The 115,343-nt window shown below is 67.9% G+C and carries 80 protein-coding genes and 4 pseudogenes (2 of these 84 only partly in view); 42 read left to right on the forward strand and 42 right to left on the reverse strand.

What is annotated here, in order from left to right; all coding sequences use genetic code 11:
• The 3 genes in view from AC1RAD_RS19445 to AC1RAD_RS19455 are tightly spaced (at most 54 nt apart) and all read left to right on the forward strand, a layout consistent with a single transcriptional unit that may run on beyond the window.
• A protein-coding gene (locus AC1RAD_RS19445) for a TetR/AcrR family transcriptional regulator (RefSeq protein ID WP_159270826.1) crosses the window boundary here: on the forward strand, positions 1-201 show its 3' portion. Its footprint begins 471 nt before the window's first position; only the last 201 of its 672 coding nucleotides appear in the window; its start codon lies beyond the left edge, outside the window; its stop codon occupies positions 199-201.
• A 7-nt stretch (positions 202-208) separates the two neighbouring features.
• The gene (locus tag AC1RAD_RS19450) at positions 209-1,171 is read left to right on the forward strand and encodes a TIGR03571 family LLM class oxidoreductase (RefSeq protein ID WP_492736685.1); all 963 of its coding nucleotides are present in this window, start codon (positions 209-211) and stop codon (positions 1,169-1,171) included.
• A 54-nt stretch (positions 1,172-1,225) separates the two neighbouring features.
• Positions 1,226-1,930, forward strand: coding sequence for a glutathione S-transferase N-terminal domain-containing protein (locus tag AC1RAD_RS19455; protein ID WP_492736687.1), 705 nt, complete (start codon positions 1,226-1,228; stop codon positions 1,928-1,930).
• Positions 1,931-1,947: 17 nt separating this feature from the next.
• Here the strand turns inward: AC1RAD_RS19455 and AC1RAD_RS19460 are convergent, their stop codons facing one another.
• The 3 genes from AC1RAD_RS19460 to AC1RAD_RS19470 form a co-directional block, all read right to left on the reverse strand.
• Positions 1,948-3,198 carry a glutamate carboxypeptidase gene (locus tag AC1RAD_RS19460; protein WP_492736689.1) on the reverse strand — a complete coding sequence of 417 codons (1,251 nt, stop codon included), beginning with the start codon at positions 3,196-3,198 and terminating at the stop codon, positions 1,948-1,950.
• A 74-nt stretch (positions 3,199-3,272) separates the two neighbouring features.
• Positions 3,273-4,952: a cyclic peptide export ABC transporter gene (locus AC1RAD_RS19465; protein ID WP_492736691.1), complete on the reverse strand. Its 1,680-nt coding sequence runs from the start codon at positions 4,950-4,952 to the stop codon at positions 3,273-3,275.
• An 85-nt stretch (positions 4,953-5,037) separates the two neighbouring features.
• Positions 5,038-5,271 carry a hypothetical protein gene (locus AC1RAD_RS19470; RefSeq protein WP_070062443.1) on the reverse strand — a complete coding sequence of 78 codons (234 nt, stop codon included), beginning with the start codon at positions 5,269-5,271 and terminating at the stop codon, positions 5,038-5,040.
• Between the two features lie 162 nt (positions 5,272-5,433).
• Between AC1RAD_RS19470 and fhuF the strand changes: the two genes are divergently transcribed.
• From fhuF to AC1RAD_RS19500, 6 genes are all read left to right on the forward strand, one after another.
• A complete protein-coding gene (gene fhuF / locus AC1RAD_RS19475) occupies positions 5,434-6,219 on the forward strand; it encodes a siderophore-iron reductase FhuF (RefSeq protein ID WP_492736693.1) in 786 nt (261 codons plus the stop codon).
• Positions 6,220-6,287: 68 nt separating this feature from the next.
• The gene (locus tag AC1RAD_RS19480; RefSeq protein ID WP_492736695.1) at positions 6,288-7,394 is read left to right on the forward strand and encodes a GNAT family N-acetyltransferase; all 1,107 of its coding nucleotides are present in this window, start codon (positions 6,288-6,290) and stop codon (positions 7,392-7,394) included.
• Positions 7,381-8,700, forward strand: a complete 1,320-nt coding sequence (locus AC1RAD_RS19485) for a lysine N(6)-hydroxylase/L-ornithine N(5)-oxygenase family protein (RefSeq protein ID WP_070062440.1) — start codon at positions 7,381-7,383, stop codon at positions 8,698-8,700. Before AC1RAD_RS19480 ends, AC1RAD_RS19485 begins: the two co-directional genes overlap by 14 nt.
• 160 nt (positions 8,701-8,860) lie before the next feature.
• Positions 8,861-9,439, forward strand: a complete 579-nt coding sequence (locus AC1RAD_RS19490) for an RNA polymerase sigma factor (protein WP_070062439.1) — start codon at positions 8,861-8,863, stop codon at positions 9,437-9,439.
• Complete coding sequence (locus AC1RAD_RS19495) at positions 9,436-10,464, forward strand: FecR family protein (RefSeq protein WP_492736696.1); 1,029 nt, start codon at positions 9,436-9,438, stop codon at positions 10,462-10,464. Before AC1RAD_RS19490 ends, AC1RAD_RS19495 begins: the two co-directional genes overlap by 4 nt.
• 205 nt (positions 10,465-10,669) lie before the next feature.
• On the forward strand, positions 10,670-13,117 hold the full coding sequence (locus tag AC1RAD_RS19500; protein ID WP_492736698.1) for a TonB-dependent siderophore receptor: 2,448 nt from the start codon (positions 10,670-10,672) through the stop codon (positions 13,115-13,117).
• Positions 13,118-13,209: 92 nt separating this feature from the next.
• Here the strand turns inward: AC1RAD_RS19500 and AC1RAD_RS19505 are convergent, their stop codons facing one another.
• The 10 genes from AC1RAD_RS19505 to AC1RAD_RS19550 form a co-directional block, all read right to left on the reverse strand.
• Positions 13,210-20,586, reverse strand: a complete 7,377-nt coding sequence (locus AC1RAD_RS19505) for an amino acid adenylation domain-containing protein (protein WP_492736700.1) — start codon at positions 20,584-20,586, stop codon at positions 13,210-13,212.
• Positions 20,587-28,344: an amino acid adenylation domain-containing protein gene (locus tag AC1RAD_RS19510; RefSeq protein ID WP_492736702.1), complete on the reverse strand. Its 7,758-nt coding sequence runs from the start codon at positions 28,342-28,344 to the stop codon at positions 20,587-20,589.
• Entirely contained in the window at positions 28,341-31,436 is a 3,096-nt protein-coding gene (locus tag AC1RAD_RS19515; protein WP_492736704.1) for a non-ribosomal peptide synthetase, read from the reverse strand. Before AC1RAD_RS19515 ends, AC1RAD_RS19510 begins: the two co-directional genes overlap by 4 nt.
• Positions 31,437-31,450: 14 nt before the next feature.
• Positions 31,451-38,494, reverse strand: coding sequence for an SDR family NAD(P)-dependent oxidoreductase (locus AC1RAD_RS19520; protein ID WP_492736706.1), 7,044 nt, complete (start codon positions 38,492-38,494; stop codon positions 31,451-31,453).
• Positions 38,494-43,758 carry an amino acid adenylation domain-containing protein gene (locus tag AC1RAD_RS19525; RefSeq protein WP_492736970.1) on the reverse strand — a complete coding sequence of 1,755 codons (5,265 nt, stop codon included), beginning with the start codon at positions 43,756-43,758 and terminating at the stop codon, positions 38,494-38,496. The genes AC1RAD_RS19520 and AC1RAD_RS19525 overlap by 1 nt, the downstream gene beginning before the upstream one ends.
• A 5-nt stretch (positions 43,759-43,763) precedes the next feature.
• Positions 43,764-44,465, reverse strand: coding sequence for a 4'-phosphopantetheinyl transferase family protein (locus tag AC1RAD_RS19530; protein WP_492736708.1), 702 nt, complete (start codon positions 44,463-44,465; stop codon positions 43,764-43,766).
• Positions 44,443-45,186 carry a thioesterase II family protein gene (locus tag AC1RAD_RS19535; protein ID WP_492736710.1) on the reverse strand — a complete coding sequence of 248 codons (744 nt, stop codon included), beginning with the start codon at positions 45,184-45,186 and terminating at the stop codon, positions 44,443-44,445. The genes AC1RAD_RS19530 and AC1RAD_RS19535 overlap by 23 nt, the downstream gene beginning before the upstream one ends.
• Positions 45,187-45,191: 5 nt before the next feature.
• A complete protein-coding gene (locus AC1RAD_RS19540) occupies positions 45,192-45,434 on the reverse strand; it encodes an MbtH family protein (protein WP_062469889.1) in 243 nt (80 codons plus the stop codon).
• 159 nt (positions 45,435-45,593) lie between these two features.
• Positions 45,594-45,842 carry a FecR/PupR family sigma factor regulator gene (locus AC1RAD_RS19545; RefSeq protein ID WP_492736712.1) on the reverse strand — a complete coding sequence of 83 codons (249 nt, stop codon included), beginning with the start codon at positions 45,840-45,842 and terminating at the stop codon, positions 45,594-45,596.
• A gap of 39 nt (positions 45,843-45,881) precedes the next feature.
• Complete coding sequence (locus AC1RAD_RS19550; RefSeq protein WP_492736714.1) at positions 45,882-46,415, reverse strand: sigma-70 family RNA polymerase sigma factor; 534 nt, start codon at positions 46,413-46,415, stop codon at positions 45,882-45,884.
• Between the two features lie 175 nt (positions 46,416-46,590).
• On the opposite strand from AC1RAD_RS19550, the gene AC1RAD_RS19555 reads away from it, so the two are divergent.
• The 5 genes from AC1RAD_RS19555 (at position 46,591) to AC1RAD_RS19575 (ending at position 49,915) form a co-directional block, all read left to right on the forward strand.
• Positions 46,591-47,430 carry a plasmid replication/partition related protein gene (locus tag AC1RAD_RS19555; protein ID WP_492736716.1) on the forward strand — a complete coding sequence of 280 codons (840 nt, stop codon included), beginning with the start codon at positions 46,591-46,593 and terminating at the stop codon, positions 47,428-47,430.
• Positions 47,431-47,782: 352 nt separating this feature from the next.
• Positions 47,783-48,499, forward strand: a complete 717-nt coding sequence (locus AC1RAD_RS19560) for a hypothetical protein (protein WP_369646213.1) — start codon at positions 47,783-47,785, stop codon at positions 48,497-48,499.
• Positions 48,496-49,020: a GTP-binding protein gene (locus AC1RAD_RS19565; protein ID WP_062469903.1), complete on the forward strand. Its 525-nt coding sequence runs from the start codon at positions 48,496-48,498 to the stop codon at positions 49,018-49,020. The genes AC1RAD_RS19560 and AC1RAD_RS19565 overlap by 4 nt, the downstream gene beginning before the upstream one ends.
• Positions 49,021-49,068: 48 nt before the next feature.
• Positions 49,069-49,452 carry a roadblock/LC7 domain-containing protein gene (locus AC1RAD_RS19570; protein WP_062469906.1) on the forward strand — a complete coding sequence of 128 codons (384 nt, stop codon included), beginning with the start codon at positions 49,069-49,071 and terminating at the stop codon, positions 49,450-49,452.
• A 103-nt stretch (positions 49,453-49,555) separates the two neighbouring features.
• On the forward strand, positions 49,556-49,915 hold the full coding sequence (locus AC1RAD_RS19575) for a hypothetical protein (RefSeq protein ID WP_062469909.1): 360 nt from the start codon (positions 49,556-49,558) through the stop codon (positions 49,913-49,915).
• A 55-nt stretch (positions 49,916-49,970) separates the two neighbouring features.
• On the opposite strand, the gene AC1RAD_RS19580 is transcribed toward AC1RAD_RS19575, so the two are convergent.
• The 5 genes and pseudogenes from AC1RAD_RS19580 to AC1RAD_RS19600 all read right to left on the reverse strand — a co-directional run bounded on the left by AC1RAD_RS19580 (position 49,971) and on the right by AC1RAD_RS19600 (position 55,104).
• A complete protein-coding gene (locus AC1RAD_RS19580; protein ID WP_492736718.1) occupies positions 49,971-51,212 on the reverse strand; it encodes a dienelactone hydrolase family protein in 1,242 nt (413 codons plus the stop codon).
• 51 nt (positions 51,213-51,263) lie between these two features.
• A pseudogene (locus AC1RAD_RS19585) lies at positions 51,264-51,752 on the reverse strand (flavin reductase family protein); the annotation flags it as partial.
• Between the two features lie 9 nt (positions 51,753-51,761).
• Positions 51,762-52,997 (reverse strand): annotated as a pseudogene (locus tag AC1RAD_RS19590) (styrene monooxygenase/indole monooxygenase family protein); the annotation flags it as partial.
• Between the two features lie 13 nt (positions 52,998-53,010).
• Positions 53,011-54,258, reverse strand: coding sequence for a styrene monooxygenase/indole monooxygenase family protein (locus AC1RAD_RS19595; protein WP_070062425.1), 1,248 nt, complete (start codon positions 54,256-54,258; stop codon positions 53,011-53,013).
• 51 nt (positions 54,259-54,309) lie between these two features.
• Entirely contained in the window at positions 54,310-55,104 is a 795-nt protein-coding gene (locus tag AC1RAD_RS19600; protein WP_062469920.1) for an SDR family oxidoreductase, read from the reverse strand.
• A 185-nt stretch (positions 55,105-55,289) separates the two neighbouring features.
• Between AC1RAD_RS19600 and AC1RAD_RS19605 the strand changes: the two genes are divergently transcribed.
• Positions 55,290-56,300, forward strand: coding sequence for an AraC family transcriptional regulator (locus tag AC1RAD_RS19605; protein WP_159275867.1), 1,011 nt, complete (start codon positions 55,290-55,292; stop codon positions 56,298-56,300).
• 15 nt (positions 56,301-56,315) lie between these two features.
• Here AC1RAD_RS19605 and AC1RAD_RS19610 read toward each other — a convergent pair whose 3' ends face one another.
• Positions 56,316-57,125, reverse strand: coding sequence for a siderophore-interacting protein (locus AC1RAD_RS19610; protein ID WP_492736721.1), 810 nt, complete (start codon positions 57,123-57,125; stop codon positions 56,316-56,318).
• 110 nt (positions 57,126-57,235) lie between these two features.
• Here AC1RAD_RS19610 and AC1RAD_RS19615 point away from each other — a divergent pair, with 110 nt between their 5' ends.
• The 5 genes from AC1RAD_RS19615 to AC1RAD_RS19635 all read left to right on the forward strand — a co-directional run bounded on the left by AC1RAD_RS19615 (position 57,236) and on the right by AC1RAD_RS19635 (position 61,884).
• The gene (locus tag AC1RAD_RS19615; protein WP_492736723.1) at positions 57,236-57,859 is read left to right on the forward strand and encodes a TetR/AcrR family transcriptional regulator; all 624 of its coding nucleotides are present in this window, start codon (positions 57,236-57,238) and stop codon (positions 57,857-57,859) included.
• 419 nt (positions 57,860-58,278) lie between these two features.
• Entirely contained in the window at positions 58,279-59,229 is a 951-nt protein-coding gene (locus AC1RAD_RS19620) for a universal stress protein (protein ID WP_095746320.1), read from the forward strand.
• On the forward strand, positions 59,219-59,734 hold the full coding sequence (locus AC1RAD_RS19625) for a hypothetical protein (protein ID WP_492736725.1): 516 nt from the start codon (positions 59,219-59,221) through the stop codon (positions 59,732-59,734). The genes AC1RAD_RS19620 and AC1RAD_RS19625 overlap by 11 nt, the downstream gene beginning before the upstream one ends.
• 73 nt (positions 59,735-59,807) lie before the next feature.
• The gene (locus AC1RAD_RS19630; RefSeq protein ID WP_492736727.1) at positions 59,808-60,071 is read left to right on the forward strand and encodes a hypothetical protein; all 264 of its coding nucleotides are present in this window, start codon (positions 59,808-59,810) and stop codon (positions 60,069-60,071) included.
• A gap of 169 nt (positions 60,072-60,240) precedes the next feature.
• Positions 60,241-61,884: an ATP-binding protein gene (locus AC1RAD_RS19635; protein WP_492736729.1), complete on the forward strand. Its 1,644-nt coding sequence runs from the start codon at positions 60,241-60,243 to the stop codon at positions 61,882-61,884.
• 159 nt (positions 61,885-62,043) lie between these two features.
• On the opposite strand, the gene AC1RAD_RS19640 is transcribed toward AC1RAD_RS19635, so the two are convergent.
• Together AC1RAD_RS19640 and AC1RAD_RS19645 are read right to left on the reverse strand one after the other, a co-directional pair.
• Complete coding sequence (locus AC1RAD_RS19640; protein ID WP_139702098.1) at positions 62,044-62,661, reverse strand: DUF4337 domain-containing protein; 618 nt, start codon at positions 62,659-62,661, stop codon at positions 62,044-62,046.
• 253 nt (positions 62,662-62,914) lie between these two features.
• Positions 62,915-63,286, reverse strand: a complete 372-nt coding sequence (locus AC1RAD_RS19645; RefSeq protein ID WP_070062418.1) for a hypothetical protein — start codon at positions 63,284-63,286, stop codon at positions 62,915-62,917.
• 472 nt (positions 63,287-63,758) lie between these two features.
• Between AC1RAD_RS19645 and AC1RAD_RS19650 the strand changes: the two genes are divergently transcribed.
• Together AC1RAD_RS19650 and AC1RAD_RS19655 are read left to right on the forward strand one after the other, a co-directional pair.
• On the forward strand, positions 63,759-64,559 hold the full coding sequence (locus AC1RAD_RS19650; RefSeq protein ID WP_492736732.1) for a tyrosine-type recombinase/integrase: 801 nt from the start codon (positions 63,759-63,761) through the stop codon (positions 64,557-64,559).
• Positions 64,507-66,153, forward strand: coding sequence for a 3'-5' exonuclease (locus AC1RAD_RS19655; protein ID WP_492736733.1), 1,647 nt, complete (start codon positions 64,507-64,509; stop codon positions 66,151-66,153). Before AC1RAD_RS19650 ends, AC1RAD_RS19655 begins: the two co-directional genes overlap by 53 nt.
• A 491-nt stretch (positions 66,154-66,644) precedes the next feature.
• Here the strand turns inward: AC1RAD_RS19655 and AC1RAD_RS19660 are convergent, their stop codons facing one another.
• A complete protein-coding gene (locus tag AC1RAD_RS19660) occupies positions 66,645-68,924 on the reverse strand; it encodes an acyl-CoA dehydrogenase family protein (RefSeq protein ID WP_492736735.1) in 2,280 nt (759 codons plus the stop codon).
• 109 nt (positions 68,925-69,033) lie between these two features.
• A complete protein-coding gene (locus tag AC1RAD_RS19665; RefSeq protein WP_369632468.1) occupies positions 69,034-71,718 on the reverse strand; it encodes a winged helix-turn-helix domain-containing protein in 2,685 nt (894 codons plus the stop codon).
• A 144-nt stretch (positions 71,719-71,862) separates the two neighbouring features.
• Here AC1RAD_RS19665 and AC1RAD_RS19670 point away from each other — a divergent pair, with 144 nt between their 5' ends.
• The 11 genes from AC1RAD_RS19670 to AC1RAD_RS19720 all read left to right on the forward strand — a co-directional run bounded on the left by AC1RAD_RS19670 (position 71,863) and on the right by AC1RAD_RS19720 (position 83,655).
• On the forward strand, positions 71,863-72,648 hold the full coding sequence (locus AC1RAD_RS19670; RefSeq protein ID WP_062469617.1) for an enoyl-CoA hydratase/isomerase family protein: 786 nt from the start codon (positions 71,863-71,865) through the stop codon (positions 72,646-72,648).
• A gap of 55 nt (positions 72,649-72,703) precedes the next feature.
• On the forward strand, positions 72,704-73,945 hold the full coding sequence (locus AC1RAD_RS19675) for a lipase family protein (protein WP_492736738.1): 1,242 nt from the start codon (positions 72,704-72,706) through the stop codon (positions 73,943-73,945).
• Positions 73,946-73,991: 46 nt separating this feature from the next.
• On the forward strand, positions 73,992-75,161 hold the full coding sequence (locus tag AC1RAD_RS19680; RefSeq protein WP_223301496.1) for a thiolase family protein: 1,170 nt from the start codon (positions 73,992-73,994) through the stop codon (positions 75,159-75,161).
• Entirely contained in the window at positions 75,158-76,360 is a 1,203-nt protein-coding gene (locus tag AC1RAD_RS19685; RefSeq protein ID WP_062469625.1) for a thiolase C-terminal domain-containing protein, read from the forward strand. Before AC1RAD_RS19680 ends, AC1RAD_RS19685 begins: the two co-directional genes overlap by 4 nt.
• Complete coding sequence (locus AC1RAD_RS19690) at positions 76,357-76,854, forward strand: Zn-ribbon domain-containing OB-fold protein (RefSeq protein ID WP_062469628.1); 498 nt, start codon at positions 76,357-76,359, stop codon at positions 76,852-76,854. The genes AC1RAD_RS19685 and AC1RAD_RS19690 overlap by 4 nt, the downstream gene beginning before the upstream one ends.
• 2 nt (positions 76,855-76,856) lie before the next feature.
• The gene (locus AC1RAD_RS19695) at positions 76,857-77,324 is read left to right on the forward strand and encodes a Zn-ribbon domain-containing OB-fold protein (protein WP_125948597.1); all 468 of its coding nucleotides are present in this window, start codon (positions 76,857-76,859) and stop codon (positions 77,322-77,324) included.
• A 51-nt stretch (positions 77,325-77,375) separates the two neighbouring features.
• Complete coding sequence (locus tag AC1RAD_RS19700; RefSeq protein ID WP_492736741.1) at positions 77,376-79,049, forward strand: AMP-binding protein; 1,674 nt, start codon at positions 77,376-77,378, stop codon at positions 79,047-79,049.
• Between the two features lie 160 nt (positions 79,050-79,209).
• On the forward strand, positions 79,210-80,766 hold the full coding sequence (locus tag AC1RAD_RS19705) for a class I adenylate-forming enzyme family protein (RefSeq protein WP_369632464.1): 1,557 nt from the start codon (positions 79,210-79,212) through the stop codon (positions 80,764-80,766).
• Between the two features lie 27 nt (positions 80,767-80,793).
• On the forward strand, positions 80,794-81,990 hold the full coding sequence (locus AC1RAD_RS19710) for a thiolase C-terminal domain-containing protein (RefSeq protein ID WP_070064105.1): 1,197 nt from the start codon (positions 80,794-80,796) through the stop codon (positions 81,988-81,990).
• A 39-nt stretch (positions 81,991-82,029) separates the two neighbouring features.
• Positions 82,030-82,809 carry an enoyl-CoA hydratase/isomerase family protein gene (locus tag AC1RAD_RS19715; protein WP_125948593.1) on the forward strand — a complete coding sequence of 260 codons (780 nt, stop codon included), beginning with the start codon at positions 82,030-82,032 and terminating at the stop codon, positions 82,807-82,809.
• A 39-nt stretch (positions 82,810-82,848) separates the two neighbouring features.
• Positions 82,849-83,655: an SDR family oxidoreductase gene (locus AC1RAD_RS19720; RefSeq protein ID WP_492736744.1), complete on the forward strand. Its 807-nt coding sequence runs from the start codon at positions 82,849-82,851 to the stop codon at positions 83,653-83,655.
• A 331-nt stretch (positions 83,656-83,986) separates the two neighbouring features.
• Here AC1RAD_RS19720 and AC1RAD_RS19725 read toward each other — a convergent pair whose 3' ends face one another.
• The 15 genes and pseudogenes from AC1RAD_RS19725 to AC1RAD_RS19795 form a co-directional block, all read right to left on the reverse strand.
• Positions 83,987-85,606 (reverse strand): AMP-binding protein, encoded by a 1,620-nt coding sequence (locus AC1RAD_RS19725; protein ID WP_125948591.1) that lies wholly within the window; start codon positions 85,604-85,606, stop codon positions 83,987-83,989.
• A gap of 13 nt (positions 85,607-85,619) precedes the next feature.
• Positions 85,620-87,932, reverse strand: a complete 2,313-nt coding sequence (locus tag AC1RAD_RS19730) for a molybdopterin-dependent oxidoreductase (protein WP_492736746.1) — start codon at positions 87,930-87,932, stop codon at positions 85,620-85,622.
• A 17-nt stretch (positions 87,933-87,949) separates the two neighbouring features.
• A complete protein-coding gene (locus AC1RAD_RS19735) occupies positions 87,950-89,398 on the reverse strand; it encodes an MFS transporter (protein WP_164546794.1) in 1,449 nt (482 codons plus the stop codon).
• 152 nt (positions 89,399-89,550) lie between these two features.
• Positions 89,551-89,961: a RidA family protein gene (locus tag AC1RAD_RS19740; protein ID WP_062469655.1), complete on the reverse strand. Its 411-nt coding sequence runs from the start codon at positions 89,959-89,961 to the stop codon at positions 89,551-89,553.
• 22 nt (positions 89,962-89,983) lie between these two features.
• Positions 89,984-90,826 (reverse strand): phytanoyl-CoA dioxygenase family protein, encoded by an 843-nt coding sequence (locus AC1RAD_RS19745; RefSeq protein ID WP_062469658.1) that lies wholly within the window; start codon positions 90,824-90,826, stop codon positions 89,984-89,986.
• 333 nt (positions 90,827-91,159) lie between these two features.
• The gene (locus tag AC1RAD_RS19750) at positions 91,160-91,849 is read right to left on the reverse strand and encodes a TetR/AcrR family transcriptional regulator (RefSeq protein ID WP_125948588.1); all 690 of its coding nucleotides are present in this window, start codon (positions 91,847-91,849) and stop codon (positions 91,160-91,162) included.
• Positions 91,850-91,979: 130 nt separating this feature from the next.
• On the reverse strand, positions 91,980-92,912 hold the full coding sequence (locus AC1RAD_RS19755; RefSeq protein WP_070064098.1) for an MBL fold metallo-hydrolase: 933 nt from the start codon (positions 92,910-92,912) through the stop codon (positions 91,980-91,982).
• 383 nt (positions 92,913-93,295) lie between these two features.
• Positions 93,296-93,733, reverse strand: a pseudogene (locus AC1RAD_RS19760) (NAD(P)/FAD-dependent oxidoreductase); the annotation flags it as partial.
• A gap of 432 nt (positions 93,734-94,165) precedes the next feature.
• Entirely contained in the window at positions 94,166-95,758 is a 1,593-nt protein-coding gene (locus tag AC1RAD_RS19765; protein ID WP_492736750.1) for a tannase/feruloyl esterase family alpha/beta hydrolase, read from the reverse strand.
• A 59-nt stretch (positions 95,759-95,817) separates the two neighbouring features.
• Positions 95,818-96,264 carry a MaoC family dehydratase gene (locus tag AC1RAD_RS19770; RefSeq protein ID WP_070059255.1) on the reverse strand — a complete coding sequence of 149 codons (447 nt, stop codon included), beginning with the start codon at positions 96,262-96,264 and terminating at the stop codon, positions 95,818-95,820.
• Complete coding sequence (locus tag AC1RAD_RS19775) at positions 96,257-97,909, reverse strand: AMP-binding protein (RefSeq protein WP_492736752.1); 1,653 nt, start codon at positions 97,907-97,909, stop codon at positions 96,257-96,259. The genes AC1RAD_RS19770 and AC1RAD_RS19775 overlap by 8 nt, the downstream gene beginning before the upstream one ends.
• A complete protein-coding gene (locus AC1RAD_RS19780; RefSeq protein WP_159270788.1) occupies positions 97,906-98,646 on the reverse strand; it encodes a nitroreductase in 741 nt (246 codons plus the stop codon). Before AC1RAD_RS19780 ends, AC1RAD_RS19775 begins: the two co-directional genes overlap by 4 nt.
• 13 nt (positions 98,647-98,659) lie before the next feature.
• Positions 98,660-100,054 carry an MFS transporter gene (locus AC1RAD_RS19785; protein ID WP_492736754.1) on the reverse strand — a complete coding sequence of 465 codons (1,395 nt, stop codon included), beginning with the start codon at positions 100,052-100,054 and terminating at the stop codon, positions 98,660-98,662.
• Between the two features lie 149 nt (positions 100,055-100,203).
• Entirely contained in the window at positions 100,204-101,223 is a 1,020-nt protein-coding gene (locus tag AC1RAD_RS19790) for an AraC family transcriptional regulator (protein ID WP_492736756.1), read from the reverse strand.
• A 146-nt stretch (positions 101,224-101,369) separates the two neighbouring features.
• Positions 101,370-101,975: a TetR/AcrR family transcriptional regulator gene (locus AC1RAD_RS19795; RefSeq protein WP_095747520.1), complete on the reverse strand. Its 606-nt coding sequence runs from the start codon at positions 101,973-101,975 to the stop codon at positions 101,370-101,372.
• Positions 101,976-102,107: 132 nt separating this feature from the next.
• Here AC1RAD_RS19795 and AC1RAD_RS19800 point away from each other — a divergent pair, with 132 nt between their 5' ends.
• The 6 genes from AC1RAD_RS19800 to AC1RAD_RS19825 all read left to right on the forward strand — a co-directional run bounded on the left by AC1RAD_RS19800 (position 102,108) and on the right by AC1RAD_RS19825 (position 107,922).
• The gene (locus AC1RAD_RS19800; RefSeq protein WP_139701795.1) at positions 102,108-102,953 is read left to right on the forward strand and encodes an alpha/beta fold hydrolase; all 846 of its coding nucleotides are present in this window, start codon (positions 102,108-102,110) and stop codon (positions 102,951-102,953) included.
• A 52-nt stretch (positions 102,954-103,005) separates the two neighbouring features.
• Positions 103,006-104,100 carry an alkene reductase gene (locus tag AC1RAD_RS19805; RefSeq protein ID WP_139701796.1) on the forward strand — a complete coding sequence of 365 codons (1,095 nt, stop codon included), beginning with the start codon at positions 103,006-103,008 and terminating at the stop codon, positions 104,098-104,100.
• 60 nt (positions 104,101-104,160) lie between these two features.
• Positions 104,161-104,949: an SDR family NAD(P)-dependent oxidoreductase gene (locus AC1RAD_RS19810; protein ID WP_070059257.1), complete on the forward strand. Its 789-nt coding sequence runs from the start codon at positions 104,161-104,163 to the stop codon at positions 104,947-104,949.
• 34 nt (positions 104,950-104,983) lie between these two features.
• Positions 104,984-105,970, forward strand: coding sequence for an acrylyl-CoA reductase (NADPH) (gene acuI, locus AC1RAD_RS19815; RefSeq protein WP_390344587.1), 987 nt, complete (start codon positions 104,984-104,986; stop codon positions 105,968-105,970).
• 11 nt (positions 105,971-105,981) lie between these two features.
• Positions 105,982-106,812 carry an alpha/beta fold hydrolase gene (locus AC1RAD_RS19820; RefSeq protein ID WP_139701798.1) on the forward strand — a complete coding sequence of 277 codons (831 nt, stop codon included), beginning with the start codon at positions 105,982-105,984 and terminating at the stop codon, positions 106,810-106,812.
• A gap of 108 nt (positions 106,813-106,920) precedes the next feature.
• Positions 106,921-107,922 (forward strand): NADP-dependent oxidoreductase, encoded by a 1,002-nt coding sequence (locus tag AC1RAD_RS19825; protein WP_492736759.1) that lies wholly within the window; start codon positions 106,921-106,923, stop codon positions 107,920-107,922.
• Positions 107,923-108,454: 532 nt separating this feature from the next.
• On the opposite strand, the gene AC1RAD_RS19830 is transcribed toward AC1RAD_RS19825, so the two are convergent.
• From AC1RAD_RS19830 to AC1RAD_RS19840, 3 genes and pseudogenes are all read right to left on the reverse strand, one after another.
• Complete coding sequence (locus AC1RAD_RS19830) at positions 108,455-109,369, reverse strand: LysR family transcriptional regulator (RefSeq protein ID WP_070059261.1); 915 nt, start codon at positions 109,367-109,369, stop codon at positions 108,455-108,457.
• Positions 109,370-109,428: 59 nt separating this feature from the next.
• Positions 109,429-110,235 carry an oxidoreductase gene (locus AC1RAD_RS19835; RefSeq protein WP_070059262.1) on the reverse strand — a complete coding sequence of 269 codons (807 nt, stop codon included), beginning with the start codon at positions 110,233-110,235 and terminating at the stop codon, positions 109,429-109,431.
• A 40-nt stretch (positions 110,236-110,275) separates the two neighbouring features.
• Positions 110,276-111,187, reverse strand: a pseudogene (locus AC1RAD_RS19840) (efflux RND transporter permease subunit); the annotation flags it as partial.
• Between the two features lie 1,177 nt (positions 111,188-112,364).
• On the opposite strand from AC1RAD_RS19840, the gene AC1RAD_RS19845 reads away from it, so the two are divergent.
• On the forward strand, positions 112,365-112,829 hold the full coding sequence (locus tag AC1RAD_RS19845; RefSeq protein ID WP_492736761.1) for a LysR substrate-binding domain-containing protein: 465 nt from the start codon (positions 112,365-112,367) through the stop codon (positions 112,827-112,829).
• A 325-nt stretch (positions 112,830-113,154) separates the two neighbouring features.
• Here the strand turns inward: AC1RAD_RS19845 and AC1RAD_RS19850 are convergent, their stop codons facing one another.
• Positions 113,155-114,090 (reverse strand): LysR family transcriptional regulator, encoded by a 936-nt coding sequence (locus AC1RAD_RS19850; RefSeq protein ID WP_492736763.1) that lies wholly within the window; start codon positions 114,088-114,090, stop codon positions 113,155-113,157.
• A 65-nt stretch (positions 114,091-114,155) separates the two neighbouring features.
• On the opposite strand from AC1RAD_RS19850, the gene AC1RAD_RS19855 reads away from it, so the two are divergent.
• Positions 114,156-115,178 carry a Bug family tripartite tricarboxylate transporter substrate binding protein gene (locus AC1RAD_RS19855; protein WP_492736765.1) on the forward strand — a complete coding sequence of 341 codons (1,023 nt, stop codon included), beginning with the start codon at positions 114,156-114,158 and terminating at the stop codon, positions 115,176-115,178.
• 18 nt (positions 115,179-115,196) lie between these two features.
• Positions 115,197-115,343, forward strand: partial view of an alpha/beta fold hydrolase gene (locus AC1RAD_RS19860; protein ID WP_070059271.1) — the beginning only. The gene runs 657 nt beyond the window's last position; 147 of the gene's 804 nt are visible here — the first part of the coding sequence; the start codon lies at positions 115,197-115,199; the stop codon falls past the right edge of the window.

Genomic DNA, 115,343 nt, shown 5'->3' on the forward strand with positions numbered 1-115,343 from the left:
GCCGAACTCTCCGGCCAGGCGCCGGGCCTGCCGCCCTCGGCCTGCTACGCCCTCTTCGACGGGCTGTTCCTGCAGGCGCTGCTCAAGCACCTCTCGGGCGACACCAAGGCCATCGCCGACATGCAGGCCGACGTGCGGCAATCGATCGAGCGGCTGTTCGCCGCCCCCGCCGCGCCGGCCTCCCGCAAGCGGCGCGCCTGACGCCGCCATGGCGCCGTTCAACACCGCCTACCGGCAGACGCTGCTCGCCGGGCGCCTCACCCTGGGCCTGATGACGCCGCTGGCGCGCCCGCACGGCGCGATGGCCGACCCCGCGATCGAACTGCATCTGACCCGGCTGGCCGACACGCTCGGCTTTGCCGCGCTGTGGACGCGCGACGTGCCCGTGATGGTGCCGCAGGGCGAAGAGACCGCGGTGCTCGACGAGCCCTTCCTCTGGCTCACCGCGCTGGCCGCCGCCACGCAGCGCATCGCGCTCGGCACCGCCGCCGCCGTGCTGCCGCTGCGCCATCCGCTGCACGTGGCCAAGGCCGCGCTCTCGCTCAACCGCCTGTCGAACGACCGCTTCATCCTCGGCCTGGGCTCGGGCGACCGCGAGGCCGAGTTCGCCATCTTCCAGCAGGACATCGCGCTGCGCGGCGACGTCTTCCGCGAGCGCTGGAACCTCGTGCGCTCGGCGCTCTCGCCCGATGCGCACGAGCGTGCCGCGCTGCACGAAGCCACCGGCGGCCACGACCTCATGGCGGCGCCCGCCGCGCGCATCGGCATGCTGGTGGTGGGCTCGGCGCGCCAGTCGCTGCAATGGACCGCCGCCCACGCCGACGGCTGGGCCACCTACCACCGCGACGAGGCACGCCAGCAGGGCCGCATCGGCCTGTGGCAGACCGCGCTGCGCGAGCGCGCGGGCGGCGAGGCCAAGCCCTTCATCCAGTCGTTGCAGCTCGACCTCCTGGACGATGCCGACGCACCCGCCGAGCCCATCGAACTCGGCCTGCGCGCCGGACGCCACGCGCTCGTCGACTACCTCGACCGCATGGAAGACGCCGGCGTCGCCCACGTGCTGCTGAACCTCGCGCGCAGCAGCCGGCGACCCGCGCAGGACGTGGTCGACGAGCTCGGCCGCGAGGTGCTGCCGCGCCTGCAAGGCCATGCGCGCACACCGCCCCCCTGACCCGTGCAGAATCCGGCGCTCGCCGTTGTCGCCCCTATTCCAAGGACTTTCCCCATGACCGATCTCTCGCACTTCCCCATCACGAAGAAATGGCCCGCGCAGCACCCCGAGCGCCTGCAGCTGTACTCACTGCCCACGCCCAACGGCGTGAAGGTGTCGATCCTGCTGGAGGAGACCGGCCTGCCCTACGAGCCGCACCTCGTGAGCTTCGAGACCCAGGACCAGATGTCGCCGGAGTTTTTGTCGCTCAACCCGAACAACAAGATCCCCGCCATCCTCGACCCCAACGGCCCGGGCGGCCAGCCGCTGGCGCTGTTCGAATCGGGCGCCATCCTGCTGTACATCGCAGAAAAGACCGGCCAGTTCATCCCGAAGGATGCGGCGGCCCGCTACGAGACCATCCAGTGGGTGATGTTCCAGATGGGCGGCATCGGCCCGATGTTCGGCCAGCTCGGTTTCTTCAACAAGTTCGCCGGCAAAGACTACGAAGACAAGCGCCCGCGCGACCGCTACGTGGCCGAATCGAAGCGCCTGCTCGGCGTACTCGACAAGCACCTTGCCGACCGCACCTGGATCATGGGTGACACGTACACCATCGCCGACATCGCCACCTTCCCTTGGGTGCGCAACCTGATCGGCTTCTATGAGGCCGGCGACCTCGTGGGCTTCAGCGAGTTCAAGAACGTGGCGCGCGTGCTCGAGGCCTTCGTGGCGCGGCCGGCCGTGGTGAAGGGCCTGGGCATTCCGAAGCGGGGCTGAGGCCCCGACAACAGCCCCTAGTTCGCGCTCAGGTCCATGAGCATCCGCGACAGCAGATAAAGCCGCGGCACCACGCTCTCGACCTCGGCGTATTCCTCCGGCGTGTGGATACCGCCACCCACGATGCCGAAGCCATCGAGCACCGGCACGCCGACACCGGCCACGAGGCTCGCGTCGGCGGCACCGCCGCTGCTCTCGATGGTGAGCTTCTTGCCGATCTCGCCGTAGATGCCCTCGGCCATGCGCACCAGCTTGTCCGATGCGGGCGAGCGCGGCATCGGCGGCAGGCCGCGCACGAGGCGCACGCGCACCTCGGTCTCGGGGATGAGCTTGTTCTGCGCGATGCGCGTCAAATCTTTCTCGACGCGGTCGAGCTCCTCGGGCGTGGCGGCGCGCACGTCGCCCTTGGCGCTGGCCGACGCGGGAATCACGTTGGTCGGTCCGTGGGCCGTGAGCACCGTGAAGTTGACCGTGGTCTTCTTGGCCGCATCGGCCACCTTCGACAACTGCAGCACCTGGTGCGCGACTTCCATGGCCGCGTTGCGGCCCGCCTCGGGCGCGACGCCCGCATGCGACGCGAGCCCCTTCACCTCGATGAGCGCCGTGGCCGAGCCCTTGCGCTCGACCACGAGGCCGTCCGCCGGGCGGCCCGGCTCGAGGTTCAGCGCCACGTCGTGCTGCTTGGCCACGCGCTCGATGAGCGCGCTGGTGCCGACCGAGCCCGTCTCTTCGTTGGTGTCGATCAGGAAGGTGATCTGGCCGTAGTCCTTGAAACCGATCTTCTGCAGGATCTTCAGCGCCTGCAGGCCGGCCACGACACCGCCCTTGTTGTCCATCACGCCGGGGCCGTAGGCGCGGCCGTCCTTGATGTAGAAGGGCTTGCCCGCGGCCGTGCCGTCCTTGAACACGGTGTCGATGTGGGCCAGGATGAGGATCTTCTTCTTGCCCTGGCCGGTCAGCGTCGCGACCAGGTTGGTGCCCGGGTGCGGCTCGGCGGGAAAGCTCTCGATGCGCGCGTCGAGCTTGCGCAGTTCGTCCGCGACCATCTCGCGCACCTTGGCCAGCCCTTCGGTGTTGGTCGAGCCGGAGTCGATGTTGACCATGCGCTCCAGCAGCTGCAGCGTTTCGTCCTTTTGCTGCGTGGCGGCGTCGAGCACGCCCTGGTGCGGCTTCTGGGCCAAGGCGTTGGCGGCGAGCAAGGCGCTGGCCAGCACGGCGCTTTGGCAGGCGGCGCGCGTCCATGAACGCGGGGTGGAGCGAAGGTGCATGAGGAAGCCTGTTCTTTCTGTTGTGGAGGTTCGGTCGAAGCGAACCCCACACTAGCACCCGCTTCGCGAACGGGTCAAGCCGCGAGGCTCGGCGCCGGCGCCTCGGTGGCCTGCGCGATGCGCCCGGCCTTCATGTGGACGATGCGGTCGGCCACATGAAAGTAGCGGTCGTCGTGCGAGATGACCACCAGCGAGTGCCCCTTGGCGCGCAGCTCGGGCAGCAGCTCGGTGTAGAACAGATGGCGAAAGGCCGGGTCCTGGTCGGCGGCCCATTCGTCGAACACCAGCACCGGCCGGCCTTCGAGGTAGGCATGCACCAGCGCCAGCCGCTTGCGCTGGCCGGTCGAGAGGTCGGTGGTGCTGAAGGCGCCGTCTTTCACCAACACCTTGTGCGCGATCTCCAGCCGTTGCAGGTAGGGCAAGGCGGTTTCGGGCAGCGCCTGGTGGCCGCCCTCTTCGCCGGCCACGAGGTCTTCGAACAGATAGAAGTCCGAGAACACGGTGGTGAAGAGCTGGCGGTAGTCGTCGCGCGTCTCGGGCGTCACGGCCTTGCCGTCGAGCAGCAGCTCGCCCGCCACCGGCGCGTAGAGGCCCAGCAGCAGCTTGATGAGCGTGGTCTTGCCCGAGCCGTTGTCGCCGACGACGAAGACGATCTCGCGGCGGCCGATGCGCAGATCCACCGGGCCGAGCACGAAGGGCTCCGCGCCCTCCACCGCCGGGAACGCATAGCGCGCGCCGCGCAGCTCGATGGCGTCGTGCAGCACCGGCGTGGCGGGCGGCGCGTGCAGGTCCAGGTGCGGCTCGGGCGTGGCGAAGCGGGCCGACAGGTCACCGATGCGCTCGAAGGCCACCTTCGCGCGCCCCAGGTGCGGCAGCGCCGCCACCACCTGGTCGAGCGGCCCCTTCAAAAACAGCAGCACCAGCACGAAGCCGCTGAGCACGACCGGCGCGGTGTCGCGGAATGCGGCCCAGCCGAGGATGAGTGCAATCAGCAGAAAGAACAGCGCCGAGCCGAAGGACGAGGCCAGCACGAAGATGTTGATGGCGCGGCGGTTGATGTCGTGGATGCGCTCGACCGTGTGCGCCACCTGCTGCTCGTACACCTTGGCGCGGCGCGCGCGGTGCATGCGCAGCTCCTTCGCGCCTTCGCTGATACCGCGGTAGGCCTTGTGCAGCGCCTCTTCCTGCTCGCGCGCCTTGAAGAAGCCCGAGATGCCGCGCGCATGCGCCAGGCTCTGCACGGTGATGCCCACGAGCAGCGCCCCCAGCAACAGGCCGAACAGCGGCGGCGAAAGCCACGCCAGGTAACCCAGGCAACCAAGGGAAACGGCCAGCGCGATCATGGTCGAGGCCATCATGAAGGCCACGTCGCTGATCATGTCGACGTCCTGCGTGAGCACGGGCATCAGGCGGTGCATGCGGTAACGCTCGAGCGCATCGATCGGCGCCGCGAGGATCTTCAGCGCCAGGCTCTTGCGCACTTGCGCCACGAGCCGCTGGCCGACCACGTTGTTCGACATGTCGGAGGTGGCGCGCCCGACCAGCGCCACCACGCACAGGCCGATGAAGGTCAGCAGCAGCCCGCCGGCCAGGCCGCCGGGGCGATGCAGCACCTGGTTGATGGTCGCCAGCAGCGCGACGGTCGCGATGCCCGCGCCGATGCCGGTCACGGTCGACAGCGCGATCCACGGGAAGTAGGGCCGCAACAGCCGGACGAGTTCGGACGCGGGGGCGCTGGCGGGTGTGAGGTTCATGCGGCGGACGGTTCGTTGCAAAGGGAGACGGGCTCCCTGCAATGACGTTCGGCGGGCCTGCTTGTTTAGCAGGAAGGCGCAGCGCCTATTGCAGCAGCGGCTGCGCCCCCGCCTCGCGCGCAGCCTCCACCACCGAGGCGCCGGCCAGCGCCCACAGCGTCAGGGCCTCGTCGAGCGCGCGCACGTGGCTCGGGTCCTGGCCGAGCCAGGCCACGAGCTGCTCGGCGCGCTCGGGCGACGGTGCGTCGTGCAGCTCGCGAAAGAGCCGCCAGGCCATGCTGAAGGCCGGATCGGAGGGACGGTGTCTCGGGAAGCTCATGGGGATTCGCACGCCTGCACTGCTGTCGATGAGTGAGTAGACGCTCCGTGGGGCAGGCTGTTTAGGCGCGGGGCCTGCGCGGACTAAATTTCCGGCCCGCCGGCGCGTCTTCTGCTGCATGCCTGTGCGCCTTCTTCTTCACGCCACCTTCGGCCCCGCCCCGTGATCCCGCTGCTCGCGCCGATCTTCCAGGGCGAGTGGGCGCCCTACGGCGAAACGCTGGCCTGCGCCCCGCGCCCGCCGCCCGACGCCGTGCGCGTGGCCGATCTGCTGGCCGACCCGCCGCGCCTGCTGGCGCTGCTGCGCCTGAAGGCGCGCATGCTGAACATGCCGGAGCGCGACCTGCGCGCGGTCGCGTCCGCCTGGAGCATGAACTACCTTCACGCGCTGCTGCCGCCCGTGGCCGCCGCGGCGAGCCTGCTGCAGCACGGCTTTCCGGTCACGCCCGAGCAGGTCTGGGTCAGCCTCGATGATGCAGACGGCGACCCGGAGTGCTTCCACATCACCGACCTGGGCACGCCGCGCCCCGACACCGACACGGCGGCGCGCTACGACGTGCTGCTGTGGACGCACCTCGCGCCCCTGTTCGCGCTGCTGACGCAGCTCACGCGGCTGGCGCCCAAGATCCTGTGGGGCAACGCCGCGCGCTACCTCGAGCCGGTGCTGGAAGAAGGCCTGCGCATGAGCGGCCAGGCGCCCGCCGTGGCCGCCGACCTCGACCACCTGCTGCACCGCCCGACCTGGCCGCAACCGTGCGGCCAGGCGCGCGACAACCCGATGTGCATGCCCGCGCGCCGCGGCGTGCGCGTGGCCGATCGCAGCGCGCCGCCGGTCGCGCTGCACCGCCAGTGCTGCCTCTACTACCTCGTGCCGCGGCTGGGCTACTGCGGCGCGTGCCCACTCTCGCCCGAGTTCGAGCGGGAGCGCTGCGCAAGCACCGCCGACTAAACATCCGGCCGCAGCCCGCGTCTTCCTTCTGCATCCCACACATCGACCACACCCCGGAGGTTTTGCTTTTGACCGCCCACGACACTGCATGGCGCTTTCACGCGCATCCCGAAGGCCGGGTGCTGGACGTCCGGCTGGAAGGCACCGTGCTCAAGGTGACGCCGCACGACGGCGACCGCCACGGCAGCACCTGGGCCCTGCGCGCGCAGCCCGGCACGCCGCGCCTCGAATGGCTGGGCGCGTGCGCGGGCGAGCCTGACGAAGCGCACCTGCTGGCGGCGATCGAGGCGGCCTTCCAGCGCCACCCGGCCGCGCGCCACTTGGCGCTGCAATCGCCATTGCCGAGCGGCACGCGACTCGTGGACGCGGGCATCGTCACGCCGGCCGAGGGCGCGCTGCCCACGGTCGCGCGCGAAGCCTTCTGGCAATGGCCGCGCGCCTGGCTGCCGCAGCCGCGCGAGCCCTTCGCGCAGCGCTTCGTCGTCACGCAGGGCAAGCGCCATCCGCTGCGCCCCGCCAAGCCGCAGGGCACGGTGTACCGCCGCCACATCCCGTGGCTGGGTAAGACGCTCACGCTCGACACGGTCGACATCGAACGCGACCTGCCTGCTTTCCATCGCTGGATGAACGATCCCGTGGTCGCCCATTTCTGGGAAGAGGAAGGCGACCTCGCGCGCCACCGCCAGTACCTGGAAGGCATCGCGGCCGACCCGCGCGTGACCGGCCTCGTCGGCCGCTTCGATGGCGAGGCCTTCGGCTACTTCGAGGCCTACTGGGCCAGGGAAGACCGCATCGCACCGTTCTACGACGCGGCCGACCACGACCGCGGCTGGCATGCGCTGGTGGGCGAGGCGCGCTTTCGCGGCAAGCCCTTTCTCACCGCCTGGATGCCGTCGGTGTCGCACTACCTGTTCCTGGACGACCCGCGCACGCAGCGCCTGGTGATCGAGCCGCGCGCCGACAACGAAAAAATGATCCGGAGCCTGGGCCGCTGCGGCTACGCCCATGTGAAGGAGTTCGACTTTCCGCACAAGCGCGCCCTGCTGGGCGTGCTGTGGCGCGAGCGTTTCTTCGGCGAGGCGCTGTGGATTCCGCGCGCCGACCCCACCGCCGCTTCGCCGGCCCCGGCTCGTCGACACGAGCCATCCCTGGAGGACATCCATGCAAATCCATGACCTGATCGGCGTCGGCTTCGGCCCGTCCAACATCGCACTGGCCATCGCGCTCGACGAGAAGCGCCAGAAGGGCCACTTCGTCGATGCGCTGTTCATCGAGAAGCAGCCGGGCTTCGTCTGGCACCGCAACATGCTGCTGGACAACGCGCACATGCAGATCTCGTTCCTGAAGGACCTGGCCACGCTGCGCAATCCGTCGAGCCGCTTCACCTTCCTGAACTACCTGCACGAAAAGCAGCGCCTGCAGGACTTCATCAACCTCAAGACCTTCTTCCCGAGCCGCCACGAGTTCAACGACTACCTGGGCTGGGCCGCGGCGCAGTTCGAGGACCGCTGCGCCTACGGCGAGGCCGTGTTCGAGGTGGTGCCCGAGATGAAGGGCAACGAGGTCTCGCTGCTGCGCGTGCGCTCGCGCGACGCCAACGGCGCGGTGCGGGAGCGCCTGGCGCGCAACCTGGTGGTGAGCGTAGGCGGCGTGGCGAACATCCCGGCGCGCTTCCAGCCCCTGCGCGACGACGGCCGCGTGTTCCATTCGAGCACCTACCTGGAGGCCATTGCCCGCCATCCCGGCGCCGACCGCATCGCCATCGTGGGCGCGGGCCAGAGCGCGGCCGAGATCTTCATGGACCTGCAGTCGCACCCGGCCAAGCCGCAGGTCGACCTGATCATGCGGGCGCGCTCCATCAAGCCCTCGGACGACAGCCCGTTCGTGAACGAGATCTTCAACACCGACTTCACCGACTTCGTGTTCAACCGCTCGGTGAACGAGCGCGCCGAGCTGCTCGAGGAGTTCTGGCACACCAACTACGCCGCGCCCGACCTGGAGCTGATCCAGCAGATCTTCAACGTGTTCTACCGCCAGCGCGTGGCCGGCTCGACGCGCCACAGCTTCCTGCGGCGGCACGAGGTGTCGGCCGTGCGGGCCGCGCAGGACGGCATCCACCTGTCGCTGCACGACCTGAACACCGGCGCGCGCCACGACAAGGCCTACGACGCCGTGGTGCTCGCCACCGGCTACGCGCGCGACGCGCACCGCACGCTGCTGGCGCCGCTGGCGCCCTACCTGGGCGATTTTTCGGTCGACCGCGACTACCGCGTGCAGGGCACGCCGGCGCTGCGCCCGGGCATCTTCCTGCAGGGCGCCTGCGAGACCAGCCATGGCCTGAGCGACACGCTGCTGTCGGTCACCGCCATCCGCTCCGACGAGATCGGCCAGGCGCTGCTGAACGCCACGCCGCGGCACACCGCGCAGGCGCCGCAGGCCCCCGCCGCGGAGCGCCCCGCCCACGCTGCGCCCGTGGTCTAGCCACGGAAACGCAAGGCTTCGGTGCTACACTCAATAAGAATAGTTCTTATTCACCCCATCCCCGGGGTCACCGAAGCCAGCGCCCTCGCCTCCTCTTCACCGGCGCGCACCAGCCATCGGCCCAGGGGTCCTTTGTCGATGCTTGCGAGAAGGCGACCGGATGCGCGACCTCGTCCAGGAACTTGTGTCTCACTACGCGGACTTGCGCCGGCAGCTCACGCGCGACCTGCGCGATCCGCACCATGCGGCCGACATCGCGCAGTCCAGCTTCGAGCGCGTGTACACGCACACCCTCGGCCTGCGTGACGGCGCCGCCATCGAGTCGCCGCGCGCCCTGCTGTTCCGCGTGGCGCGCAACCTGTGCATCGACGAAGCGCGCCACCGCAAGGTCGCGCAGGAGTGGGCCGTCTCGCATGCCGTCGTGGGCACGCACCTTACGGCTCCCTCGTCCGAATACGTCGTGGCCCAGCACCGCGTGCTGCGCCGCGTGGTGGAAACCATGGAACAGCTGCCGCCGCGCCGGCGCGAGGTGTTCCTGCTGTTCCGCGCCTACGGCCATTCGCGCGCCGAGATCGCGCAGCGCCTGGGCATCACCGAGATGGCGGTCGCCAAGCACCTGCTGCGCGCCACCATCGACTGCTCGCGCGTGTTCGCCGAGCTGCGCCATGAACTGATCGAGCCGCAGGCGGTGAACAGCCACGCCGGTTTCGACACCGCACTGGCCGAAGACTTTTCATGAGCCGTGCGGCCACAGCGGTCGTTCCGCGTGAACGGCTGATCGAACGCGCGCTCGCGCTCATCGTCGAGGACGAGATCGCGCCGCCGAGCCCGGCCGCCAACAGCGCCCGGCTCGCGCTCGACCAGTGGCGCACCCGCTCGCCCGAACACGCCGCCGCCGTGCGCGAGGCGCGCGAGCGCTGGAACGCGCTGGGCGGCATGGCCGACGATCTGCGCGCGCACTTCGACGAACCCGTGCCCGCACCGGCCCCACGCAACCCCTCGCGCCGCAAGATGCTGCTGTCGGTCGCCGGGCTGCTCGGCGCCGGCGTGGTCGCGGGGCGCGGCGTGCAGTGGTACTGGCAGCAGCCCGTGTTCCAGGCGACGTACCGCACACCGAACGCGCGGATGCTCAAGGTCACGCTGGCCGATGCCGCCGATGCCTCGGCCGGCAGCCGCCTCGACCTGGCGCCCCAGAGCGCCGTCGACGTCACGCTCTACCGCCGCCGCCGCATGATCGACATGGCACGCGGCGAGGTCCGCTTCGACGTGGCGCCCGACGCCGAGCGGCCCTTCGTGGTGCGCACGCGCGAGGCGATCATCGAAGTCGTCGGCACCGCCTTCACCGTGCGCGACCGCGGCGGCCCGATCACCGTGGGCGTCGAGCACGGCCATGTGCGCGTGCAGGTGCTGCGCCAGGCCGGCACCGAACGCAGCGGCGAAGTGGTCGACCTGCGCGCCGGCGACATGCTCGAGGTGCGCGACGGCCACGCCGACCCGGTGCGCCAGGCCGACACCGCCGCCCTCTCGGCCTGGCGCGACGGCTGGCTGGTGTTCGACAACACGCCGCTGGGCGACGCGCTGGCCGCGGTCAACAGCTACCGCAGCGCGCCCATCGTCGGCGCCGACGCCCGCATCGACGCGATGCGGCTCTCGGGGCGCTTTCGCACCAACGACTCGGCCGGCCTGCTCGACGCGCTGCCGGCCATCCTGCCGCTGGTGGCGGTGGCCCGGCCCGACGGCAGCGTGCGCCTGCAGGCGCGCTGACCCGGGTGCGCCCGCCGGCGCGCCGCTCCCTTTTCCCGCTCGTTTTCGGCCCGCATCGACGCGGCGGCCGATGCCTTGTCACAGGCCTGTCTCTCTTTTTCGAGTTCAAACGTCTTACATCCAGAAGCACCCCGCATCCGATCGACGGCTGCGGCGCGCCCCCGTTTTCATGCCGCACCGATTTATTTGTCTGGAGCCTTCACCCATGCGTTTCTCGCCTCGCCACCGACTCCTGAGCGCCGCGCTTGCCGCCGCCTTCGGAACCGCCCTTGCCAGCTGGAGCGGCCTTGCCGCCGCCCAGGGCGCCGACCAGGCCGCCGCGCCAGCGCGCGACATCAACGTGCCCGCCCAGCCGCTGGGCGCCGCGCTCAACGAGCTGTCGCGCCAGACCGGCGTCCAGGTGCTCGCCGCCGGTGACGTGGTCTCGGGCCTGGCCGCACCGGCGGTGTCGGGCCGCCTGAGCTTCCAGCAGGCGCTCGACCGCCTGCTGGCCAGCAGCGGCCTCGTGGCGGTGCGCAACGGCCCCACGCGCGTCACCATCCAGCGCCAGAGCACGGCCGGCGCATCCACGCTGCCGGCCGTGACCGTGGCCGCGCAGGCCACCACCGACGGCACCACCGAAGGCACGGGCTCGTACACCACGCGCGCCGCCGCCGGTGCCACGCGCATGGACCTGTCGCTGCGCGAGACGCCGCAGTCGGTCAGCGTCATCGGCCGCCAGCAAATCGACGACCAGAACCTCGTCACCCTCGAAGACGTGCTGCGCCAGACGCCCGGCATCGTGGCCGACCGCAACGACGAGCGCGTGACCTTCTCCTCGCGCGGCTTCGCCCTGAGCACCATGATCGACGGCGTGCCCACGCTGGGCTTCAACAGCGTGGCCGGCGAGTCGAGCATGATCAGCACCGCCTTCTACGACCGCGTCGAAGTGATCCGCGGCGCGGCTGGCCTGCTCAACGGCGTGGGCTCGCCTGGCGGCGCCATCAACCTCGTGCGCAAGCGCCCGACCTCCGAATTCGCCGGCCACATCTCGGGCGGCATCGGCAGCTGGAGCCGCTACAACGCGGAGATCGACGTGGGCGGCCCCCTCAACGCCGACGGCACCGTGCGCGGCCGCTTCATGGCCTCGCGCACCGACGGCAAGAGCTTCATCGAGAACAAGAAGCGCAGCGAGGACGCGCTGTACGGCATTCTCGAAGTCGACCTCGCGGCGGGCTCGCGCCTGTCGGTGGGCTTCGAGCACCAGAAGACCGCCATCGACGGCGCCAACTACGGCCAGAGCCCGCTGTTCTTCAGCAACGGCCAGCGCACCAACCTGCCGCGCTCGTTCAACTCCAGCGCGCCGTGGAGCTACTGGGACATGTACTCCGACAAGCTGTTCGCCAACCTCGACCAGCGCCTGGGCGCGGGCTGGCAGCTCAAGGTGGACGCCAGCTACCTCAAGAGCAAGCGCGAGCGCGCCTCGGGCGACCTGAGCATCTACCGCGCGATCAACGCGCGCACCGGCGCCTCCACCATCGACATCCGCGAGAACCCCGCCGAAGGTGCCAACAAGGCCCTCGACGTGCACCTGAAGGGCCCGTTCGAGGCTTTCGGCCAGACGCACGAGGCCGTGGTGGGCATGAGCTACAACACCTACGACGCCACGGTCTACACGCGCGGCGCCGTGCCGCGCATGATCGACCGCCGGCCGCTGAACTTCTACCAGCTGCAGAGCTTCCCCGAGCCGACCTCCTTCTCGTACCCGCTGTACACGGCGCCGCTGAACACCACCGAGAAAGCCATCTACGCCTCGACCCGCCTGAAGCTGGCCGAGCCGCTGTCGCTCATCGTCGGCGCGCGCGGCACCTGGTACAAGTCCGACGCGTCCACGCTCGACTGGACCACCTGGCGGCGCACCGGCGTGAGTTCGATGCGCGAGAACGGCGTGGTCACGCCCTACCTGGGCGTGGTGTTCGACGTGAGCAAGGAACTCTCGCTGTACGGCAGCTACACCGACATCTTCCAGCCCAACACGGTGCGCGACCGCAACAACTCGCTCATCGCACCGCAGCGCGGCAAGAACATCGAGCTGGGCCTGAAGGGCGAGCACTTCGGCGGCAAGCTCAACACCAGCGCCGCGATCTTCAAGACGCGCGAGACCAACCTGGCCGTGATCGACACCGGCGCCGGCTCGCTGCTGCCCGACGGCGGCATTCCGTACCGCGCGGTGCAGGGCGCCAAGAGCAAGGGCTTCGAGCTCACCGCCGCCGGCGAAGTGCTGCCGGGCCTGCAGATGCTCGCGGGCTACACCTACCACGCCAAGCGCGACGCCGACGGCGTGCTGCTGAACCCGCAGTACCCGCGCCGCCTGTTCCGCGTGGCCACCAGCTACCGCCTGCCGGGTGAGTGGAGCAAGCTCACCGTCGGCGGCAGCGTGAGCTACCAGAGCGGCATCTACTACGACGAGTTCAACGAACTCGGCCGCGCCTCGCAAGGCGGCCTGACGCTGTTCGGCCTGATGGCGCGCTACGACATCAACAACCGCCTGAGCGCCTCGCTGCACATCGAGAACCTGGGCGACAAGCGCTACTACAACGGCCTGGGCGCCTACAACGGCTACACGCAGGGCAACCCGCGCAACGCCTGGCTGAAGCTCAGCTACAAGCTCTGACACCAGCGAAATGAAATAGGGCGGCACCGGCAGAAGGGTGCCCTTGACGCACGACCCGGCTGCCGGGTCGTGCGTTTTTTTATGCCCGGGCGTCAGGCCGCGAGGGCTTCGGCCTCGCCCAGTCGCTCGCCCAGTTGCGTCAACAACACCGGGCTGCGCAGGATCGCGTGGTGGTCCTCGTCGAGCGCCGCGGCGCTCGTGAGGTCCGGCCGCCCCAGCTGCAACGCGAGCGCGGCGCGGTCCGCCGCCGGGCGCCGTGCGATCCACCAGCACTCGGCGCGGCAACGCAGCGGCACGAGCGCCTCGGTCTCGATCGCCTTCAGCTGCTGGCTCACGAGGAAGATGCGCGCCAGCTCGTCGTCGGGCAGGTTCGCGTGCGCCGGCATCTCCAGCGCATCGCCACGGGCCTGCGCTTTCGCACGCGCCTGGGTGAGCAGCGCGGCCACCGTGGCTTCATCGCTGACGAAGTCGTCGATGTCCAGCAGTCCGTCCAGGCGCGCCGCCGGCCAGGCCGAGGCGATGAAATCGGCGAAGTCGCGGCGGCCGTCGTCGTCCACCGTCTGCAGGGGCGCGTCGGGCTCGGGCACGTAGGGATCGACCAGGCCGAGGAACGCCACCGCCTGCCCTTCGCCCTCGAGCCGCGCGGCCACCGCCGCCGCGAGCGCGCCGCCGAGCGACCAGCCCAGCAGGTGGTACGGCCCCTGCGGCTGCACGCCACGGAGCATGCGGGCGTAGTCGTCGGCCATGCGCGCCAGCGACACGTCGCGGTGCGCGGGATCGGCGAGCATGCGGCACGGCAGGCCGTACACGGTGCGCACGCCCTGCAGGCGGCGCGCCAGCGGCGCGTAGTCGTACACCGTGCCCAGGGCGGCGTGCATGCAGAACAGCGGCGGCGCACCGGGCACCACGGCGTTCAGGGCCACCAGCGACGGCGCCTCGGCACGCCCGCCCAGCAGCCCCGCGATGGTCGGCGCGCGCAGGAAGTCGTGCAGCTTCAGATCGAGCGCCGGCAGGCCCAGGCGCCGTGCCTGCGCCATCACCTTCAGGCTCAGCAGCGAATCGCCGCCGAGTTCGAAGAAGTTGTCGTCGCGGCCCACACGTGCCACGCCCAGCACCTCGGACCAGATGCGCGCGAGCGCCTGCTCGGCGCTGCCGCGCGGCGCGTCGTAGCCGTCGCCGCCGGCGAACACCGGCGCCGGCAGCGCATGGCGATCGACCTTGCCGCTCATGTTGAGCGGCAGCGTGTCGAGCACGACGATGGCGGCCGGCACCATGTGCTCGGGCAGCAGCGCCGCGAGGCTGGCACGCAGCTGCGCCGGCTCGATGCGCTCGCCCGCCAGCGGCGACACATACGCCACCAGCCGCGCGCCGCCCGCGCCCTGGCTGGCGACGACCACGGCCTCGCGCACCTGCGGCAGCGCCAGCAGCTGCGCCTCGATCTCTCCGAGTTCGATGCGAAAGCCGCGGATCTTCACCTGGTGGTCGATGCGCCCCAGGTAGGCCATCTGCCCGTCGGCCTCCCAGCGCACGAGGTCGCCCGTGCGGTAGAGCCGGCCGCCCGGCGCGCCGAAGGGGTCGGCCACGAAGCGTTCCGCGCTCAGGCCCGCACGCTGCAGGTAGCCGCGCGCCAGGCCGTCGCCGCCGAGGTACAACTCGCCGGCCACGCCGGGCGGCACCTGGTTCATGGCGCCGTCGAGCACATAGGCCGTGCGGTCGCCCACGAGGCGGCCGATAGGCATGTAGGCCGCGTCGAAACCCTCGCCCGGCGCGGCCTTGGCGATCATCGGCGTGATCACCGTCTCGGTCGGCCCGTAGCCGTTGACGATGCGCGGCGGCTTCAGCACCGACTGCACCAGCGCGAAGCTGGTGCGCGGCATCGCCTCGCCGCCCACGGTGTAGGAACGAATCGGCAGCCGGCTCGCGGCCTCGCCCATCAGCTCGGCCATCTGGTGCAGGTAGCCGGGCGTGAAGCAGGCAATCGTGATGCCGTGGCGGGCAATTTCGGCGCAGGTGCGCTCCACCGGCCAGACCTCTTCGTCGCGCGGCATCAGCGCCGCGCCGAAGGCCAGCGGCACCCAGGTGCGCTCGTGCGCGCCGTCGAAGTTGATCGACGCGAACTGCAGCTCGCGGTCGTCCGGCGTCATGCCGTAGGCCTCGCCGATGGACTGCACATGCATGGCCAGCGGCCCGTGTGCCACGGCCACGCCCTTGGGCTTTCCGGTCGAGCCCGAGGTGTAGATCACGTAGGCCAGGTGGTCGCGGTGCACCGCCACGCCGGGGTCGTGCGACGGGCCGTTCGACAGATCGAGCGTGTCGAGCGTCAGGGCCTTCACACCGGGCATGCCGATGCGGTCCAGCACCACGGCGTCGTCGGCCAGCAGCAGCGCAACGCCACTGTCTTCCACCATGTAGGCCAGCCGCTGCGGCGGGTACGCCGGGTCGAGCGGCACGTAGGCACCACCCGCTTTCAGGATCGCCAGCAGCGCCACGACCATGTCGGCCGAACGCCGCACCGCGAGGCCCACGCGCACTTCGGGCCGCACGCCCGCGCGCACGAGGTGGTGCGCCAGCCGGTTGGCGCGCGCCTCCAGCGCGGCGTAGCTCAGCGTGTGGTCGCCGAAGATCAGCGCGGTGGCCTCGGGCCGCAGTGCGGCCTGGCGTGCCACCAGCACATGCACCGGTGCGGTGTCCTGGTAGGCCGGCGTGTTCTCGCCCCAGGCCTGCAGGCGCTGTGCCTCGTCGGCGGTGTACAGGTCGAAGGCCGCGACCGGGTGCGTGGCCGCGTGCGCGAGGTCGTCGGCCACGCGGCGCACCGCATCGTGCATGTACTGGCACACGCGCGCGGCGCCCACCGCCGCATCAACCTGCGCGGTCAGCGCGAAGCCGTCGGCGCGTTCGTTCACCGACAACGCGAAGGCGTAGTTAGAACGCTCCTGCGCGCCGAGCGTCTCGATGCCTTCCCAGCCGCCGGCACCGGCATCCGCCTCGGGCGCCTGCGCCACATAGCGGTAGTTCAGCAGCGTCGAGAACAGCGGCGTGCCCTTGGGCACTGCGCTGCAGCGTTGCGCGAGCGACAGGCTCGCGTGCTCGTGGTGCAGCAGGCCGGCCAGCGCGGCGTGCGTCTGGCGCACGCAGGCCAGCGCATGGCTGCGGCCCAGCGTCACGCGCAGCGGCAGCGTGTTGATCATCATGCCGAGCGCACGCCCTGCGCCCTCGCCGCCTGCGAGCCGGCCGAACAGCACGGTGCCGAACACCACGTCGTCCTTGCCCGTGGTCTTGGCCAGCACCAGCGCCCATGCCAGGTGGAACAGCGTGGCCGCGCTCACGCCGCTGCGCTGCGCCTGCGTGCGCACGGCCTGCGCCAGCGCCGCGTCGAGTTCGAGGTGCGCTTCTTCCACGGCCGTGCCGTCGCCGCGCGCATCGAACAGGTCGAAGGGCGCGGTCGGTTCGCGCACGTCGCCGAGCATGCGGCGAAAGAAAGTCTCCTGCTCGGCCACGTCGGCGCCGAGCCGCGCCTGCGCGACGAAGCTGCGGAACGGTACGGGTGGGGGCAGCGCGTCGGCGCGGCCCTGCAGCAGCAGCGTGATCTCCTCGACCAGCAGGTCGCGCGACACATGGTCGAGCGCCAGGTGATGGCTCGGCAGCTGCAACAGCCAGCCGCCGCCCGCCGCATCGTGCGCGGCGATGGCGCGCAGCATGGGCGCGCGGCGCACGTCGAGGCGGTAGTGGCCGGGGCGCACATGGGCTTCGAGTTGCGCGGCGACATCGCCCGCGGCGGCGTCGATAGCCAGCCATTCGATCTCGGCGGGTGCATGGCGGTGCACCACCTGCACCGGCTCCGCCAGCCCTTCCCACAGCACCGCCGTGCGCAGCATGTCGTGGCGCGCGATGACGCGGTTCAGGCAGTCCATGAACGCATGGAGCCGGGCCTCGCTGTCGAAGCGCATCTGCAGCGACTGCACATAGACGTCGCCCTCGGCCTGCATCAGGTGATGGAACAGCAGGCCTTCCTGCAGCGGCGCGAGCGGGTAGATGTCCTGGATGTTGGCCGCGCCGCCGGGCACAGCGGCCTCGATGCGGCGCAGCTGCGCGTCGTCGAGCGTCACCAGCGGCAGCATCTGCGGCGTGAGCCGCGTGCAGCCGTCGGGGATCGCGTTGTCGGGCACCACCAGCGCCGGGCGCGGCGCGGCACCGGCTTCCAGCGTGGCGCGCGCGAAGTCGGCGAAGCGCGGGTTCTGGAACAGCGTGCGCACCTGCGCACCGAAGCCCTGCCGGCGCAGCCGCTCGAGCAGTTGCATGGCCAGCAGCGAATGGCCGCCGAGTTCGAAGAAGTTGTCGTTGCGGCCCACGCGCGGCGCACCGAGCACCTCGGCCCACACGGCCGCCATCACCTCCTCGGCCGCACCCTGCGGCGCTTCCCAGGTGTCGGCTGCAGCGGCGAACACCGGCTCGGGCAGCGCGGCGCGGTCGACCTTGCCGTTGGCGTTGAGCGGCAGCGCCGCGAGCACGGTGATCGCCGACGGCACCATGTACTCGGGCAGCACCTGCGCCAGGCCGTCGCGCAACGTGAAGGCATCGACCTGGCGTTGCGCGTCGAGGCTCGACACGTAGGCCAGCAGCAACGCACCGCCCGCACGCTCGCGCGCAACCACCACGGCCTCGCGCACGCCGGGCTGCGCGCGCAGCCGCGCCTCGACCTCGCCGAGCTCGATGCGGAAACCCCGCACCTTCACCTGGTGATCGAGCCGCCCCAGGTACTCGAGCTGCCCGTCGGCGCGCCAGCGCACGAGGTCGCCGGTGCGGTACAGGCGCCCGCCCTTCGCATCGAAGGGGTCGGCCACGAAGCGCTCGGCGCTCAGGCCCGCGCGGTTCAGGTAGCCGCGCGCCAGCCCCGAACCGCCCAGGTACAGCTCGCCGGCCATGCCGGGCGGCACCAGGTTCATGTCGGTGTCGAGCACCACGGCGCGGCGGTCGCCCACGGGCGCACCGATGGGCAGGTAGGCGGCGTCGAAAGTAGTGCCCGCATAGGCTTTGGCGATGGTCGGGGTGATCACCGTCTCGGTCGGTCCGTAGCCGTTGATGAGGCGCGGCGGCTGCAGCGTCTGCATCACGCGCTCGCAGGCCACGCGGCCCATGGCCTCGCCGCCCACGGTGTACGAGCGCAGCGTGGGCACGCGCCCTTCCTCGCCGAGTTCGTCGGCCATCTGCTGCAGGTAGCCCGGCGTGAAGCAGGCGACCGTGATGCCGTGGCGCCGCATTTCCTCGCGGCTGCGGTGCACGGTCCACAGCTCCTGGCTGCGCGGCATCAGCGTGGCGCCGAAGGCCAGCGGCGTCCAGATGCGCTCGTGCGCGCCGTCGAAGTTGATCGACGCGAACTGCAGCTCGCGGTCTTCGGGCGTCATGCCGTAGGCGCGGCCGATGGTCTGGATGTGCATGCTCAACGGGCCATGCGCCACGGCCACGCCCTTGGGCTGGCCGGTGGAGCCCGAGGTGTAGATCACGTAGGCCAGGTGCCCCGGATGCACCGCGACATCGGGTGCGTCTTCGGGCCCGCTGTCGAGCACGCCGCCGTCGAGCAGCAGCGCGGGCAGCGCCTGCATCGACGCACCCAGCCGTTCGCGCACGCGCGCCTGCGTGAGCAGCAGCCGCACGCCGCTGTCGGTCGCCATGAAGTCGAGCCGCTCGGGCGGGTAGTCGGGGTCGAGCGGCACATAGGCCGCGCCCGCCTTCAGCACGCCGAGCAGCGCCACCACCATTTCGGGCGAACGCTCCACCGCGAGGCCGATGCGGTCCTCGGGCTGCACGCCCTGCGCGATGAGTGCGTGCGCGAGCCGGTTGGCGCGCCGGTCGAAGTCTAGGAAGCGCATCGGCACGCCATCGACGATCAGCGCCGTGGCCTCGGGCCGCAGCGCGGCCTGGCGCTCGACAAGGCGGTGTACGGGCACCTCGTCCCAGTCGGTGTCCCGGCCCTCGCCCCATTCGCGCAGCTGGGCATGCTCCTGCGGACCGAGCAGCGCCACCTCGCGCAGCGTGCGCGACGGGTCGTCGGCCAGCTGGCGCAGCACCGCGACGTAGTGCGCGGCCATGCGCTCGATGGTCGCGGTCTCGAAGATCGCGCGGGCGTAGGTGAAGCTCAGGCCGAGCGTTCCGTCGGCCTGCTCCAGCGTGTCGAGCGCAAGTTCGAAGGGCGCCGCCTGCTCGTCGAGTTCACAAGGTTCGATGCGCAGGCCTTCGAGCCGGTCGAGCGCGCCCAGGTCCTGCTGCCGGTGGTTGAAGATCACCTGGAACAGCGGCGGGTGGCTCAGGCTGCGCTCGGGCTGCAGCGCCTCGACCAGCTGTTCGAACGGCAGGTCCTGGTGCGCCTGCGCGCCCAGCGCCGCCTCGCGCGCCTGCGCCAGCGCCTCGGCCAGCGTGGTGTGACCGGCCAGCTCGGCGCGCAGCACCTGCGTGTTGACGAACAGGCCGAGGATGCCGGCCGTCTCGGGCCGGTCGCGGTTGGCCACGGGCACGCCGAGCCGGATCTCGCCCTGGCCCGTGTAGCGATGCAGCAGCGCCTGGAAGCCGGCCAGCAGCACCATGAAGAGCGTTGCACCTTCGGCACTCGCGCGGCGGCGCAGCGCCTGTGCCAGCTCACCCGGCAGGTCGAGCCGGTGGCGCGCGGCCAGGTACGGCCCCTGCGGCGGACGTGCACGGTCGGCGGGCAGTTGCAGCAGCGGCTGCTCGCCGCCCAGGCGTTCGGTCCAGTAGGCGAGTTGGCGTTCGCCCTCGCCCGCTTCGAGCCAATTGCGCTGCCAGGCCGCGTAGTCGGCGTACTGCAGGGCGGGCGCGGGCGGCACGGCGGCGTCGTTCCCTTGACGGTGCGCCTGGTACAGCGCGCCGAAGTCGTCGACCAGCAACTGCATCGACCAGCCGTCGGACACGATGTGATGCATCACCAGCACCAGCAGGTGCGCGGTTTCGCCGGTGCGCAGCAGGCCCACGCGCAGCAGCGGGCCGTTCGCCAGGTCGAAGGGCGTGCGCACGAGGCGCGCGGCCTCGTCGCGCACCTGCGCGGGGTGGGCGCGCAGATCGGCTTCGCGCAGGTCGAGCACCGCCTCGGGCGACACGGTCTGCTGCGGCACGCCGTCGTCGCTCACGCCGAAGCGCGTGCGCAGCGACGGGTGCCGCGCCACCAGCGCCTGCAGGCTCGCGCGCAGCGCCGCATGGTCAAGCGCGCCGTGCAGGGTGAGCGCGGCCGTGATGTGCTGCGCGGTGCTTTCGGGGTCCATCTGCCAGAGGAACCACTGGCGCGCCTGCGCGTACGAGGCGGGCCGCGGCGCACCGGGCACGGCGGCCGGGTCGGGCACGATCGGCAGGCGACCGAAGTCGATGCCCTGCGCACGCAACGCGGCGATGAATTCCTTCTGCCGCGCCGGCGGCAAACCCGCCAGCCGTTGGGCGATGGCCCTACTGCGTTCGCTACTGCTCACTCAACCCCCCAGACTTTCCAACAATGCATCCATGCGATCGAGGTCGCTCTCGGCCTGCGCGGCCTGCTGCGCCTGCGCCGGCCCTTGCGCGTCGAGCGCCTGCGCGCACGCCGCCAGGTCGGGCAGTTCGAAGTAGCGCTGCAGCGGCAGGTCGATGCCCATCTGCGCCTTGACCTGCTGGCGCAGCTTGAGCACCGCGAGCGAATGCCCACCGAGCTCGAAGAAGTTGTCGCCGCGCCCCACGCGCGACAGCCCCAGCACCTGCGCCCACAGACCCGCCAGCGCGACTTCGGTGGCGCCCTGCGGCGGCACGTGGGCGCGCTCTTCCGCCGCTTCGGGCGGCGGCAGCGCCTGCCGGTCGACCTTGCCGTTGGCGTTCAGCGGCAGCCCCTGCGGCATCGCGACGATGACGCTCGGCACCATGTAGTCGGGCAGCGCCGCCGCCAGCCCCGCACGCAGCGCCGCGGGGCGCAGCGGCTGGCCTTCGGCGCCGGCCGCATAGGCCACCAACCGCGCGCCACCCGGTCCTTCCTGCGCCAGCACCAGCGCTTGTCGCACGCCGGGCTGCGCGAGCAGCTGCGCCTCGACCTCGCCGAGTTCGATGCGGAAGCCCCGCACCTTCACCTGGTGGTCGAGCCGGCCGAGGTACTCGAGCTGGCCGTCGCCACGCCAGCGCACGAGGTCGCCGGTGCGGTAGAGCCGCCCGCCATGCCCATCGAACGGATCGGCGACGAAGCGCTGCGCCGTCAGGCCGGCGCGGTGCAGGTAGCCGCGCGCCAGCACCTCGGCGCCGACGCACAGTTCACCGGCCACGCCGACGGGCACGGGCTGAAGATTGGCGTCGAGCACGAGCAAGCGCGCGCTCGATGCGGGCGTGCCGATGGGCGGCAGGTCGTCAGGGCCTGCACCGTCGAGCACGAACTCGCTCACCACGTGCGTTTCGGTCGGCCCGTACTGGTTGATAAGCCGGCACTGCGATTCGCGCGCCAGCCATTCGGCCAGCGCGGGCGTGCGCTTGAGCTGCTCGCCCGCGGTGATGACCTGGCGCAGCGCCGGCAGCCGACGACCCGAGGCCAGCGACTGCTCGGCGAAATGCTGCAGCACCGAGAAAGTCAGGAACATGCGTTCGACGCCCTCGCGATGCGCCAGGTCTTCCAGCGCGTCGAGGTCGAGCCGCTGCGCATCGGTCGTCTGCACGAGGCAGCCGCCGCCGGCCAGCCCGCTGACCATTTCCTGGAACGCCACGTCGAAGCACGGCGACGCAAACAGCAGCGTGCGGCTCGCACCCGGCAGGCGTTGCAGCTGCCACGCGATGAGGCGCGCCACCGCGTCGTGGCGCATCGCCACGCCCTTGGGTCGGCCGGTGGAGCCCGAGGTGTAGAGCACATAGGCCAGCTGCTCGCCATGCACCGGCACCGCCGGGTCGTGGTCGGGCCAGGCGGCCATGCCGTCGTCGGCCGCGTCGAGGTCGAAGGCCAGCCGCTGCACGCTCGCTGCGTCGGGCAAACGGGGCATCAGCGCGCGGCGCGTGAGCAGCAGCGAGGCGCCGCTGTCCTCGACCATGTAGGCCAGCCGCTCGGGCGGGAACGCCGGGTCGAGCGGCACATAGGCGCCGCCGGCCTTGAGCACGGCGAGCAGGCCGACGACCGTTTCGGTCGAGCGATCGACGGCGATTGCAACCGGCATGTCGGGCCGCACGCCCTGCGCGATCAGTCGGTGCGCCCAGCGGTTGGCGAGGCGGTTGAGTGCGGCGTAGGTGAGGCGATGCTCGGCCGTGACCAGCGCCAGTGCGTCGGGGTTCGCCTTCGCCTGTTGTTCGATGAGGTGGTGGACGGGCACGACCGCCTGCGGTGCGAATGCACCACGCGACCATGACGACAACCGCTCGCGCTCGGCCGCATCGGCCAGCGTCATCTGGCCCACAGCCTGCGCCGCATCGCCGGCGAGCGCCAGCAGCGCCGCGCGCAACTGACCCACGAACGCCGCGGCCTGCACCTCGTCGCACACGTCGAGCGCATGCACGAGGTCGATGTGCAGCGCCGCATCGTCGTGCACCATCAACGTGAGCGGGTACGAGGTTTCTTCCTTCGTATGCACCGCGCCGAAGCTCAGGCCGGCCGCAGCGTCGCCGCGCAAGGCCGCGTCGACCGGGTAGTTCTCGAACACCACCAGCGTGTCGAACAGCCCCTGCCCGCCCAGCCCGGCCCAGGCCTGGATCTCGTGCAGCGGCGTGTGCTCGTGTTCGCGCGATGCGACCTGCGCCGCCTGCAGTTCGCGCAGCCATTCGCCCACGGGCTGGCCGGGCCGCAGGCGCGCGACCACGGGCAACGTGTTGATGAACAGGCCCAGCATGCGCTCGGCACCCGGCATCTCGGCGCTGCGGCCGGCGACGGTGGCGCCGAACACGACGGCGCCGGTGCGCGTGCGCTGGCCCAGCAGCAGCGCCCAGGCGGCCTGCACGAAGGTGTTGAGCGTGACGTGCGCGGCGCGCGCGGCCTCGCGCAGGCTGCGCGTGGTTTCGGTGTCGAAGGCCAGACGTTGGCGGGCCTTGCCGGGGCGTGGTGCCACCGGCGGCACCAGCGCGGTCGCCAGGCGCGTCGGTTCATCCACGCCGGCCAGCACACTGCGCCAATGCGCCTCGCCAGCCTGCGCGTCGCGCGTCGCGAGCCACGCGATGTGGTCGCGAAATCGTCCGGGTGCGGGCTCGCCGGCCTGCCCCGCGTAGCTGCGCAGCACCTCGGCCAGCAGCTGCGCCACGCTCCAGCCGTCGAGCAGCAGATGGTGGTAGGTCCACACAAGGTGATGGCGCTGCGCCTGCGTGCGGGCCAGCGCGATGCGCATGAGCGGCGGGCGCGCGAGGTCGAAGCCGCTCGCACGCTGCGATGCGGCCAGCCGCGCCAGTGCACCTGGCACATCGGCGCTCTCACGCAGGTCTTGCACCACCCACGGCATCTCGGCGCTGCGCGCCACCCATTGCAGCGGCGTGGCACCGTCGGCCAGGAAGCCGCTGCGCAGGATCTCGTGGCGTGCCAGTACGCGCTGCCATGCGGCGCGGAAGCGCTCGGCATCGAGGCCGTCGATGTCCATGCACAGCTGGTTGATGTAGGCCTCGCCCTGCGCATCGACCAGGCTGTGGAACAGCATGCCGGACTGCATCGGCGACAGCGGATAGAGGTCTTCGAGGTGTGCCACGGGCAGCGGCAGTGCGTCGAGCTGCGCGGCGTCGATCCCGGCCAGCGGGAAGTCCGACGGCGTGACGCCGCAAGCGCCCGAGGTGCAGTGCGCAATCAGCGCTTCGAGCTCGTCGCCGAAGCGGTTCACCCAGCCCTGCACGTCCTCTTGCGCATGCCGCGCCGCGCTGAAGTCCACCGTCAGTTGCAGCGCACCATCGCGCACCTGCGCGTTGACGCTGAATTCGTGCAGCAGCGGCGCGCTCGCCGCGACCGGCTCGCCCGCGTCTTCGGGCGCGAGCGACCACGCGGCCTCGGCCGCACCATCGACCTGCCCCAGGTAGTTGAAGACCAGCTGCGGACGCGGCAACGCGCGCAGCGCCTGCTGCTGTGCGTCCGTGCCCAGGTGCCTCAGCACGCCATGGCCGAGCCCGCGTTGCGGCACGCGGCGCAGGTCTTCCTTCACGCGCTTGATCGCGTCGCCCCACGCGCCCAGTGGATCGAGCCGCACGGGGAACAGGCTGGTGAACCATCCCGTGGTGCGCGACAGGTCGAGCGCCTTCTGCGCGGGGAGGATGTCTTCGCGGCCGTGCCCTTCGAGCAGGATCGCGAGCTGCGCATGCCCGCTCCAGCCGCACAGCGCGCGCCCCAGCGCGGTGAGCAGCAGGTCGTTGACCTGCGTGCGGTAGGCGGCCGGCGCCGCCTTGAGCAGCGCCTGTGTGCGCTCGCGGTCGAGCTGCCATGCGATGCTGGCGCGGCGTGCCACCGTATTCACGCCGTCGGGCCGCGCGCAGGGCAGCGCGACCGGCACGTCGGCGAAGGCCTGCCAGTGCGCGAGTTCACCGTCCATCGCGGCGGCCTCGCCCTGCAGCGCACGCGCCCAGGCTTGCAGGCTGGCACTCTTCGGCGGCAGCGCGACCGGTTGGCCGTCGCGGCACTGCGCGTACGCGGTGGCCAGGTCGTCGAGCACGATGCGCCACGACACGCCATCGACCACGAGGTGGTGCGCCGCCAGCAGCAGGCGCCAGTCGCCGCCGGGCAGGCGGATGACCAGCGGACGCAGCAGCGGCCCGTGCGCGAGGTCGAGGCTGCGCTGCGCCTCGTCGCACAGCGCGGCGATCTGCGCCGGGTTCGCTGCATCGCGCACCCAGAGCCATTCCTCGCGCCAGCGCGCCGGCAGTTCCTCGTAGGTCTGTTGCCAACGCCCATCGGCCGCGCGATGGAAGCGCAAGCGGAAGGCGTCGTGGTGCTGCACCACGGCCGCCAGCGCAGCTTCGAGCGCGGGCACCGCCAGCGGCTCGCGGCCTTGCAGCAGCAGCGACTGGTTCCAGTGGTGGCGCTCGGGCATGTCGGCCTCGAAGAACGCGGCCTGGAACGGCAGCAGCGGCACCTGGCCTTCGGCTGCGGTCTGCTCGGCCTGCACCGCCGCGCCCACGGGCTCGGCCGCCTGCCCGGCGACGGTCTGGCGCTCGAACATCTGGCGCGGCGTGAGCTTCCAGCCCGCCGTGCGCAGCCGCGACACGATCTGCAGGCTCAGGATCGAATCGCCGCCGAGTTCGAAGAAGTTGTCCTGCCGACCCACGCGCGGAAGGCCGAGCACCTCGGCCCAGATCGTTGCCAGAGCCTGTTCGATCTCGCCCTCGGGCGCTTCGTAGGTCTGCGCCCCACCGCGCTCGGGCTTGGGCAGCGACTTGCGGTCGATCTTGCCGTTGGCATTGAGCGGCAGGGCCGGCAGCACGCACAGCAGCGCTGGCACCATGTACTCGGGCAGCACCTCGGCCAGGCGCGCCTTGAGCACGGCCGCGTCCACCGCCGCACCGGGCTGCGGCGACACGTAGCCGACCAACCGCGTGCCGCCGGGGCCTTCGTCGGCCACCACCACGGCCTCGCGCACCTGCGGCTGGGCCAGCAGCTGCGCCTCGATCTCGCCGAGCTCGATGCGAAAGCCCCGCACCTTCACCTGGTGGTCGATGCGGCCCAGGTAGGCCAGCTGGCCGTCGTCGCGCCAGCGCACGAGGTCGCCCGTGCGGTACAGGCGCTCGCCACTGTCGCTGAACGGGTCGGCGACGAAGCGCTCGGCCGTGAGGCCCAGCCGGTGCAGGTAGCCGCGCGCCAGGCCGATGCCACCCAGGTACAGCTCGCCGCCCACGCCCGGCGGCACGGGGTTCAGGCCCGCGTCGAGCACGTAGGTCTTGCAGCCCGCGATGGGGCGGCCGATGGCGACGTGGTTCAGCCCGTCGGCGCGGCAGGTCCAGTGCGTCACGTCGATGGCCGCCTCGGTCGGGCCGTAGAGGTTGTACAGCCCCGCGCCCGGCAGGCGCTCGAACACCTTCGCCTGCGCCTCGGCGGGCAGCGCCTCGCCGCTGCAGACGATGCGCCGCAGGCTGGTGCAGGCCTCGATGCCGTCGTGCGCCAGGAAGGCCTGCAGCATCGAGGGCACGAAATGCAGCGTGGTCACGCCGTGCGTGCGGATCAGCTCGACCAGGCGTGCCGGCTCGCGGTGATCGCCAGGCGCGGCCACGACAAGGCGCGCGCCCTGCATCAGCGGCCAGAAGAACTCCCACACCGACACGTCGAAGCCGAACGGCGTCTTCTGCAGCACGGTGTCGCCATCGTTCAACGCGTACGCGTCCTGCATCCAGGCCAGGCGGTTGTAGAGCGCGTTGTGGCGGTTGGCCGCGCCCTTGGGGCGGCCCGTGGAGCCCGAGGTGAAGATCACGTACGCGAGGTTCTCGCCATGCAGCGCGACCTGCGGGCGGGCGGTGGATTCGGCCGACAGGTCGAGCGCATCCAGCGCGAGCAACTGCACGTGCGCCGCCACCGGCAACGCCTCGCGCAGGTGCGACTGCGTGAGCAGCAGCGTCACCCCGCTGTCTTCCAGCATGTAGGCGATGCGCTCGCGCGGCAGCTCGGGGTCGATGGGCACATAGGCGCCACCGGCCTTCAGGATCGCCAGCAGCCCCACGACCATCTCGAGGCTGCGCTCGGCAGCAATGCCTACGGGCCTATCGGGCCGTACACCGAGGCCGATCAGGCGGTGGGCCAGCGCGTTGGCGCGCGCGTCGAGTTCGCCATAGCGCAGCACCGTGTCGCCGAACACCAGCGCGACCGCCTCGGGTCGCTCGCGCGCCTGCGCTTCGATCCTCTGGTGCACGGGCTGCGTGTACGGGCGGTGCGGCAGGTTCTCGCTCCACGCACGCAGCCGCGCCTCGTCGTCCGCATCGGTGAGCACGAGGTTCGCGAGCACGCGGTCGGGGTCGTCCGACATCGCCTGCAGCACGCGCTGGTAGGCGCGCACCAGGCGCTGCGCGGTCGTGGCGTCGAACAGGTCGGTGTTGTATTCGAGCCGCCCGCGCACGCTTTGCGGGTCGATGTAGAAGTCCAGCGACAGGTCGAACTTGGCACCCGCGTCGTCGAACTCTTCCAGCTCGGCGCGCACGCCCGCGAAGTCGAGCGCGACGGCCTCGCCGGCCATCTGCACGCCGAACATGGCCTGGAACAGCGGGCTGCGCGCGGGATCGCGGCGGTCCTTTCGGCTGGCCAGCAGCACTTCGAACGGCAGGTCGGCATGGTCGAGCGCGGCCAGCGCGTCGGCGCGCACCTGCCGGCACACCTCGCGCAGCGTGCGCCGGGGCGCGAGACGCGCGCGGAACACCTGCGTGGTGATGAAGAAGCCCAGCAGGTCCTGCACCTCCTCGCGGTGGCGCCCCGCGTTGGGCACGCCGATGGCGAAGTCGTCCTGCCCGCTGCAGCGCGACAGCAGCACCTGCCAGGCCGCGAGCAGCACGACGAACGGCGTGCAGCGTTCGGCGCGGCAGAACTTCTGCAGCGCCGCCGCCAGGGCCGGCGGCAGTTCGAAGCCGAGTGCGGTGCCGGCGAAGGTCTGTTGCGCGGGACGCGTGCGGTCGGTTGGCAAGTCGAGCGAGGGCACCTCGTCGCCGAGGTGGCGGTTCCAGTGCGCGAGCTGCGGCGCGAGCACCCCGCCCTGCACGCGGGCACGCTGCCACACCGCAAAGTCGGCGTACTGCACGGGCAGCGGCGGCAGCTGCACCGGGCCCTCGCTGCGCAGCGCCAGCGCGTAGGCCGCGCCGAGGTCGCGCGCCAGGATCGGGTTCGACCAGGCGTCGGAGACGATGTGGTGCAGGCAGACGGCCAACACATGCCGGTCGTCGGCCAGCTTCGCGAGCCGGGCCACCAGCGCGGGCGCGCGGCCCAGGTCGAACACATGCGTCGCGGTGCGGCGCACGAGCGAATCGACAGCGGCCTGCTGCGCGTCGGTGCTCTGGCCCGAAAGGTCGATGCGCTCCAGCGCGAACGGCACCTCGGCCTGCACCACCTGCATCGGCACGCCGTCGTGCTCGACGAAATGCGTGCGCAGGATCGCGTGGCGCGCAACGACCGCCTGGAACGCGCGTTCCAGCGCATCGGCGTCGAGCGCGCCGGTCAGCCGGAACACGCGCGGCAGGTTGTAGGCCGTGAGCCCGGGCTCGAGCTTCTGCAGGAAGCACAGCTGTTCCTGGGCATACGACAGCGGCACCGCCTGGCCGTCATGCACGGTGCGGGTGATCTCGTCCATGGCGATGCTCATGCGACCTCGCCCACGGATTCGTCGGCGAGGTCGCGCTGCCGGTGCGTCTGCGCCAGCTGTTCGAGCGCATCCGCATCGGCGCTGGCCTCGCGCAGCACGGCGGCGAGCGCCGCGGGCGTCGGGTGGTCGAACACCACGCCGGCCGCCACCTCGACCTGCAGCAGCTTGCGGATGCGCGCCACCAGCTTGATGACCTGCAGCGAGTGGCCGCCGAGTTCGAAGAAGTCGTCTTCCACGCCGACCGGGCCGCTGCCCAGCAGCGTGGCCATGCCGTCGGCAAGCAGCGCTTCGAGCGCGTCGCGCGGCGCCGCGATGACGCGCTGCGGTGCTTCGGCCAGCGCCGATGCCGCCAGCGCGAGCCGGTCGATCTTGCCGTTCGGCAAGCGCGCGAAGGCGCTCACGGCTGTGCAGCTCGCGGGCACCATGTGCGCCGGCAACACCGCGGCGAGTTGCTCGCGCAGCGCGCGGCCGTCGGCCGCCTCGCTGTCGCCGACGAAGAAGGCGGCGAGCGTGGTCGCACCGGCCGCATCGGGCACAGCCAGCACCACCGCCTGGCGCACGCCGGGCCGCGCCAGCAGCGCCGCCTCGACCTCGGCGGGCTCGACGCGGTAACCGTGGACCTTCACCTGGTGGTCGGCGCGCCCCGCAAGCCGCAGGCCGCCTTCGGGCAGCACCCACGCGAGGTCGCCCGTGCGATAGAGGCGCTCACCGGCGCGGAACGGGTCCGCGACGAACACATCAGCGTTCGCGCGGTTCAGGTAGCCGCGGCACAGCTGCGCACCACCGATGTGGACCTCGCCCAGTCCACCGGCCGGCACGAGGCCGCGCGACGCATCGAGCACGCGCACGCGGTTGTTCGCGAGCACGCGCGTCAGCGGCAGCTGCTCGGGCACCGGCGCGCCGGGTTCGGCAGCATGCACCATGACGCCGACCGTGGCCTCGGTCGGCCCGTAGTGGTTGTAGATGGCGCACTGCGGCGCCAGCCGCGCGATGCGCTCGACCAGCGCGCGCGGCGCGGCCTCGCCGCCCAGCACCAGCGTGCGCGGCAGGCAGGGCGCGGCGCTTTCGAGCAGCGCCTCGAGGTGCGAGGGCACGATCTTCAGTGCGTCGATGGCGTGTGTGCGCATGAAGCGCGCGAAGGCCTCGGCGTCTTTTGCCTCGTGCGGCGCCGCCACGACGAGGCAGGCGCCGTTGTGGAACGCGCCGAACAGTGCGGTGTTGCCCAAGTCGGCCGCGACCGAGCTGGTGAGCGCCCAGCGGCGGCAGGTGTCGAGCTGCATTGCGGTCGAAGCGGCTGCCACGTAGTTCTGCAGCTGGCCCTGCTCGACGGCCACGCCCTTGGGCGTGCCGGTGGAACCGGAGGTGTAGAGCACGTAGGCGAGGTCGCTCGGTGCGGCGATGTGCGATGCGGCTTGCGCTTCGGGCAGCGCGGTCGCATCGGGCAATGCGGCGTCGATGGTGAATACCGGCTTCGCATCGGCCAGCACCGCCGCGCGGCGCGCCTCGGGCCAGTCGGGGTCGAGCGGCAGGTAGGCGGCGCCCGCGCGCCAGACAGAGAGGATCGCCACCGGCAGGTCGAGCGCGCGCGGCAGGTTCAGCGCGACGATGGTGCCGGGCACCACGCCCTGCCCTTGCAGCCAGTGGGCGACGCGGGCGGTGCGCTGGTCGAGTTCGCGGTAGTTCAGGCGCTGGTCGCCCGCTTCGAGTGCGGGCGCTTCGGGCGTCTCGGTGGCCCAGTGGGCGATGCGCTGCGTGACGGTCTGCGTGCCGACATCGGCCACGGCCTCTTGCGACTGCAGCAGCAGCTCGCGCTCGCGCGCACCGACCAGCGGCAACGCGCGGAGCGCGGCGTCGGGGCGTTCGACGATGGCGTCCAGCAGGCAGAGGTATTGCATCAGCAGGCGCTGCGCCGCCACTTCGCTGTGGCGCATCGCATCGGCATGCACCGACAGCGCGGCGCCATCAATATCCCATGCGATCTGCAAGGCGAGTTCGAAAGTCGACAGCGGCCCCGGCAACGCAGCCAGTTGCCATTGCGGATCGACGCCATGGCGACGCGGCCGCTCGTGGCACGCGAAACCGACCGCGAGGTGCGCGCCGATGCTCTGTGCATCGACGGCCCAGTACTCCTGCGCCTCGACATGCGCGGCCAGCGTGCCGTCGACGTTGTCGAACCAGTCGGCAAAGCGTGTCTCGGGCGCGGTCTCGACGATGAGCGGCAGCACCTTGTCGAACACGCCGACCGCACCCTGCATCGGCGGGTAGTCGCGGCGGCAGTCGTGCTGCCAGCCGGCGACGAAACGGCCGGTGCCGTCCAGGCGCGCGAGCAGCAGCCACCAGACGGCTTGCAACAACGTGTCGGGCTGCGCGCCCAGCGTGTCGGCGCAGGCGGCGATGCGACTCGCGAAAGTGGCGTCGACGGATTCGTCAACACGCACGTGCGCAGCCTGCTGGGAGACAGCAGCTTGCCGACCGACGAGGCGCGGCGGCGTGAGCGAGGACGCCTGCGCGAGGTAACGCTGCCAGTAGGCGCGGCCCTCGGCGGCGTCTTCGCCATCGAGCAGGTCCTGGCGCCAGGTCACGAAGCGTGCATACGGGAACACCTCGGCGGCATCGAAGGCGTGTTCGTCCGCGAAGGCCGTGGCGATCTGGTCGAACAAGTGCTGCAGGCTGCCCCGGTCGCCGACCCAGGCATGCACGGAAAGCGCCAGCGTGTGGCGCGCCTCACCGGTGCGTGCGAGCCCGGCACGGACCATCTCGCCACGCGCGATGTCCAGCGGCGCGGCCTGCAGGTTCACCAGCCATTCGGCCAGTGCGGCTTCAGGCGCATCACGCAGGTCCGTGTCCGCCCAGGCCAGCGGCGTCATCCCCTCGGTGTACTGCTGGCGCAGGCCGCGATAGCCCGGCACCGCACGGATGGCGCTGCACAGCGCGCCGTGCGCGCCCAGCACGCGCGCCACCACGTCGCGCAGGCGCGCAGCGTCGAGCCCGCCCTCGATGTCGGCGCGCAGCAGAAGGCGCGGCGCGTCGGCCGGCACCGCGCGTTGCTCGGGGCTCAGCGGGAAGGTCGTGTCGTCGAAGTGGTCGGTCATGGTCGTCATTTCGTTCAGGCGCCCTGTTCGTCGGCCAGGCGGGACTCGGCGCCGCGCGCGCCGTCGTCGAGCGCGGCGCGGTCGAACATCGCGCCCATCGCCACCACGATCTTTCGCGGGCCCTCGAAGGGGTCGCGTGCATGAGCGGCGATCATGTTGTCGAGCATCACGACGTCGCCCTGGCGCCAGTCGAAGCGCACGGCGCAGGCCTCGTAGGCCTCGCCGACGATGGCCATGGTTTCGTCCGCGATGGGCGAGCCGTCGCCGTAGGTCACGTGGCGCGGCAGGCGCTCGACGCCGCCCATGGCCAGCAGGTCTTCGCGCACCTGCGCCTCGAGGCACGCGACGTGGTGCAGCTGCACCTGGTTGAAGAACACGCGCTCGCCGGTGAGCGGGTGGCGGATCACGGCGGGGCAGCGGGTGCGCGTCTGCAGCGTGTCGCCGTCGAACCAGCGCCATTCGATGCCGGCGGCGGCCAGGCGCGCCTCGACGTCCTCGCGGCGATCGGTCTTGTAGAAATCCTGCCAGCTCACGTCCAGGCCGGGCGTGAAGGTGCGCACGTACTGCAGCCCCTTGCGCTCGAAACCGGCCACCACGTCGGCCGGCAGGCGGCGCAGCATCTCGCGGCAGTCGACGATGGGCGTGGCGCCGCCCACGGGCGACGGCAGCTCGCAGAAGAACCACTGCTTGCGCGGCCAGCGGTCCAGGTGCGCGCTCTCGTTGTGGAACAGGATCATCTGGCGCTCGGGGTACGGCGTGGAGCGGTAGGTCTTCTTGCCGCCCTCCTTCTTCGGCAGGTCGCCGTAGCTGCCGTACAGCTCGGGCTCGATGGCTTCGGCAAAAGCTTCGAAGTCCTGCGGTGTCTTCAGGCCGAAGTCGCGGAACAGGATGCCGCCGTGCTTGGCGACCAGCATCTCGATGTAGTCGGCCTGGCCCTTGGCCCAGGCGACGGTGTCGAGCTCGGGGCTGGTGGCCTGCAGCACGATGGGGAACTCGGCGCCGGGCTTCAGGAACGAGGTCTGCACGGCGGGCCGCGCGGCGGCGCGCACAGGGACGCGGCCGGCGCCCAGGGCGTCGAGCTTTCCAAGTTTGCCGAGCTTGTCCAGCTTCGAGGCCGGGCGGACGTTGGGAGCGTTTGTCATGGCGATGGATTCCTGCGAGGGCATGGGAGCCAGCGCGTCGAGGGGCTGGCCGGGTGTGGCGACGATCCGCTCCAGCAGCGCATGCCACGAAGCGGTGAAGGTTTCGACGGTCTCCCGCCGGTAGAGGTCGGTGGCGAACACCCACTCGGCGGTGAGCGCGCCGTCGTGTTCGCTGGCGAACACCGCCAGGTCGAACTTGGATTCGTTCATCTGCTGGGGCAGCACCTCGACCTCGGCGCCTTCGATGGCGAACCGGATCTCGGGCGTGTTCTGGAGCACGAAGAGCGCCTGCACCAGCGGGTTGCGGTCGCGTGCGCGCGGCACGCCCGACAGCTCGACGATGCGGTCGAAAGGCACGTCCTGGTGGTCCATCGCGGCCAGGGTGTCGGCCTTGGTGGCGGCGAGCCATTGCGCGAAATCGGTCGTTCCCTTCCTGCGGCGCGAGCGCAGCGGCACCACGTTGACGAAGAAGCCGAGCAGCCCTTCGAGGTCGGGGTGGCCGCGGCCCGCGACGTCGGTGCCGATGACGATGTCGTCGGCGCCCGAAGCCTGGTGGAAGAACAGGAAGAACGACGACAGCAGCAGCGTGAACAGCGAGGTGTCCGACGCCCGCGCGAGCGCGGCCAGCGACTGCGACAGCGCGGGCGACAGCGTGAGCCGCACCGAATCGCCGGCGTGCGTGGGCACAGAGGGGCGTTGATGGTCGGGCTTGATGCCCGAGGCCTGCGGCGCACCCGCCAGCCGCTCGCGCCAGAACGCGGCCTTCGGCGCAAAGCCGTCGGAGGCCAGTGCGCGCGCATACCAGGCGGCGTAGTCGGCGTACTGCACGGGCAGCGGTGCCAGTGCCAGCGGCTGGCCGCGCCGCGCTCGCTCGTAGAACGCGGCCAGCTCGCGTGCGAACACGGCGATCGACCAGCCGTCGAACACGATGTGGTGCACCACGAGCACCAGCACATGCTCGCGCGCGGCCATGCGCACGACGGTGGCCTTGATGAGCGGGCCTTCGGCCAGCGCGAGCGGTGCACGCACCAGTTCGTCGAACAGGGGGCCGTAGCGCGCGCCGTCGTCGAGTGCGATGACGGGAATGTCGAGCGGCGCGCCGGAGCGCACGACGGCCATGGGCTCGCCGTCGTCGTCCTCGGTGAACACGGTGCGCAGCACCTCGTGGCGCGCCACGATCGCGTCGATGGCGGCGCGCAGCGCGCCGATGTCGAGCTCGCCATGCAGCGCGAGGCCGGCCGACATGTTGTAGGCCGCACGGCCACTGCGGTTGGCGGCGTCGGTGAGGCGGTCGACCAGCCAGAGGCGGCGCTGCATCGGCGACAACGGCAGCGCACCGCCGCGCGCGACGGGCGTGATCTCCATCGCGCTGCGCTGCGGCGCGCTGGTGGTCGAGGCGACGCCGAGCCGCGCGGCCAGGCCGGCGATGGTCGGCGCCTTGAAGAACTCGCTGGGGTGCAGCTCGGTCGCGTAGCGCTTGCGCACGCGAGACAGCAGCTGGATGGCCACGAGCGAATCGCCGCCGAGCTCGAACAGGTTGTCGTCCACGCCGATGGGCGCAATGCCCAGGCGCTCGGTCCACAGCGCCGCGAGCGCCGTCTCGACCTCGCCCTGCGGCGCGACGAACGGGGTCTGCAGCGCGGGCCGGGGATGGGCCGCGCCTGCGGCAGCCGCCGGCGCCTCGTCGCCGAGCAGGTCGAGCATGCCGTTGTCGAGCGGGCCCAGGCGCGTGGCCAGGTCGGTGGTCGAGATCACGGTCTGCGCCCGCGCCGGGCCGTTGACGATGCGCTCGAAGACGCGTGCGCCTTCGGGGCCGTCCATGCCGATGTCGTCGGGCACGTCCATGTGCGCGGCCATGCCCAGGCCGCGCCAGGCGTCCCAGTTGACCGAGAGCACCGGGAACGTGCCGAGCCGCTCATGCGCGACAGCCACGGCGTCTAGGTAGGCGTTGGCAGCAGCGTAGTCGCTCATGCCCAGGCCGCCGGCCACGCTGGAGATGGACGAGCACAGCAGCACGAAGTCCAGCGGCTGGCCGCGCAGCGTGTCGAACAGCACGCGGGTGCCACGCACCTTGGTCGCGAACACGGTGTCGATCTGTGCGCACGTGCGTCCGGCCATCATGCCGCCGCCCCCGTCACCGGCGGCGTGCACGACGCCGTGCAGCGGGCCGAAGCGATCGTTCGCCTGTGCGAGGGCGGCACGCATCGCGTCGGCGTCGGACACGTCGGCCGACACGGTGAGCACCTGTGCGCCGAGCGTTTCGAGTTCGAGCAGCTGCTGCAGCCGCATCTTCAGAGCGCCGGGCGTGCTGTCGGCCACCACCAGCGCTGGCCATTCCGCGCGCGCCGGCAGCGCCGTGCGGCCCAGCAGCACCAGCCGCGCCTGCCATTGCACGGCCAGGTGCTTCGCCAGCGCAAGGCCGACACCGCCCAAGCCGCCGGTGACGAGGTAGACGCCCTCGCGGCGCAAACGCGGCTGCGCGGCGGCGGTCAGCGTTGCGGGTTCGTAGGTCTTGATCCAGCGGTGCGCGCCGCGGCAAGCCACCAGCGGTTCGCCGGGCTCGGTCTGCAGCGCCGCGGCCTCGGCCACGATCTGCATGACCAGCCGGCCTTCGGCATCGCTTTCAGGCGCGGGCAGCACGACGTCGATCACGCGGCAATGCACGCGCGGATATTCCTGCCCGATCACCTTGCCGATGCCGCGCAGCGTGGCCTTCTCGGGACACAGCGGCTCGGTGCCGGTGACGTCTTCGAGCTGGTTGGCGACGACGGCCAGCGGCAGCGTGCGCTCGCCGGCGTCGAGCGACTGCACGAGCGCGAGCAGGCTGAAGAAGCTGCGTTCGAGCAGCTCGGCCTGCGGCTGCTGTGCGGGCAGCGCCTCGTCGAGGCTCCACAGGTGGTAGATGCCGACGATGGCGCCGAAGTCGGCCGCGATCTCCGTCTGCAAGCGGGCGTGGTCGTCGCGCGCGCCGGGGCGCAGCGTCCAGTGGCCGTGGGCCGTGCGTGCGAAGGTGCTGCCGCGCTCGGCCAGCACGACGGTGCGGCCCTGCGCACGCAGCTGCCGCACGAGGTGGCCCGTGAGGCTGCGGCTGTCGCCGAGCACGAGCAGACAGCCGTCGGTCGATGCCGACGATGCGACGGCCAGCGGCTCCGTGCGCTGCCACGAGGGCACATAGAACGCGTCGGCGTTGGTTCGTTGCGGCGCCTTCGCAGCGCCGGGCGCTTCCACCCAGTAGCGGCGGCGCTGAAACGGATACGCCGGCAGCGGCACGCGCCGACGCGCGGCGCCCGCACGGCAGGCGGCCCAGTCGATGTCCACGCCCGCCACCCACAGCTGGGCCAGCGTCTGCGCGATCTGCTGCGCATTGCGTGCCTGCTGCTGCGGATGCGCCTGGCTGGCGAACACGCCGGCGGCGGTGTCGGCCAGCGGATGCTGGCGCGCCAGGCCCGCCAGCGTTTCGCCGGGACCGACCTCAAGCAGCACGCGGCCCGGCACCTGCAGCAAGGAGCCCACGCCGTCGGCGTACTGCACGGTGCCGCGCAGGTGACGCGCCCAGTAGGCGGGGCTCATGGCCTCTTCGGGCGTGATGAGCTGGCCCGTGACGTTCGAGACAAAGGGAATCGTCGGCGGCCGGCGCGGCACCGAAGCGATGAGCGCTTCGAGCGGCGCGAGCAGCGGCTCGGTCATCGCCGAGTGCGAAGCGATCGACACATGCAGCCGGCGCGGCAGGTGGCCCGCCGCGCGCAGCCGCGCCTCGGCGGCCTCGACCGCTTCGCGCGGGCCGGAGATCACGCTCAGCTGCTCGGCGTTGGCGGCGGCGAGGTCGCAGCCCGGCGCGAGGAAGGGCGCGAGCGCGGCCTGCGACAGCGGCACGGCGGTCATCGCCCCGGGCGGCATCGACTGCAGCAGGCGCCCGCGCAGGGCCGCGACGCGCAGCGCGTCTTCGAGGCGAAACACACCCGAGAGGCAGGCCGCGACGTACTCGCCGAGGCTGTGGCCCATCATCACCGCGGGCCGCACGCCGCGGCGCATCCACCACTGCGCCATCGCGTAGGCGACGACGAAGAGCGCGGGTTGCGCGAGCGCGATGTCGAACAGCCGCGCGTCGGCCTCGGCTTCGCCGCCGGGCGCGGGGAACAGCACGGTGCGCAGGTCGAAGCCCAGCTCGGGTTCCAGCAGCGTGCAGCAGCGGTCGATGTCGTCGCGGAAGGCCGCGTCGTCCTCGTAGAGCGCGCGGCCCATCTGGGCGTGCTGCGTGCCGCCGCCGGGAAAGAGAAAGACCACCTCGGGCGCCTGCGCGGGCGCGGCGCGCACGGCCAGGCCTTCGCCCGCCGAGAGCAGCTGCGCGGCCCCTTCGGCATGGTCGGCCACCACGGCGCTGCGGTGCTCGAAGACGCGGCGGCCCGCTTGCAGGGTGTGGGCAATGTCGGCGAACGGCAACGCGGGGTGCGCGCGCAGGTGATCGGCCAGTCGCTGCGCGGCCTTGCGCGTTGCGGACGCGCTGCGGGTCGACAGTGGCAGCACCTGCCAGCCGGCCGCTTCTGTGGCCGTGACCACGCGCGGTGCCTCTTCGAGCACGACGTGCACGTTGGTGCCGCCGATGCCGAAGGAGCTGATGCCCGCGCGGCGCGGCGTATCGCCCTCGGGCCACGGGAGCGCCTCGGTGTTCACGCGGAACGGGCTGTTCGCGAAATCGATCTGCGGGTTCGGCTGCTCGAAGTGCAGGCTCGGCGGCAGCGTGCGGTGGCGCAGCGCCAGCGCCGCCTTGATGAGCCCCGCCACGCCGGCCGCCGCGTCGAGGTGGCCGATGTTGGTCTTGACCGAGCCGATGGCGCAGTAGCCGCAGCGCCCGCCATCGCCGCCATCGGCACGGAAGGCCTGCGTGAGCGCGGCCAGCTCGATCGGGTCGCCCAGCGTGGTGCCGGTGCCGTGCGCCTCGACATAGCCGACCGTGTGCGCAGGCACGTCGGCCATCAGCTGCGCCGCGCGGATCGCGCCGGCCTGGCCCTGCACGCTCGGTGCGGTGAAGCCGATCTTGTCGGCGCCGTCGTTGTTGGCGGCCGTGCCCTTGATGACGGCGTGGATGGTGTCGCCGTCGCGCAGCGCATCGGCCAGTCGGCGCAGCACGACGATGCCCGCGCCGCTGCCGATCACCGTGCCCGCGGCCCGGGCGTCGAAGGCGCGGCAGTGGCCGTCGGGCGAGAGGATGGCGCCGTTCTGGTAGCGGTAGCCGCCCTCCTGCAGCAGGTTGAGCCACACGCCGCCAGCCAGCGCCATGTCGCAGTCGTGGCTCAGCAGGCCCTGGCAGGCCAGGTGCACGGCCACCAGCGAGGTCGAGCATTCGGTCTGCACGCTCAGCGCCGGGCCGCGCAGGTCGAGCTTGTAGGCCACGCGCGTGCACAGCGACCCGGCGGAGTTGCCGCTCATGAGGCCCAGCATGTCGGCGATGCCGGTGCCCGCGTCGATGCCGACGGCGGGCAGCAGGTGCTTCATGAGGTAGAGGTTGGGGCCGTCGCCCGCGTAGACGCCGACGGGCGCCCCGCCCTTCTGGCCGGTCGGCCAGCCCGCGTGGTCCATCGCCTCCCAGGCGCATTCGAGAAAGATGCGCTGCTGCGGATCGAGGTGCTCGGCCTCGCGCGGCGAGTAACCGAAGAAGCCGGCGTCGAAGCGGTCGAAGCCGTCGAACAGCACGCCGGCCTTCACGTAGTCGGGATCGGCCAGCGCGCGCTCGGGCACGCCGCGCGCACGCAGCTCGTCGTCGCTGAAGACGGTGACCGACTCGACGCCGTCGCGGATGTTGCGCCAGAAGGCGTCCACGTCGGGCGCGCCGGGGAAGCGGCCGGCCATGCCGACGATGGCGATCTCGAGGCCCGTGGTGTCGGGGGCAAAAGGCGGGGTGTCGTCTTGCGCGTGCATCAGAGGGTTCTTTCCGTGGGTCGGCGGCGTTGCAGCAGGGCGGCGCGCTGTTGCTGCGCGCGCTGCTTCGCCTGCGCGGCGTCGTCGGTGGCGGCAGCGGCGGGGCCGCGCCCCTTCTGCTCGATGTGGCGGGCGAGCGCGCCGACGGTCGGGTACTTGAAGAGGTCGACCACCGCCAGGCCCGGCTGCAGGCGGTCTTCCACCAGCCGGTGCATGCGGATCACGAGCAGCGAGTTGCCGCCGAGGTCGAAGAAGTTGTCGTGCAGGCCGACCTGCGCGACCTTGAGCAGCTCGGCCCAGATCGCGGCCAGCGTCTGCGCGACATCGCCGTGGGGGGCTTCGTAGCCTGGCGTGCCGGCGGCCGCCGGTGCGGGCAGCGCGCGGCGGTCCACCTTGCCGTTGGCACCGAGCGGGAAGCTGTCGAGCACCATCAGCGCCGAAGGCACCATGTAATCAGGCAGCGCCTGCGCCAGCTGCGTCTTGAGCGTGGTCGCGCCGAGCGATGCGCCTGCAGCGGGTGCGACGTAGGCCACGAGCGACGGGCCGGCTGCGCCCTCATGCAGGCACACCAGCGCCTCGCGCACGCCGGGCTGCTCACGCAAACGCGCCTCGACTTCGCCAAGTTCGATGCGGAAGCCCCGCACCTTCACCTGGTGATCGAGCCGCTCGAGGTACTCGAGCTGACCGTCGGCGCGCCAGCGCACGAGGTCACCGGTGCGGTACAGGCGCCCGCCTGATGGATCGAAGGGGTCGGCGACGAAGCGCTCGGCCGTCAACGCCGCGCGCCCGAGGTAGCCACGCGCGAGGCCGTCGCCGCCGAGGTACAGCTCGCCGGGCACGCCCTGCGGCACGGGCTGCAGGTCGGCGTCGAGCACATGGGCGGTGCGGCGGCCGACCGGGCGGCCGATGGGGGCGTAGCCCTGCACGATGGCCTCGGTGTCGGCAGACCACAGGGTCGGCGTGATCACGACCTCGGTCGGGCCGTAGGCGTTCACGACGCGTGCCGGGTGCAGCACGCGGCGGACCAGCGCGAGGTCTTCGCCGGTCCAGGCCTCGCCGCCGAAGAGCGCGAGGCGCACGGCGTGGTGGAACGGCGGCTGGTCTTGCAGCAGCTGGCGCGCATAGGCCGGCGGCAGGTCGACCACGCTGACGCGGTGGCGTTGGAGCAAGGCGTCGAGTTCGCTGGCGAGCGAGCACCACTGCGGCTGCAGCACCAGCGCGGCGCCGGTGGTCAGCGGCAGCAGGCACTGCTCGATGGCGGCATCGACGTGCGGCAGCGCGAACTGCAGCGAACGATCGCTCGCCGTGAAGCCGCAGGTGTCGGCCATGGCCTGGAGGTGCATCGACAGCGCGCCGTGCGCGACCGCCACGCCCTTGGGGCGGCCGGTGGTGCCCGAGGTGTGGATCACGTAGGCTAGGTGGTGGTCGTGCAGCGTGACTTGCGGGGTCTCGTTCGGTTCGTCGTCGAGCGATGCGTCGTCGACCGTGATGCGCGTGACGGGTCCGTCCACCGAGCTGTGGCTGCCGGTCAGCAACAGCGCGGCGCCGCTGTCTACCAGCAACTGCGACAGCCGCTGCGGCGGGTGTGACGGGTCCATCGGCAGGTAGGTGCCGCCGGCTTTCAGCACGGCGAGCAGGCTGACAACGCGATCGATCGGGGCATCGACGGCCACGGCGACTGGCGTGTCGGGCCGCACGCCGTGGCGCAGCAGGCGGTGCGCGAGGCGGTTGGCGCGGCGGTCGAGTGCGGCGTAGGAGAGCTCGGTGTCGCCGGCGATCAACGCGATGGCATCCGGTGCACGGCGGACGTGCGCCTCGAAAAGCCGGTGTGCGGGAGTCGCGGCGGATGCGGGCGATGTGCCCGTGCCCCAGGCATGCAGTTGCGCCTGCTCTTCGGCAGCGAGCCACGGCGCATCGCCGATGGCGCGGGCCGGGTCGGCCGTCAGCGCGTCGAGCAACGCGCGGTAGTGCGCGGCCATGCGCGCAACCGTCGCCGCATCGAGCAGCTCTGCCGCCGCGGTGAAGACCGCACGCACCTGGCCGTCGGCGCGCTCGCGGATGTCGAGCGCGAGTTCGCACTGCGCGGCGCTGTCGTCCATGCGGTACTCGTCGACCGCCAGGCCCGGCAGGCCGCGCAGCACGGCCGTGTCTTCGCGCAGCAGGTTGAACATCACCTGGAACAGCGGGTTGTGGCTCAGGCTGCGCTGCGGCTGCAGGGCGTCCACGAGCTGCTCGAACGGCAGGTCCTGATGGGCCTGCGCGCCGAGCGCGGCCTCGCGGGTCTGGGCCATCAGTTGCGCGAACGGGGTGCGGCCGTTCAGCGTGGCGCGCAGCACCTGCGTGTTGACGAAGAAGCCGATGAGGCCCGTGGTCTCGGGTCGATGGCGGTTGGCGACGGGCACGCCCACGCGCACGTCGGGCTGGCCGGTGTAGCGGTGCAGCAGCGCCTGGAAACCCGCGAGCAGCACCATGAACAGCGTGGCGCCGTGCGCCTGCGCGGTGGCGTGCAGGCGGGCGACGAGGGCCGCGTCGAGCTCGAAGGCGTGCGAGGCCGCGCGGTAGTTCGCGACCGCGTGACGGGGGCGGTCCGTGGGCAGGGCCAGCACGGGATGCGCGTCGCCGAGCTGGGCGCGCCAGTAGGTCAGTTGCCGCTCGGCCTCGCCCGCGGCGAGCCAGTCGCGCTGCCACGCGGCGTAGTCGGCGTACTGGATCGCCGGCGTGGCAAGCGACGGCGTTTCGCCCTTCGCGTGCGCGGCATAGGCGGCGCCGAACTCGTCGAGCAGCACCTGCAACGAAGCGCCGTCGGACACGATGTGGTGCGTGACGATCGCGAGGATGTGGCGCTCGTCGCCGAGCTGGAGCCACGCGGCGCGCAGCACGGGGCCGGCTGCGAGGTCGAAAGGCTCGGCCTGCAGCTTGCGCGCCTGCGCGGCGGCCGCGCCTTCGCGGTCGCCGTCCGGCAGTGCGCGCAGGTCGATGTGGGCAAGCGCCAGCGGTGCCATCGGCAGCACCTGCTGCCCGACCGTGCCGTCGGCCGCCGTGCGGAACACGGTGCGCAGGCTCTCGTGGCGTGCAAGCAGGCCTTCGAGCGCCGCCTTCAATGCATCCGCATTCAACACACCCGACAGGCGCAGCGCCACACCCACGTGGTACGCGCTGTTCTTCGGATCGAGCTGCCAGAGGAACCACTGGCGCGCCTGCGCATGCGACAGCGCGAGCAGCCCCGTGCGGCGCTCGGCCGGCAGGGCCGGGATCGGCTGGTGCGCGCGGCGCTGGCCGAGCGCCCGCACGCGCCGCAGTTCGCGCGCGAGGTCGCCCAGGCGCGGCTGTTCGAACAGCGCACGCAATGGAAAGTCGATGTCCCAGCGCTCGCCAATGCGCGCGGCCACCTGCGTGGCGGCGAGCGAGTTGCCGCCGTGGGTGAAGAAGTGCGCGTCGCGCGCCAGCGGCCGTTCGACGGGGCGGCGCAGCACCTCGTGCCAGATCGTGGCGAGGGCCTGCTCGACGTCGTCGAGCGCGGCTTCGGTTGTGTCGACTGCGGGGGCGCTGCCACCCAGCACGAACGCACCGTGGGCGTAGATCGCATAGGCGTCCGCCGTGCGATCGATCCAGCCCTGGCGGCAGGCGCCGCGCTGCAGCTTGCCGCTCGTGGTCTTGGGCATGCCGCCGGGGTTGAGCAGCATCACGACCGACAGCGGCTCGCCGCACTGCTCGCTCACGGCCGCGCTCAGTGCCTCGACCAGCACCTCGGGCCGCACCAGCTTCTGGATGCTGCGCGACACCTCGGCCGCGAGGCCGATGCCCTCGCCTTCCGGCCCCTCGACCGCGAAGGCCGCGACGCGGCCCTTGCGCACGGCCTCGACCTCACGCTCCACTTCGCGCTCGATGTCCTGCGGGTACAGGTTGTGGCCGCGCACGATGACCATGTCCTTGATGCGGCCGGCCACGTAGAGCTGGCCGTCGTGCACGAAGCCCAGGTCGCCGGTGCGCAGCCAGCGCGTGCCGTCGGGCTCGACGAAGGTCTTCTGCGACACCTCGGGCTTGTTCCAGTAGCCGCTGCCCAGACTCGGGCCCGAGGCCCAAATCTCGCCGACGGCGCCGTCGGCGCACGCGACCAGCGTGGCGGTGTCGACGATGCGCACCGCGTGGTGCGTGACGCTGCGGCCGCAGCCCACGAGCATCGCGCCGCCGTCGTCGCGCACCACGGCGCCTTGTGCCAGGCGTGCCTTGTCGAAGGCGTGCGCGACCATGCCGGCGCCGCGCTGCCCGCCCGTGACGAACAGCGTCGATTCGGCCAGGCCGTAGCAGGGGTAGACCGCTTCGGCCGGAAAGCCCGCGGGCGCGAAGCGTTGCTGGAACGACCGCAGGGTGTCGGCGCGCACCGGCTCGGCGCCGGAGAACGCGAGGCGCCATGACGACAGGTCGAGCCTTTGCAGCTGCGCGTCGGACACGCGGTCCAGGCACAGGCGGTAGGCGAAGTCGGGCCCGCCGCTGACCGTGGCGCGCAGCCGCGACACGGCTTCGAGCCAGCGCACGGGGCGCTCGAGAAAGTAGCGCGGCGACATCAGCGCCACGACGGCGCCGCGATGCATCGGCTGCAGCAGCCCGCCGATGAGGCCCATGTCGTGGTTCAGCGGCAGCCAGGTGACGAAGGTGTCGCTCGTGCAGACCGAAAGGCCCTCTTCGATCGCGCGCATGTTCGCCATCAGGTTGGCATGCGTGACCATGACGCCCTTGGGCGCCGAGGTGGAGCCGGAGGTGTACTGCAGGAAGGCAATGTCGCTGGCGGCCGGTGTGTGCGGGCGCCATGCGTCGGCGCCGGCGGCGTCGATCTCGTCCACGGCGATGAGCGTGGCCTGCGCGAAGGCATCGGCCACGCCTGCCATCGCATCGCGGATGGCGGCGTGGGTCAGTACGCAGCAGGCACCCGCGTCGGCGGCGATGCCTTCGAGCTTGCCCAGGTGGCGCTTGCGCGTGGACTCGGGCGGAAACACTGGCACGGCGACGAGGCCTGCGTAGAGGCAGGCGAAGAAGCTGACAACGTAGTCGTCGCTGTTGTCCAGCATGATGAGCGCGCGGCCGCCGGGCGCGAAGGCCTGCTGCAGGTGCGCCGCAAGGCCGCGCACGCGCGCGTCGAGGGTGCGGTAGCTGATGGGCGTGTCGAGCGCGCTGCCGTCGCGGTCGGTGATGGCGATCAATGCGATGTCGTCAGGTCGCTGCGCGGCGAGGCCACGCAGGTGGGTCACGAAGTCCACGGGATGCATCGGGTTCACAGGGGTTGTTCCTTGGTGTGCCAGGCCAGCGCGGCGGCATAGCCCGGCGGCGCGGACAGCGCCATCGCTTCGATGCCGGCCCACGCGGGCACGGCGCAGTCGACGGCGAGCGCGCCATGGGCATCGGGGTGGATGCCGACGCTTTGCAGGTGCTCGGCCATGCCGACGCCGGCGGCTTTCAACACGGCCTCCTTGCCGACCCAGCGTCGGTAGAAGGCACGTGGCAAGTCGGCGTCGCTGCGAATTTCGCGCTGTTCGCGCGCAGTGAAGGCCATGGCGAGCAGCGCATCGGCGTCGGCCATGAGGTCGCGCGCGCAGGCTTCGATGTCGACGCCGACGCAGCGCACGCGCGCCGGGTCGGCCAGCGCGATGAGCGCGTGATCGCCGGCGTGCGAGATGTTGAAGAGCGGTACTGCTTTGTCACCTGCGGCTTCGACGAAGGGCTTGCCGTGCGCGTCGGCGCGCAGTGGCACGTCCGCCGGACGGCAGGCGAGGCGCTGCGCGATCAGGCGGCGCACGGCGGCGCGGGTGTGGGCGAAGCGCACGCGGTCGGCGCGGCGGGCGAATCGGTTCGCGCGTGCGTGTTCGTCGGGCGTGAGATCGGCCCAGGCATCGCCGTCCTCCGTCGCAAGGTCGAGGTCCAGGCGGTGCAACGCGATGCCCGGCGGCAACGGGTCATGCCAGGGCACGAGCCGCATCGACGCCTCCCGCCATCATCGCCGGCGCGAGGTGCCGCGCCAGCGCGGCCAGCACGGAGGTCTCGTGCTGGCGGATGAAGAAATGGCCGCCCTCAAACCAATCGAGCGTGAAGCGCACATGCGCGGTCTCGGCGGCCCAGGCCTGCATGCGCCAAGGGGCGATGTCGTCCTGGCGGCCGGCCAGCACATGCAGGGGCACGGGCAATGGCGCGGGGTCGGTGTGCACGAAGCTGCGGCACAGACGGTAGTCAGCGCCGAGGGTGTCGAGCGTCATGCGCAACAGCTCGGGGCTGTCGAAGAGTTCGTCGGGCGTGCCGCCCTGCTTGCGCAGGTCGGCGATGAGGGCTGCGTCGTCGGCGGTGTCGAGAAAGCGATCGGGGTCGCGCTGCGAAGGTGCCGCGCTGCCGGAGACGATCAGCGCACTCGGCAGCGGGCGCTGCTGCTGCCGCTGGTGCTGCGTCATGCCCCAGGCCAGCAAGGCGCCCATGCTGTGGCCGAACAGCGCGTAGCGACCGCGCAGCACGCCTTCGTGCTCGGCGCACAGCTGCGCGACCATGCGGTCGAAGTCGTCGACGAAGCGCTCGCCCAGGCGCCCGCCGCGGCCCGGCAGCTCGACCGGCACGACCTCGATCCAGCGCGGCAGCGCACGCCGCCAGCGCAGGTACATGGTGGCGCTGGCGCCCGCGCAGGGCAGGCACAGCAGGGGCAGCGAGGCCTGCATGTGGGTCAGGCGGAGGCGTTGTCAGGTTGCTGCTGAGCGGCCATCCAGTCGCGCAGCGACTTGGGGCGCATGTCGGTCCACTGGGCTTCGACGTAGTCGAGCACGGTCTTCTTGTCGCCCTTTACGCCGTCGACGGCGGTCCAGCCGCCAGGCACGGCCTTCCAGTGCGGCCAGATGGAGTACTGCGCTTCGTGGTTGACGAGCACGATGAAGGTCTCGTCCTCGCGGTCGAAACAGCTGGTAGACATGGGCGGTCCTCTTGGTAAGTGCAATGACGGGCAGGGTTTGCCCTTGCGATACAAGACGCGCCGCGGGGCCGGGTGTTTAGTCCTCGGTGCATGAAAACCGCGCACGGCTGCGCTGCGGCGGGGCCGCTGTTCGAGCTGCGAAAAAAGAGAGGGAGCGGGCTAGCGGGCCGTGTCTTCGGCGTCCGGCGAAGGGACGTCGTGCGCGGGCGGCATCAGGCCGACGAGCAGCCAGAGGCGGGCCGCCTCGGCATAGGTCTGGCGATGGGCGGGATCGGCGGCGAGCCATTGTGCGAGCTCGGCGCTCGCGGCGGCGTCGAGCGCGCCCTCGCCGGCGTGCTGGCGGCGGACCCATGCCCAGGCGGTCTGCCAGGTGGGGTCGCTTTGCGTGTCGTTGGGGCTGCTGCTCATCGGCGGCCATCGTAGCGCCGATGCGGCGCGTCGGAAAACTCAGCCGGCCTGCACGAGGTAGCGGCAGCTTTCGAGTGCAGCGTCGGCGTCCTTGATCATGAAGTTCACGAGCGTGGCGGAGCAGCCCAGGCGCGCGGCGATCTCGCGCTGGGTCAGGCCGCCGAGGCGGTTGAGCTCGAACGCGAGGCGGGTGCGCGCCGGCAGCGCTTCGAGCACGCGGTCGATCGCCACCAGCGCCTGCCGGCCGCCGAGCACGCGGTCGGGCGCGTCGTTGCTGCTGGGCGGGCTCACGAGTTCGACGTCGTCGCAGTAGGTGCGGTAGCTGGCCTCCACGGAATGGTGGCGGTGGTAGTCGACCGCCACGTTGCGCACCACCTGGCAGCAGTAACCGAGCGGCTTGCGGACATCGCGCACCGAGGCGCCGTCGGCGAGCTTCAGGTAGGCGTCCTGCAGCACTTCGTCTGCGAGGTCAGCGGTGCGGACGATCTTTTGCGCGACGCGCTGGAGCTGGGCACGGTTCGCGATGAAGACCTCCCCCAGCGTGGGCGCGGACGGGGAAAGCGACAGATCCATGGGTACTCCTGAAGTGTTCAAGGGCAAAGATGCAAATAAGAACTATTACCATTTGATGACGCAAGAAGGCCCTGTTTTTCCCGGTGGCGCCTTCTCGTCTCTCTCCCTGTCTAGACGTTCGAGCGGCCGAAACCGAGACACCTAAAATTCCGCCCCTTACATCGCACCCGTACCCATGAACATCGTCGTCAACGAAGAACTCAAAGCCTATATCGATCCCTTGACGCCGGAGGAGTACGAAGCCCTCGAACGCAGCATCCTCACCGAAGGCTGCCGCGATGCGCTGGTGCTGTGGGGCGACGTGCTGGTGGACGGCCACAACCGCTACGGCATCTGCCAGAAGCACGGCCTGCCCTTCCAGACCGTGCAGAACACGCGCTTCAAGACGCTGCAGGACGTGCACCTGTGGATGATCGACCAGCACCTGGGCCGCCGCAGCATCTCGGACTACCTGCGCGGCGTGCTGGCGTTGCGCAAGAAGGACATCGTGGACGAGCGCCGCGCCCGCAGCAGCGCCGCCACGCCGACCACGGCGGACGCCCCGCCCTTCGACGTCGACGACGCCCCCGCTTCGACCTCCACTCCCGCTTCCGACGAGGCCCTGCCGCCGCCCGTGCCGCTGAACAGCCGCGAGGCCATCGCCCGCGCCGCGCGCCTGAGCAGCAGCCAGGTCGTGATGATCGAGAAGATCCAGAAGCAGGCCGCGCCCGAGCTGGTGGCGGCCGTGAAGTCGGGCGTGATCTCGATCAACACGGCCGCGGCCGTCGCCTCGCTGCCCGCCGAGGAGCAGGTGACAGCCGCCAACGCCGGCAAGGACGAGCTCAAGCAGGCCGCCAAGCGCGTGCGCGAGGCCAAGCGCAAGCCGCGCGAGGCCGCGCCCGACACCGAAGAAGGCGCCGAACCCGCGGCGCTCGACGCCGTGCAGCAACTGCAACAGCGCGTGGCCGAGCTCACGGCCGAGAACGCCGACCTGCGCCGGCAAGTAGCCGAGCTGCAGGCCCAGCTGGCGCACTGACGCCCCGGCGGGCGCCCTTCTCCCCGCCAGCCGCTTTCCCCGCCCCCTCCCTGAAACCTCGCGCGCCGCGCTGCGGCACGCGAGGCTTTGTCGCGTCCGCGACCCACTGAAAACAGTTGTTCGTAATCTTGTGTTTTTATTTGCAACAAGTGTTATATTTTTGACGCCACCTCCAAACAAACACTTTAGTTCTCCCAGCCAGCGTTGCGATCGGCGTCTCCGTCCAACTTCTTACAGTGAGTGCTTAAGTTGCAAAAAGAACGGCGATGCCGCCTCCAATCGGTGTTTTCGATGCGGTTGAACGCAACACCCCACAGCGGCCGGCCGATGGGCACGGTGGTGCGGAGGCTGCATGACGGCCGTTAACACCGTTCCCAAAAGTCAACGCGCCCTGCTGAGCTACAGCGTCGAGGGGCTGCCGCACCGCGAAGAAGTGCTGCTCAAGTCGCTGATCCGGCTGCTCGACCACCGCACGCACCAGAACTGGTCGTGGAAGGCCGAACAGGCCGACCTGCGGGTCGTCGGCGACCAGGTCGCCCTTGCCGCCGCCTCGCCCCAACCGGCGGTGCCCACGTTGACGGTCGCCCATGCCGACCCGCAGCGCGGCCCTTTCCTGGCCCTGCCGCTGCACACCGATGCGCTGGAAGTGGTGCTCAACCGCCTTGGCGCGATGGTCGTCCACGCCCGCGGCCTGGGGCTGGCTACGACCGAGGTGCCGATCGGCGAGCACGAAGAATTCCGCATGCTGCGCTGGCCGCCCGCGGCGGTGCTCGAGGCGCCGATCCGCCTGCGCCTGGCCACGCTGATGTCCAACCGGCCGGCGTCGGTGCTGTCGCTGCAGCAACGCTCGCCCGCCACGCGCCAGGAGTGCGCGGACTTCCTGGCCGACCTGCAGCGCGCCGGCCTGCTCGAACGCGCCGCGCCACCCGGCGCACTGGTGGCGGCCTCGGCCCCCGACAGCGTCTTTCCCGACAGCCGCTTCCCGGCACCCGCCCGCGACACCGTGCAGCCCGGCCTGCTCGCACGCATCAGGAACCGACTCGGCTTGCTGCCGTCAGGCCCTCAATGACCGTAGAACACAAGATCCTCTTCACCGGCACCATGGGCGCCGGCAAAACCACGGCCATCGCCGGCGTGAGCGAGATCCCGCCCGTGAGCACCGACGTGCGCAACAGCGACACCTCGGTCGCCAAGGCCACCACCACGGTCGGCCTGGACTACGGCGAACTCACGCTCGACAACGGCGAGAAGCTGCGCCTGTACGGCACGCCCGGCCAGATGCGCTTCGACTTCATGTGGCGCATCCTGGGACGCGGCGCGCTCGGCGTGGTGATCCTGGTGGACAACAGCCGCCCCGACCCGCTGGCCGACCTCGACATCTACCTGGACGGCTTTGCCGAGCTCATCGCGCAGACCGCCTGCGTGGTGGCGGTGGGCCGCATGGAAACGCACCCGAGCCCCGGCATCGACGCCTACGCCCGCCGCATGGAGGCCAAGGGCGTCGTGTGCCCGGTGCTGCCGGCCAACGTCACCGATGCGCAGCAGGTCGTGCAGCTGCTGGAACTGCTTCTGCTCCAGCTCGAGGTCTGAACGCAGGACGCCCCCTCTTTTTCTCCTTTTCCTTCCATTCAGGCAGCAATGAACATCACTCCAAGAATCAGGCTTGCAGCGGAATCGGCCATCGACACCCTGATGCGGGAAATCAAGGGCGTGAAGGCCGTGGTGATCTCGACCGAAGACGGCCTGGAGCTGGCCGCGCGCGTCGAGAACACCGCGCAGGTCGCGCGCCTGTCGGCCATCGCCAGTTCGCTGGCCGCGCTGGGCGCCGTGGCCGGCGAGGAAAGCCAGCTGGGCCACTGCGACAACGTGGCGATCGAGGCCACGCACGGCCACATCCTGATGCTGCAGGCCCGGCACCCCGAGATGACGCTGATCGTGAGCGTGGTCACCAGCCGCGAAGCCATCATCGGCCAGGTCCTCTACTTCGCGAAACAGGCAACGCAGTTGCTGCAGCACGCCTGACGCCGGGCATCGGCGCACCACACCCATTCGACACCGGCAGCCGCCCATCCCCTTCGCCCGGGTGGCCGCCGACTTTCAGGGGCGAGGACTAGGAAAGATTTCGATGGCAAATATCAAGCAATCCATGGACGACCTGATGACCTGCGACGGCGCCCTGTGCGCAGCGCTGGTCGATTCGAGCAGCGGCATGATCCTGGGCCAGATCGGCTCGGGCGTCGATCTCGAGGTGGCCGCCGCCGGCAACACCGAAGTGGTCCGCGCCAAGCTGCGCACCATGCGCGACCTCGGCCTGAACGACAACATCGAAGACATGCTGATCACGCTCGGCAAGCAGTACCACATCATCCGCCCGATGCAGAAGAAGGAAGGCCTGTTCGTCTACCTGGTGCTGGACAAGACCAAGTCGAACCTGGCCATGGCGCGCCGCAAGACGCTCGACGTCGAACAAGGCATGACGGTCTGAGAAGCCCGCCGCGTCCCGCGCGGCAGCTTCGCCGCGCGGACGCATCAAGCGCGCATCAAGCGCGCGTCAGCAGCGTGTTCGACGGCAGCGTCTCGTCGAGCAGCTTGCGCGCCGTTTCCACGCCCGCCACCGGCAGCAGCGCCGCGTCGAGCAGGCCCACCTGCACCAGCACGCTCGCCTGGTCCCAGTAGATGTGCTCGTGGTAGAGCTTGTCGCCGCGGAACTTGATGACCGCGAGCAGCGGGATCTCCACGCGCTTTCCGGTGGGCGCCACGCCGGGCAGCATCCACGGGATCTCGGTGGTGTGGGTGAAGCAGAACAGCATCTCGTCGACCACCTGCGTCGCGCCCACGGTGCGCGAGATCGGCACCAGCGAGGTGTCGGGCGGGTTGCTGTTGACGAAGTGATTCGTGTAGAACGCGTGCAGGTTCTTGTAGCCCACGCCGCCGGTCATGGTCGGGATGTGGTTCACATAGGGCTCGGCCACCATGGTGCCCATGGTGTCGTCCACGTTGCGGGTGCCGAACTCGTACTCGCAGTGCTTGTCCCACAGCGCCGCCAGGTCGTAGTTCGGGCCGATGGCCGACTTCAGCGCGGCCACGCTGCGCTCGTGCGCCATGAGCGCCGAGGCGCGGTGGAAGTGTTCGCCGCCCACGCGCGCAAAGGCGTGGTCGACGCCGGGGTACACATGCACCTCGACGTTCGGCCGGCCGCGCAGGGTCTGCACGATGCGGTCGCGTGCCTCGGGCGGGCAGAAGCCGTCGAGCTCGGCCGCGTGCAGCGCCAGCTTGCAGCGGATGCGGTCGGCCTCGTCGAGCGCGGCGTCGATGCCCACGCCGTAGTAGCCCACCGCCACGTCCGCGTCGGTGCGGCAGGCCGCCAGGTAAGCGAGCTTGCCGCCCAGGCAGAAGCCGAGCACGCCGACCTTGCCGCCGGGCACCTCGGGGCGCTGGCGCAGCGCGGTGATCGCGGACTGCATGTCCTGCATGCCGAGCGCTTCGTCGAAGCCCTGGTACAGCACGAAGGCGCGCTGCCAGTCGTCGGGTGCGTAGCCCAGCTGCACATCGGGCTGCTGGCGCCAGAACAGGTCGGGCACGAGCACCACGTAGCCTTCCTCGGCGTAGTAGTCGGCCACGTCGCGCATGGTCTTGTTGACGCCGAAGATTTCCTGCGCGAGCACCAGGCCCGGGCCGGTGCCGCCGCGCGGCAGGGCCAGGTAGGCGCCGAAGCTGCCGCTGCCGTCGGCGGCCTGGATGCGGATGTCTTGCGACGAGGAGGTGGATGCCTTGTTCTGCATGGGTGTGTGACTCCGTTCAATGCTCAAAGGTGGACGTGGGGAACCAGGAGCTCACTGTACGCATTCCGGATGGCGCGTCGTGACCTGGTAGTAGCCCGAGTGAAAAACCAGCGGCTCGCCGTCGAAGCGTTCGTAGCCTTCGACCTCGCCGATGAAGATCAGGTGGTCGCCGCCGTCGTACTGCCGCACGTTGCGGCACACGAAGCGCGCGAGCACGCCGTTGAGCAGCGGCACGCCGGCTGTGCCTTCGCAGCAGTCAACGCCGCCGAACTTGTCGGCCTGCGGTGTCGAGAACTGGCGCGACAGGTGATGCTGCGGCGCGGCCAGCACGTTGATCGCGAAGTGGCTCGCGCCGGTGAAGTCGGCCACGCTGGGCGCCTGCCGCGCCAGGCTCCACAGCACCAGCGGCGGATCGAGCGACACCGACGAGAACGAGTTGGCCGTCATGCCGACGCGGCGCCCGTCGAGTGCGCGCGTGGTGATCACGGTGACGCCGGTGCTGAACTGGCCGAGCGCCTTGCGGAAGTCGCGCCGGTCGAAGCGGTCGACCGCGGCCTCGCGCGCCTTGGCTTCGAGAAAGCGATCGGCCTCGGCCGCGTCGAACCACCAGGGCGCGAAGTTGCGCGGGTCGTCGAAACCGTTGACCACCGCGCTCGCCACGGCTGGCCTGTGCGTGGCGCTCTGCAGCAGCTTCTGCAGGTGCGGCGCGGGCGGCGTGAGCAGGCTGTGCGTCCAGTCGGTGGCCCAGCGGGCGTAACCCTCCCAGTAGCGGTCGAAGGTCTGCTGCATCCACGCGGCGTCGAAGGGCGCGTCGCCATGTTCGAGGATGCGCTTGAGGTAGATGTCGGCCGCCTTGGCCGCGTTGTTCGAGCCCTGCCCCGTGATCGGGTCGTTGAGCACCACCGCATCGGCCAGCCCCAGCACCTGGCGGCCCGAAGGCAGCGTGGCGACCGGGTGGCGCACCACGGGCGTGACGCGGCCACGCAGCACGCCGTGGTCGTCGGTGAGCTCGATGTGTTCGCAGCGCTCGGCCTCCCACGGCAGGAAGGTGGCAAGGATCTGCTTGCTGCGCGCTAGGTGCTCCTGCGGCGTCTTCACGTCGTCCCAGCAGTCCATGGGGCCGCCGGGCACGCCCTCGAACACCATGATCTCGCACGGGCCACTGGTGGTGAGCGCCGGGAACACGAAGTACTCGCCGACACCCGGAATGAGGTTGAAGCTCACGGCCGCGAACGGTTCGCGCGGGCGCATGCCCTTCACGTAGGTGAGCGCCAGCGCGCGCTGCGGCGCGTCGAAGGGCGAGCGCGCGTCATCGCGCGGAAACAGCGCCGAGATCTCGCCTTTGCCGCTCGCGACGACCACGAGGTCGTGCGTGCGCGCGCAGTCTTCCAGCGTGTCGATGTCCGCGTCCTGGTGCACGAGGCGGCCGCCACGCGCCTCGAAGAGTTGCATCCACGCAGAGATCTTCAGGCGCTGGTCGACCGACTGCGCGGGGCCGTCGAGCTTCGCCTCCCACGCGATGGCGCGGCTGCCTTCCGGGCTGCGCACCGACATGCCGATGCCCTCGACCACCGGACAGGTGTCGGCCCAGCTGTCGAGCCCCAGTTCGCGCTCGGTCTGCAGCGCGGTCTCGAACATGCACTGGCTGGACATCACCGGCCCGTCGAAGATCTCCTGCGCCGTGCGGTTCGCATACACCGTCACGGCGTACCCTTTGGCCCGCAGGCCCAGTGCGAGCTGCATGCCGGACTGGCCGGCGCCGACGATGGCCACGCGTCGTGTCATGCGCTGGCTCCGCCTACGCAGCCGCCGCGGCGGCCGCGCAGGTGTCGAGGTAGCGGTCGGCCTCCTGCGGGTCGGCGAACCACGGGAAGAAGGTGCGCGGATCGTCGAAGCCGTTGGCGATGGCGCTGGCCATCGGCGGCACGGCGCCGGCGCTGCCGAGCAGCTTGAGCACGTGCGGCGGCGGCGGTGCGAGCAGCATGTTGGTCCAGCGCGTGACCCACTGCGCGTAGCCGAACCAGTAGCGGTCGAAGGTCTGCTGCATCCACGGCGCATCGGCCGCGCCCTCGCCGCGCGCCAGGATGCTTTTCAGGTACGTGTCGGCGCACTTGGCCGCGTTGTTCGAGCCCTGCCCCGTGATCGGGTCGTTGAGCACCACCACGTCGGCCAGGCCGAGCACCTTGCGGCCCGAGGGCAGCGTGGCGATGGGCTTGCGCACGGTGGGCGCGAAGCGGCCGGCGAGGATGCCGTTGTCGTCGGTGAGCTCGATGTCGGCGCAGCGCTCGGCCTCCCAGGGCGTGAAGGTGTCCAGGATCCACTTGCTGCGCGCCAGGTGCTCCTGCGGCGTCTTCACATCGGCCCAGCAGTCCATCGGGCCGCCGGGCACGCCTTCGAACACCATGATCTCGCACGGGCCTGTGGTGGTGAGCGCCGGGAACACGAAGTACTCGCCCACGCCCGGAATCAGGTTGAAGCACACGGCCGAGTACGGCGTGCGCGGGCGCATGCCCTTCACGTAGGTGAGCGCGAGTGCGCGCTGCGGCTGGTCGTAGGTCGACTTGGCGGCGTCGCGCTCGAAGAGCTTGGAGATCTCGCCCTTGCCGCTGGCCACCAGCGTGAGGTCGTGGCTGCGGGTGCAGGCCTCGAGGTCGTCAATGCCGGCGTCCTTGAAGACCAGCTCGCCGCCCTTCTGCTGGAAGAGCGCCATCCACGCCGGCACCTTCACGCGCTGGTCGACCGACTGTGCGCTCGAGTTCAACCGCGCCGCCCATTCGATGGCCTTGGCGCCCTTCTGCTCGGGGTGCGGCACGGCGAAGCCGATGCCGTCCACCGTGGGGCAGTCGCTGGCCCAATGGTCGAGCCCGAGGTCGCGCTCGACCTGCAGCGCGGTGTGGAACATGCACTGGCTCGACATGACCTTGCCGTGGCGGATGTCGTCCGCCGTGCGGTTGCTGTACATCGTGACCTCGTAGCCTGCGTCCAGCAGGCCCAGTCCCAGTTGCAGGCCCGACTGGCCCGCGCCGACGATGGCGATTCGCTTCATGGCTTGCTCCTTCTGTGTTGTCTCGTGGTGTTGTGGTTGCGTGCGGATGGCTCAGGGTTCCATCAGGCGGGGAATGGCTGGCACGGCCTGTTCGGGGCCCATGGCGGAATAGCCGCCGTCCACCGCGTAGTCGGCGCCGGTGACGAAGCTCGCGTGCTCGGAGCACAGGAACAGCACCACCTGCGCCACCTCGTCGGGGTCGCCGACGCGCCCCAGCAGGTGGTAGGGCGCGGCCACGCGGTCGGTGCGCGCGCGGTCGCCGCCCGTGAGCTGGTCCATCACGGCCGACCAGGTCCATCCCGGCGAGACGCTGTTCACGCGGATGCGGTCGGGTGCAAGGTCCATCGCCATGTTGCGCGTGAGTTGCGCCATCGCGGCTTTGCTCACGGGGTAGAGCCAGCGCCCGGTCTGGGCCACGCGCGAGGAGATGCTGGTGAAGTTGACTACCGCCCCGCCGCCAGCCGCGACCATGTGCGGGTGCACCGCCTGCAGCATCGCGACGGCGCTGGCCACGTTCACGTTGAACGAGGTGAGCCAGTCGGCGCGCGGCGACTTGAAGCCGTCGTCCACGTACGAGCACGCCAGGTTCACCAGAAAGTGCACGCCGCCGTGGCGGGCCGCGGCCTCGTCGACGCAGGCTTTCACCTGCGCGTCGTCGGTGATGTCGGTGCGCACGAAGCGCACCCCGGCGCCCAGCGCGTCGGCCAGCGGCTGGCCCTTGTCGGCGTCGATGTCGGCGATGACCACCTTCACGCCCGCCGCGTGAAAGGCGCGCACCACGCCGGCGCCTATCAATGTCGAACCACCCGTGACGATGGCGCTTTTGCCTTCGAGTCCCTTGAACATGACGCTTGCTCTCCTCGGTTGAATCGCCGGTTCGGCGAATGGGCCAAAGGTAGAGCGGAAGGCCTCGCCGGCCGATCCCGAAAACGCAGGCGCTGTCCCTGTCGCGCAGGTTTTTTCGGGGGGGTCCAAGGGACGGCCCGAATTGTGGGCTGGAAGGCTTTTTGCTACGGTCTGCCCGCTTCCCTATGGAAACCGCCACCGCCCCACGGCTGCCGCTGCAGCGTTACCGTTTGTTCGAGAGCCACGACATGGACGAGGCGCGCGAGAGCGTGGCCCGCGTGTTCTGCCCCCACGGCCTCACGATGCTGCGCCCGCGCACCGAACTGGACGCCTGCCACCACAGCGCACGGCTGCACCGCGACGTGAGCCTCAATTACGTGCAGTACGGTCCCGGCGTCCAGATCGACCCGGGCTACCTGCAAGACTTCTTCCTGTTGCAGATTCCGTTGCGCGGCGGCGCCGACATCCGCTGTGGCGGCCAGCAGGTCGAGGCCACGCCGCGCGTCGCCTCGCTGCCCTCGCCCACCGAGCTGCTGTCGATGCGCTGGGCCGACGACAGCCCGCACCTGATCGTGCGCATCGCGCGCGCGGCGCTGCTGTCGCGGCTCGAGGCGCTGCTGCAGGCGCCCGTGCGCCAGCACCTGGTGTTCGACCTCGGCGTGCCGCTGGACAACCCCGCGCTCGCACCGCTGGTGCATTTCATCGACTACCTGCGGCTCACGCTCGACGCCGGCAATGCACTGCAAGGCGGCGGGCGCCTGGCCGAGCATGCCGAGGAATACCTGATGTCGAGCCTGCTGATGTCGGCCGGCCACAACCACTCGCGCGCGCTCGCCGGCGACGCGCAGCGCCACCTGCTGCCGCGCGCGGTGCGCAAGGCGCAGGAGTTCATGGCCGCGCACGCCGAGCAGCCGCTGTCGCTGGCCGACGTGTGCCGCGAGGCCGGCTGCAGCGCACGCGCCCTGCAGATCGCGTTCCGCCAGCATGCGGGCCAGGGACCGATGGAGTTCCTGCGCGAGCTGCGGCTGGACCGGGTGCGCGCCGAGCTGCAGGCCGCGTCCACGCAGACGGGTGTGCGCGACGTGGCGGAGAAATACGGCTTCCTTCACCTGGGCCATTTCGCGGCCCAGTACCGCGCGCGCTTCGGCGAGCGGCCTTCGGACACCCGCACGCGCCACGCACCGGCGGAACACTGACCCGGCGCGTCGGGCTCAGGCCCGGTCGCGGTGATCGGCTTCGCCGTGCTTCCAGTAGCCCTTGGCGGTCAGGCGCGTGCGCGCCAGGCCCTGGTCGTTCAGGAAATGGGCGCGCAACGTGCGCACCACGCCCGACTCGCCCGCCAGCCAGATGTAACCGGGCCCCGCCGGCTGCGGCCGGTGCATCAGCTGTTGTTGAAGCGCCAGCCCCGGCTCGGCCGGATCGCCGGTGAGCCAGCAGGTGCGCAACACAGCCTGGCTGCGGATCTCCTGCACATCGGCCGCCGTGGGCACTTCGACATAGGTCTTGAGGCGGATCTCCGGCCCGAGGCTCGCGGCAATCGACTGGATCGCAGGCAGCGCGGTCGCGTCGCCGGCCAGCATCACCCAGCGCGCGTCGTCCGGGAGCGCGAAACCGCCGTCGCGCGGCCCGGCGAAGCCGATGCATTCACCCGGTTGAGCCCGTGCCGCCCAGGCCGAAGCGGGGCCTTCGTGGCCGCTGTCGCCGTGCAGCACGAAGTCCAGCTCGAGCGTGGCGGCGACGCGGTCGATGCGGCGAATGGTGTAGGCGCGCCCTTCGCCGCCGGGCACGAACACCTTCACCCAGGCGCCGGGTTGGTCGGCCGCCGCGTGGCGCAAGAAGGCGGCGACGTCCGGGCCGCCGAGGGTGATGCGGCGCATGTGCGGCGTCACGAGGCGGCACTGGAGGACATGGGCTTCCAGCCGCGTGCCACGCTCGGGTGGGACCGCGGCGATTGGCTGCAGGAGCGGGAAGGCGGAAGGCAACGCACGCGGCGCGTGGGCCTCGGAGGCATTGGCTGTCATGGTGTGTGTATCGATTCGGATGTTGCGAACTCTTGAATGCGAGCATTTACTCGGTTCTTCTTAGAATACGAGCCTTCACTCGCATTGAAAACTCGCATTCGGAACGCCCGATGAAATCCCTTCCCCAGCCAAGAAAGGCGCCGCGCCAGGCGCGCTCCCAGCAGATGGTCGAGGTCATTCTGGAAGCCACGGCTCGCGTTCTGGGAGAACGCGGCTATGCCGGCACCAACACCAACGTGGTGGCCGAACGCGCCGGCGTGAGCGTGGGTTCGCTCTACCAGTACTTCCCGAACAAAGACGCGCTGATCACCGCGCTGCACGAGCGGCACGCGGGTCAGATGTACGCGGTGATCGACGAGGTGCTGGCCGCCTCGCGTGCGCGCAGCCTGCGCGGGCGCGTGCAGGCCATGGTGCGCGCGCTGCTCGCGGCGCATGCGCTCTACCCGGCGCTGCATCGCGTGCTCGAAAAGGAATTTCCCTTCTTCGATGCGCCGCGCGAAGAGAGCCCTGCCGACCACGACATCTTCCGGCGCGTGCGCCAGCTGCTGGACGAGCACCGCCCCGAGCTCGCGCCGCGCAACCTCGACCTCGCCACCTGGGTGGTGCTGCAGATCATGGAGACGCTGGTGCATGCAGCCGTCATCGAGCCGCCCGCGCAGTTCGAGCCGGCCGCGCTCGAGGCCTCGATCGTCGATGCGCTCATGGGCTATCTCTGCGGCCCGGCCGGGCGCTAGACAGTGGGATCTCATGCGTGAACCTCCAGGAAGACGGGGACAGACACGGAAACACGTCCCCTCCTGCGCATGACAAATGAAAAGGAAAAATGGGAAGCCCAACCGCGCACGCCCTGCACCGCGCGGCTCCAATCTGGCAAAGGTTGTGCGGGTACTGAACGGATTCGGCCGCATCCGGCCTAGACTCCCCGCCATGAACGCCCAGCCCTTCCTCCACACCTTGACGTCCCGCCCCGGCGGTTGCACGCCTGCGTGGGCGCGGATGACAGCGGCGGCCCAGCAGACGCCCGCACATTCCTGAGCCCGGCGGTCCGCCTCTTTCCCCCTCTCTCTTTTCAGCGCAAACCATCGACCGCCGGGCACCTGCCCCGCGCGGCTGCGCCCCCGTCATCCGGGGTCGCGTTCGACTGGAGTGCGTCATGCATCATCATCAGGTTCAGCGGGAGCACGCCCTTCCCGGAGGCGGCGTCGCATCCAGCACGCCGTCCTTTCAATCCATCCTCGCCGTCACCGACCTGACGGCGCGCGGCAACCGCGCGGTCGAACGCGCCGCCCTGCTCGCGGCCGAGCACGGCGCGCTGCTGAAGCTCGTGTACGCGCCCGCGGACCTCGCGCCGCTTGCACACGCCGAGGCGGCGACCGCCCTCGCGGGGCTGGCCCGCGCCATGGCCTCGCGCTTCGATGTGCTGGTCAAGCAGGTCGCGGGGCCGGGCGGCGGCCTCGCGCAGATCGTGGACGAGGCGCGCTACGTCGACCTCGTGGTGCTGAGCCACGAACGCGACCGCTCGCCCGCCGCCTTCTTCACCGGCCAACCCGTGGAGCGCCTGCTGCGGCAGCTGCGCTGCCCGGTGCTCGTGACGCGGCTCGACACGCGCCTGCGCTACAGCCGCATCCTCGTGGCCGTCGACTTCACGCCCGCCTCGCGCGAGCTCGTGAGCCTGGCCCACGGACTGGACCCCGACGCCGCGCTGGAGCTGTTCCACGCGCTCAACACGATGCACGAAAGCAAGCTGCGCTACGCCGAGGTGTCCGAGCACGCCATCAAGACCTACCGCCACGACAGCATGCGGCAGGCGCGCGAGCGGCTGTTCTCACTCACCGACTCGTCGAGCGCGCGGCGCAACCGCGTGCTGTCGGCCATCGGCCGCGGCGACCCGGCGCGGCAGGCCACGGTGCAGCAGCAGCATGCGCGCGCCGAGCTGCTGGTGGTCGGCAAGCGCCGCGCCCATCCGCTGGCCGACTTCCTGTTCGGCAGCGTGGCGCAGCGCGTGCTGTGCTGGGCCACGGGCGACGTGCTGGTCGTGCCCGCGGACCGCCGCGCCGACACCCCGTCGCTCGTCATTTCGAGGAAGCTGCAAGATGTTCGCTGAAGACCCCCTCACCAAGTACCCACTGCGCCAGTCGCTGCTGCCCGGCGCCGAAGGCCTGGCCGTCTTCGCCCAGCGCGGGCCGGTCGACTGGCTCTCGCGACCCGACCAGTACGTGTTCATCTGCGAAGGACGCAGCGGCCGGATCTACGCGGCGAACGAGGCCGCGCTCGAAGAGGCCCAGCAGCTGATCCGGGACGCGCACGGCGACCAGGTCGTCTCGCGCGAACCCGAGATCCACACCTTCGTCGATCCCGCGCTCGACGCCGTGGTCGAGCCGATCATGTTCCTGCGCCTGAAGAGCCCGCGCGCCTACGCCACCGTGCTGCGCGACGAGCTCGACCGGCGCCGCGCGGACGTGAAGGAAGAAGACCTGCAGCGCCACGACGTCGTGATCCGCGCCGAGGTGCGGCTGGCCGACCTCATGGGCTACGCGAAGTCGGCACTGGCGATGTCGAACGGCTCGGCGGTGATCTGGAACTGGCTGCTGCGCTACGGGATGGCCTGAGAGCTGCGGCCGGGCACCGCCCCTCCCACAAACACGGTAGCCGGATAGCGGGCAGCGCGGCTAGATTTGCGGCATGGCCGACAACCCGTTGTTCCTCTTCTTCACGATGACCGAGAAATTCTCGGACCACCTGACCGCGACCGGCGCCTATCCGCAGAAGTTCGTGCTGAACCTGGCGCAGCACGACACCTACCTGCGCGACGTGGCGCTCTTCAACGCGGGCCGCCAGCGCCCCCTGGACCCGGCCTTGCACATGGGCATCCGCATCGAGATCGATGCGGCCTCGCCGGGCGTGATGGTGGCTTCCGACGGCACGCGGGTCCTGCTGCTGGGGTAGCGCTGCGCTTGAATTTCCGCACCCAGCAAGGGCGCGAACCGGTCAATGACCGGACAGGGCGCCCGATCAAAACCGGCGCACCGCCAGGCAAAGGCGGCTGACGAGATCCTCCGCAGAATCGGACTCCCCTCGGAGCGACGCGCATCGCCAAGCGTCGATCGAAGTCCAAATGAATCTGAATCTGGGAACTGCTGCGTTCTTCACGGCGCTGGCGGAGTTTGTCCTTGCCGCCGGCATGCTGGCGCTGTGGGCGAAGGGACGCGCGCGCTATCTGGTGGTCTGGGGCGTCGGCTTCCTTGTGTTCGGCGTCGGCGCCTTGCTGCTCATCCTGCGGGACAGGATCCCCGACTTCTTCTCCATCCTCCTCGGGAATTTCCTCACGACACTGAGTTCGGTCCTGTTCTACGTGGGCATCTGCCTGTTCTTCGATCGGCGCCACGCGTGGCTGCCCTGGATGGCAGGGGTACTGGCCGTGGAAGTGGCCTTGCTGGCCTGCTTCTCCTATGTCACGTACGACACCTCGGCGCGTGTCTACGTGTACGGCGCGGCCCAGTCGGTGATCGCCCTGATGACCCTTCAGGCACTGTGCACGATGGGTCGTGGGCGCGGGGGAAACAGCAACCCCGAAGTGGTCGTCGTCGCCTTGCTGGCGTTGCTGGTTCATGGTGCACGCTTGGTCGGCACGCCCTTCTTTCCCGTGCCACAGGATTTTCTGGCGTCGGGCAATTTCCAGACCCTGCTGGCCTTCGGTTTGAAACTGACCCACATCGGCTACGCGCTCGCGTTCGGCAACATGCACGCCGCCGCCTTGCATGCCGATCTGCGCGCGGCCCTCGCCCACATCGAGGCCAAGGCCCATCAGAAAGTCGAGATCCTGGGCTACATCGGCCACGACCTGCGCGCACCGCTTGCGACGATCGGCGGGTACGCGTCTCTCCTGCTCGCCGATGCGCACGACACGCAGCGCAAGCATCTGCTGACCATCCAGCGCAGCGTCAAGTACCAGCTCCACCTGATCGACGAACTGCTGGAGTACGCCAAGGCAGAGCTGCAACCGCTGACGGTCCACCCCGTCACCACCGACCTGCCGCGCCTGCTGGACGACATTTCCGACTACGCCGTCGCCCTGTGCGCGCAGCGGAACAACCGCTTTCGCTACCGCCCTTCCGAGCGAATGCCCCGAGAGATCGGCCTGGACGGAAAGCGCATGCAGCAGGTGCTGCTGAACCTGCTGTCCAACGCAGCCAAGTTCACGCGCGACGGTGTGGTGACCTTGTCGGTCACGGCCAGGCCCGAGGGGCGCGCCTGTGTCTTGAGCTTCGCGGTCAGTGACACCGGGATCGGCATCGACATGAGCCGGAACATCGACATCTTCGGCGCCTTCCAGCAGATGCACCCCGCGAGCGGCAGCACGGGCTTGGGCCTGTTCATCGCGCAGCGCATCGTCTCGGCCATGGGCGGAACGCTGAGTGTGGCCAGCGTGGCCGGTCAGGGTGCGACGTTCTCCTTCGCGCTGTCGGTGCCGGTCGATGCCTCCGACGCGGACTGGCCCGTCGTCGCGCAGCGGGAGACCGCGCCTGGCGAGCCATCACCGGCGCCCGCGATGCCCCGAGATGCCATGCCGGAGGATCGCGCCCTGGACGAACTCGCCAGCCTGGCGCTTGAGGGCCGCGTCACAGACATCGAGCACTGGATCGAACGCCACGCCGAAGAAGCCGCCTACACGCCGTTCCTGGCCCTGCTTGTCGACCTGCTGGAGCGGTTGGACCTGCGCGGGATTCACGCGCTGGTGAACCGCCCCGCCAAGTCCTAGTGTGGTGTCCCGCAAATAGCTGCGCAAAATGAAATCGATGCGTTTCGCGCCAGGGCAAGGCGCAAACCGCAGCGATACCCGTAGGTATCGCGAGGATTTGCAACGCCGCCCTGGCGTGAAAGGCGCGATTTCATGCGCAGTTATTTGTGGGACACCACACTAGATGTGCAGCGCTGCCAGCGCGCCGATCGCAACGCCCGCGACGGCCACGCCGTACATGGCGCGCTCCAGCCATTTCTTCCGGGTGAGCAGCGCAATGGCCGCCAGCGCGATGGAGACCTGCAGCACGGTAGTGGCCTGCGCCCAGCGATGGTGCTGGTGCATCTGCGTCTCAGATTGCGCGTCCCAGCGGCTGGCCTCGTCCTCGAGCTTCTTGGCAGCCGCCTGGATCTCGGTCTTCTCCTGCTCGTAGCGGGTGACCTTCACCTGCCAGCCCTGGCGACGGCCGTCGTCGGTGGCGGTGTCGCGTGCGAACTCCGCCAGCGCCTGCTTGGTGCTCTTCGACTGGAAGTAGTTCCACTGGTTCGAAGCCTCGGTCTTCTTGATGGCCGCGTTGTTCTTGTAGAGGCCGGCGTTGGCCTGCGTGGCCCCGCCCATGTACGCGAAGATCGCGCCCGCCGTCGCAATGGCGGCGGTGCTCACGGCGATCTTTCCGGTCGTGCTCATGCCCTTGCCTGAGGAGGCTGCATCACCGTGGCCGTGGTCGTGGCCGCCGGAGGCGGCATGTTCGAGTTCGTGATCGTGCGGACCATGCACGTGAAAGCCGTGTCCTGACATGAAGTTCTTCTTGGCGTAGTTGTTGGAAATCTTGAGGGCGCGCGAGTATGCCCGGACTTCACGTGTTGATGGCTCGGTGAAAGTCCTGTCGGCCCTGCGGATGCGCAGGGCGCGCAGGCAACCGCCGGGAGCGCGTGGCTGCGCTCCGGAAACGTGCTGCGCTCAGGTCAACCGCGCGTGCATGCGAGCCGGGCCTGGCAGCAGATCACTGATGCCAGGCCCGGCAGATTCGCAGGGATCGACGTTCCCGGCGTCAGTCGCGATCCTCGTAGTAACGGCGGTGCTGCTCGCGTTCCCACTGCCGGCGACGCCATTCACGGCGCTCTGCGCGGCGTTCCTCCCAGCGTTGCGCGCGACGCTCTTCCCAACGGGATTCAGGCTCGTAGTAGACAGGTGCCGGGGCGGAGTAGACCGGCTGTGCGGGCTGGTAGTAGGTCGGGGCTGGCCTCGAATAGACAGGCGCCGGCTCGTAGTAGACCGGTGCGGGCTCGCTCACGACCACGCCAGGCAGGTTGACGCCAATGGACCAACTGGTGGCCGCACTGGCCGATGCAGCGGTGAACAAGGCTGCGGCAGCAACGAGACCTGCGAAACCCAGCTTGAGAGTGGCGCGGGGAAAAGTCATTTCATCTCCTGGAGGGCGAGAAATAGCCCTGATGCACAACCAACGCCTGGCCTTGCGGCGCCGCGTACATCGCCACGGTGAAGAACGTTCCCAAATGTCACGCTGCCAGCTGGTCGAGGTGGGGTTGGTCGGAATCCCTGGAACAAATGCCAATCCGCGCCCAAGCCCCGGAGCAAAACAAAAAGCCCCAGTAGCAAAACTGCTACTGGGGCTTGTGTTTGGCGGAGTGGACGGCCGCCAAATTATAAATCCAGTACTACCCAATAGCAACCAGCAAAGTACAAAAAGCTTTTGACTGCAAGCACTTACAAAAAAACTATCGCCCAACAAGGGCCAGCCGCATTTATTGGCGCCCAGTCTAAAAAATGGGCAAAAGCATAGGCATGTTTTTAGGGCTGCATTTGGTAAAATTTCTCTACCGAATTGCGCCACAAAGGGCACACGCCCAACAAGGCACAGCTACGCCCAAAACATGACCCGCCATAATCTTTTAACCATCACAAGCATCCGAAGCAAAGCCAAAAAACCCGGCTATCACCTTGATGGTCGGGGCCTGTACCTCCGGGTGGCTCCTGGGGGCAGCCAAGCCTGGATCCTACGCTATAGCTTCCTCGGGCGCACCCGTGACATGGGGCTGGGGTCCTTGGCTGACGTGAGCTTGGCACGCGCTCGTGAACGCGCCCAAGAGCACCGAATTCAAATCGCCGAAGGTATAGACCCTATTCACCACCGCGAGCAACAGAAAATCGAATTGAAAGCAGCCAGCATCAAATTGGAGCAGGCCAGCGTGACCTTCAAGGCCTGCGCCGAGGAATATCACAAGGAGCACGCCGACGATTGGAAAAATGAAAAGCACCGAGACCAGTGGATCAATACGCTGAAAACCTATGCCTTTCCGAATTTCGGACAGACGCCAATTCGCGAAGTCGGAAAACCTGAAATTCTCAAGGCGCTGAAGCCAATTTGGAAAGAGAAAGCTGAAACGGCTGACCGAGTTTTCCAGCGGATTCGCAAAGTGATGAATTTCGGTGCAGCCAAAGACTATTGCCGTGGCGTCGATAGCGAGTTCTGGGAGCAGGTCAGGATCGCCCTGGGCGCCAACGAGAAGGCTCGCAGGGTCGAACACCACCCATCGTGCCCGCATCCGCTGATCGGGGATCTTCTAGCCCGAGTACACGCCAGTAGCGCATTTAATCAAGCAAGCCCCCGGTGCAAGCATCGTGGTCCTCTCGCACACCAACGCCACGACGCTGAACTTCAAGGAGCGCGTTGATGATGCAGGCCTGGATACTGAGCGCGTGCGCATCCTCACGTGTCATGCCTTTGCACTCGGCTTGATCCGCAAGTACTTTCGCTTTGCTGGCCTCGATCGCGCGCCTCAGGTGCTGTCAGTCAAGGAGCGCAACGATCTGCTGCGAACGCTGAAACCTCGTACCAAACCCCTCGCCCCAGTCAAGGGGAGGACGCCCACGAAGGGGCGCAACCTCTCTGCTGATCTGTCGAAAACCGAGCTGAAGCGGTTCCAACGGATCAAGAAGCAGCGTGGACTCATCGACTACGACGACATGCTTCGTCTAGCCGGCAAACTTGTAGGCCGCCTTCACGACACGGAGTTGAAAGTCCATCACCTGGTCGTTGATGAGTACCAGGACTGCGTGCCGGCGCAAGGTCACTTGATCGGACAGGTCGCCAACCGCTCCGATACGACCATGGTGCTTGGCGATCGCCTGCAGATGATCTACGGCTTTGCTGGCGGTCGCTACACGCCGCTGTCCGAAGTGGTTTCGCAAGTCGGCATGCGGCAGGCCGTCGAAGCCCGAACCCTCAACCTCTCGCATCGCCTGTCGGCCCGCACGGCCGCTCTGGCGATGGCGGTGGCCCGTCCGCTTGGTGGTCCCACGATCCGCACGAAGACCAAAGGCAAGCGGCCCGAGTTGTTGACGGCGCCGGACACCAGCGGCATGGCTCGCCTGGTTGCGAAGAAGATCCAAGCGCTGCTCGCCCAAGGCGTGCCGCCCACAGAGATTGCGCTACTGGGCCGTGTACGGTCGCTGCTGCGCCCTGCCGCACAGTGGCTGGCCAGCCAGGGCACTCCGGTCATGCTGAGTGGCACTGGTGACCGATCTGGCGACGTGCTGGACGTGCTCTGGCTCACGGAAAGGGTCGAGGAGCTGTTGGACTTTGGGGTGGGCGTCGAGACCGGTGGTAACGCGCGCTCGGCGCGACTGTCGGCTGACTTGCAAGCCGAACTGCGCGAGTGCCTCAACGAGCTGTCGCCAGATCTCGATCTTGTCGATGACATCGAGGATCGCGCCGATGCCGGCACGGGTTTCAGTCACACGCCGACCGAAGCGAAGTGGTCTCGCTTCTTCAAGGAGCTTTTGAACATCACCGGCAAGGGCCTGGAGCACCGCTACCAAGCGTGCGCGCGGGCCTACATGCGCTTGCGAGGCGGCGTGAATGCCGACAAAGTGCTGCGCAACACACTGAGGGCTTGGGAGCCTTTGTGCCGGAAATTCGATTCTGCGGCAGAGGCCGAGCGACATGCCCGTCGCATGTACAGCAAGGACGCCGTCATCTGTTCCACGATCCACGCCGCGAAGGGCTTGGAATGGGACTATGTCTTCCTGATCGGCGTGACCCAAGGGGTCCTGCCTGACCGCCGCGCGCAAACGAAGGAGCAGCTTGACGAGGAGCGACGCATGCTCTACACCGGTATCACGCGGGCAAAGGTCAAGCTGTGGCTGACCCACTCGCCTGTCAAGATTTACGGCGTGCGGCAGATCTACGAGCAGCCGAGCAAGTTCTTAGACACGGACGAGGTGCGCGCTGCACTGAAGAGCAGTACTCGCAAACTGAGGGCTTAGAAGAATCTGCAGAGCCATTTGCGCCGCCCAACAGATGACGCAGCCAACCCACGATAACCACAGGCACGTAAACGCCTGGTTATCGGAAGTTGAGAGCGCAAAGCAACCAGTAAAAACGTGCTGCACTCAGGTCAATAGTTCATCACTGCGAGAGGCAGGTATGCAGCGGCTGCCGGCATCCCTCGGCCTCGCTCGACGGGTACTATCAACCAGGAACGGAAGTTCACGGAAAGTGCATAGGCCGCTAGTAAGCGCTCATTCTTGGGAGCCGCCGAATGAAGTTTCGGATTGATCACATCTTTGCCCGTGGGCGGCCTGTGCGCTTCTCTTATGAAAGCTAGATGAGGGCGAATTTTCTCTCTCTCTCTCAGAAACACCTTGCCTCGGTGGGGTCCCAATCAAGTGGTCGCTTTCTCAACCGCGTGCAGCTCGGGGGGAAGACGGGTAGATCCGTAATGGTCTTTTTTTTTCCCAAGAGTAGCGAGCCCCGATCAGGAGCGCGGCAATCCCAACCCATGCAGAGCGATCAAGTTCCGCTGAATCTCCGCCGTGCCACCGCCGATCACGGTCACGATCGAAAAACGCAGCAGTTGCTCGAACCGGCCCGCGGCGACCGCGCCATGCGCCCCCTTGGATAGCGTCGCCGCAGCGCCCAGAATATCGAGCGAGACTTGCCCCAACTGCTCCATCAGTTCGCCGGTGTACGCCTTGCTCATGGCGGCTTCATGGATCGGGGCCTTGCCTTTCTCCGCCATTTCAATACTGTTCATGAACAACTGCCGTCCGGCCTCGACCTGGGCGGCGAGCGCTCCAATGCGATCACGAACGGCACCATCGGTACGGCCTGATTGCAGGCTGTCGTCGACCTCGCGCACGCATCGGACCAAGCATTCGAATTCGGCACGCGCGTTAGCGATGAAACTGCCCATCATCATTCGCTCGGTGGCCAATGCGGAGGTGAGGATCGTCCAACCTTGGTTGACCTCACCGACAAGCGCATGTGCAGATACTCGCACGTTGTCGAGGAATTCTTGGCAGAAAGTGTGCCCGTACATGGCCATCGACGGGCGCACCGTGAGACCCGGAGTCTTCATTGGCACGATGAAGAGGCTGATGCCGGCGTGCGGCCGCTGCGCAGTCCGATCGGTGCGCGCCGCTAGCCACATGTAGTCGGCTTTCTCTGCGGCCGTGGTCCAGATTTTCTGTCCATTGATCACCCATTCGTCGCCGTCGCGCTCGGCGGTGGTCTGCATCGAGGCGAGGTCGGAGCCCGAGCCGGGTTCGCTGTAGCCTAGGCAGAAGGTGATTTCCCCGCGAGCGAGCTTGGGAAGGAACTCAGCCTTCTGCGCTGGCGTGCCGAACGACATCAGGGCATGAGCCTGGATGTCCCCACGGCCACCCATCGGCGCGCCGACGCGCTGAATTTCTTCCATGAAAGCCAATTGCTCGCGGGGCGTGCGGCCTTCGCCGCCGTAGGCGCTGGGCCAACTCAGACTGTTCCATCCTTTGCGGCCCAGCAATGCGGTGAACCTGGTGTCGTAGCCCCATTCTTCGTACGGTCGGTCAATCTCGTCTTCCCGGCTTTCGGGCACCCAGTTGTCCTTCAGCCAGTCGCGCACTTCCACGCGAAATGCATTGCCCGCAGTCCCCAGATCCTGTTCTGGAAGTGCCTGCCCCTGGTCGAGCAGCGCCTGGGCCAATTGCTCCCGGGCACGGCGCACCCCACCCAGGCGTGCCAGGTCGGCATGAATTCGCCGGAAATGCCGAGGTGCCTCATGTTCTTCCGAGTAGCCGACGGCACCGAAGGTGTGGTGCACCTCCAGCGCCACCCGGCGCAGAGCAGGGCCGGCAAAAGCGCGCGCGCTCGCGCCGAGCACACGCCAGTTGTCCATGCCGAAGTCGTAGCTGCGGGCCGCGTTGTTCAGCAATAGCCTCGCAGCCTCCAGGCTCATCAGAGCGTTCGCGAGCTTGTGCTGAAGTGCCTGGAAGCGGCCGATCGGTTGGCCGAACTGACGGCGCTCCTTCGCATATTCGACCGCCATGTCGAAGCCGCGCTGTGCAGCACCTAGACTGCGCGCCAGCAAGGCCAGCCCTGCGATCTGGTGGAGATCCTCGGCCAGTTGCTGCGAAATGGCCAAAGGGACTGCGGCCACGCAGTCGAAGGTCAGCCGAGCCAAGGGCGGGATCGCCAGACCCGGCGTTTCCTCGATGGCCAGACCCGGTGCACCGCGCGGCACAACTACCAGCAATGGACCTTGGTCGGCCAGCACGAGCACGTGAGTGGCTGTCGCACAGCCCTCGGCAAAGTCCACGCACCCTTGCAACCGATCACTGTTCCACCGAAGCGTGCCAGCGCACGGATCGCCGTCAAAGCTACCTAGTGCGAAGGCGATGGTGGCGTCGCCCCGATGGAGCGCGTCCAGCAAATCATCCGTTTCCTGCGAACTGCTTCGCAGCGGCGAAAGCACCATATTCACAAGCACGGCGCCGACCAGCGGCGCGGGACAGCCCGCACGCCCTAGTTCTTCCAGCGCCACTGTAATCTCGCGCAGACCGCCTTCGAGCGGATCGCGGCCCAGGCTTGCCACGCCCTGTTCCGCCAGTGCGTGCCAGATCGACGCAATCGCTTGCGTGTCGGCAGCCAGCGCTATGGCGCGCTCGGCGGGCCAGAGCCGTTCAAGCAGACGGCGCAGGCTTTCGCGCAACATCTCCCGCTCTTCGTCGCTCGGCAGCATTTCGGGGGCAGGCACAGCGCGCTCTTCTTCTGCCATACGACATCTTTCGTGTGGAGCAGTCCGACCTCTGGACTGCGACGAAGATTCTGGTGTGCGCCAGAAAAGCGATCACCCCTCTTTTCGAGTGGAGCCTGCGGCAAACGACTCAGTCGATCAGTCCGCGCTTGCGTGCCACCATCACCGCGTCGTACCGGCTCGGAACGCCAAGCTTGCCGAAGATGCTCTTCAGGTTCCACTTTACGGTTTCGAGCGTGATATTCAGGGTCAGCGCGATCCGCTTGTTGGACATCGATTGACCGAGCAGTTGCAGGATCTCGATCTCGCGCGGCTTCATGTTTTGGTCCTGCACCGCAGCCTCTCGCAAGGGTAGTCGGGATGTGCGCGCGGCGTCGGCTCGCTGCAGCAGGTCGGCGAGGTAATCCCGGGTGTCGCCGGCCTCCAGCGTCGTCACCAGTTTCCTGAGTAGAACATGCAGGGCTTCGCCTTCGTCCAACACGGTGCGCACCAGACCCAGACGCAGCGCGGCCTCAATGCCGACCATCAGCCCGTGTCTCGATTCCGCCTCGCGCCCCATCTGATCGAAGGCGCAGCCTGACAGTAGGTCGGCCAGCACCACGCTCTTTTGGCGGGCGAACGTGACGCCGTGCTGCCGCAGGCGCCCGAGCGCAGGCAATGCCGCGTCCCCGTGGCCTTCGGCTAGAGCGAGGCGCGCCGCCGCCAGCGCGGCAATGGCGTCGATTTCGGCAAGGAAACCCGCGGCGCCGCGATGGCGTTCAGCCAGCGCATCGAGCTCGGCCTGTATCTGCTGCGCGATCTCCTGGCGGCCAAGCCGCAGATGTAGGCGCGCCTGCTCGGCCAGCACATACGCCAATGGGCGATCGAGCGCTTGGTCGCGATATTGGGATTCGTCTTCGGCCAGACCCTGGAGCGTTTCTAGTGGTGACAGTTGCAAGCCCGCCAGCCGGTTACGCGCGATGAGGGCGCGCACCATCGGCTCCGGGGACGAGAAGCGCAGCAGATCGAGGCGGTGGGCGAGCACGTCGCGCGCCTCGGCGAGGCGATCAGCTTCGTAGTACGCATCGGCGGCGAAAGCCGCGCAGTTCACGGCAGACACCGAGCGGCGGCCGTGCGCGTCCTCGGAGCGCACAACCAGCGGCCCGGCAATCCGGATCGCCTCCGTGTTGGAGCCCTCCAGTAGATGGCTAAGTAGCAAGGTCGACTCGGCCACTAGCGCCATGTCGTCCAACAACTCTGCACGCGACAGGCGTGCGAGGTTGCGGTGCAGGCTCCGTGCGTCGGCGTAGCGGCCTTCCGCACAATACGCAAAGCTGAGTATGGCTAGGTGGGCCTGGCGCAGGAACCGTTCCTGCAAGGCATCGAAGTCCGAAGGCGCGATCAGCGCCAACGCGGCACTGGTGTCATCGCGCTGAAGCGCGATACTGGCGCGCAGGTAGCGTGCGTGCAGGGCGAACTCGGGGGCCAGCATTGCTTGACCTTGCTGCAGCCGATCGAGCCAGGCCTGCGCATCTCTCCATCGGCAAGTGGCGACAAGCGCCCAGCAACCGAGCACGAGCAGCCGGGGGTGGGCCATCAGCACCTCGGCCGAGAGCTGACTCATCCAGCGTTGCAGCGTGCTGATGAAGCTCATGCTGCGCACCGGCAGGTCAGCGCGCTCCACCAGCCGAGCTGCGGCCTCGAGATCGTCCGCGTGGTAGGCGTGCCGCAGGGCCTCGATCAACGAGCCGTGTGCCTCGAACCAATGGCTCGCGCGCGCATGAGCCGCGCGCACCTGCTGCGGATCGCGCGCTGAAAGGCGCTCCTGCAGGAAGCTGGCGAACAGCGGATGCAGGCGATACCACGGCGTGGGACTGTCGATCTCGACGGGTAGGAGCAAGAGGTTTTCGCGCTCCAACTGATCAAGCAGAGCCCGGGCCTGCGGGCTCTCCGTGACGTAGTGGACCAGGTCGGCATTGAAGCGCCGGCAGATCGAGATTTTCTCGATGAAGTCAACGAGTTCGGGCGCCAGGTCGCGCACCACGTCCTCCGACAGGTAGCGTTGCAGGTCGCCGCGGTGGTGCACCAGTTGTGATAGCAGCGCGCGGTTGCCCGACGCGCGCTTGAGTCGGATGCAGATCATCTGCACGCACAGGGGCCAGCCGTCAGTGATGTCGTGGATCAGGCGCGCGTCGTCGGGCGTAACTTCGCCGAGCTGCTTGGCCAGAAAGTCCTGCGTCTCATGGAAATCGAATGGCAGGTCTGCGAGGGCGATTTCGCTCAGCTCGCCGGTGAGGCGCATGCGACTCACAGCAAGCGGCGGCGAGGTGCGCGATGCGAGGACCAGGTGCATCTCCTCGGGACAGTGGTCCAGCAGGCCCTGTATCAACGCATGCGTCAGCGGGTCGTCGACATGGTGGTAGTCGTCGATGAAGAGGTAGAGGGCCTTGCTCGACTGACAGGCCGCATCGACGATGGTGGCGACGGTCTGCGCCACTGGCAGCTCGGCGCGTGCCTCGGAAGGCAGGGCGGTGCTGTCTTCAACGGCCAAGCCGGCCTGCTGCAGCGCGCCCAGGAGGTAGGCGCGGAACTGTGGAAATTGCTGCTCCTCCTGCGACAGCGAGAGCCACGACACCTGCTCGCCGGCTTTCAGCAGTTCCTGGCGCCACTGCGCCAGCAGCGTTGTCTTGCCGAAGCCCGCGCTGCCGCACACCAGCGCAAGCCGGCAGTCGCGCGCTTCGCGAAGCCGCGCCAGCAGGCGGGTCCGCGCGGTCGATTGCGGGCTGATGCGCGGCGGCGCGAACTTGGTCGGAATGAGAAGGTGGTCGAGCGGCAAAAGGCGGGCTCCTTGCACGAGGGATTTTAGGGAGCGCCTCCTCGGAACGCTCTCCGCTGCAACCCGCCCCCTCAACACGAGGGGTGCGCCCGGGAGGGGGGCGCCGCACCATTGCGACGCGTCCATGCAAGGAGACAGACCGCAATGACCTACCAGACCATCATCCACGAGCAGCGGGAGTCCGTCGCATGGATCACGCTCAACCGTCCCGCTGAACTCAATTCGGTGAACTTGCGAATGCTGCAGGAGCTGTCGGCGGCGCTGACGGAGGTCGCGGCCGACGCTTCGCAGAAGGTGCTCGTGCTGACTGGCGCAGGCCGGGCCTTCTGCGCCGGCGCCGATCTGAAGGCCCTGCGCGGCGCCATCGATGCCGCCCCGGGCGAGCCGAACTTCTCCGACCTGACCCTGTCCACGCTCTCGCAGTTACGCAATATGCCCAAGCCGGTCATCGGCGCGATGAACGGCCTGACGGTCGCCGGGGGTCTCGAGCTGGCGATGTGCTGCGACTTTCTCGTGGGCGCGGCGAGCGCGAAGATCGGCGACGGCCACGCGAACTACGGTGTGTTCCCCGGCGGCGGAGGTGCGGCGGTCCTCCCGCGCCGGATCGGCCTGCCACGTGCAAAACAGTTGTTATTCACCGGCGACTTGATGAGTGCCGCGCAGATGCAGGCCTGGGGTTTGTTGAACGAGGTGGTGGCCGATTCTGAGCTGCAGCCGGCGGTTGCCGCTCTGGCGGCCCGCATGGCCGGCAAGAGCCCTCTGGTTCTGCGCCGCATGAAGACCATCGCCGAGCGCGCCCTGGATCAGCCGCTCGACTTGGCGTTGCGCGACGAGTTGCTCGAATGCCTGCAGCACACACGCTCCCATGATTTTAGCGAAGGGCTCGCCGCCTATGGCGAGAAGCGCGCGCCGGCCTTCCGGGGCGTCTGAGGCCCGCCACTCGCCGGCCCTTGGCACTGAAGAACAACACAACAGGAGACAAAGAATGAATCGCTTGATGAATCTGCCGGTGGTTCGACGCGTCCGGTCGCTGGGCCGGATGCTGGGCCGATGGATGGCCGCGCTGATGCTCTGCCTGGGTGCGTCGGCCGCCGCAGTAGCTGGCCCGCTGCAGGACCCGGCGGGTGACCCCTTCTACGCGCCGCCGTCGCCGTTGCCCGAGGGGCCGCACGGCACACTCATCCGTTCGCGCGCCTATGTGCCGCTGGGACTGCCCGCCTGGGGTTGGCAGATCATGTACAAGTCGACCGACGTCAACGGCAACGCCGTCGCCGTCACTGGGAACGTGATGGTGCCGTGGCTGCCATGGTTCCAGTCTTCGCCGCGACCGATCGTCGGATGGGCGTCGGGCACGCAGGGCATTGCGGACCGCTGCGCCCCGTCGCACCAACTCGCCGTCGGCACCGAGTACGAGGCGATCGCCGGCCCCATCGGCTGGACGCTGGCCCGCGGTTGGGCCATCGCCATGACCGACTACCAGGGCCTCGGCACGCCGGGCGACCACACCTATGGCGTCGCGGCGCCTGCGGGTCGGGCCATGCTCGATGCAGTGATCGCGGCCCAACAACTGGGCGGGGCGAACTTGTCGGCCCAGGCACCGGTCGGCCTCGTCGGCTACTCGCAGGGCGGGCACGCCTCGGCCATCGCTGCCGAGCTGCAGCCGAGCTATGCGCCAGCGTTGAAGGTCAAGGGTGTGGCCTCGGGCGCCGGGCCGTCGAGCATTGATGGCCTGTACGCGGCCAACAACGGCGGCCTCTTCGGCGGTGCAATCCCGTACCTGCTGATCGGACTGAACGCTGCCTATCCCGAGCTGAGCCTCGACACCATCCTGACTCCCTATGGCCGCTCGATCATCGCCGAGGCGCGCAATAACAAGTGCCTGCTCGCCATGGCGGCCAGCTATCCGGGACTGGGAGATGCGGTGCTCGTCGACGGGCCGGGCATCTCGACGCGTTCCGACTGGAAGGCGCGCTTCCTGCAGCAGCGCACCGGCACCGCCACGCCGGCGGTGCCCGCGCTCGTCTACGCCGGCCTGCTCGACGAGCTTGTGCCCTACGAGAACACGAAGAAGACCTTCACCGCATGGTGCGCCGGCGGGGCGAAGGTGAGCTTCCGAACCATCGGCATCACCGAGCACGCGACCGGGATGCTGTTGGGCTATCCGCTCGCCCTGGACTGGATGGCGGACCGCTTCGCCGGCGCACCTGCGCCTTCCGACTGCCCGTGACCTGTCTCGTCGAGGGCCGGGCCCGATCAACCCAGAGAGGATGAACATGTCCAACCGTGTAGCCATCGTGTCGATGGCACAAGTCAACTACAGCGAGAAGCGGGCGTACTCACCCGAAGAGCTGGCCTACCGGGCAATCCGGCCGGTGCTGCAGGAAACCGGCCTGCGCTTCCTGCCGGCCTACGAGAAGGGTGGCATCGACGCGAGTCTGATCTGCCATGAGCACTCGCGCATCGCACGCCCGTTCTCTGCGTCGCTGATCGTCGATGTGGCGGGTGCCAATCTTCGGCCTGACGAGAAAGTGGACCAGGACGGTGCCGTCGGCGTACTTGAAGCCTTCTGGCAAATCGCCTCGGGAGAATTCGAGACCGTGCTCGTGGTCGCGGTCGGCCAGGATTCGACGGCGGCCAGTGGTGGCAATGCCATCGAGAACAAGGTGTTCGACCCCTTCTTCTGCCGGCCCTTGGGCCTGGACAACGTACAGGCCGCCGCGCTCCAGGTACAGCGCTATGCGCACAAGTACGGCATCACGCCGGAGCAGCTCGCCGCGATCTCGGTCAAGAATCTCGGCAACGCCCGCAACAATCCCCTGGCCTTGCGCGAGGGCGACTTCAGCATCGCCGATGTGCTTGGTGCGAGGATGCTGGCTGACCCGATCACCACGCTGCAGTCGCGTCCGCAAGGCGACAGCGCGATCGTGATGCTGCTGGCCAATGAGCAGCGCGCCCGACAGTTGACGGACAAGCCGGTCTGGATCAAGGGCCTGGCCAACTGCTGCGACGGCTATTTCCTGGGGGATCGTGATCTCGCCGACTCAGAAGTGCTGACCATGGCGGCCAAGAAGGCCTACCGTATGGCCGGTATCGACAACCCGCGCACCGACATCGACCTGCTGGAGGTCACCGACGAGTTTGCCTACCAGGAACTGATGGCCTACGAGGGGCTGGGACTGTGCGCAGCGGGCGAAGGTCCTCGCTGGCTGGAGTCCGGCGTCAGCGGCCACGATGGGCTGCAGCCGGTCAATCTCTCCGGCGGTGCTCTCTCCGGCACCAGCCACACCACCATCGGCATGGCGCGGGTCGCCGAAATTGTGCTGCAACTGCGCGGCGAAGCCGGCAAGCGCCAGGTGGGCCGTGCCCGCACCGGCCTCGCACACCTCGCTTCCGGCCCCGCTGGGCAATTCCACCAAGTAATGATTCTGGGAGTCAATCCATGAAGCGCCGCGTCGCCATCGTCGGCTTCGGCCAGACCGAAATGACCGCCCACAGCCCGCTGACAAAGGCGGAGTTGGCCAACCAGGCCGTGCGCCGCGCGCTCGCGGATGCCCGGATCACGATGAAGCAGGTCGAAGAGATTGTCCTCGGCGACATCGACTGGGTTTCCGGTACTGCAGAATCGGAAATGGAGCTGGCCGATTTCGTCGGCCACTACCGCAAACCCCTGGTCAAGATCGAAACCGGCGGCACCGTCGGCGGCTCGGCTGCGATATCAGCCATCCACCATGTAGCTGCGGGCGCTTGCGACGTGGCCATGATCTCCACCACCTCGAAGTTCGTCGGCCCGCCGAGCGACGTGATGCCGCGCGGCCCCTTCCTGCAGGCTGGCATCTCCTCAGGCGTGCACGCGCTCACCGAGAAATGGTGTGCCATCGGCGCGGTCGGCACGCTGTCGTTGATGGCCGCGGCCTACGCCAAGCTCTCGGGCTGCCCCGAGGAAGCGGTGGCCATCGCGCGCGTCAAGGCCTCCGAAAACGCCGCTCGGAACCCCTATGCCCATCTGCGCGAGCGCCTCAGCGTCGAGCAGGTGATGCAATCCCCGATGCTGACGGCGCCCATGCGCCAGCTGCACATGTGCCCGATCACCGAAGGCTCAGCCTCGATCATCTTCGCTAGCGAGGATGTGGTGGACCAGATCACCGACAAGCCGGTCTGGGTGCAGGACGTCGTGAGCATCCATTCCGCGCAGCATTGGTCTGCCCTGCAGGACTTCATCGCACCCAAGGAGCGCTGCGTGCTGCCCAGTCTGCAAAAGGCCTGCGAGATTCTCTACAAGCGCAATGGCATCACCAGACCCGCTCAGCAGCTGGACGTGGTCGAGATGTACGAGCCCTGCACCTGGGCCGAGCTGGTGTGGATGGAAACCATGGGTCTGGCGGAGCCCAATCAGGCATGGCGGATGGCCGCCAGCGGCGCCACAGCCATCGATGGCGTGCTGCCGATCAATCCCTCCGGCGGCGTCACCTGCACCAACGGTGGCGTGCCCTCCACGACCCAGCGCTTCGGCGAACTGGCGCTGCAGATCCGCGGCGACGCCGGCGCGCACCAGGTGCCGCGCGAGCCCCGGCTGGGCATCGCCACCGGGTTCGGCGGCACCGGCTGGACCCCGCTGCTACTTCTCTCCAAGGACAAGCCATGAGCGATACCACGCACAAGCCTGTGCCACCGACGCGGTTGCGCACGTACTTCTCGATGGACTACCCGGTGGGCCTGTTCAATGGCCGCTTCGCGCGCGAGATGCGCGACAACGGCCGGCTGATCGGCATCGTCTGTCGCCACTGCGGCTTCAGCATGCTGCCGCCCCAGGCGGTATGCACGGTCTGCCACGGCGAGAACATCAAGGACCCCAACTGGGTGGAGATGGGGCCCGAAGCGACAGTCGCCGGCTTCATGACCTTCAACATGCCCTTCATCGACACCAACGACCTTTCGGTGCAAAAGGGCCACTACACGGTCGGCCAGCTGATGGTCGATTCACCAGGCCGCACCAGCGGCTTCCTCTGGCATTTCATCGGCGAGGCCGACGCCAGCCAGTTACGCAACGGCATGCGCGTGCGCGCGATCTACCGTCCGCGTGACGAACGCAAGGGTCTGATGACCGACATCCTGCATTGGGTGCCGACAGGAGAATGACAATGTATCCAGCTGAACTCGAAGCCGCCGAGCCCATGGTCCTGCGCCAGCCGGTGCTGTACTGCGACATCAACTACGACGTGGGCCGGATCAACGGCCGGTTCTTCGCCGCGCTGCGCGACGAGGGCCGCATCACGGCCACCCGCTGCACGGCCTGCGCCCGTAGCTACCTGCCACCACGCATGAGCTGCCCCGAATGTTTCGCCGAGTTGGACGAATGGGTGGATGCAGGTGATACCGGCACGCTCACGGCCTTCACCATCGTGCGCGAGCCCGGCATGCTCCAGCAAATGCCCCTTCCCTATGTGGTCGGTCTGGTCAAGCTCGACGGCGCAGACACCGCACTCGTTCACTACCTCGGCGAAGTCGCGCCCGAGGCGGTGAAGGTCGGCATGCGCGTGCGCGCCGTGCTGGCTGAAGAGCGACACGGCAATATTTGGGATATCCGCTATTTCAGGCCGACGACCTGAGGCAAGAGGCCGAAACGCCACCTGAACACTTATAGCAAGAGGAGACATGACATGCCGCACATCCACGCCCCCATCAACCCCAGCGCCTGGCTACAACGCCACGTGCAGGAACGGCCCGACCAGCGCTATCTCACGCAGCCCCTGGGCGGCGGACAGGAGCGCCACTTCACCTGGGCGCAGGCTTCAGAAGAAGCGCGGCGCATGGCCGCGCATCTCGCGTCTTTCGGCTGGGAGCCTGGTTCGCGGGTCGCGATCATGTCGAAGAACTGCGCCTGGTGGTTCCTCGCCGACTTCGCGATCATGTTGGCCGGGCATGTCTCGGTGCCGATCTATCCTTCTCTCACGGGAGCATCGGTGCGCCACGTCCTCGATCACTCGGGCGCCAAGGCATTGTTTCTGGGCAAGCTCGATTCCGACGATTGGGGCGCCATGCGTGCCGGCATCCCCCCGGGGATGCCGGTGGTGCGGTTTCCGCTGCGCGCGGACGGGGAATTGCCCGACCAGCCCGTGGCCGACTGGGACACCGTGATCGCCCGCACGCCGCCGCTGACCGGCGAGCGCTCGCGCGGCGTCGACGAGTTGGCCACCATCGTCTACACCTCGGGAACCACCGGCGTTCCCAAGGGCGTGATGCACACCTTCGGCACGCTGGGGGCGTCGCTGGGCATCCTGATGGACGACTATGGCTTCGGCCCGCACGATCGCATGCTGTCGTACCTGCCATTGGCGCACAGCGCCGATCGGATGTTTTCCGAGATGGTGTCGCTGGCAAGCGGCTGCAGCGTGACCTTCAACGAAAGTGTCGAGACCTTCGTCTCCGATCTCCAGAAGACCCGGCCCACCTTCTTCATCGCAGTGCCGCGGCTATGGGCCAAGTTCCGCCAGGCCGTGCTGACGCGCATTCCACCTGCGCAGTTGACGACGATGCTGGCCGATCCCGAGAAAGGGCCGGCCGTGCGCCGGCAGGTGCTGGCGCAACTGGGCTTGGCCGAGACGCGCTATGCGCTGTCGGGTGCCGCGCCGCTGTCGCAAGAACTGCATCAGTGGTATCTCGACCTGGGCCTGGAGCTGCTTGAGATCTACGGCATGACGGAGAACATGGGCACGCATGCGAGCCGCCCTGGAAAGGGACGAGTGGGTTACGTGGGTCAGCCGCGACCTGGCGCCGAAGTCCGGCGTACCGACGACGGCGAGATCTTGGTCCGCTTCCCAGGCAATATGCGCGGTTACTTCAACGATCCGCAGCGCACCGCTGAGGTCATGACCGAGGACGGCTTCCTGCGCACCGGCGACGTCGGCGACATCGATGCCGAGGGCTACTTGAAGCTCACTGGCCGTGCCAAGGAGATCTTCAAGACCAGCAAGGGCAAGTACGTGGCGCCCACACCCATCGAGAATGCGCTGTGCGGCGATCCGCTGGTCGAGGCCTGCTGCGTGACTGGCGTGGGCTTTCCGCAGCCGTTTGCCGTCGTTCTGCTGGCGCCGGGCGCTACGCGAAGTCCCGAACTCACGCGAACGCTCGATGTGCTGCGGCAAGCTGTCAACCAGACTCTGGACCCACACGAGCGACTCGATTTTCTGGTCGTCGCCGCGCAGTCGTGGACCGTCGAGAACGGACTCATGACCCCGACGTTCAAGCTGCGTCGCAACGTGTTCGAAACACGCTTCGGACCGCATTTCGAGCGTTGGGCGACCCTTGGCGAATCCGTCGTCTGGGCCGAATGAGTGCATAGGGGGCGTGTCAGGTTTCGCCCCTATCACGGAAGGGGGCCTTCGCGCATCCTGGCACCCTCGCACTCCCCTCCATTCGAGGGGCGAAAGAAATCATGCGCGTCGGCAGACTTCATGCCACCGAGAAAAACACGACGCCTACAGGAGACCCAACATGGCCATCATTGACTTCTTCGACCGCGGATGGGAGATCGATCCGCAAGCACCTGCTTACGTGATGGACGATGCGGTCTACAGCTTCGATGATGTCGGCACGCTCTCGTGCCGCATCGCGAACGCCCTGCTGGCGATGGGCCAGGGACGAGAGAAGGTCGGCGCGGTCTGGGCCGCCAACCATCCGGTGCCATGGACCTGCACCCTGGGGCTGTGGCGTGCCGGTATGGCGTGGATGCCTGTCAATCCGCGCGGAGCGCTCGAAGAAAATCGTCAGTTGCTCGATGCCTTCGACTGCGAGGTACTGTTCTTCCAGCAAGCCTTCGCACCGGCCGTGGAAGCATTGCGCCCCAATCTGCCGAAGATCCGGCTGTTCGTCTGCATCGAAGGCCCCGTGCCGGGGGCGCTAGGACTCTCCGAATGGATCGAAGGCCATTCGGGCAACAGGCCGCAGGTGACCTACCAGCCCGACGACACGGTGGCCGTGATGCCGACCGGGGGCACCACGGGTCTGCCCAAGGGCGTGATGAACACGCACCGCAGCTTCCAGGCCTTCTGCGCCCAGTTCATGATCGCCTGCAGCTACCGGGCCGACGAGAAGATCGTCAACCTTGCCGCAGCTCCGATGACGCATACCGCGGGTGTCTTGTCGCTGCCGTGTACGGCACGTGGCGGCACGGTGGTAGTGCTGACCAAACCCGATCCCACCGCCCTCCTTGATGCCATCGAGACGCACCGTGTGACCGAGTTCTTCCTGCCGCCGACGGTCATCTACCGATTGCTGGACATGCCGGGCATCGAGGGGCGCGACTTTTCCTCGCTGAAGTACTTCCTGTGCGGCGCTGCGCCGATGTCGGCCGAGAAACTGCGCCGCGCCATCGCGGTGTTCGGGCCCGTGATGATGGAGGCCTATGGTCAGACCGAGGCGCCCGGCGCAATCGCGATGAAGCGGCCGGAGGAGAACTTCGTCGGCGGGCAACTCGCCAGCGATGCGCGCCTGCTGTCCTGCGGCCGTGCCAGCCCGCTCACCCGCGTGGCGATCATGGGGGAAAACAACGAACCGCTTGGCGTCGGCGAGACCGGCGAGATCTGCGTGCGCGGTGACCTCGTCATGAAAGGCTACTACAAGGCGCCCGAGAAGACAGCCGACGCCGTCGTCGACGGCTGGCTGCACACCGGCGACGTGGGGCACCTGGACCGCGACGGGTATCTGCGCATCACCGACCGCAAGAAGGACATGGTGATCAGCGGCGGCTTCAACGTCTACCCGAGCGAGGTCGAGCAGGTGATCTGGGCTCACCCCGCTGTGCAGGACTGCGCCGTGATCGGTGTGCCCGATGCCGCATGGGGCGAGGCGGTGAAGGCCGTCGTCGAACTGACGCCCGGCATGCAGGTCTCGGACGGCGAGCTGATCGCCCTGTGCAAGCTGAAGCTGGGCAGTGTGAAGGCGCCCAAGTCGGTGGACTTCGTGGCCTCGCTGCCGCGCAGTGCCAACGGCAAGGTCCTGAAAAAAGATCTGCGCGCACTCTACTGGACGGCGCAGGACCGCAACATCTGATCCGCCGAGGCGGAAAGCGAGCAACCGATGACCCAGGAAACCCTCATCGCCGGTGTCGGCATGGTGCCTTTTGTGCGCCCTGGCCGCAGCGAACCCTATGACGTGATGGCGCAAAAGGCCGTGCAAGCGGCACTGGCCGATGCCCGCATCGACTACGGCCTCGTCGAGCAGGCCTTCGCAAGTTTCGTCTATGGCGACTCGTGCTCGGGCGAGCGCGCTCTCTACCGCGTCGGCATCACCGGCATCCCGATCACCAACGTGAACAACAATTGCGCGTCGGGCTCGTCGGCGCTGTTCCTGGCACGGCAGGCCATCTTGTCAGGTGTCTCGGAGTGCGCACTGGCGGTTGGCTTCGAGGAGATGCGGCCCGGCGCGTTGGACCGCATCTTTCCCACGCATGCGGACCCGCTCGAGCACCACCGCGCCAGTGTGATCGCTGCGATGGGACTCAGCGTGCAGGAGCAAGCACTGCCGCCCGCGCTGCTGATGTTCGGCTCTCAGCTCGAATGGGCTGCGCGTGAATTGCAGCTGACCGATGAGGTGTTCGCGCGCGTGGCCGTGAAGGCGCGCGCGCATGCGAAACACAATCCCTTCGCGATCTTCCGCGATCCGCTGAGCGTGGATGAAGTCCTGGCCGCCCCAACCGTGTGGGGGCGCTTACGCAAGCTGTATGCCTGCGCACCAAGCTGCGGTGCCGCTGCGGTGATCCTGTGCAGCTCCGATTTCGCCCGGCGCCATGGCCTGCGCGCCGAGGTGTCGATCCTCGCTCATGAGATGGGCAGCGACATCGCCACCGACCTTGACCCGCCCAATGTGCCCGATGCGTTGAGCCGAGCCGCCACGCGCCGTGTTGCGGATCGTGCCTACGCGCGCGCGGGGGTGGCGCCAACGGACATCGACGTCGCGGAGGTACACGATTGCTTCGTCAGTAACGAACTGCTCAGTTGCGCGAGCCTGGGCTTTTGTGCCGAAGAAGATCTGGCCGGCTTCGTCCTAGAAGGGCGCAATACCTATGGTGGGCAAGTGGTGGTCTGCCCGTCGGGCGGGCTGCTGTCCAAGGGCCATCCGCTCGGCGCAACCGGGCTGGCGCAGATCACCGAGCTCGCTACGCAATTGCGCGGCCAGGCCGGCGTGCGGCAGGTCGAGGGCGCTCGCCTGGCCTTGCAGCACAACGGCGGATTGGGCACGGCGGTGTCGGTGGCCATCCTGCAGCGGCGTGATTGACCCGAGATCGAACCGAAAGAGAAGAGAAAGAGAACCCGAATGACTGCTCCTGTCGTGCTCGAACGCGACGGCCATGTGGCCGCCATCGTGCTGAACCGTCCCGAACAATCCAACGCCATCGACCCGGACGCGGCGCAGGCGTTGATCGGGTGCATCGATACGGTGGCGGCCGATGCGTCGGTCCGCGCCGTGGTGCTGCGCGCTACAGGCAGGCATTTCTGCGCCGGCGGCAGCATCGCGTTCTTCGATCAGGCCGGCGCGGCGCTGCCGGCGCTGCTGGAGCAATTCATCGGTCCGCTCCACGCCGCCATCCACAAGCTGGCGACGCTGCCGGTGCCGGTGATCAGTGCCGTCAACGGGCCGGTCGGCGGCGGCGGCATCGGCCTCGCGCTGTGCGCAGACATCGTGCTGGCCGCCGAATCGATGAAACTGCGCGGCGGCTACTCAGCCCTTGGGCTCACACCGGACGCCGGTTCCTCGTGGCTACTGGCGCGCCGTGCCGGCGCAGCACGCGCCAAACAAATCTTTTTCACGAACGCCCCGCTGTCGGTACAGCAATGCCTGGCGTTCGGCATCGTCGACGAGATCGTCCCGGACGAAAAATTGGCGGCCCGCACGACAAGCCTCGCCCGTACTCTTTCGCAGGGCGCGACGGGCGCGCTCGCGCGCATCAAGCGGCTGGTCGACGGAGCGAACGAACGGTCGCTGCTGGAGCAACTCGACATGGAGCATCGGCTGATGGTCGAGGCAGCCGCATCGGTCCATGTGGCCGAGGGCATTGCCGCTTTCCGGGAGAAGCGCGCCCCGCGCTTTACCTGACGGCCTGTCCGGCTCTCCGCAATCGCTGAAAGATACTCCATGCAAATGAACCTCGATTTCCACGGCCGCCATGTCTTCGTTTTCGGTGGCACCACCGGCATCAACTTCGGCATCGCGCAGGCCTTCGCACGGCAGGGCGCCGCCGTGACCGTCGCGAGCCGCAAGCAGGAGAACGTCGACAACGCCTGCCGAACGCTTTCCGACGTCGGTGGCCCGGTACATGGCGCGTGTGCCGACGTGCGCGATTTCGACGCGGTCGGCCGCGCGTTCGAGAGCGCGGTCGGACGATTCGGGCCGGTGGATGTACTCGTCTCGGGAGCGGCCGGCAACTTCCTGTGCGCGGCGCGGGACATGTCGTCGAACGGCTTTCGCGCGGTGGTCGATATCGATCTCGTCGGCACCTTCCATGTGCTGCGCCAAGCGCACGCACACCTGTGCAAGCCCGGCGCGGCAGTGATCAACATCACCGCGCCGCAGTCCTTCGTTCCGATGCGCTACCAGGCCCATGCCTGCGCAGCCAAGGCCGGCGTTGATCAGTTGACGCGAGTGCTGGCGCTGGAATGGGGCGGCGAAGGTATTCGCGTCAACTCCATCTCGCCCGGCCCGATCGAAGGCACGGAGGGTTTCAGGAAGCTGATGGCGCCAACGCCGGAAGACCACGCCGCCGCGCGCGGCCACGTGCCGCTGCAACGCTTCGGCTCGCTCGATGACATCGCCAACCTCGCGCTATTCCTGGCTTCGCCCTATGCAAGCTACATCTCGGGTGCGCTGATCCCCTGCGATGGGGGTGGGGCCATCGAAAGCGTCAAGCCTGCGCTCGAGGCCGCGAGCCAAGCCGGCCTGTAGGCGGCAAGCACCGAGATAGCACATCCGCCGACGCGGGACTCCCGATGTCTTCAGGTCGATGAAGCGAACGCCGATACTTCACGCGCCAAAGGCATCGTAGGCTGTTTCTAGCCGCGGCCACTATCGACGCCGCGGCGCGTGTCTGTACAAGACATCCAAGTTCGAACCGTAGGGTTTCGACAATGCGCTGCACCAGCAGACTGAGCCCTTCAGTGTCCGTCGGACACCGATAGAAGTCGGCACCTTCCGCACCAATCTCGCGCGCGGTGCGGCAATGAGGGCCGAATGTCAGAGCGCCGGACTACGCTCTGGAGCAGACACACTCACGACATCATTCGACGTCTTTCAGCAAACGTCGCAGCACCTTCCCCGCTCCCGCGGTCGGCAGTGCATCCAGGAAACGCACATGCCTGGGCGCCTTGTACGGTGCCATGTTGTCTCTGCACCAGACGATCAACTCATCGGCGGCCAGTTCGGTTCCCGCCTTCTTCACGACAAAGGCTTTCACTACCTCGCCTTTGTCCACGTCCGGCTGTGCGACCACCGCCACTTGGGAAATGGCCGGGTGCTTGATCAGAATGGTCTCGACTTCCTCGGGGAACACCGGATACCCCGACACCTTGATCATTTCCTTGAAGCGCCCCATGAAGGTGAGATAGCCATCGGCGTCCATGCGCCCCATGTCGCCGGTGTGCACCCAGCCGTCGCGCAACGTGGCGGCGGTAGCTTCGGGGTTGTTGAAGTAGCCCTTAAAAACGCCGGGACTGGTCAGCACGATCTCTCCCTGCTCGCCCGCTGCCAGCGCATCGCCGGTGTCCGGGTCGAGGATGCGTATCACCACCCCCGGCACCGCCAGGCCCACCGTGCCCCAACGGATGGCGTTGGTCGGCATGTAGGTGTCGCAGCTATGGGTTTCCGACAAACCGTAGGCAGCCTCGCGCGCATGGGCGTTCGGAGCGAAGCTCTTCCACTGCAGGGCCAGCGCTTCGGTGAAGGCGATGCCGAAGCTGGTGACTGTGTTCTTGCTCAGGCTGGACAGATCGAATCGGGTGATATCGGGCTGCTGCATGCAGGCCGCGTTCATGGGTGCGATGCTGTACCACGCCGTGATTCGGTAGCGGTCGATGGCCTGCAGCGTGGCACGCGGCTCGAAACGATGCAGCAGCACGGCGGTGTCTCCGCAGAGCACCGGTACGTTCACGCCGGTCAACATACCGGCGACGTGGTACATCGGTGCGACGCATAGCTGTGTGTCATCCCGCTCCACCCCCATGGCGAAGGCCGAAGTACGCGTCTTGTACAGCGCATTGCCATAGGTGAGCATCGCGCCCTTGGGCAGCCCCGTGGTGCCTGACGTGTAGAGCATCAGCGCCAGATCATCCATGTCCAGTTCGACGGAGGCGGGTCTGGCGCTGCCGGACATCACGGCCAGAAAGTCTTCGCAGTCCGTCGGCACAACGCGCGCGTCTTCACGCGCCGTACTCAGTTCGGCGGGCAGGTCCAGTGTCGGCTGCGCGGGCAGCAGGTCGGCATAGTGCACTATGAACACGTGCGCCAGCGTGCTCACTGGCTTCACCTTCTGCACCACCGGCAAGAGGGCCGCTGCCGCCACGATCACCCGCGCGTTCAGGTCGTTCACCTGATAGGCCAGTTCATGCTCCTTGTTCAGCGGTCCGTTGGGGCACACGACGGCACCGATCTTCTGAATGCCGTAGTGCGCTACGACGTACTGCGGGCAATTGCCGAGGAACAGCACCACCGGATCGCCCTTCTTCACGCCAAGGGCCTGCAGGCGGGCGGCGAAGGCATCGCTGGCACGATCCAGGTCGGACCAACTCAGCACGGTGCCGTACCAAACCAGGGCAGCGGCATCGGGCCGTTCTCGCGCATGCATGCGCAGGTACTCGTGCAGGGGCTGGATCGGGCAGGCGGGCAGGGCTGTTTTCACCATGTCGATACTCTCTTTATGTCTTGGGGATGATGGCCGGCGGATCGAAGCAGGTCGTCGCCGGCGGTACGCCGGCGAAGCGCTCGATCTCGACGAGGCATGAATTGGCCGTGCTGCCCTGCGCGATCTCCGAAGTTCCGAAGTCGCGCGTGAGTACATTGGCGTTGCCATGCTTGTCGAGGGAGATGCCGTCGCCGTCTTCCGGCGACAGGTCCAGCCAGGCGCCGGTGGCCATCTGCAGCACACCCGGGATCACAGCATCGGAAACCACCGCCCCCGCAAGGCAGCTGCCTCGCGTGTTGAACACCCGGACGATCATCCCGGTCTCGATGTTCCGGCTTGCCGCATCGACCGGGTGAATCCGTATCGGCTCCCGCTCGGAGATCTTCAACTTCCGGCTGTGCGGCGCGTGGTCGTACTGGCTGTGCAGCTTGGAGCTCGGCTGGTTCGACAGCAGGTGCAAGGGAAACGCCTGCGCCTGGGTCGCGCCCAGCCATTCTTGCGGCTCGATCCAGACCGGATGCCCCGGCTGCCCCTCGATGCCGAAGTCGCGGATGGTCTGCGAGAAGAGTTCGATGCGGCCCGACGGCGTGCGCAAAGGCTTGCCAACCGGGTCATGGATGAACTCCGAGAAGACCGCCGCGGACTCCTGCGTCGGCACCTCGACCATTCCCTTCGCCCAGAACTCATCGAACGTCGGAAGCTTCAGGCCCTGCTCGTCGCCTTGCTCCTTGATCTGCGCATAGAACGAGCGCAGCCAATCCTCCTCCGTCTTCCCCCCCGTGAATTCTTCGAGGCATCCCAGCCGGGTGGCGAGCTCGGAGAAGACCTCGTAGTCGTTCCGCGCATCCGCATGGGGTTTCGCATGCGCTGCGGAGGCGATGACAAAAGGATCGCTGCTGGTGCCCACGATGTCGTTTCGCTCGTACGCCACGGTGGTGGGAAACACGATGTCTGCATGCTTGGCCGTCGCCGTCCACCAGGGCTCGTTGACGATGATGGTTTCCGGCACCGCCCATGCCTTGCGAAGACGGTTCAAGTCCTGATGGTGATGAAAGGGGTTACCCCCCGCCCAATAGATCAGCCGTGTGTCGGGGTAAGTGAGCGTTTGGCCGTTGTAGCGAAACGACTGCCCCTTGTTGAGCAGCATGTCCGCGATCCGGGCCACGGGGATAAACGAAGACACGGGGTTCCTGCCCTGCGGCAGTGCGGGAATCTTCACCGTGATCGACTCAAGACCGATGCCGTTGACGGCGGCATAGCCGAAGCCGAATCCACCGCCCTCCAGACCGATCTGGCCGATCATCGACGCCAGCACGACCGTCATCCAGTACGGCTGCTCCCCGTTCTCGGCCCGCTGTACAGACCACGACATAGTGATCATGGTCCGGTGCCGCGCCATATCGCGCGCCAGCTGCGCGATTTCCTGCGCCGGCACGCGGCAGATGGATGATGCCCACTGCGGTGTCTTCGCAATGCCGTCGAACAGTCCCAGCAGGTAGGCACGGAACTGGTCGTAGCCGACCGTGTACCGGGCCAGGAATGACCGGTTCGCGAGGTTCTCGGTTTCCAGCACGTAGGCCAGCCCCAGCATCAGCGCCACATCGGTTTGCGGACGGATGGGCACCCATTCGCAGGGCACGCTTGTGTCGTCCCGGATCGGGCTTATCGAGACCAGGCGCACACCCGCCTGAGCGAGCTGCCCGAGCGTGTCGCGATAGCGATGCCGTGTGACGCCACCGGCATTCACCTGCGCGTTCTTTTCCGGCAGCCCCCCGAAGGTGACCAGCAGCCGGGTGTGGCCGATCATGGACTTGAACGAGGTGTGCCGACCCGCGAGGCTGTGCATCGAGCCGACCACGCGCGGGATGATCACCTCCCCGGCGCCGTAACTATAGGAGTTGATCGATCGCGTATAGCCGCCTAGCAGGTTCAGGAAGCGATGGATCTGGCTCTGCGCATGGTTGAACCGGCCGGCACTGGCCCACCCGTAGGAGCCGCCGAAGATCGCCGTATTGCCGTGCGTCGCGCGCACCCTGTCCAGCTGCGCGGCGGCCATGTCGAGCGCGGTCTTCCAGTCGACCTCGACGAAGGGCTCGCGCCCGCGGCCCGCACCGCTCGCACGATGCTGCTTCTCGAGGAACGATTGCCGGACAGCGGGCGCGGCCACCCTCGGCCCCGTGTGCGAGCCGTCCAGGCCCTCCCAGACCGGCGCCGGCGCGGGATCGCCCGACCAGGACCGGATGCCGGACACCCTCCCCTGGTTCACGGACACGCTATAGGTGCCCCAGTGCGTGGAGACCACGCGGTTCTCTTGGACAGGCAGCATGAACGGCTCCTGCGGACTCAGGCTGCCGCCCGGCTGGAGGCCAGCGGCGGCGGCGCCTCGCCCTGCCCTCGGCCGAGTTCTTCATCGGCCACGGCTTCCAGCGAACGGTTAGTGGTGCGCGGGCCGAACAGCAGCACGGGGATGGCGAAGACGATGTAGATCGCGGCAGCCGTCCACGTCACATACTTCAAGCCACCTGCGGACACCAGTGCCGCGCCCATCACGCCGGAGACCGCGCCGCCGACCCGGGCCCCCGACATCACGATGCCGTTGCCCAGGGCGCGCAACTGCGTGGGCATCGTCTCGGGGATGTAGGTGTAGTAGGCATTGAGGACGAATCCGGCGAAGACGGTGAGGATGCCGCCGATGATGGATACAGCCCAGTAGCCGGTGGACATGCCCAAAGCTGCCAGAGTGAGCGCCGCGAACACGGACATGAAGAGGATGGTGTTCTTGCGCTCCCACCGATCCAGAAATCGCATGGCGAGGAAAGGCATGGCGCCGTAGACCACGGTCCAGATGAACAGGATGAAATACGCGTCCTTCTGCGCGTACTTGAGGTCGTACACCAGTGCGTAGATGCTCCAGTTCGCCCAGGTGTAGTACGCGAGGTAGACCCCGAAATAGGAAACGAAGAGCACGGCCAGGTTGCGTAACACGGACCTGTTCTGGAACAGGTCGCGCAACGTCGGCTGCGCTGCGGCGTACGGTACAGCCGACACCTGGGGCGTGGCGAGCGGGCCCTGGCGCAGCGCACGCGCTTCCAGCCGGCTGACGATCTTCTCGGCGCGGTCGACTTGTCCGCGTGCCACGCACCAGCGCACCGACTCCGGCAGGCAGAAGTGCACCAGCGGGGCGATCAGCAGACCGATGCCGCCTGCGAGGAACAGGTGACGCCAGGTGTCCGGCCCGCCGGTCGGCAGGTAGAACATGGCCAGCGCCGCCGCAAGCACTGCCGCAGCAGTGAGCCCCATCGTCACGACCGACAGGAAGCGCCCGCGCGCGCCGCTTGGAAACATCTCGGAGACGTAGACCAGCAGCACCGACGTGGCCGCCTGCACTCCGAGGCCGGTGATGAAGCGGGAGCCCAGGATCAGTTCGTACCCGGGCACGAAGGCGGTCGCCACCACGCCGAGCGAATACATGACCGTGCCCCACACCAATACCGGGCGACGCCCCCATCTGTCCGAGAGCCAGCCGCCGACGAGCGCGCCGATCACCATGCCTACGTAGAAGGCGCTGCTGATGAAGCCGATCTGCTCGGTGCTCATGCCGGTGTGCGCCTTGATGGTCGGACTGGCATAGGCAAAGATGGCGTTGTCGTAGTACTCCAGCATCATGTTGAGCGCCAGCAGAGCGGCCCAGACGTAATGCAGCCGCATCGTGGGCAGGCGGTCGAATCGCGCCAGCAAGAACGAAGGGGCGATTCCGGCAGAGGTTGGCCTCGTCTCGTCAATACGGTTCATCATTTGTCTCCATCAGCGTTTCATCTGTTGTCTGGTTTTGTGCTGTGCCGCCACGCCCACGGAACACGCGGACGCAGCCATCCCCCGCATGCGGGGCGATGCGCTCTTCGTGGAAAGGCCGCGGCTGATGCCCGCGGCCTGCAGGCCGGGGCCTAGTCTGCGCCGCAGCCGACCACAGCGACCGCGCGGACCTCGACCAGGTACGCCGGGTGGGCCAACTGGGTCACGCCCACCCCGGTCCACGACGGGTAGCGGTCGGGCAGGAACTCGTCCTTGACCTTGGCGAACGCCTGGATGTCCGGGCCTTGCATGTCCATGTGGAAGGTCATGATCTCGACGACATCGGCCAGTGTGGCGCCGGCCTCCTCGAGGACGGCTTTGAGGTTCTGGAATGCCAGCCGGGCCTGCGCGGCCATGCCCTGGCCGGGCTTGCCCGTCGCCACGTCGAAACCGACCTGGCCGGACACCCAGACCATGTCGCCCACACGGGTGGCCGACGAGAAATGCAGCTGGTCGTAGTGCTTCGCCTTGACGGACGCGGGGTTGATCATTTGTCGCTTCATGGTGGTGGTACTCCTGGTGATGTCAGATGCCGGCAACCTGGCGGAAGATGGGCGAGCGGAACGAATCGCCCTGGCTGAAATGAGCCATTTCCTTGCGAAAGAGCGGACCGACGCGGGCATAGCTCGGCTTGCAAGTGGGCAGTTCCCGAAAGGTGGCGTCATCGCCGAAGAAGCGCATCACCAGGGTGTGACGGGTGGGGCAGCCGGCGTCGACCGGGGCGCCGCCGTGCAGCGAACGCGGGTGCAGGAACACGATGTCACCGGGGTCGATGTCGAAGGAGACGATGTCCCACGACGTAGGGTCACGCGCCAAGTCCTTGTCGATGTGCGGCAGGCGGGGGTAGGTGCCGTCGCCGTAGAGCGGATCCGTCGGATCGTCGGCGCTCATGAAGCTGGCGCCGTCGTACTGGATGCCCAGGTGCGAACCGCGCACGATCTCCAGCGAGTTCCTCTTGGGAATCTTCTGGAAGGTGATCCAGGCGTTGCCCCAGTGGCGGCCGGCCCAGGGCAGATTGGCCGTGTCCTGATGCCAGGGACCACGACCGCTCTTGCCTCCTTCCTTGGCGAAGATCTCCTCGGCGAAGTACCAGACGTTCTCCGAGCCCCACAGCTCCTGGAAGATCTGCCCGAAGGGCAGCGACGCTGCCAGTTCGTCCAGCTTGGCCTTGGCCTCGGGGTTGGCATTGTCGATATGGGTCTCCAGCGCAGTCCCGTTCAGGCCCCGGTAGACGTGGGGACCGGGGTTGGCCATGTCCCACTTGAAGGCGTCGTAGCACCGGGCCAGTTGGGTTTCGTCGAGACAGTTCTTGAAGACGGTGGCACCGTCGTTGCGGAACTGGTCGCGCATCTCGGGGGTGGTCAGCATGGTGAGGCTCCTTTGTGATCGGGCAGCAGAAATTTCCTTGCCCTGGATGCCTCACTGTAGCCATCCATCCAATTTTACACAACAGTCGTTCTGTTAATGAAATCCCATATTTACATGACACTCGTTGTGTAATATTTAGACCCCCCTAAGGGGAAACGAAGCTGACGCGAGGAAAGCTGTTGCCAGAACATGACGGCCACGACTGCACCGCAGCGAGGGGTCGCTGCGAATTCTCGTGTCGGGTATCAGGGGCAATCGGCCCCCACGGCACCATCGCGGCCGGCGCCGAAGCGACGCGCAGCATCGCTGCGCGCGCAGAGATGACAGTGCGGCCTAGCCGGCGTTCGCGCTGCGCGATCCGGGTGCGGGTTGCACGCCAGATGCCGGAGCGATCAGGACGCCTATAGCGTCGATGAGCGCCCGGATCCGCTTGGAAGTGAAGCGCTTGGGCTCGACGGGATACATCAGCATCCAGCCGTCCCCCATCGCGCTGAGTTGATCGGCAAGCAGGTCGGCCGGAATGTCGCAGCGAACGCTCCCTTGCTCCTGCGCTTCCTTGAGGATCGACGTCTGGATTTTGCGAAATTGCGCATAGCGCCGGGCGATCACCTCGGCGAATGCGGGCTCATACCGCCCCTGCGCCAGCAACTCAGAAGTCGCAGGCCAGAACCGTGTGTTGCGCTCGTTCAGCTGCAGCCAGTGTTCGAAGAGCAACCGGATGTCACCCTTTTCCCGGACCGACTCCAGCATGGCATCGAAGCGATCGAACGCGCTTTCCAGCAACGCGACGATGAGCTCCTCCTTGTTTGCGAAGTAGTACGTCACGGCACCGGTCGAGTGCCCGGCGTACTGCGCGACCGTGCGCAGCGATGCCTTCGCATAGCCTTCCCGTGCGATCACCGATGCCGCAGCCCTGAGCAACTCCTTGCGCTTGATTTCGGGGTCGCCGGCGGGGCGCCCCCTTGTCGGCGTCTGCCCACGCTCCCCGGCGCCGTGCGCTGGCTTGGTCTTCTTATCTGACATCGTTGAGGTCATCCACGAACAACTTGCACATCCATATCCATTCCTCGTGGACCGAAGCGATCGGTTTCGTCGGCCAAGATCCCACGGTACTCAGTTTAGTAGGCGCCCATGGGCACCACGAAGACTGCCATCAAGCGGTGCGATAGACACCCCGCCCGTCGACCTGCACCTGCCCGTCGGCCAGCAACTCGACCAGGTGTTGCGAGATGGTGCGGGTCTCCGCATCGACCACCCAGGGGCTTTCATAGCCCGGCGGATACAGCATCCGATGCTGGGCCAGCTGCGCCAGCGTCTTTGGCGATTCGCGCAGCAGGTCCAGCAGCCGCTGCGCGCGCTCGTCGAACTTGGCGGCGAAGGCCGCGAGATCGCGCAGAAATCGCTCTCTCTCGGTGTACACGCCACGGTGGTGCGAGGTGACCCACACCTTGGCCGGAATGTCCGGCAGCCGCGCCAGACTGCGGCGGAAATCCCGCAAGCTGGAGCCGGCGTCGCCGTAGTAGGGACCGAAGCCGGTCAAGTCGATGTCGCCGATGAATGCAACGCCCTCCGGCTCGACCAGCAGCACGGTGTGGCCGGCCGTGTGGCCGGGCATGTGAAAGGCCCGGATGCCCGTCCGGCCCAGGTCCCACCTCGCACCGTCCACGTAGCCTCTTGCATCAGGTCGCGGAGCATAGAAGAAGTCGCGTTGGAACTTGGCGAGCATGTCTTGGATGACGGCCGGATCGGTCATGCCGAAGGCTTTGAGCATGCCGTCCCAACCTTGCGCCGCAGGCAAGTCTGCTTCGTGCACATGCACCGCCGCGGCGGGCAGACGGTGCAGCCCAGCCATGTGGTCTTCGTGCACATGCCCCATGACCACCAACTCGGTGGCGTCGAACTCGGGACCGATGTGGTTGGCAACGATCGGCGTATCGAAAGCGGCGCGCGTATCGGTGCCACGTATGAGCACTTGGTTGCCATCGGGATACTTGCCATTCTTCTCGCCGAAGAAAACCGAGACGCGGCCAAAATCAATGCGGCTGACGGCAGTTAAAGGATCGGTTTGGTGGAAGACAGCGCTCATGCTGCCTCATTCCTGGTCATGCCGAACAGCCGATCGATGCATCTCATCCCTCTGCAAAGAGGCAATGTCCCATTCTCTTGGTCCCACCGCATGCCCCTTCTCCCCTGCATGGCAACTATCGAAGTGAAGCGACCTCGACGAGGGCAGCTTCGCTCCCAGTGGAATCTCCCGTCTGATGCTTGCATGGCGCGACCTCCCAACTCAAAGCAAAAAGTCAAAGACTAGCAAATCACATGATTTTTTACAACGATCGTTTTGCGAATGCATGAGCGACGAACAAGGCCGCCGATGCGCCACAGCGGGATCAGACCAAGGGCCGGTCTTCTCCGCGGAACGAGCAAGACCACAGCCCCACGGGTTCCGGCTTCCTATGAATTTCCTATCTAGTCCAATCGCACTGAAGGGCGCAGTCGTGCATTCAGCAGGTCCACCAGCCACAGCAGGCTGCCTCGAGCGAAGCCATGCAGCCTGGCCTGATGGCTCCGATACAGCAGCACGTGGCTGAGCTGGGCCAAACGTCCTTTGAAGGTCACACCTTTGAACATGCCCGTTTTTCCCAGCGAACCATAGGCGTCGTAATCGGCCAAGGAAACCAGGGCACCGAAGTCGGTGTGGCTGAAATCCGGCACCTGCGTGCAGTACTCAAGCGCAGCAGGCAGGTGACGAATCAGGTGCTGCGCCTGCTGATGCGCCACCTGTGCTGTGGGCGGCAACGGCAGATCACCGCCGATAGGCACTAGGCTCGCGCAGTCGCCGACAGCATAAATGGAAGGATCGAGCGTTGTCTGCAGCGAGGGACGCACCAGCAACTGGTTGCTTCGGTTATCGGAGGGTTCGGTTGCGACGCACAGCAGACGTTCAGCGGGCCACACTGACAGCAACCTGTCTGGAGGGGGCGTACACGAAGGACAGCTATGCAGCGATTGCCGTAGTCGGGATCGGAACAATCGATGTCTGCAACGAGGCCAATATCCGACAACCAAGGCAGTGTGAATCGCTGCGGGGCTCAGTCCAGATCGGGCTTCGTAGGTAAGGTCAGTACGCCGACGCATGCCTTCGGCGCCCGCCGAAGTTGCGCGCTTCGGCGGCCAGAGGGTGCGAGAAACCAGCAGGAGGACACTGTATCCATTGAATGCATCAGCGCGTGTCGAATCCTTCCCGCGCCACCCAGAACGGGCGACGCGCGTTCTCTTCGCGAATGCCTTCACAGATCAGCCTGTGCCAACACTGCTGCGTACACAGCGCCACGACGCCTAGCTAGGTGACGTGCAGGTGAAGCTGGACGCCGCCTCGGGATCGCCGGTGCCGTTGTACTTTGGAAACTGCGGGTGCCTGCACATCGGCCGCTGCATGCCCTTGCCCGGCTCGACGCTGCGCGTGGCCACGATCTCGCGGGCGCTGGGATGGGTGCCGGTTTCGATCCAGTCGAACATCGGGGTGACGAGGTCGACGCTGTCCGGGCCCTTGCCGCCTGCCGGCGTGGCGGCGCAGTGGTCGTTGCCTGCCAGCACGTAGTACTCGACGAACCGGTCGGCCGCGGCCTGCCCGCCCGCTGCGGCGACGACCTTGCGGTAGTAGTCCGTGGTGTTGTTCTGCGTGATCAGCCAGTCGGTGGTGCCGTGCATGAGCAGCATCTTGCCGTTGCGGGCCCGGAACCCGCTCAGGTCGGGGTTGACTGCATCGATCAATCGGGCGAGGTGGTCGAGTCGGTTCGTGTACTGCAGCGGGTCGACGTTCAGCGGGTCTGCGGACGGGTCTTGCGCCACGAAGTACTTCATGTAGTCGCCGCCGAGAATCTGAAACGTGGTGCCTCCGATGGCCTGCCACGATGCGTCGTCGGCGGTCTCGCCGCCGACATAGGGAAAGGCCGGCCATGTGTAGCGACCACCCGCCACATCGGTGGGCTCGTACAGGACCTTGGCGGACGCCAGCTGCGCGTCGGTCAGGCAAGAGTCTGCGTCGGCGCCCGTGCATCGGAGCTTGGCCAGATCGGGCTTGCAGGCCTCGGGGTGGCTGATGATGCCGTCCTTCAGGCCGTCGAGTGCATCGCATTGGGACTGCATGAAGTTCGCGAGGGTCTTGACCTTCGGGATGCTCAGGCCCGCCTCGGGCTGGGCCAGCTGCTTGAGTATTTTTTGATACCAGAGGAACTGGCCCGTGTAGGCATTGGCCGGGGCGCGCGCAATCACGCCGTCGAACAGATCGGGATGCCGTTGCGCCTGGATCAACGCCTGACGCCCACCGCCCGAACAGCCCTCGTAGACAAACTTCGAGCGGCCGACCGATTCGCCATAGCGCGAGCGGAGCACGGCCTTCGCCGATGCAAGCACCTTGGGCACGGCACCGTCTGCGTAGTCCTGAAGCAACTGGGGGTCCATAGCGAAGGAGCCATTGGGATGCTTGGCCGCATCGTGTCCATGGTTCGTCGCGATGGTCGCGTAGCCGCTTTCCGCGACGCCAGGGCTGTAGGCGCTGGGGTAGATGGCGCCGTCGAAGCCGCCGCCGCCGATGAACAGGACACGCTGGTTCCAGCTGCTGGGCAGCTTGACTTCGAAGGCGAGTTCCGGCCGCATCTCGCCGCGCACGGTGCAGGTCTCCGGCGTGGTGTCTGTCTGGGGCGTCAGCGTCGCCTGCGTGATCGTGGCGCCTTCGAAGGCCCGGCTCAGGAAGCTGTTGCACGCGGCCTGCGCGCTTCCGGCGGCGGACGGGAACAGCGCGGGTGGCGAGTTGCCACCACCGCTGCCGCTGCCGCCGCAGGAAGCAAGCAGCGCCGCAGCAGCCACCACGGACCACGAGGTGATGCGCCGGTGGGTGTTGCGTCGGCATGTGAGAGGGGCCATCTTCATCTTTTGTCTCCTTGTTGGGGCAATGCCCCCGTGAACGCGCACGCTGGCGCGGAAAGCACTCATGCGGCGGGCGTGAAAAGCACCGTGCCCTGCGCGAGCACGCTGGTCCTGTCGTCTGCGCTCTTGATCGCACCTTGCAATTCGAGAACGCAGCCGCCCTTCGAATGCGCGGCCATCGACGTCACGCGCCACTCGATGAGTACCGTCTCGCTCGCCCGTACGGGACGCAGCAGGTCGACCGAGAAGTTCATGCCCAGCACCTTCCCCCTCGTAGCGAAGTGGCTGGCGGTCAGCCCCATCAGCAGCGAGGTGGTGTGGGTCGCACTGGCGATCAAGCCGCCGAAGCGCGTGCCCTGTGCAAACGCGGCATCATGGTGCAGCGGGTTCTCGTCTCCCGCGGCCAGCGCGAAGGCACGCACTTGCGCTTCGTCGAAGGTGTGGGGTCGCGAGAAGCGATAGCCGGGCCCGACAGGCCCCAGGGCCGCGGCCGCTTCGCACTCAGCCATGGCTCGCGAGCCGGGTGATGGCGTCCTGACTTCCGGCCTGCTGGCGCAAGCGGAACTTCTGGATCTTTCCCGTGGCCGTCTTCGGCAAGGGGGTGAAGATCACGCGGCGCGGACACTTGAAGTGCGCCAGCCGCTCGCGGCAGAACGCAATGATCTCCTGCTCGCTGGGCGCGGCGACACCGGCCTTCAGCTCGATGAACACGCACGGCACCTCGCCCCACTTGGGGTCGGGCTGCGCCACCACGGCGGCATGCAGCACCGCCGGGTGTCCATGGATGACGTCTTCGATTTCGACCGACGAGATGTTCTCGCCGCCCGAAATGATCACGTCCTTCGACCGGTCGGTGATCTGCGCATACCCGTTGGCATGCAGGACCGCGACGTCACCGGTGCGGAACCAGCCGTCGGCGAGCGCCTTGCGCGTTGCCGCCTCGTTCTTGAAGTAGCCCATCATCACGGTGTTGCCGCGCAACATGAGCTCGCCCGCCGATTTGCCGTCGGGCACGACGGGTTCGAGGGTGTCGGCATCGCCGACCATGAGGCCTTCGAACATGGCGGCGCGCACGCCCTGGCGCACGCGCAGCGCCCCCTGCTCGGCGGGCGCTAGGTCGTCCCAGCCGTCCTGCCACACGCAACTCACCGGCGTGCCGGAAACCTCCGTGATTCCGAAGACGTGCTCCACGTCGAAGCCCATCGCCAGCACCGCGTTCAGCACGGCGAGCGGCGGCGGTGAGCCGGCCGTGAGCACGCGCACGGGGCGCGGCAGCCGGGTATCTTTCGCCGCGTCCGCGAGCATCGCCATCACGACCGGCGCTGCGCAGAGGTGATCGATCTGATGGCGCTCGATGGCCTCCAGCACGGCGTCGGCAGACACCCGGCGCAGGCAGACATGGGTGCCCGCCGCCGCAGTCACGGCCCAGGTGAAGCACCATCCGTTCGCGTGGAACATGGGCAAGGTCCACAGGTACTTCGGCGCCCGTGGCATCGCCCAGTTCGTGATCTGCAGCAGGCTCATGAGGTAGGTGCCGCGATGGCTGGCGACCACGCCCTTGGGGTCTCCGGTCGTGCCGGAGGTGTAGTTCAGGGCGATGGGTTGCCACTCGTCGCTGGGCCAGCGACCGGCAAAGTCCGGGTCTCCGTTCGCCAGCAGCGATTCGTAGTCGGTCTCGCCGATGGGTTCGCCGGGTGGTGCGAGGTGGTCGTTGATGTCGATGACCGCAGGCGCACGGTCGAGCAGCTTCAGCGCTGCGGCCACCGTGGCGGCGAACTCGCGATCGACCATCAGCAATTTGCACTCGCCGTGGCGCAGGATGAACGCGATGCCTTCGGCATCCAGGCGATGGTTGATTGCGTTGAGCACCGCGCCGGCCAGCGGAATGCCGAAGTGGGCCTCCAGCATGGCCGGCGTGTTGGGCGCGAGCACCGAGACGGTGTCGCCCGGTTCGATGCCTCGCATCGCCAGCGCGGACGCCAGGCGATGGCAGCGCTCGCGCGTCTGCGCCCAGGTTCGCGTCAGCTCGCCGTGCACCACCGCCACGCGGTTCGGATGCGCGAGCGCCGCGCGGTCGAGAAAGCCCAGCGGCGTGAGCGGCACATGATTTGCCGCGCAGCGTTCGAGGCCCCGTGCATAGGATGGCGCGCTCATGCGGTGGTCTCCTTGGAGGTGTCGTGGAAGGTCGTAAACGCGGAGACTGGCTCGCGCTCGGTGACGAGCGAGTTCTCGACCGACGAGGTGTCGGCGTAGCCCAGGCTCATGCCGCAGACCAGCATCTGGCCGGCGGGAATGTCCAGCAGGTCCGCGATCTGGCGATGGAATTTCAGGAACGCGGCCTGCGGGCAGGTGTGGAGGTTGCGGCCGCGCGCGGCCACCATCACGCTCTGCAGGAACATGCCGTAGTCCAGCAGGCTGCCCTCCTCGAGTTCGCGGTCCACCGTGAAGAACAGGCCCACGGGCGCATCGAAGAAGCGGTAGTTGCGACCGTGCTGCAGGTGCATGCGCTGCTTGTCGCCCTTGGCGATGCCGAGCAATCCGTAGAGGTCCCAGCCGACCTTGCGGCGCCGCTCCAGGTAGGGAGAACACCATTCGCGCGGGTAGTAGTCGTAGGGCTCGAGCAGCTCGCCCGACCGGCCGGGATCGTCGTCGAGCACGGCAATCGCCGCCGACAGACGGGCCTTGGCAGGCCCCGTCAGCACATGCACATGCCAGGGCTGCATGTTCATGCCGGAGGCGCTGTAGCGCGCCGTCGAGAGGATCGCCTCGACCTCTTCCCGGGGCACCGGCCGGGGCAAGAACGCCCTGACGCTGCGCCGGGTGGCAATGGCCCAGTCGACCGCTCCTTGCAGCGCGTGTGCCTCCAGCGGTGGCGCCATCATTCGGTTCATTGAGGTTTCCTTGCTATTTCGAAGCCGGGCGAATCGCCCCGTCCACACGGCCCACTTCGCCGGTGGCCGCGCGCGCGGCCTTGGCCTGGGTCGACGCGGCGCGCGACTGGTTCACGAACGACACCGCTGCCGCGCCGATGACGCCGGCCAGGGCGATCGCCATGAAGTTCTGCTCGATGGGCAGGCTCAGCGACACGAGCCAGCCGATCAGGATCGGCGCGGCAATGGCGCCGATACGGCCGACACCCGAGGCAAAGCCGACACCCGTCGAACGCACGGCCGGTGGATAGAAATCGCCGGCGTAGGCATAGGCCAGCAGTTGCGTTCCGAGCGTGGACGCCCCCACCACGAACACGGCAACGAACAGCAGCTCGGTCGATTTCGTGTATGCGAGCGCGGCCAGCGACGCAGCCCCGACCACGTAGAACGCCACCAGCACATGCTTGATGTTGAACTTGTCGCTCAGCAAGCCGCCGCCGATCGCGCCCACGATCGCACCGACGTTGAAGACGATCACGAAGTTCAGGGCCGAGCCCAGGCTGTATCCCGCCATGGCCATGAGCTTGGTCAGCCAGGAGTTCAGCGCGTAGACCATGAACAGCCCCGTCATGAAAGCCACCCAGATCATCACGGTGCTGAACGCGCGTCCGGCGTCGAACAGGGTGCGCACCGGCGCGTCGTGCAGGCAGTCGGTGGACGCGCCGACATACACGATGCCGGCTGCGTTCGGCTGCTCCGGCGCGAGCTTGGCCGCGATCTCCCCGAGCTGCCGCTGGTCACCCTTCTTGAGAAGAAACGACAGCGATTCGGGCATCGTTTTCAGGATGAGCGGAATCAGTAGCACGGGCAGGCCGGCCACATAGAACACCCATTGCCATCCGTGGCTCTCGATGAGCTGCTTGGCAGTGAGCGCAACCAGAATGCCGCCTACGGAGTAGCCCGCGAAAACCATCGTCACCAGGCGCGTGCGCAGCTTCACCGGGGCGAACTCGCCCATCTGCGCGGTCACGATGGGCAACACCCCGCCGATGCCGAGGCCCGCGATGAAGCGGGCGACGCTGAAGCCGATGGGTTCGGTGGCCAGCCCGGTCAGCGCCGTGAAGACACTGAAGAGCGCCACGCACACCGCGATCATGCGAGGGCGGCCGATGCGGTCTGCCAAGGTGCCCAGGAAGATCGCGCCCAGCATGGTTCCGAACAACGCCGACCCGGCCATGACGCCGGCGCTCGTGGCGTCGACGCCCATGTCTTTCATGATCGATGGCAGCGCGGCACCCACGACCGCCAGGTCATAGCCGTCGATGACCAGGATCAACACGCACCACCAGAGCACGAGCCCGTGAAAGCCGTTGAACCGGGAGTGCCCCGCCAACGCGTGAATATCGACCTGCTTGCCGGCCTGCTGCATGTTTTTGTCTCCTGTCGTTTGATCTGTCGCGAGATGCGATGTCGACGGGAGGTTAGTTCTGCAGGCGGCACGCTTCCATGCCCGCGCGTCTCGATCTGGATGGGGCGTTCGGACATGTCGGCATCCCTGCCGGACGCCGGAGCTTCGGCTTATTGCGGCGCGGGCGCGGACGAGCGATAGGCGCCCGGGCTGACGCCTGTCCATTTCTTGAAGGCGCGATGGAAGGCGCTGGTTTCCTGGAAGCCGGTGCGGGCAGCGACTTCGGCCACCGTCAGCGACGCACTCGACAAGAGGTCGATGGCGATGTCGCGCCGCAGGTCGTCCTTCACGCGCTGGTAGCTCACGCCCTCCTGCTGCAAGCGGCGTTGCAGCGTGGTGCCGGAAACGCAGAGTTCCTGTGCGAGCTTTTCGAGTTCGGGCCACGCCTCGGGCATCTGGCTGCGCAACCTGTTGCGCACCTGGGCGCTGGTGCTTGCATCGTTGCGGTACTTGACCAGCAGGTTGGCCGGCGCTTCCCTCAGGAAGTTGTTGACCGTGGCGGGCAACTCCGCGATCTTCAGGTCCAGCAGATCGCTGGCGAAGCTGATGTGCGTAGCCTCTCCGTTGAACTTCACGTTCTCGCAGAAGCGCGTGCGGTAGTGGCTGTCGTCGCCGGGCGGCGGGCACCGGAACTGCATCTCGCGCAGGGGAATGCGCCGGTGCACGAGCCAGCACGCCAGGCCATGAACGAGGATGAACCAGGTGCCGTAGCCGAACAGCCGGCGCAGCACGCCGCCGTCATGCAGGACGATGCGCGCCTCGTCGCCATCGCAGACCAGCTCGCCGCGGAAGTCGTCCAGCGTGGCGTGGAGGAACCTCAGGATGCGGCGCAATGCGTGCGCGAGGTTGTCGGCGTTGACGGCGGCGCGCGTCATGAGCGCATAGCTGCCGCGGCGAAGCCCGTGGCTGTCCAGGCCGAAGAACTCGTCGTCCATCAGGTCGGCCAGCGCCACCCACATCTGCGAGTACGCCGCCGCCGAGATGCGCGCGCGCGGCGCGTTCAACAGCTCACGATCAATCTTGGCGCTTTCGAGGACGCTGCTGATGTCCATGTTTCTCAGCGCCGCGGCGTGGATCGCCTCGTGCACCAGTTCAATGGACACGGTTCCCTTCAAGCCTGCAGACTTCATACGCACTCGCTCAAGAATCAGTGGTGGGGCGAGCTCTTTATAAGCGCGTTTCGCGCTGTGCAGGATGCGGCCTCAGGGGACCCGCAGCGTCTGCAGCAATGAGATGCCGCCGACCTCTGTCGTGGGCTGTCGCGGAAATTGTGCGACTAGGTGCTCTGGGAACCGGAAGCGCCAGGCGTCATCGAGGAAAGCCTCGACAGTACGGCGCTGCGGCAGACATCCAGAATTTCATCGGCCAGTGGCGAGTCGTCAGGACACGCCCGCGACAGCACGATGGCACCGACTGCCTGCGCAATGAGGTCGATCCGCCTGGCGCGTGCGTCGCCGCCCTGATCGTCCTCCTCTGGCGCGTCGAACTGGTTTCCCAGGGTCACCAGCAGGTTTTCAATGCCGGTCGCAAACGCCGTCTTGATCGACTCCGGTTGGCGCGCAGCATCTGCACACAGGGCGGCCATCGTGCAACCGTCACCCGGTGCATCTCGGTGTTCACGGGACAGATAGTGATGGACAAATGCCATCGCATCGACGCCTTCGGCCTTGGCGGCCGTCTGCGCAAAACCGCAAGTCGCGGCTTGCGCCATCAGGTCGGCCTTGGATTCGAAGTGCTTATAGAACCCGCCGTGGGTAAAGCCTGCGAACGCCATCAAGTCCGCAATCCCCACCCCGTCGTAACCACGCTCGCGAAACAGCGTGGAGGCCGTCTCGACGATGTGCGCCCGGTTCGCCTGTGCCTGCGCCTTGGTGACCTTCATGTCCAGGACCTCTCTAGATGTGCCATCGGTGAAGCCATGAATATACATTGATGTCGATCATCATCAAAGTCCTTGACATCAAAGATGATGATCGACATCATTAGGCCAACTTACCTTGGAAGGCTTCCGAAAATGAGCGATACCCACCTGACCGCACCCACCCGCTTCGTCGAAGTGGATGGCGACAAATTCGCCCATCGCCGCTGGGGCAACACCTCCAGCGGACAGCCCCCTCTGTTCTTCGTCCAGCATTTCCGCGGCGGCCTGGACCACTGGGATCCCCTGTTGACCGATGGTCTGGCCGCAGGCCGCGAGGTCATCCTTTACAACGGTCGCGGCATTGCCTCCTCGACCGGCACGCCCCGCAACCGGATCGAAGACATGGCGGACGACATCGCCCTGGTGATCCGGGCGCTGGGTCTGTCCCAGGTCGATCTGCTTGGTTTCTCGATCGGGGGCTTCCAGGTGCAGGAGGTCGTGCTGCGTCACCCGCAACTGGTTCGAAAGCTCGTCCTGCTCGGCACCGGACTGCGCGGCGGCGATCCGAAGATGGAGCCCAGGGTGCTGGAGGTCGCGCCGAACCCCGTGCCGACCGCGGATGACTTTCTCTACCTGTTCTTCGGCCGCTCGGAAGCTGCCAAGCAGGCGGGTCTGGCCTTCTGGGAGCGCCGCCACCAGCGCGCCGACCAGGACCCGCCCAGCTCGATGGCCGTCGCTCAAGCCCAAGCCGAGGCGCACGCCGCCTACCTGCAGCCGCTGCCGGGTGCGAACCCCTATGCCTTCCTGAACGCCGTCACGCAGCCGACCCTGGTGCTCAACGGCGTCGACGACATCATGATTCCCACGATCAACTCCTGGCATCTGTCGCAGAACATTCCCAACGCGCAGCTGTTGATCTATCCCGACGCCGGACACGGCGCGCAGTTCCAGTATCCCGAGCGCTTCCTGCAACACGCGATCCAGTTCCTCGAGGAGTGATGCCGTAGCGCATCCCGTCCCCGCCCGATCAACGACGACACAGCAAACAAGCATGACTGACAAGACGCTCTTCGAGCCCTACACACTTGGCTCACTCCAACTGTCCAACCGCATCGTGATGGCGCCGCTGACGCGCAATCGGGCAGGCGCGGGTCTGGTGCCCAGCGAGTACGCCGCCACCTACTACGGTCAGCGCGCCTCGGCGGGCCTGATCATCACCGAGGCCACCCAGATCTCGGCCGATGCCCAGGGCTACCAGGACACCCCGGGTCTGTACACGCCGCAGCAGATCGACGGCTGGCGCAAGGTGACCGACGCCGTTCACGCCAAGGGCGGGCGGATCTTCGTGCAGTTGTGGCACGTGGGCCGTATCTCCCACGTCGACCTGCGCCCTGGTGGCACCGCGCCGGTGGCCCCCTCCCCCATCCGCGCCGCGACCAAGACCTTCGTCAACAACGGTTTTCATGACGTCTCTGAGCCACGTGCCCTGACCCTGGATGAGATTCCAGGCATCGTCGAGGATTTCCGCCAGGCTGCGGCCCATGCAATCACTGCGGGGTTCGACGGCGTCGAGGTCCACGGTGCCAACGGCTACCTGCTGGAGCAGTTCATCAAGGACGGTGCCAACACCCGGACGGACGCGTACGGCGGCTCCATCGAGAACCGCGCGCGCCTGTTGCTCGAAGTCACGGCCGCCGTGGCGAAGGAAATCGGTGCCGAGCGCACCGGTGTGCGCCTCTCGCCGGTGTCGTCGGCCGGCGCCATTTCGTCCAGCGATCCGCAGTCGCAGTACGACTACATCGCCGAGCAACTCAATGCGATGGGCATCGTCTACCTGCATGTGGTCGAAGGCGCCACCGGGGGTCCGCGCGATGCCGCACCGTTCGATTTCGACGCCTTGCGCACTCGCTTCAAGAACACCTACCTGGCCAACAACGGGTATGACCTCGAACTGGCCAACGCCCGCCTGATCGAGGACAAGGCCGACCTGTTCGTCTTCGGCCGCCCCTTCATCAGCAACCCCGATCTGGTCGAAAGGCTGGAGATCGGCGCACCCCTCGCCGCGCTGGACCCCACCACGCTGTATGGCGGTGGCGCCAAAGGCTACATCGACTATCCGACCCTCGCTGATTCCAGCGTCCGGTAGTCGTTTTTCCACGCTGCATATCGCGGCATGGACTCACCCTTTCGATCACGAGCAAAACACATGACCTCTCATTCCACTGTTCTCATCACGGGCGCCTCGACCGGCATTGGCGCCATCTATGCCGACCGCTTCGCACGCCGCGGCCACGACCTCGTGCTGGTGGCGCGCGACAAGGCGCGGCTGGAAACGCTCGCGGCGCGCCTGCGTGAGGAAACCGGCGCTGCCGTCGATATCCTTGCGGCCGATCTGACCCAACCCGGCGACCTGGCCGCCGTCGAGACGCGACTGCGCGAGGACGCCAGGATCGAGACCCTGATCAACAACGCCGGGGCCGCACTGTCCGGCCCGTTCATCGACCAGTCGACAGACGATGTCGCCCGCTTGGTCAGCCTCAACACCACCGCACTCGTGAGGCTGGCGAGCGCCATCGCCCCGCGCCTGGTGCAGGCCGGCAAAGGCGCGATCGTCAACATCGGCTCGGTGGTCGGCTTGGCGCCCGAGTTCGGCATGTCGGTCTACGGCGCGACCAAGGCCTTCGTGCTGTTCCTGTCCCAGGGGTTGAGCCTGGAGCTCGCGCCCAAGGGCGTCTACGTGCAGGCGGTGTTGCCGGCCGGCACCCGCACCGAGATCTGGGAGCGCGCGGGCATCGATACCCGTGCGATGCCCGACCTGATGGGAGTAGAAGAGCTGGTGGATGCCGCGCTGACCGGATTCGACCGCCGTGAACTCGTGACCATCCCGCCGTTGCACGATGCCGCGCGCTGGGAAGTGCTGAACACGGCACGTCAGGCCCTGGTCGCGGACATTCGGCAGGCGCACGTGGCGGAGCGCTATCGAACCGCCGCCTGAAACGGCAAGAACGCCAGAACGGAAGGAACAGCACATGACATTCAAGGCACTGCTCGCCAGCAAGACCGGCGACACCATTTCAAGCAGCCTGGTCGACTTCAAGGAAGAGGACCTGATGCCGGGCGACGTCACCGTCGCGGTCGAGTACTCGACGGTGAACTACAAGGACGCGATGGCGCTCAGTGGCCGGTCACCGGTCATTCGCCAGTTTCCGCTGATTCCGGGCATCGACTTTGCCGGTGTCGTCGAGTCGTCGACTTATCCCGGCATCGCAGCCGGCGACCGTGTGCTGGCCAACGGCTGGGGACTGAGCCAGACGCACCACGGCGGCTTTGCGCAAAAGGCGCGGGTGAGCGGTGATTGGCTGGTCAAGGTTCCCGAGGTGTTTTCGACCCGGGATGCCATGGCCGTCGGCACCGCCGGGTACACCGCCATGCTGTCGGTGCTCGCGCTCGAGCATGGTGGCCTGACGCCCGAGCACGGCGACATCCTGGTGACGGGCGCCAATGGCGGCGCCGGCTCCGTGGCGATCGCGCTGCTGTCGAGCCTGGGCTATCGCGTGATCGCGTCGACCGGGCGTCTCGAGGAATCCGATTACCTGCGTGCGCTGGGCGCGGCGGACATCATCGACCGTCACACCCTGTCCGAAGCGGGCGCACCGATCGCCAAGGAGCGATGGGCCGGGGCCATCGATTCGGTCGGCAGCCATACCTTGGCAAACGTCCTGGCGCAGACCCGGTATCGCGGCGTGGTCGCGGCCTTCGGGCTCGCACAGGGCGCGGACCTGCCGGCATCCGTCCTGCCCTTCATCCTGCGCAACGTCACCCTCGCCGGTATCGACTCGGTCAATGCGCCGCAGCCTGCGCGGCTGCAGGCGTGGTCGCGTCTGGCCAGCGACCTGGACCTGGACAAGCTGGCACGGACCACCAAGGTGATCGGATTGGCAGAGGTTCCTGACGTTGCCAGCCAGGTACTCGCAGGGAAGGTCCAGGGGCGCACCATCGTGGATGTGAACGCCTGACCGGATCGCGCATGCCCTTCATCGACGCTCCCAACCTCTCGATCGATGTCGACGGGACTGCATTCGCGTACCGCGACCTGGGGCCGCGCGATGGCGTGCCTCTGGTCCTGCTCAACCACTGGGGCGCGGTCCTCGACAATTTCGACCCGCGGATCGTCGATGGACTTGCCCGCAGGCATCGCATCATCGCCATCGACTACCGAGGGATCGGCGCTTCAGGCGGAACAGCGCCTGTGACCATCGATGCGATGGCGCGGGATGCGATCGCGCTGGTCCACGCACTGGGCTTCGAGAAGATTGATCTGCTTGGCTTCTCCCTCGGAGGATTCGTGGCGCAGGACATCGTGCTGAAAGCCCCCGGCCTGGTGCGCCGACTCATCCTGACCGGCACAGGGCCGGCAGGCGGCACAGGCATCGAACGGGTCGGAGCGGTCTCCTGGCCGCTGATAGTCAAAGGCCTGCTGACGCTGCGGGATCCGAAGACCTTTCTGTTCTTCACCTCCACGGCCAACGGTCGTCAAGCCGCGAAAGCCTTCCTGGAGCGACTGAAGGAGCGCAAGGCGGATCGGGACAAGGAACCGATGCCCCCTGCCTTCCTGCGACAGCTGAAGGCCATCAAGGCCTGGGGCCAGCAGGCGCCCCAGGATCTGGGCGGCATCCGCATCCCTGTGTTGATCGCCAATGGCGACAACGACATCATGGTTCCCACCGTGAACAGTCACGACATGGCGCGTCGCATCCCAGGCTCACAACTGGTCATCTACAAAGACGCTGGGCATGGCGGGATTTTCCAGTATCACGGCGAATTCGTGCCCAAGGCGCTGGCCTTTCTCAATGACTGAACGACGGCATCTTTTGCAACCGGCTTCAGGCCGACTTTCCCGACCGCCCCCTGTGGGGCGGGGCTGCCCGAAGCGCATTCAATCAAACACTCTGGAAAAAAGTCGCCCATGAAAGCGTTCATCATCGATCGTTACGGAAAGAATGAAGTTGGCCGCATCGGCGAAACGCCCGAGCCCGAGGTGCGGGACGATGACGTCCTAATCCAGATCCACGCGGCGAGCATCAATGCCCTGGACTCGAAGATCAAGAGCGGCGAATTCAAATTGATTCTTCCCTACCACTTCCCCCTGATCCTGGGCAACGACCTGGCCGGTACGGTTGAGCGGGTCGGCGCTCGCGTTCGCAGCTTCAAACCGGGCGACGAGGTCTATGCGCGCCCCGACGACGATCGCATCGGCACCTTCGCTGAGTTCATCGCCGTCAAGGAATCGTCGCTGGCGCTGAAGCCCAAGAATCTCAGCATGGTCGAGGCCGCATCCGTTCCTCTGGTGGCCCTGACCGCCTGGCAGGTGCTGGTCGAAACCGCCAAGCTGAAAAAGGGGCAGAAGGTCCTGATCCATGCCGGCTCCGGCGGCGTCGGCACCATCGCCATCCAGCTTGCCAAGCATCTCGGGGCATTCGTGGCCACGACCACCAGCACGGCCAACGTCGCCTGGGTGAAGGCCTTGGGCGCGGACGTCGTCATCGATTACAAGCAGCAGGATTTCGCCACGGTGCTCCGCGACTACGACGTGGTGTTGAACAGCCTCGGCAACGGCGAGCTGAACAAATCCCTCCAGGTTCTCAAGCCGGGCGGGCATCTCATCTCCATCTCGGGGCCGCCCACCCCGGCGTTCGCCATCGCGCGAGGACTGGTCTGGCCGCTCAGGCAAGTGCTGCGCCTGTTGAGTTTCGGCATCAGGAACAAGGCAAAGAAGAACGGGGGCCACTACACCTTCGTCTTCATGCGGGCCGATGGGGCGCAGTTGCGAGAGATCACCGCCCTCATCGAGTCAGGCGCCATCCGCCCGATCGTCGACAAAGTGTTCCCATTTCAGGACACCCACAAAGCGTTGGCCTACGTCGACAGTGGGCGCGCCAAGGGCAAGGTCGTGGTGCAAGTGGTGTAGCTGCCGCCTGCCTGCGCTAGCGTCTTTGATCAGGCCCTTGCCCCGCCGACTCAGGCCATCGCACGGCCGACGCGCAAGCCTCCGGTGGCCTTGGCGTTCTGTACCCGCTCTGCATGACCAGGGGATCGACCTTGAGTTCATACACAACCGCCCGCATCGGCAAGCGCGCGCTGGTGACCGGCGCATCTAGCGGCATCGGTGCGGCCATCGACGCGTGGACCCACATTTTCGCTGACGCTTGAACCGCCTGTATTCCAACGCGCACGCCTGTGGTTCTGCGCATCGGTGCGCAGAAGCGGGTCAGCGTTCGATGGAAAAGTGGGGCCAATGAGCGTGGGAATCCACATCAAAGGCCTCCCGCAGAAACGCGGAGTTCGAAACCTTCGAGATCCCGAAGGACTTGGACTACGACGTGGCCGTCCCAGCGGACGACATCAGGGCGCCTGGTCACGCCGCAGCAAGCTGGTTGCGCGATCCTGCTCGCTTCAGTGACAACCCGCAGGGAGGCGCGCATCCTTCGCACGTTGCCAGCTCACTGCGCGTCGATCCTCATCCGCGAACCTGTAGGCTTCAACCGGCTCACGAGAAAATCCAGCAGTGCCCGATGCACCGCCGTGCTGTGCCTGCGCTCCAGGTACACAGCGGACAGCCACATGTCGCTGCGCACGAACTCCGACAGCACGGGCACCAATCGCCCGCTCTCGACGTAAGGCGCGAGCATCACCGAGGGCAAGTAGACGACGCCTGCGCCAAGCAGCGCCGCCTGGATGAGCGGACTGGCTTCCGTCGCATCCAACGGTCCACGGACCGGGACCTCGAGTGGCTGACCGTCGACTTCGAAGCGCCACTTGGGCAGCGGATTCAGATGGCTGCTGAACAGCGCGATGTGATGCGCAAGTTCGCCCGGATGAGCTGGCACACCATGCTTACGCCAGTAAACGGGAGCCGCGCAGACAGTGAGCTCCATCGATACCAGTTTTCGAACGATCAGGTTCTCATTGGCTGACGCGCCGAAGCGAAGCGCGATGTCGACGCCTTCCTCCGCAAGATCGACCATGCGGTTTGTGAGCACGAGACTGATGCTGACCTCCGGATAGTGGCCAAGAAAGGCGTTGATCAATGCCGGCAATTCGGTCAGTTCCATGCCGTAAGGCGCCGAGATGCGCACGCGCCCGCTGGGGATCCGCGCGCGGTCCTGGAGCTCGGCTTGCGTGACGTCGGCCAGTTCGAGCATGGGCCTGCTTCTTTCGAGCAGCAAGGCGCCAGCGTCCGTCAGGCTGACGGCATGGCTGGTCCGGTTCAGCAATCTGACACCGAACCGGCTCTCGAGTGCCGCGATGTATTTGCTGACGGTGCCCTTGGACAGCGAAAGATGCTTGGCCGTGCGGGAGAAGCTCCCCGAAGTGGCGACCTCGCTGAATGTGCGCAGGAGATCCAGGCTGTCCACAAATGTTCTCCTTCTTGTTGGTCAGGGCGACGCTGGGTACAAGCATCTCGGACAGGTGCTCAGACGAGCCCGAGTTTTTTCCTCAGGCTCGCATCCACCGGTCCCGCCGGCATGAAGCGGCGCAATTTCGTCAACAGAGACGCCTCCCCCGGCGGCGTGCAACGCATTCGCCACGGGCCCAGCGCCGCCTCGACGATGGTGCTCGCCACGCCGTGCGGCTCGGGCGCACTGCTCACGCTCTCGGCCACGGAGAGCGTCACCAGTTCGCGTTCGCGGTCATAGCCCGCGATCCGCGCCTTGACACGGGGCGCATTGGCATCGAGGTTGGTCCGGGTGAAGGCCGGCTGCACCAGCGTGGCACGAATGCCGAACTGGCGCACTTCATGGTCCAGCGACTCCGACAGCCCTTCCACTGCGTGCTTGGTGGCCGCATAGAGTCCCATGTACGGAGCCGGAAGCACACCGAGCACGGAACTCACGTTGACGATTCGCCCGCGGCGTTTTTCACGCATGTACGGGAGCACCGCGCGCGTCGTGCGGAGCATGCCGAAAACGTTGGTATCGAACAGCACTGCAGCCTCGGCTGTCGCGGTTTCCTCGACCGCGCCGATCATCATCATTCCCGCGTTGTTGACCAGCACGTCGATGCGCATGGCCCGGTCGATGACGGATTCGATGCCCCTCTGGACAGAGCCTTCGTCGCGGACGTCCATTTCGATGAACTCCACACCAGGCAGCGCGGGTGCCTTGCGCAACTCGCGAACGGTGCCGAAAACCCGGCAGCCTCGCGCCACGAACATTTCCGCGGCGGCACGTCCGATGCCCGAGGACGCGCCAGTCACTACGACGACTGATGAACTCGACATGACTGGTTCCTTCGATCTTGATGAATGATGATGAAGCGCATCAGTGCGCGGGCTGGGTCGCGTTGCCTGGTTTGATCCTGAACCAGATCGAATACATCGCCGGCAGGAACACCAGCGTCAGGATCGTCCCCGCGAAAGTGCCGCCGATCAGCGTGTACGCCAATGCGCCCCAGAACACCGAATGCGTCAGCGGAATGAACGCGAGGATCGCCGCCAACGCCGTCAGGATCACGGGCCGCGCTCGCTGCACCGTAGCCTCGACCACCGCGTGGAAAGGGTCCATCCCCTCCTGCTCGTTGTGGTGGATCTGCCCCAGCAGAATCAGCGTGTTGCGCATCAGAATCCCCGACAGCGCGATGAGCCCAACCAGCGCATTGATGCCAAATGCCTGCTGGAAGATGAGCAGAGTTGGCACCACACCGATCAGTCCCAACGGGCTGGTAAGGAACACCATGACCATCGCCGACATCGAGCGCACCTGGAGAATGATGATCAGAAGCGTGACCGCCAGCATGATCGGGAACAGCGGCAACATCGCCGCGGTCGCCTTCTCCGATTCCTCGATGGAGCCGGCCTGGACGACGCGGTAGCCCGCGGGCAGCTTGTCGATGATCGGCTGCAGCTGCTTGGTGATCGCGTTCGACACGTCCGGCGGCTGCGTTCCGTCGGCGATGTCGCCCTGCACCGTGATGGTGGGCATGCGGTCGCGTCGCCGCATGACCGGCTCTTCCATGCGCATCTCGACCTGGCCGACCTGCGACAGCGGAATGCGTTGGCCGCCGGCACCGGCGAGCGTGAAGTCCGCGATGCGGGCCGGGTCGAGACGCGTGTCGCCCGCCGAACGGGCGACGACCTGCACGGTGCGGATGTCTTCGCGCACGGTCGTCACAGGTACGCCGCTCAAGAGGAACTGCAGTTGTTGCGCCACGGCATTGGAGCTTAGGCCCAGCGCCGAAGCGAAGGTATCGGTGGAGCGGCAACCGTGCTCCACGAACGGCCCGGTGCTCGCGCCCATCGCCAGGCCCATGGCGCCAAGCTTCGACTCGGGGTCGATCCGCAGGTAGGTGAAGATCACACGGTCGCCGGCGCCGGGCTCCCGCATCAGCTTCACCTGCGAGGCGAAGCTGGCTTGTCCGCTCCAGGTGATCGTGCAGTCCGGCGGCACGTGGAAGGCGCCGCCTGCCGCCAGCTCCATGGTGGAGTCATAGGTGCCGATCGCATAGCGCACGGGCCGCTTCACCTCCTCGCCACAGGTGTCGCGCACCGGCCCTACGTCGGCTCGCCAGCGCGTGCGTATCGGCCCGTCGACGGCGAGGCCCGGGTAGTTTTGCTTGAACCAGTGCGTGTCGATGCGGATGTTCCACTGGCTGACGGTGCGCCGGTTGCTGCGATCCGCACCCAGCTCCACCCACACCGGTCCGCGCGAGCCCGCGCCCACGCGCGGCAGGTCGCAGACGACGAGCTCATGCTCCCAGCGCACCACCTGGCGCTGCGATCCGTCGACGAAGACCTTGCCCTGCCTGCGACCGAAAGCGCCGATGAGGTTGAGCTGGTCGTTCAGTTCATCGACCTCGACATGGTGAATCGCCGGCGAGAGGATGTGACTCACCGCGCTGCGCGGATTGGGCTTGGCGATGAAGTAGGCGCCGGTCTTGGTGCCGTTGCCGGTGTCGTGGTTGAGATTCTTGCGCTGCATATGGGCGATCACTTCTTCGCCCGTGAAGGCGCGTTGCTTCGGCGTGTGCGGCTTGAAGAGGTTGGCGCCCAGCATCCGGTCAACACAGTACTTCGGTATGTCAAAGGCGGCCGGCGGCGAGCAGATCTCCGTCCAGCCCAGGTAGAGGCCCGCGTTCTTACGGTGGCAGGCGACGAGAAAGTCGATCACCCGGTCGTTGTCGGCGCTGTTGGCGCTGTTGCAGGCGTTGATGACGACGACGCTGTCCTGCGCGAACTCCCAATAGGTGTCGACGAAGGCAGCGGTGATGCCGTAGCGCGTGTCCTTGAGCATGATCTCCTCGCCCTTGCTGTCCACGGTGGCGAGGCCGTTGTAGGCCGTGAAGTAGGTCAGCCGGAAGGCGGCGAGATCGGCCTGGAAATCGGGTTGTGCCTCCAGGGCGGGGTCGATCAGCGTGGACGCCGCCATCGTGCTCTGGCCGGCTTCGATGTACCGCCTGCGTAGCAACCTGGTCGATGAGGTCCCCCTCATGGCCTTCGTTCCTGCGACGTCGGATCTCGCGCGCCAGCGGCGCATTGCAGTGCGGGACCTGCAGTCCCTGCCGCCATTCTTCCGCTTCAGTCGCAGCGTGAACACACGCATGTACGACGAGTTCACGCGCGAGTACACGGCGCATGGCTTTCGGCCGAAGGCCGAGGCGCCAGCACCCGATCCGTTGCATGTCTTCGCCCAGATCGGCGCCGGCCGTGGCTGCACCTGCCTGCCTGCGCCCTTTGCGTTGCATCGCTACGCGGGCGTACAGCCCAGGCCGCTGCGGGAGCGGATCATGGTGCCGCTGGTGGTAGTGACTGCGTCGCGCGTGACGCAGGAGTTGCACAACGCCCTGGTCAAGGGCGCGACGCGGATGCTCAGCGGGTGAACGGCATCGTTGTGGATGGCGCAAACGTCGAAGGTGCTGATGCTCCCCCGGGCCTTCTCGAAGGCATCATCCCTTCCGCGATCGACACGGCCGCCAACCTTGGACATCGGGGCGCGCGGCAGCGACGCGAGACGGAGCAGTTACTCATGGGTTCAGTCGAAGGCAGCATGGCTTGCAAGCAAATCCCCTCTGTTCATTGCCGGGCTACACCAAGGACGTCACGATATCGCGCACTGAGGGGACGCTGCCTGCAAGGCACCCGAGGCTGGGCCCACGCGCCATGGTGCAGATCGACAGCAGCGCCGCGAGCCCACCGCAAACTCTGTCAATGCGGTACTTCAGGGTTAATAAAGTCGACCAGTTGCCGCCACGCCCCGAACGGTCCTGCGATCGGGAACATCAAGCCGAGTGGCTCGAGCATGTAAAGCGGCCGTAGCTTCAACTCGCGCAGCAAACCGGCATCGAGGAGAGGCCGCACGAAGCTAAGCGGCAGGAACGACAGTAGGTTTTCTTGCTGCGAGAGCCACCACAACATGGCCGTTGAACGAGTGACGACCGGATAGGTGCGGATCGGGTGAGGCAGATTCGCGGTCAATTCGTCGAATCGCTCACGGGCGGCCGAACCCGTGGGGACGAGTAGCCAGGTCTCGTCGGCGAGTTGCGGCCAGCCCAGGGAACGCTTGCGCGCCAGCGGATGGTCTGCGCGCGCCAAGACCGCGAAACGATCTTCGCGCACCGGCATGAACTGCCAGCCTTCCGGGATCACGGGAGGCCGTCGGCATGCCACGAGATCTGCCTCGCCACGTGCGATGGCCAGCAGTTGATCGTCCCCTTCGGCTTCCGAGAGGTGAACGGTGACATCCGGATGCCGTTGCGCGAAGCGAGGCAGCACGTTGAGCAGGAGCCCGTTCATCGCGCCGACCGAGGCGACGAGGCGGATGGCGCCGCCGATGCGTTGCCGTCGCGCGGTGACGACCTCGGCGCCGTCGGCGACGCCGATCAGCATGCGACGCGCAACGGGCAAGAGGTCTTCGCACGCCTGCGTGGGTCGCGCGCCGCGCGCATGCCGCTCGAAGAGCTGAACTTCCAGCAGCCGTTCCAGGTACGCGAGGCCCTGGGTCACCGACGACTGCGTCATGCCGATCGAGTCCGCCGCCCGCTGGAGGCTGCCCAGCTCTGCCACTTTCAAGAGGATCTGCACATGCCGAAACTTGCCGCGCGCGAGCAGGCGGTTGAAGAGGACGGACGCGTCATGGCTCAAGATATCGGAAAGTCTAATGGAAGAGCGTCATTTTTAATTTGTCGCCGATGGCTTGCTCAGGAATGATGGCAACTCCACAAACGGCGGGCAGCAAGCCACGCGACAGGAGACAAAACGTGAAAAAAAAATGGCCGCTGCTCGCGGTTGTCTGTTGCCTGCTCGGCGCCTTTTCGGCCCATGCGCAGGACGAGGTCTGGCCATCCAAGCCGATCCGGGTGATCGTGCCGACCCCGCCCGGCGGCGCCTACGACCGCACCATGCGACCGCTTTCGCAGGAGCTGGCGTCGTTGCTCAAGCAACCGGTGGTGATCGACAACAAGCCTGGTGCCGGCAACATCATCGGCGCCCAGGCGGGCGCCGCGGCCCCATCCGACGGCTACACGCTCACGATGACGGGCATGGTGAACACGATCGCCCAAGGCATGTACGACAACGTGCCCTTCAACATCGTCAATGACTTCACCCACGTCGCAATGATCGGCGGCGGCGCGCAATGGCTGGTGGTCAACAGCCAGTCCGGCATCGAGTCCTTCGCCGATCTGATCGCCCGCGCCAGACGCGAGCCGGGCGCGATCAACTACGCGAGCTCGGGCGCCGGCAGCACCGGCCATCTGTTGATGGAACTGCTGCAGAAGGCGACACAAACCTCGTTCGTGCACATCCCCTACAAGGGCGGCGCGCCGGCGCTGATGGATGTGCTGGGAGGCCAGGTCGCTGTCACCGTGATTCCGCCGAGCGGGTCGATGCAGTACATCCAGAGCGGCAAGCTCAGGGTGCTGGCGGTGTCCAGCCCGAAGCGCAGCCCCGAGCTCCCTCAAGTTCCGACTTTCGAGGAGCTGGGCTACAAGCAGCTGACGGTGATCTCCTGGGTCGGCCTGTCGGCACCGAGGAAGACGCGGCCCGAAGTCGTGCGCAAGGTCAACGAAGCGGTGCGCGAAGCGATGACGAGGCCGGAGCTGCAAAAGAAGCTCGACGCCGAAGGCATCACGCCGATGACGATGACGCCCGACGAGTTCACGCGCGTCGTCAAGAGCGATACCGAGCGCTGGGGTGCACTCACACGCAGCCTGCAACTCAAGGCCAACTGAAACTCAAGCCCATCCCTCATGCCTTTTGTCACATCGAACAAACGCGACATCTACTACGAGCGCCACGGCGCCGGCCCGGCGATCCTGTTCCTGCACGGAGCCGGATCGAACGCCGCCACCTGGTGGCAGCAATTGCCGGCCTTCACGCCGCAGTACACCTGTCTC

Source organism: Variovorax sp. GW823-FHT04B03 (assembly GCF_058796495.1).

What these genes read in the sequence shown, in the direction of transcription:
- AC1RAD_RS19790 (WP_492736756.1), bottom strand. Translation starts at nt 101,223, where the DNA reads ATGAAGTCTGCAGGCTTGAAGGGAACCGTGTCCATTGAACTGGTGCAC.
- AC1RAD_RS19565 (WP_062469903.1), top strand. Translation starts at nt 48,496, where the DNA reads ATGACCGTAGAACACAAGATCCTCTTCACCGGCACCATGGGCGCCGGC.
- AC1RAD_RS19465 (WP_492736691.1), bottom strand. Translation starts at nt 4,952, where the DNA reads ATGAACCTCACACCCGCCAGCGCCCCCGCGTCCGAACTCGTCCGGCTG.
- AC1RAD_RS19630 (WP_492736727.1), top strand. Translation starts at nt 59,808, where the DNA reads ATGGCCGACAACCCGTTGTTCCTCTTCTTCACGATGACCGAGAAATTC.
- AC1RAD_RS19490 (WP_070062439.1), top strand. Translation starts at nt 8,861, where the DNA reads ATGCGCGACCTCGTCCAGGAACTTGTGTCTCACTACGCGGACTTGCGC.
- AC1RAD_RS19560 (WP_369646213.1), top strand. Translation starts at nt 47,783, where the DNA reads ATGACGGCCGTTAACACCGTTCCCAAAAGTCAACGCGCCCTGCTGAGC.
- AC1RAD_RS19695 (WP_125948597.1), top strand. Translation starts at nt 76,857, where the DNA reads ATGTATCCAGCTGAACTCGAAGCCGCCGAGCCCATGGTCCTGCGCCAG.
- AC1RAD_RS19620 (WP_095746320.1), top strand. Translation starts at nt 58,279, where the DNA reads ATGCATCATCATCAGGTTCAGCGGGAGCACGCCCTTCCCGGAGGCGGC.
- AC1RAD_RS19735 (WP_164546794.1), bottom strand. Translation starts at nt 89,398, where the DNA reads ATGAACCGTATTGACGAGACGAGGCCAACCTCTGCCGGAATCGCCCCT.
- AC1RAD_RS19765 (WP_492736750.1), bottom strand. Translation starts at nt 95,758, where the DNA reads ATGAAGATGGCCCCTCTCACATGCCGACGCAACACCCACCGGCGCATC.
- AC1RAD_RS19540 (WP_062469889.1), bottom strand. Translation starts at nt 45,434, where the DNA reads ATGTCTACCAGCTGTTTCGACCGCGAGGACGAGACCTTCATCGTGCTC.
- AC1RAD_RS19610 (WP_492736721.1), bottom strand. Translation starts at nt 57,125, where the DNA reads ATGACAGCCAATGCCTCCGAGGCCCACGCGCCGCGTGCGTTGCCTTCC.
- AC1RAD_RS19650 (WP_492736732.1), top strand. Translation starts at nt 63,759, where the DNA reads ATGACCCGCCATAATCTTTTAACCATCACAAGCATCCGAAGCAAAGCC.
- AC1RAD_RS19720 (WP_492736744.1), top strand. Translation starts at nt 82,849, where the DNA reads ATGCAAATGAACCTCGATTTCCACGGCCGCCATGTCTTCGTTTTCGGT.
- AC1RAD_RS19455 (WP_492736687.1), top strand. Translation starts at nt 1,226, where the DNA reads ATGACCGATCTCTCGCACTTCCCCATCACGAAGAAATGGCCCGCGCAG.
- AC1RAD_RS19575 (WP_062469909.1), top strand. Translation starts at nt 49,556, where the DNA reads ATGGCAAATATCAAGCAATCCATGGACGACCTGATGACCTGCGACGGC.
- AC1RAD_RS19675 (WP_492736738.1), top strand. Translation starts at nt 72,704, where the DNA reads ATGAATCGCTTGATGAATCTGCCGGTGGTTCGACGCGTCCGGTCGCTG.
- AC1RAD_RS19785 (WP_492736754.1), bottom strand. Translation starts at nt 100,054, where the DNA reads ATGCAGCAGGCCGGCAAGCAGGTCGATATTCACGCGTTGGCGGGGCAC.
- AC1RAD_RS19855 (WP_492736765.1), top strand. Translation starts at nt 114,156, where the DNA reads ATGGCAACTCCACAAACGGCGGGCAGCAAGCCACGCGACAGGAGACAA.
- AC1RAD_RS19460 (WP_492736689.1), bottom strand. Translation starts at nt 3,198, where the DNA reads ATGCACCTTCGCTCCACCCCGCGTTCATGGACGCGCGCCGCCTGCCAA.
- AC1RAD_RS19545 (WP_492736712.1), bottom strand. Translation starts at nt 45,842, where the DNA reads ATGAGCAGCAGCCCCAACGACACGCAAAGCGACCCCACCTGGCAGACC.
- AC1RAD_RS19750 (WP_125948588.1), bottom strand. Translation starts at nt 91,849, where the DNA reads ATGTCAGATAAGAAGACCAAGCCAGCGCACGGCGCCGGGGAGCGTGGG.
- AC1RAD_RS19685 (WP_062469625.1), top strand. Translation starts at nt 75,158, where the DNA reads ATGAAGCGCCGCGTCGCCATCGTCGGCTTCGGCCAGACCGAAATGACC.
- AC1RAD_RS19510 (WP_492736702.1), bottom strand. Translation starts at nt 28,344, where the DNA reads ATGAGCATCGCCATGGACGAGATCACCCGCACCGTGCATGACGGCCAG.
- AC1RAD_RS19555 (WP_492736716.1), top strand. Translation starts at nt 46,591, where the DNA reads ATGAACATCGTCGTCAACGAAGAACTCAAAGCCTATATCGATCCCTTG.
- AC1RAD_RS19710 (WP_070064105.1), top strand. Translation starts at nt 80,794, where the DNA reads ATGACCCAGGAAACCCTCATCGCCGGTGTCGGCATGGTGCCTTTTGTG.
- AC1RAD_RS19625 (WP_492736725.1), top strand. Translation starts at nt 59,219, where the DNA reads ATGTTCGCTGAAGACCCCCTCACCAAGTACCCACTGCGCCAGTCGCTG.
- AC1RAD_RS19795 (WP_095747520.1), bottom strand. Translation starts at nt 101,975, where the DNA reads ATGAAGGTCACCAAGGCGCAGGCACAGGCGAACCGGGCGCACATCGTC.
- AC1RAD_RS19690 (WP_062469628.1), top strand. Translation starts at nt 76,357, where the DNA reads ATGAGCGATACCACGCACAAGCCTGTGCCACCGACGCGGTTGCGCACG.
- AC1RAD_RS19725 (WP_125948591.1), bottom strand. Translation starts at nt 85,606, where the DNA reads ATGGTGAAAACAGCCCTGCCCGCCTGCCCGATCCAGCCCCTGCACGAG.
- AC1RAD_RS19580 (WP_492736718.1), bottom strand. Translation starts at nt 51,212, where the DNA reads ATGCAGAACAAGGCATCCACCTCCTCGTCGCAAGACATCCGCATCCAG.
- AC1RAD_RS19645 (WP_070062418.1), bottom strand. Translation starts at nt 63,286, where the DNA reads ATGACTTTTCCCCGCGCCACTCTCAAGCTGGGTTTCGCAGGTCTCGTT.
- AC1RAD_RS19485 (WP_070062440.1), top strand. Translation starts at nt 7,381, where the DNA reads ATGCAAATCCATGACCTGATCGGCGTCGGCTTCGGCCCGTCCAACATC.
- AC1RAD_RS19535 (WP_492736710.1), bottom strand. Translation starts at nt 45,186, where the DNA reads ATGCAGGCCTCGCTGCCCCTGCTGTGCCTGCCCTGCGCGGGCGCCAGC.
- AC1RAD_RS19715 (WP_125948593.1), top strand. Translation starts at nt 82,030, where the DNA reads ATGACTGCTCCTGTCGTGCTCGAACGCGACGGCCATGTGGCCGCCATC.
- AC1RAD_RS19605 (WP_159275867.1), top strand. Translation starts at nt 55,290, where the DNA reads ATGGAAACCGCCACCGCCCCACGGCTGCCGCTGCAGCGTTACCGTTTG.
- AC1RAD_RS19745 (WP_062469658.1), bottom strand. Translation starts at nt 90,826, where the DNA reads ATGCTGACCACCCCCGAGATGCGCGACCAGTTCCGCAACGACGGTGCC.
- AC1RAD_RS19700 (WP_492736741.1), top strand. Translation starts at nt 77,376, where the DNA reads ATGCCGCACATCCACGCCCCCATCAACCCCAGCGCCTGGCTACAACGC.
- AC1RAD_RS19450 (WP_492736685.1), top strand. Translation starts at nt 209, where the DNA reads ATGGCGCCGTTCAACACCGCCTACCGGCAGACGCTGCTCGCCGGGCGC.
- AC1RAD_RS19595 (WP_070062425.1), bottom strand. Translation starts at nt 54,258, where the DNA reads ATGAAGCGAATCGCCATCGTCGGCGCGGGCCAGTCGGGCCTGCAACTG.
- AC1RAD_RS19600 (WP_062469920.1), bottom strand. Translation starts at nt 55,104, where the DNA reads ATGTTCAAGGGACTCGAAGGCAAAAGCGCCATCGTCACGGGTGGTTCG.
- AC1RAD_RS19740 (WP_062469655.1), bottom strand. Translation starts at nt 89,961, where the DNA reads ATGAAGCGACAAATGATCAACCCCGCGTCCGTCAAGGCGAAGCACTAC.
- AC1RAD_RS19755 (WP_070064098.1), bottom strand. Translation starts at nt 92,912, where the DNA reads ATGAGCGCTGTCTTCCACCAAACCGATCCTTTAACTGCCGTCAGCCGC.
- AC1RAD_RS19635 (WP_492736729.1), top strand. Translation starts at nt 60,241, where the DNA reads ATGAATCTGAATCTGGGAACTGCTGCGTTCTTCACGGCGCTGGCGGAG.
- AC1RAD_RS19515 (WP_492736704.1), bottom strand. Translation starts at nt 31,436, where the DNA reads ATGACCGACCACTTCGACGACACGACCTTCCCGCTGAGCCCCGAGCAA.
- AC1RAD_RS19680 (WP_223301496.1), top strand. Translation starts at nt 73,992, where the DNA reads ATGTCCAACCGTGTAGCCATCGTGTCGATGGCACAAGTCAACTACAGC.
- AC1RAD_RS19810 (WP_070059257.1), top strand. Translation starts at nt 104,161, where the DNA reads ATGACCTCTCATTCCACTGTTCTCATCACGGGCGCCTCGACCGGCATT.
- AC1RAD_RS19615 (WP_492736723.1), top strand. Translation starts at nt 57,236, where the DNA reads ATGAAATCCCTTCCCCAGCCAAGAAAGGCGCCGCGCCAGGCGCGCTCC.
- AC1RAD_RS19500 (WP_492736698.1), top strand. Translation starts at nt 10,670, where the DNA reads ATGCGTTTCTCGCCTCGCCACCGACTCCTGAGCGCCGCGCTTGCCGCC.
- AC1RAD_RS19835 (WP_070059262.1), bottom strand. Translation starts at nt 110,235, where the DNA reads ATGTCGAGTTCATCAGTCGTCGTAGTGACTGGCGCGTCCTCGGGCATC.
- acuI (WP_390344587.1), top strand. Translation starts at nt 104,984, where the DNA reads ATGACATTCAAGGCACTGCTCGCCAGCAAGACCGGCGACACCATTTCA.
- AC1RAD_RS19805 (WP_139701796.1), top strand. Translation starts at nt 103,006, where the DNA reads ATGACTGACAAGACGCTCTTCGAGCCCTACACACTTGGCTCACTCCAA.
- AC1RAD_RS19800 (WP_139701795.1), top strand. Translation starts at nt 102,108, where the DNA reads ATGAGCGATACCCACCTGACCGCACCCACCCGCTTCGTCGAAGTGGAT.
- AC1RAD_RS19495 (WP_492736696.1), top strand. Translation starts at nt 9,436, where the DNA reads ATGAGCCGTGCGGCCACAGCGGTCGTTCCGCGTGAACGGCTGATCGAA.
- AC1RAD_RS19530 (WP_492736708.1), bottom strand. Translation starts at nt 44,465, where the DNA reads ATGCGGCTCGTGCCCTGGCATGACCCGTTGCCGCCGGGCATCGCGTTG.
- AC1RAD_RS19670 (WP_062469617.1), top strand. Translation starts at nt 71,863, where the DNA reads ATGACCTACCAGACCATCATCCACGAGCAGCGGGAGTCCGTCGCATGG.
- AC1RAD_RS19570 (WP_062469906.1), top strand. Translation starts at nt 49,069, where the DNA reads ATGAACATCACTCCAAGAATCAGGCTTGCAGCGGAATCGGCCATCGAC.
- AC1RAD_RS19470 (WP_070062443.1), bottom strand. Translation starts at nt 5,271, where the DNA reads ATGAGCTTCCCGAGACACCGTCCCTCCGATCCGGCCTTCAGCATGGCC.
- AC1RAD_RS19775 (WP_492736752.1), bottom strand. Translation starts at nt 97,909, where the DNA reads ATGAGCGCGCCATCCTATGCACGGGGCCTCGAACGCTGCGCGGCAAAT.
- AC1RAD_RS19550 (WP_492736714.1), bottom strand. Translation starts at nt 46,415, where the DNA reads ATGGATCTGTCGCTTTCCCCGTCCGCGCCCACGCTGGGGGAGGTCTTC.
- AC1RAD_RS19820 (WP_139701798.1), top strand. Translation starts at nt 105,982, where the DNA reads ATGCCCTTCATCGACGCTCCCAACCTCTCGATCGATGTCGACGGGACT.
- AC1RAD_RS19770 (WP_070059255.1), bottom strand. Translation starts at nt 96,264, where the DNA reads ATGGCTGAGTGCGAAGCGGCCGCGGCCCTGGGGCCTGTCGGGCCCGGC.
- AC1RAD_RS19640 (WP_139702098.1), bottom strand. Translation starts at nt 62,661, where the DNA reads ATGTCAGGACACGGCTTTCACGTGCATGGTCCGCACGATCACGAACTC.
- AC1RAD_RS19660 (WP_492736735.1), bottom strand. Translation starts at nt 68,924, where the DNA reads ATGGCAGAAGAAGAGCGCGCTGTGCCTGCCCCCGAAATGCTGCCGAGC.
- AC1RAD_RS19525 (WP_492736970.1), bottom strand. Translation starts at nt 43,758, where the DNA reads ATGCATCCCGTGGACTTCGTGACCCACCTGCGTGGCCTCGCCGCGCAG.
- AC1RAD_RS19520 (WP_492736706.1), bottom strand. Translation starts at nt 38,494, where the DNA reads ATGCACGCGCAAGACGACACCCCGCCTTTTGCCCCCGACACCACGGGC.
- AC1RAD_RS19705 (WP_369632464.1), top strand. Translation starts at nt 79,210, where the DNA reads ATGGCCATCATTGACTTCTTCGACCGCGGATGGGAGATCGATCCGCAA.
- AC1RAD_RS19730 (WP_492736746.1), bottom strand. Translation starts at nt 87,932, where the DNA reads ATGCTGCCTGTCCAAGAGAACCGCGTGGTCTCCACGCACTGGGGCACC.
- AC1RAD_RS19825 (WP_492736759.1), top strand. Translation starts at nt 106,921, where the DNA reads ATGAAAGCGTTCATCATCGATCGTTACGGAAAGAATGAAGTTGGCCGC.
- AC1RAD_RS19780 (WP_159270788.1), bottom strand. Translation starts at nt 98,646, where the DNA reads ATGAACCGAATGATGGCGCCACCGCTGGAGGCACACGCGCTGCAAGGA.